Annotated in this window: 112 protein-coding genes, 6 tRNA genes, 3 pseudogenes and 1 riboswitch (1 of these 122 running past the window's edge); of the genes and pseudogenes, 49 read left to right on the top strand and 72 right to left on the bottom strand. The window is 38.0% G+C overall.

Annotated features, from left to right (window positions below; all coding sequences use genetic code 11):
- Together EV694_RS03880 and proC are read right to left on the bottom strand one after the other, a co-directional pair.
- On the bottom strand, positions 1-34 hold the beginning of the coding sequence (locus EV694_RS03880; protein WP_132689550.1) for a 3-phenylpropionate MFS transporter. It extends 1,127 nt beyond the left edge of the window; 34 of the gene's 1,161 nt are visible here — the first part of the coding sequence; the start codon lies at positions 32-34; the stop codon falls past the left edge of the window.
- Positions 34-852 (bottom strand): pyrroline-5-carboxylate reductase, encoded by an 819-nt coding sequence (gene proC / locus EV694_RS03875; protein WP_132689547.1) that lies wholly within the window; start codon positions 850-852, stop codon positions 34-36. Before proC ends, EV694_RS03880 begins: the two co-directional genes overlap by 1 nt.
- A 107-nt stretch (positions 853-959) precedes the next feature.
- On the opposite strand from proC, the gene rdgC reads away from it, so the two are divergent.
- Positions 960-1,868 (top strand): recombination-associated protein RdgC, encoded by a 909-nt coding sequence (rdgC, locus tag EV694_RS03870; RefSeq protein ID WP_132689544.1) that lies wholly within the window; start codon positions 960-962, stop codon positions 1,866-1,868.
- 69 nt (positions 1,869-1,937) lie between these two features.
- On the opposite strand, the gene EV694_RS03865 is transcribed toward rdgC, so the two are convergent.
- From EV694_RS03865 to rppH, 4 genes are read right to left on the bottom strand one after another with little or no spacing between them, the layout of a single operon-like run.
- Positions 1,938-2,789, bottom strand: coding sequence for a thymidylate synthase (locus EV694_RS03865; RefSeq protein WP_132689542.1), 852 nt, complete (start codon positions 2,787-2,789; stop codon positions 1,938-1,940).
- A 9-nt stretch (positions 2,790-2,798) separates the two neighbouring features.
- A complete protein-coding gene (gene lgt / locus EV694_RS03860) occupies positions 2,799-3,611 on the bottom strand; it encodes a prolipoprotein diacylglyceryl transferase (RefSeq protein ID WP_132689539.1) in 813 nt (270 codons plus the stop codon).
- Between the two features lie 21 nt (positions 3,612-3,632).
- Positions 3,633-4,424 (bottom strand): sulfite exporter TauE/SafE family protein, encoded by a 792-nt coding sequence (locus tag EV694_RS03855; RefSeq protein WP_132689537.1) that lies wholly within the window; start codon positions 4,422-4,424, stop codon positions 3,633-3,635.
- Between the two features lies 1 nt (position 4,425).
- Positions 4,426-5,001, bottom strand: a complete 576-nt coding sequence (gene rppH, locus EV694_RS03850; protein WP_132690822.1) for an RNA pyrophosphohydrolase — start codon at positions 4,999-5,001, stop codon at positions 4,426-4,428.
- 154 nt (positions 5,002-5,155) lie between these two features.
- Between rppH and EV694_RS03845 the strand changes: the two genes are divergently transcribed.
- Positions 5,156-5,959: a cytochrome C assembly family protein gene (locus tag EV694_RS03845; protein WP_132689534.1), complete on the top strand. Its 804-nt coding sequence runs from the start codon at positions 5,156-5,158 to the stop codon at positions 5,957-5,959.
- Between the two features lie 99 nt (positions 5,960-6,058).
- Complete coding sequence (locus tag EV694_RS03840; protein WP_132689532.1) at positions 6,059-7,369, top strand: HlyC/CorC family transporter; 1,311 nt, start codon at positions 6,059-6,061, stop codon at positions 7,367-7,369.
- A 199-nt stretch (positions 7,370-7,568) separates the two neighbouring features.
- Here the strand turns inward: EV694_RS03840 and EV694_RS03835 are convergent.
- Both EV694_RS03835 and gltX read right to left on the bottom strand, forming a co-directional pair.
- Positions 7,569-7,644: transfer RNA gene (locus EV694_RS03835), tRNA-Ala, on the bottom strand.
- Between the two features lie 93 nt (positions 7,645-7,737).
- Entirely contained in the window at positions 7,738-9,183 is a 1,446-nt protein-coding gene (gltX, locus tag EV694_RS03830) for a glutamate--tRNA ligase (RefSeq protein WP_132689530.1), read from the bottom strand.
- A 171-nt stretch (positions 9,184-9,354) separates the two neighbouring features.
- On the opposite strand from gltX, the gene EV694_RS03825 reads away from it, so the two are divergent.
- From EV694_RS03825 to brnQ, 4 genes are all read left to right on the top strand, one after another.
- Positions 9,355-9,430: transfer RNA gene (locus EV694_RS03825), tRNA-Val, on the top strand.
- Between the two features lie 36 nt (positions 9,431-9,466).
- Positions 9,467-9,542 (top strand) — tRNA-Val (locus EV694_RS03820).
- A 73-nt stretch (positions 9,543-9,615) separates the two neighbouring features.
- Positions 9,616-9,691 (top strand) — tRNA-Val (locus EV694_RS03815).
- Positions 9,692-9,802: 111 nt separating this feature from the next.
- The gene (gene brnQ, locus EV694_RS03810) at positions 9,803-11,089 is read left to right on the top strand and encodes a branched-chain amino acid transport system II carrier protein (RefSeq protein WP_132689528.1); all 1,287 of its coding nucleotides are present in this window, start codon (positions 9,803-9,805) and stop codon (positions 11,087-11,089) included.
- A 60-nt stretch (positions 11,090-11,149) separates the two neighbouring features.
- Here brnQ and EV694_RS03805 read toward each other — a convergent pair whose 3' ends face one another.
- The 3 genes from EV694_RS03805 to EV694_RS03795 are packed head-to-tail and all read right to left on the bottom strand — an operon-like array spanning position 11,150 to position 13,397.
- On the bottom strand, positions 11,150-11,917 hold the full coding sequence (locus tag EV694_RS03805; protein WP_132689525.1) for an amino acid ABC transporter ATP-binding protein: 768 nt from the start codon (positions 11,915-11,917) through the stop codon (positions 11,150-11,152).
- Between the two features lie 9 nt (positions 11,918-11,926).
- Positions 11,927-12,643, bottom strand: coding sequence for an amino acid ABC transporter permease (locus tag EV694_RS03800; RefSeq protein ID WP_132689522.1), 717 nt, complete (start codon positions 12,641-12,643; stop codon positions 11,927-11,929).
- Complete coding sequence (locus EV694_RS03795; protein WP_132689520.1) at positions 12,627-13,397, bottom strand: amino acid ABC transporter substrate-binding protein; 771 nt, start codon at positions 13,395-13,397, stop codon at positions 12,627-12,629. Before EV694_RS03795 ends, EV694_RS03800 begins: the two co-directional genes overlap by 17 nt.
- Before the next feature lie 202 nt (positions 13,398-13,599).
- On the opposite strand from EV694_RS03795, the gene hflK reads away from it, so the two are divergent.
- Entirely contained in the window at positions 13,600-14,841 is a 1,242-nt protein-coding gene (gene hflK / locus EV694_RS03790; RefSeq protein WP_132689517.1) for an FtsH protease activity modulator HflK, read from the top strand.
- Positions 14,841-15,731 (top strand): protease modulator HflC, encoded by an 891-nt coding sequence (gene hflC / locus EV694_RS03785; RefSeq protein ID WP_132689515.1) that lies wholly within the window; start codon positions 14,841-14,843, stop codon positions 15,729-15,731. The genes hflK and hflC overlap by 1 nt, the downstream gene beginning before the upstream one ends.
- Before the next feature lie 362 nt (positions 15,732-16,093).
- Here the strand turns inward: hflC and secF are convergent, their stop codons facing one another.
- From secF to EV694_RS03735, 9 genes are all read right to left on the bottom strand, one after another.
- On the bottom strand, positions 16,094-17,065 hold the full coding sequence (gene secF, locus EV694_RS03780) for a protein translocase subunit SecF (protein ID WP_132689513.1): 972 nt from the start codon (positions 17,063-17,065) through the stop codon (positions 16,094-16,096).
- 15 nt (positions 17,066-17,080) lie between these two features.
- Positions 17,081-18,928 (bottom strand): protein translocase subunit SecD, encoded by a 1,848-nt coding sequence (secD, locus tag EV694_RS03775; RefSeq protein ID WP_132689510.1) that lies wholly within the window; start codon positions 18,926-18,928, stop codon positions 17,081-17,083.
- Positions 18,929-18,955: 27 nt separating this feature from the next.
- Positions 18,956-19,255 (bottom strand): preprotein translocase subunit YajC, encoded by a 300-nt coding sequence (gene yajC / locus EV694_RS03770; RefSeq protein ID WP_132689508.1) that lies wholly within the window; start codon positions 19,253-19,255, stop codon positions 18,956-18,958.
- 133 nt (positions 19,256-19,388) lie between these two features.
- The gene (locus tag EV694_RS03765) at positions 19,389-19,601 is read right to left on the bottom strand and encodes a sulfurtransferase TusA family protein (protein ID WP_424580042.1); all 213 of its coding nucleotides are present in this window, start codon (positions 19,599-19,601) and stop codon (positions 19,389-19,391) included.
- A gap of 15 nt (positions 19,602-19,616) precedes the next feature.
- A complete protein-coding gene (locus EV694_RS03760) occupies positions 19,617-20,129 on the bottom strand; it encodes a hemerythrin domain-containing protein (protein WP_132689502.1) in 513 nt (170 codons plus the stop codon).
- A 627-nt stretch (positions 20,130-20,756) separates the two neighbouring features.
- Positions 20,757-21,470 carry a Sir2 family NAD+-dependent deacetylase gene (gene cobB, locus EV694_RS03750; protein WP_132689499.1) on the bottom strand — a complete coding sequence of 238 codons (714 nt, stop codon included), beginning with the start codon at positions 21,468-21,470 and terminating at the stop codon, positions 20,757-20,759.
- A gap of 95 nt (positions 21,471-21,565) precedes the next feature.
- The gene (locus EV694_RS03745; RefSeq protein ID WP_132689496.1) at positions 21,566-21,961 is read right to left on the bottom strand and encodes a SufE family protein; all 396 of its coding nucleotides are present in this window, start codon (positions 21,959-21,961) and stop codon (positions 21,566-21,568) included.
- Positions 21,958-23,163: an aminotransferase class V-fold PLP-dependent enzyme gene (locus tag EV694_RS03740; protein ID WP_132689494.1), complete on the bottom strand. Its 1,206-nt coding sequence runs from the start codon at positions 23,161-23,163 to the stop codon at positions 21,958-21,960. The genes EV694_RS03745 and EV694_RS03740 overlap by 4 nt, the downstream gene beginning before the upstream one ends.
- A gap of 3 nt (positions 23,164-23,166) precedes the next feature.
- Positions 23,167-23,712 (bottom strand): thermonuclease family protein, encoded by a 546-nt coding sequence (locus tag EV694_RS03735; RefSeq protein ID WP_132689491.1) that lies wholly within the window; start codon positions 23,710-23,712, stop codon positions 23,167-23,169.
- 69 nt (positions 23,713-23,781) lie between these two features.
- Between EV694_RS03735 and EV694_RS03730 the strand changes: the two genes are divergently transcribed.
- From EV694_RS03730 to xerD, 3 genes are read left to right on the top strand one after another with little or no spacing between them, the layout of a single operon-like run.
- Positions 23,782-24,198: a CidA/LrgA family protein gene (locus EV694_RS03730; RefSeq protein WP_132689488.1), complete on the top strand. Its 417-nt coding sequence runs from the start codon at positions 23,782-23,784 to the stop codon at positions 24,196-24,198.
- A 12-nt stretch (positions 24,199-24,210) separates the two neighbouring features.
- A complete protein-coding gene (locus tag EV694_RS03725; protein ID WP_132689485.1) occupies positions 24,211-24,906 on the top strand; it encodes a CidB/LrgB family autolysis modulator in 696 nt (231 codons plus the stop codon).
- A gap of 42 nt (positions 24,907-24,948) precedes the next feature.
- Positions 24,949-25,842, top strand: coding sequence for a site-specific tyrosine recombinase XerD (gene xerD / locus EV694_RS03720; RefSeq protein ID WP_132689482.1), 894 nt, complete (start codon positions 24,949-24,951; stop codon positions 25,840-25,842).
- A 128-nt stretch (positions 25,843-25,970) separates the two neighbouring features.
- On the opposite strand, the gene cpdA is transcribed toward xerD, so the two are convergent.
- The 9 genes from cpdA to coaBC all read right to left on the bottom strand — a co-directional run bounded on the left by cpdA (position 25,971) and on the right by coaBC (position 32,592).
- The gene (cpdA, locus tag EV694_RS03715) at positions 25,971-26,804 is read right to left on the bottom strand and encodes a 3',5'-cyclic-AMP phosphodiesterase (RefSeq protein ID WP_243645971.1); all 834 of its coding nucleotides are present in this window, start codon (positions 26,802-26,804) and stop codon (positions 25,971-25,973) included.
- A 208-nt stretch (positions 26,805-27,012) separates the two neighbouring features.
- Positions 27,013-27,636 (bottom strand): ADP-ribose diphosphatase, encoded by a 624-nt coding sequence (gene nudF, locus EV694_RS03710; protein WP_132689479.1) that lies wholly within the window; start codon positions 27,634-27,636, stop codon positions 27,013-27,015.
- A 36-nt stretch (positions 27,637-27,672) separates the two neighbouring features.
- Positions 27,673-28,383, bottom strand: coding sequence for a 4'-phosphopantetheinyl transferase family protein (locus EV694_RS03705; RefSeq protein WP_132689476.1), 711 nt, complete (start codon positions 28,381-28,383; stop codon positions 27,673-27,675).
- Positions 28,384-28,415: 32 nt separating this feature from the next.
- Complete coding sequence (locus EV694_RS03700; RefSeq protein WP_132689474.1) at positions 28,416-29,171, bottom strand: class I SAM-dependent methyltransferase; 756 nt, start codon at positions 29,169-29,171, stop codon at positions 28,416-28,418.
- 124 nt (positions 29,172-29,295) lie between these two features.
- Positions 29,296-30,030 carry a cAMP-activated global transcriptional regulator CRP gene (gene crp / locus EV694_RS03695; protein WP_132689471.1) on the bottom strand — a complete coding sequence of 245 codons (735 nt, stop codon included), beginning with the start codon at positions 30,028-30,030 and terminating at the stop codon, positions 29,296-29,298.
- Between the two features lie 32 nt (positions 30,031-30,062).
- Positions 30,063-30,281 (bottom strand): YheU family protein, encoded by a 219-nt coding sequence (locus EV694_RS03690; protein WP_132689468.1) that lies wholly within the window; start codon positions 30,279-30,281, stop codon positions 30,063-30,065.
- A 20-nt stretch (positions 30,282-30,301) separates the two neighbouring features.
- On the bottom strand, positions 30,302-30,910 hold the full coding sequence (gene slmA / locus EV694_RS03685) for a nucleoid occlusion factor SlmA (protein WP_132689465.1): 609 nt from the start codon (positions 30,908-30,910) through the stop codon (positions 30,302-30,304).
- The gene (gene dut / locus EV694_RS03680; RefSeq protein WP_132689462.1) at positions 30,910-31,365 is read right to left on the bottom strand and encodes a dUTP diphosphatase; all 456 of its coding nucleotides are present in this window, start codon (positions 31,363-31,365) and stop codon (positions 30,910-30,912) included. The genes slmA and dut overlap by 1 nt, the downstream gene beginning before the upstream one ends.
- A 12-nt stretch (positions 31,366-31,377) precedes the next feature.
- On the bottom strand, positions 31,378-32,592 hold the full coding sequence (gene coaBC, locus EV694_RS03675; protein ID WP_132689459.1) for a bifunctional phosphopantothenoylcysteine decarboxylase/phosphopantothenate--cysteine ligase CoaBC: 1,215 nt from the start codon (positions 32,590-32,592) through the stop codon (positions 31,378-31,380).
- 494 nt (positions 32,593-33,086) lie between these two features.
- On the opposite strand from coaBC, the gene aceE reads away from it, so the two are divergent.
- The 3 genes from aceE to lpdA all read left to right on the top strand — a co-directional run bounded on the left by aceE (position 33,087) and on the right by lpdA (position 39,254).
- Complete coding sequence (gene aceE, locus EV694_RS03670; RefSeq protein WP_132689457.1) at positions 33,087-35,750, top strand: pyruvate dehydrogenase (acetyl-transferring), homodimeric type; 2,664 nt, start codon at positions 33,087-33,089, stop codon at positions 35,748-35,750.
- Positions 35,751-35,846: 96 nt separating this feature from the next.
- Entirely contained in the window at positions 35,847-37,748 is a 1,902-nt protein-coding gene (gene aceF, locus EV694_RS03665; protein WP_132689454.1) for a pyruvate dehydrogenase complex dihydrolipoyllysine-residue acetyltransferase, read from the top strand.
- An 81-nt stretch (positions 37,749-37,829) separates the two neighbouring features.
- Positions 37,830-39,254, top strand: a complete 1,425-nt coding sequence (gene lpdA, locus EV694_RS03660; protein ID WP_132689451.1) for a dihydrolipoyl dehydrogenase — start codon at positions 37,830-37,832, stop codon at positions 39,252-39,254.
- Between the two features lie 523 nt (positions 39,255-39,777).
- Here the strand turns inward: lpdA and EV694_RS11045 are convergent.
- From EV694_RS11045 to folX, 6 genes are all read right to left on the bottom strand, one after another.
- Positions 39,778-39,909, bottom strand: a complete 132-nt coding sequence (locus EV694_RS11045; RefSeq protein ID WP_279386849.1) for a hypothetical protein — start codon at positions 39,907-39,909, stop codon at positions 39,778-39,780.
- 80 nt (positions 39,910-39,989) lie between these two features.
- Complete coding sequence (locus tag EV694_RS03655) at positions 39,990-40,346, bottom strand: SirB2 family protein (protein WP_132689448.1); 357 nt, start codon at positions 40,344-40,346, stop codon at positions 39,990-39,992.
- A 58-nt stretch (positions 40,347-40,404) separates the two neighbouring features.
- Positions 40,405-40,480: transfer RNA gene (locus EV694_RS03650), tRNA-Ile, on the bottom strand.
- Positions 40,481-40,666: 186 nt separating this feature from the next.
- Complete coding sequence (trhP, locus tag EV694_RS03645; RefSeq protein ID WP_132689444.1) at positions 40,667-42,055, bottom strand: prephenate-dependent tRNA uridine(34) hydroxylase TrhP; 1,389 nt, start codon at positions 42,053-42,055, stop codon at positions 40,667-40,669.
- 153 nt (positions 42,056-42,208) lie between these two features.
- A complete protein-coding gene (locus EV694_RS03640; protein ID WP_132689441.1) occupies positions 42,209-44,170 on the bottom strand; it encodes a YdgA family protein in 1,962 nt (653 codons plus the stop codon).
- Positions 44,171-44,174: 4 nt separating this feature from the next.
- The gene (gene folX, locus EV694_RS03635) at positions 44,175-44,564 is read right to left on the bottom strand and encodes a dihydroneopterin triphosphate 2'-epimerase (protein WP_132689438.1); all 390 of its coding nucleotides are present in this window, start codon (positions 44,562-44,564) and stop codon (positions 44,175-44,177) included.
- 254 nt (positions 44,565-44,818) lie between these two features.
- Between folX and metF the strand changes: the two genes are divergently transcribed.
- On the top strand, positions 44,819-45,706 hold the full coding sequence (gene metF / locus EV694_RS03630) for a methylenetetrahydrofolate reductase (RefSeq protein WP_132689435.1): 888 nt from the start codon (positions 44,819-44,821) through the stop codon (positions 45,704-45,706).
- Positions 45,707-46,292: 586 nt separating this feature from the next.
- Positions 46,293-46,448: a hypothetical protein gene (locus EV694_RS11020; protein WP_243645969.1), complete on the top strand. Its 156-nt coding sequence runs from the start codon at positions 46,293-46,295 to the stop codon at positions 46,446-46,448.
- A 292-nt stretch (positions 46,449-46,740) separates the two neighbouring features.
- Here the strand turns inward: EV694_RS11020 and EV694_RS03620 are convergent, their stop codons facing one another.
- From EV694_RS03620 to EV694_RS03585, 8 genes are all read right to left on the bottom strand, one after another.
- Positions 46,741-47,499, bottom strand: coding sequence for an energy transducer TonB (locus EV694_RS03620; RefSeq protein ID WP_132689432.1), 759 nt, complete (start codon positions 47,497-47,499; stop codon positions 46,741-46,743).
- Between the two features lie 2 nt (positions 47,500-47,501).
- Positions 47,502-47,888 carry a TonB system transport protein ExbD gene (gene exbD / locus EV694_RS03615; RefSeq protein ID WP_132689429.1) on the bottom strand — a complete coding sequence of 129 codons (387 nt, stop codon included), beginning with the start codon at positions 47,886-47,888 and terminating at the stop codon, positions 47,502-47,504.
- A 12-nt stretch (positions 47,889-47,900) separates the two neighbouring features.
- Entirely contained in the window at positions 47,901-48,344 is a 444-nt protein-coding gene (exbB, locus tag EV694_RS03610) for a TonB-system energizer ExbB (RefSeq protein ID WP_132689426.1), read from the bottom strand.
- Between the two features lie 185 nt (positions 48,345-48,529).
- Positions 48,530-49,879, bottom strand: coding sequence for an NADP-specific glutamate dehydrogenase (gene gdhA / locus EV694_RS03605; protein ID WP_132689423.1), 1,350 nt, complete (start codon positions 49,877-49,879; stop codon positions 48,530-48,532).
- Positions 49,880-50,146: 267 nt separating this feature from the next.
- Positions 50,147-51,292, bottom strand: a complete 1,146-nt coding sequence (gene argE / locus EV694_RS03600; RefSeq protein WP_132689420.1) for an acetylornithine deacetylase — start codon at positions 51,290-51,292, stop codon at positions 50,147-50,149.
- A gap of 72 nt (positions 51,293-51,364) precedes the next feature.
- Positions 51,365-53,230, bottom strand: coding sequence for an SLC13 family permease (locus EV694_RS03595; RefSeq protein ID WP_132689417.1), 1,866 nt, complete (start codon positions 53,228-53,230; stop codon positions 51,365-51,367).
- Between the two features lie 519 nt (positions 53,231-53,749).
- Positions 53,750-54,703, bottom strand: a complete 954-nt coding sequence (trxB, locus tag EV694_RS03590) for a thioredoxin-disulfide reductase (protein ID WP_132689414.1) — start codon at positions 54,701-54,703, stop codon at positions 53,750-53,752.
- Between the two features lie 63 nt (positions 54,704-54,766).
- A complete protein-coding gene (locus EV694_RS03585; RefSeq protein ID WP_132689411.1) occupies positions 54,767-55,624 on the bottom strand; it encodes a co-chaperone YbbN in 858 nt (285 codons plus the stop codon).
- Between the two features lie 192 nt (positions 55,625-55,816).
- Between EV694_RS03585 and EV694_RS03580 the strand changes: the two genes are divergently transcribed.
- Positions 55,817-56,242, top strand: a complete 426-nt coding sequence (locus tag EV694_RS03580; RefSeq protein ID WP_132689408.1) for an excinuclease ABC subunit A — start codon at positions 55,817-55,819, stop codon at positions 56,240-56,242.
- Between the two features lie 50 nt (positions 56,243-56,292).
- Here the strand turns inward: EV694_RS03580 and bioD are convergent, their stop codons facing one another.
- The 6 genes from bioD to EV694_RS03550 are packed head-to-tail and all read right to left on the bottom strand — an operon-like array spanning position 56,293 to position 61,659.
- Entirely contained in the window at positions 56,293-56,940 is a 648-nt protein-coding gene (gene bioD / locus EV694_RS03575) for a dethiobiotin synthase (RefSeq protein WP_132689406.1), read from the bottom strand.
- A 13-nt stretch (positions 56,941-56,953) separates the two neighbouring features.
- A complete protein-coding gene (bioC, locus tag EV694_RS03570; RefSeq protein WP_132689403.1) occupies positions 56,954-57,724 on the bottom strand; it encodes a malonyl-ACP O-methyltransferase BioC in 771 nt (256 codons plus the stop codon).
- A complete protein-coding gene (locus EV694_RS03565; RefSeq protein WP_132689400.1) occupies positions 57,715-58,371 on the bottom strand; it encodes a DUF452 family protein in 657 nt (218 codons plus the stop codon). Before EV694_RS03565 ends, bioC begins: the two co-directional genes overlap by 10 nt.
- An 8-nt stretch (positions 58,372-58,379) precedes the next feature.
- Positions 58,380-59,531 (bottom strand): 8-amino-7-oxononanoate synthase, encoded by a 1,152-nt coding sequence (locus tag EV694_RS03560; RefSeq protein ID WP_132689397.1) that lies wholly within the window; start codon positions 59,529-59,531, stop codon positions 58,380-58,382.
- Positions 59,524-60,825: an adenosylmethionine--8-amino-7-oxononanoate transaminase gene (bioA, locus tag EV694_RS03555; protein WP_132689394.1), complete on the bottom strand. Its 1,302-nt coding sequence runs from the start codon at positions 60,823-60,825 to the stop codon at positions 59,524-59,526. Before bioA ends, EV694_RS03560 begins: the two co-directional genes overlap by 8 nt.
- A 6-nt stretch (positions 60,826-60,831) precedes the next feature.
- Complete coding sequence (locus EV694_RS03550; RefSeq protein WP_243645967.1) at positions 60,832-61,659, bottom strand: alpha/beta hydrolase; 828 nt, start codon at positions 61,657-61,659, stop codon at positions 60,832-60,834.
- Between the two features lie 383 nt (positions 61,660-62,042).
- Between EV694_RS03550 and EV694_RS03545 the strand changes: the two genes are divergently transcribed.
- The 4 genes from EV694_RS03545 to EV694_RS03530 all read left to right on the top strand — a co-directional run bounded on the left by EV694_RS03545 (position 62,043) and on the right by EV694_RS03530 (position 65,354).
- Positions 62,043-63,218 carry a cytochrome-c peroxidase gene (locus EV694_RS03545; protein ID WP_132689388.1) on the top strand — a complete coding sequence of 392 codons (1,176 nt, stop codon included), beginning with the start codon at positions 62,043-62,045 and terminating at the stop codon, positions 63,216-63,218.
- An 84-nt stretch (positions 63,219-63,302) separates the two neighbouring features.
- On the top strand, positions 63,303-64,718 hold the full coding sequence (locus EV694_RS03540; RefSeq protein ID WP_132689385.1) for a sucrose-specific PTS transporter subunit IIBC: 1,416 nt from the start codon (positions 63,303-63,305) through the stop codon (positions 64,716-64,718).
- 178 nt (positions 64,719-64,896) lie between these two features.
- Positions 64,897-65,166 carry a 30S ribosomal protein S15 gene (gene rpsO, locus EV694_RS03535; protein WP_132689383.1) on the top strand — a complete coding sequence of 90 codons (270 nt, stop codon included), beginning with the start codon at positions 64,897-64,899 and terminating at the stop codon, positions 65,164-65,166.
- A gap of 98 nt (positions 65,167-65,264) precedes the next feature.
- A tRNA-Ser gene (locus tag EV694_RS03530) sits at positions 65,265-65,354 on the top strand.
- 37 nt (positions 65,355-65,391) lie between these two features.
- Here EV694_RS03530 and EV694_RS11015 read toward each other — a convergent pair.
- Positions 65,392-65,654, bottom strand: a pseudogene (locus tag EV694_RS11015) (tyrosine-type recombinase/integrase); the annotation flags it as partial.
- 50 nt (positions 65,655-65,704) lie between these two features.
- Between EV694_RS11015 and EV694_RS03520 the strand changes: the two are divergent.
- A pseudogene (locus tag EV694_RS03520) lies at positions 65,705-66,358 on the top strand (IS1595 family transposase).
- Between the two features lie 12 nt (positions 66,359-66,370).
- On the opposite strand, the gene EV694_RS03515 reads toward EV694_RS03520, so the two are convergent.
- Positions 66,371-66,655, bottom strand: a complete 285-nt coding sequence (locus EV694_RS03515; protein WP_132689380.1) for a hypothetical protein — start codon at positions 66,653-66,655, stop codon at positions 66,371-66,373.
- 313 nt (positions 66,656-66,968) lie between these two features.
- Positions 66,969-68,057, bottom strand: a complete 1,089-nt coding sequence (locus tag EV694_RS03510) for a 5-methyltetrahydropteroyltriglutamate--homocysteine S-methyltransferase (RefSeq protein WP_132689377.1) — start codon at positions 68,055-68,057, stop codon at positions 66,969-66,971.
- A 349-nt stretch (positions 68,058-68,406) separates the two neighbouring features.
- Here EV694_RS03510 and rplM point away from each other — a divergent pair, with 349 nt between their 5' ends.
- From rplM to EV694_RS10850, 3 genes are all read left to right on the top strand, one after another.
- Entirely contained in the window at positions 68,407-68,835 is a 429-nt protein-coding gene (rplM, locus tag EV694_RS03505; RefSeq protein ID WP_132689374.1) for a 50S ribosomal protein L13, read from the top strand.
- A 17-nt stretch (positions 68,836-68,852) separates the two neighbouring features.
- Positions 68,853-69,245 carry a 30S ribosomal protein S9 gene (gene rpsI / locus EV694_RS03500; RefSeq protein ID WP_132689371.1) on the top strand — a complete coding sequence of 131 codons (393 nt, stop codon included), beginning with the start codon at positions 68,853-68,855 and terminating at the stop codon, positions 69,243-69,245.
- 199 nt (positions 69,246-69,444) lie between these two features.
- Positions 69,445-69,606: a hypothetical protein gene (locus EV694_RS10850; protein ID WP_165865496.1), complete on the top strand. Its 162-nt coding sequence runs from the start codon at positions 69,445-69,447 to the stop codon at positions 69,604-69,606.
- Between the two features lie 56 nt (positions 69,607-69,662).
- Here EV694_RS10850 and mglC read toward each other — a convergent pair whose 3' ends face one another.
- From mglC to EV694_RS03480, 4 genes are all read right to left on the bottom strand, one after another.
- A complete protein-coding gene (mglC, locus tag EV694_RS03495) occupies positions 69,663-70,673 on the bottom strand; it encodes a galactose/methyl galactoside ABC transporter permease MglC (protein WP_132689369.1) in 1,011 nt (336 codons plus the stop codon).
- 11 nt (positions 70,674-70,684) lie between these two features.
- The gene (gene mglA, locus EV694_RS03490; protein ID WP_132689366.1) at positions 70,685-72,202 is read right to left on the bottom strand and encodes a galactose/methyl galactoside ABC transporter ATP-binding protein MglA; all 1,518 of its coding nucleotides are present in this window, start codon (positions 72,200-72,202) and stop codon (positions 70,685-70,687) included.
- A gap of 68 nt (positions 72,203-72,270) precedes the next feature.
- Positions 72,271-73,266 (bottom strand): galactose/glucose ABC transporter substrate-binding protein MglB, encoded by a 996-nt coding sequence (gene mglB / locus EV694_RS03485; RefSeq protein ID WP_132689364.1) that lies wholly within the window; start codon positions 73,264-73,266, stop codon positions 72,271-72,273.
- Positions 73,267-73,438: 172 nt separating this feature from the next.
- Positions 73,439-74,455 carry a substrate-binding domain-containing protein gene (locus tag EV694_RS03480; RefSeq protein WP_132689361.1) on the bottom strand — a complete coding sequence of 339 codons (1,017 nt, stop codon included), beginning with the start codon at positions 74,453-74,455 and terminating at the stop codon, positions 73,439-73,441.
- Positions 74,456-74,792: 337 nt separating this feature from the next.
- On the opposite strand from EV694_RS03480, the gene galT reads away from it, so the two are divergent.
- From galT to galM, 3 genes are read left to right on the top strand one after another with little or no spacing between them, the layout of a single operon-like run.
- Entirely contained in the window at positions 74,793-75,839 is a 1,047-nt protein-coding gene (gene galT / locus EV694_RS03475) for a galactose-1-phosphate uridylyltransferase (RefSeq protein ID WP_132689359.1), read from the top strand.
- Between the two features lie 23 nt (positions 75,840-75,862).
- Positions 75,863-77,017: a galactokinase gene (galK, locus tag EV694_RS03470; RefSeq protein ID WP_132689356.1), complete on the top strand. Its 1,155-nt coding sequence runs from the start codon at positions 75,863-75,865 to the stop codon at positions 77,015-77,017.
- Entirely contained in the window at positions 77,011-78,015 is a 1,005-nt protein-coding gene (gene galM, locus EV694_RS03465) for a galactose-1-epimerase (protein WP_132689353.1), read from the top strand. Before galK ends, galM begins: the two co-directional genes overlap by 7 nt.
- Positions 78,016-78,210: 195 nt before the next feature.
- Here galM and EV694_RS03460 read toward each other — a convergent pair whose 3' ends face one another.
- Positions 78,211-78,741 (bottom strand): DUF1440 domain-containing protein, encoded by a 531-nt coding sequence (locus EV694_RS03460; protein ID WP_243645966.1) that lies wholly within the window; start codon positions 78,739-78,741, stop codon positions 78,211-78,213.
- A gap of 322 nt (positions 78,742-79,063) precedes the next feature.
- On the opposite strand from EV694_RS03460, the gene rhlB reads away from it, so the two are divergent.
- The 17 genes from rhlB (at position 79,064) to EV694_RS03375 (ending at position 94,639) form a co-directional block, all read left to right on the top strand.
- Entirely contained in the window at positions 79,064-80,335 is a 1,272-nt protein-coding gene (gene rhlB, locus EV694_RS03455) for an ATP-dependent RNA helicase RhlB (RefSeq protein ID WP_132689347.1), read from the top strand.
- Positions 80,336-80,409: 74 nt separating this feature from the next.
- Entirely contained in the window at positions 80,410-80,718 is a 309-nt protein-coding gene (gene rsfS / locus EV694_RS03450) for a ribosome silencing factor (protein ID WP_207859784.1), read from the top strand.
- 21 nt (positions 80,719-80,739) lie between these two features.
- Positions 80,740-81,210 (top strand): 23S rRNA (pseudouridine(1915)-N(3))-methyltransferase RlmH, encoded by a 471-nt coding sequence (gene rlmH, locus EV694_RS03445; RefSeq protein ID WP_132689340.1) that lies wholly within the window; start codon positions 80,740-80,742, stop codon positions 81,208-81,210.
- A gap of 6 nt (positions 81,211-81,216) precedes the next feature.
- Positions 81,217-83,163 carry a penicillin-binding protein 2 gene (mrdA, locus tag EV694_RS03440; protein ID WP_132689337.1) on the top strand — a complete coding sequence of 649 codons (1,947 nt, stop codon included), beginning with the start codon at positions 81,217-81,219 and terminating at the stop codon, positions 83,161-83,163.
- Positions 83,156-84,268, top strand: a complete 1,113-nt coding sequence (gene rodA / locus EV694_RS03435) for a rod shape-determining protein RodA (protein ID WP_132689334.1) — start codon at positions 83,156-83,158, stop codon at positions 84,266-84,268. The genes mrdA and rodA overlap by 8 nt, the downstream gene beginning before the upstream one ends.
- Positions 84,269-84,281: 13 nt before the next feature.
- The gene (locus tag EV694_RS03430) at positions 84,282-85,193 is read left to right on the top strand and encodes a septal ring lytic transglycosylase RlpA family protein (RefSeq protein ID WP_132689331.1); all 912 of its coding nucleotides are present in this window, start codon (positions 84,282-84,284) and stop codon (positions 85,191-85,193) included.
- A 92-nt stretch (positions 85,194-85,285) separates the two neighbouring features.
- Positions 85,286-86,470 (top strand): serine hydrolase, encoded by a 1,185-nt coding sequence (locus EV694_RS03425; RefSeq protein WP_132689328.1) that lies wholly within the window; start codon positions 85,286-85,288, stop codon positions 86,468-86,470.
- A 154-nt stretch (positions 86,471-86,624) separates the two neighbouring features.
- On the top strand, positions 86,625-86,918 hold the full coding sequence (ybeD, locus tag EV694_RS03420) for a DUF493 family protein YbeD (RefSeq protein ID WP_132689325.1): 294 nt from the start codon (positions 86,625-86,627) through the stop codon (positions 86,916-86,918).
- A 13-nt stretch (positions 86,919-86,931) separates the two neighbouring features.
- The gene (gene lipB, locus EV694_RS03415) at positions 86,932-87,600 is read left to right on the top strand and encodes a lipoyl(octanoyl) transferase LipB (RefSeq protein ID WP_132689323.1); all 669 of its coding nucleotides are present in this window, start codon (positions 86,932-86,934) and stop codon (positions 87,598-87,600) included.
- A gap of 10 nt (positions 87,601-87,610) precedes the next feature.
- Positions 87,611-88,573 carry a lipoyl synthase gene (lipA, locus tag EV694_RS03410; RefSeq protein ID WP_132689320.1) on the top strand — a complete coding sequence of 321 codons (963 nt, stop codon included), beginning with the start codon at positions 87,611-87,613 and terminating at the stop codon, positions 88,571-88,573.
- Between the two features lie 194 nt (positions 88,574-88,767).
- Complete coding sequence (accD, locus tag EV694_RS03405) at positions 88,768-89,658, top strand: acetyl-CoA carboxylase, carboxyltransferase subunit beta (protein ID WP_132689317.1); 891 nt, start codon at positions 88,768-88,770, stop codon at positions 89,656-89,658.
- A gap of 217 nt (positions 89,659-89,875) precedes the next feature.
- On the top strand, positions 89,876-90,508 hold the full coding sequence (coaE, locus tag EV694_RS03400) for a dephospho-CoA kinase (protein WP_132689315.1): 633 nt from the start codon (positions 89,876-89,878) through the stop codon (positions 90,506-90,508).
- On the top strand, positions 90,498-90,710 hold the full coding sequence (gene yacG / locus EV694_RS03395; RefSeq protein ID WP_132689312.1) for a DNA gyrase inhibitor YacG: 213 nt from the start codon (positions 90,498-90,500) through the stop codon (positions 90,708-90,710). The genes coaE and yacG overlap by 11 nt, the downstream gene beginning before the upstream one ends.
- The gene (locus EV694_RS03390) at positions 90,710-90,973 is read left to right on the top strand and encodes a GNAT family N-acetyltransferase (protein ID WP_132689308.1); all 264 of its coding nucleotides are present in this window, start codon (positions 90,710-90,712) and stop codon (positions 90,971-90,973) included. The genes yacG and EV694_RS03390 overlap by 1 nt, the downstream gene beginning before the upstream one ends.
- A 177-nt stretch (positions 90,974-91,150) precedes the next feature.
- Positions 91,151-91,262, top strand: a riboswitch (glycine riboswitch).
- A 103-nt stretch (positions 91,263-91,365) separates the two neighbouring features.
- The gene (locus tag EV694_RS03385) at positions 91,366-92,748 is read left to right on the top strand and encodes an alanine/glycine:cation symporter family protein (protein WP_132689305.1); all 1,383 of its coding nucleotides are present in this window, start codon (positions 91,366-91,368) and stop codon (positions 92,746-92,748) included.
- Positions 92,749-92,992: 244 nt separating this feature from the next.
- Positions 92,993-93,316 carry a ribosome-associated translation inhibitor RaiA gene (raiA, locus tag EV694_RS03380; RefSeq protein WP_132689302.1) on the top strand — a complete coding sequence of 108 codons (324 nt, stop codon included), beginning with the start codon at positions 92,993-92,995 and terminating at the stop codon, positions 93,314-93,316.
- A 165-nt stretch (positions 93,317-93,481) separates the two neighbouring features.
- Complete coding sequence (locus tag EV694_RS03375) at positions 93,482-94,639, top strand: chorismate mutase (protein ID WP_132689299.1); 1,158 nt, start codon at positions 93,482-93,484, stop codon at positions 94,637-94,639.
- A 152-nt stretch (positions 94,640-94,791) separates the two neighbouring features.
- Here EV694_RS03375 and EV694_RS03370 read toward each other — a convergent pair whose 3' ends face one another.
- Complete coding sequence (locus EV694_RS03370; protein ID WP_132689296.1) at positions 94,792-96,576, bottom strand: AMP-dependent synthetase/ligase; 1,785 nt, start codon at positions 96,574-96,576, stop codon at positions 94,792-94,794.
- A 197-nt stretch (positions 96,577-96,773) separates the two neighbouring features.
- Here EV694_RS03370 and EV694_RS03365 point away from each other — a divergent pair, with 197 nt between their 5' ends.
- Complete coding sequence (locus tag EV694_RS03365; RefSeq protein ID WP_132689294.1) at positions 96,774-96,905, top strand: entericidin A/B family lipoprotein; 132 nt, start codon at positions 96,774-96,776, stop codon at positions 96,903-96,905.
- 89 nt (positions 96,906-96,994) lie between these two features.
- On the opposite strand, the gene EV694_RS03360 is transcribed toward EV694_RS03365, so the two are convergent.
- The 14 genes from EV694_RS03360 to menC form a co-directional block, all read right to left on the bottom strand.
- On the bottom strand, positions 96,995-99,862 hold the full coding sequence (locus EV694_RS03360) for a valine--tRNA ligase (RefSeq protein ID WP_132689291.1): 2,868 nt from the start codon (positions 99,860-99,862) through the stop codon (positions 96,995-96,997).
- A 157-nt stretch (positions 99,863-100,019) separates the two neighbouring features.
- A complete protein-coding gene (locus EV694_RS03355) occupies positions 100,020-101,474 on the bottom strand; it encodes a catalase (protein WP_132689288.1) in 1,455 nt (484 codons plus the stop codon).
- 228 nt (positions 101,475-101,702) lie between these two features.
- Entirely contained in the window at positions 101,703-102,155 is a 453-nt protein-coding gene (locus EV694_RS03350; protein ID WP_424580049.1) for an IS256 family transposase, variant Zn-binding type, read from the bottom strand.
- A 57-nt stretch (positions 102,156-102,212) separates the two neighbouring features.
- Positions 102,213-102,578, bottom strand: coding sequence for a hypothetical protein (locus EV694_RS11110; protein ID WP_424580047.1), 366 nt, complete (start codon positions 102,576-102,578; stop codon positions 102,213-102,215).
- A gap of 212 nt (positions 102,579-102,790) precedes the next feature.
- A complete protein-coding gene (locus tag EV694_RS03345) occupies positions 102,791-104,530 on the bottom strand; it encodes a thiamine pyrophosphate-dependent enzyme (protein WP_132689285.1) in 1,740 nt (579 codons plus the stop codon).
- A 285-nt stretch (positions 104,531-104,815) separates the two neighbouring features.
- Positions 104,816-105,115 carry a DNA-binding transcriptional regulator Fis gene (fis, locus tag EV694_RS03340; protein WP_132689282.1) on the bottom strand — a complete coding sequence of 100 codons (300 nt, stop codon included), beginning with the start codon at positions 105,113-105,115 and terminating at the stop codon, positions 104,816-104,818.
- Between the two features lie 63 nt (positions 105,116-105,178).
- Positions 105,179-106,141: a tRNA dihydrouridine synthase DusB gene (gene dusB / locus EV694_RS03335; RefSeq protein WP_132689279.1), complete on the bottom strand. Its 963-nt coding sequence runs from the start codon at positions 106,139-106,141 to the stop codon at positions 105,179-105,181.
- 265 nt (positions 106,142-106,406) lie between these two features.
- Complete coding sequence (prmA, locus tag EV694_RS03330; protein WP_132689276.1) at positions 106,407-107,288, bottom strand: 50S ribosomal protein L11 methyltransferase; 882 nt, start codon at positions 107,286-107,288, stop codon at positions 106,407-106,409.
- Positions 107,289-107,290: 2 nt separating this feature from the next.
- Positions 107,291-108,736, bottom strand: a complete 1,446-nt coding sequence (panF, locus tag EV694_RS03325) for a sodium/pantothenate symporter (RefSeq protein ID WP_132689273.1) — start codon at positions 108,734-108,736, stop codon at positions 107,291-107,293.
- The gene (locus EV694_RS03320) at positions 108,733-108,993 is read right to left on the bottom strand and encodes a YhdT family protein (RefSeq protein ID WP_132689270.1); all 261 of its coding nucleotides are present in this window, start codon (positions 108,991-108,993) and stop codon (positions 108,733-108,735) included. Before EV694_RS03320 ends, panF begins: the two co-directional genes overlap by 4 nt.
- Positions 108,994-109,061: 68 nt before the next feature.
- Entirely contained in the window at positions 109,062-110,408 is a 1,347-nt protein-coding gene (gene accC / locus EV694_RS03315; protein WP_132689267.1) for an acetyl-CoA carboxylase biotin carboxylase subunit, read from the bottom strand.
- A 69-nt stretch (positions 110,409-110,477) separates the two neighbouring features.
- On the bottom strand, positions 110,478-110,951 hold the full coding sequence (gene accB, locus EV694_RS03310; protein WP_132689263.1) for an acetyl-CoA carboxylase biotin carboxyl carrier protein: 474 nt from the start codon (positions 110,949-110,951) through the stop codon (positions 110,478-110,480).
- Between the two features lie 259 nt (positions 110,952-111,210).
- Positions 111,211-111,660 carry a type II 3-dehydroquinate dehydratase gene (gene aroQ, locus EV694_RS03305; RefSeq protein ID WP_132689260.1) on the bottom strand — a complete coding sequence of 150 codons (450 nt, stop codon included), beginning with the start codon at positions 111,658-111,660 and terminating at the stop codon, positions 111,211-111,213.
- A 66-nt stretch (positions 111,661-111,726) separates the two neighbouring features.
- Positions 111,727-112,737: an o-succinylbenzoate synthase gene (menC, locus tag EV694_RS03300; RefSeq protein WP_132689257.1), complete on the bottom strand. Its 1,011-nt coding sequence runs from the start codon at positions 112,735-112,737 to the stop codon at positions 111,727-111,729.
- Positions 112,738-113,199: 462 nt separating this feature from the next.
- Here menC and EV694_RS03295 point away from each other — a divergent pair, with 462 nt between their 5' ends.
- Positions 113,200-114,081 (top strand): OmpA family protein, encoded by an 882-nt coding sequence (locus EV694_RS03295; protein ID WP_165865495.1) that lies wholly within the window; start codon positions 113,200-113,202, stop codon positions 114,079-114,081.
- A gap of 30 nt (positions 114,082-114,111) precedes the next feature.
- Positions 114,112-115,343 (top strand): annotated as a pseudogene (locus EV694_RS03290) (hypothetical protein); the annotation flags it as partial.

The following is a 115,343-nucleotide window of genomic DNA, read 5'->3' as shown; positions in this document are numbered from 1 at the left end:
TCAAGGCTAACCAAGTAAAAGGACGAATGATCATTAGAATTGTTTTTCCATTTGTTGTGAACGTGTTATGCAAGCCTGCATCGCTTGTTGTACTAGTTGATCAAGTTGATGTTGTTGAAAAACCTGCAATGCGGCGGCGGTCGTTCCTCCCTTTGAGGTTACATTTTCACGTAGTTGGCTTAAGGATAATTTCGGATTTTCCACTACCATTTTGGCAGCCCCCAATGCCGATTGCTGAATTAACAAGCGAATTTGCTCGTTATCTAAGCCACTGTCCGCTAAGGCTTGTGCCATTGCCTCCATAAACAGGAAAAAATAAGCTGGGCTACTGCCTGCCGCCGCTGTAATAGCGTGCATTTTTTGTTCATCTTTTACCCAACACACTTGCCCCACTGAGGAAAAAAGTTGTTGAGTAAATTGTTTCAATGACAAACTCACCTGCTCGGTAGCAAATAAACCTGTCATTCCCTCCGCCACGAGGGCAGGTGTATTCGGCATAACCCGAATAATGGCTTGTGCGGACGGCAAATATTGGGCTAATCTAGCACAACTGATCCCAGCGGCAATAGAAATCACCAATTTATTGGTAAAATCCACCGCACTTGCAAATTCCGCACAAGTTTCCGCCATCGCTTGTGGCTTAACCGCTAATACCACGACGTCAGCCTGTTGCAAGGCTTTCTCTTTATCTTGTTCAATGGCAACCCCCTTATTTGCAAATAAGGCTAATTTGCTTGGATTGCGATCACACACATTGATCAACTGAGCAGGATAACCTTTACTCAATAAACCAAAAATAATGGCTTGTGCCATATTACCGCCACCAATAAAAACAATGGATTTTTGTTGCATATTCTCTTCCTATTTAGGGTAAAATATCCCATTTAGCTCAATCATCTACCTTGCCATAAGCAAGCAAATTGGGCGACTATTTTAACAAAATAATAAAAGGATTGACTATGTTCTGGTTTAAAAATGTCATGATCTACCGTTTAACCAAGCCTTTAGATTGGTCAGACAAGGGGTTACAAGTTCAATTACAACAACAGCAATATTTTGCTTGTCAACAACATGATATGAGCAAATTTGGCTGGATAAGCCCGCTTAAAGGTAGCGAAATGCTGCATTTCTCCGCCAATCAGCAAATTTTACTGGTTGCCCATAAAGAAGAAAAAATCTTACCAGCCCAAGTCATCAAAAAAGCCCTTGATGAACGCATTGATGAACTTGAACAAAAGCAACAACGCAAATTAAACAAAACCGAGAAACAAAGCCTAAAAGATGATGTGATTGCCACCTTATTACCACGAGCCTTTAGCAAACACCAACAAACCGCCCTATGGATTGATAGTGCAAACCAACTAATTTATGTGGACGCCGCCTCAAGTAAACGAGCGGAAGATATTTTAGCCTTATTGCGCAAATCCTTAGGCTCATTGCCTGTTGTCCCCCTTGCTTTTGCTAATGAACCCAGCTTAGTGATGACCGATTGGATTAAACAACAACATCTACCACAATGGTTGCTCAGTTTAGATGAAGCGGAATTAAAAGGCGATGATGAACAAGCGGTTATTCGCTGTAAAAATCAACCCTTGGATAGCCAAGAAATCCTTACCGCATTAAGTGCCAACAAACGTATTACCAAATTAGCCTTAGATTGGGAAAATCATCTGAGTTTTCTCTTTAACGAAGATGGCAGTTTGAAACGCTTAAAATTTGCCGATGATATTTGTAGTAAAAATGACGATATTTTAAAAGAAGATTATGCTCAACGTTTTGATGCCGATTTTCTATTAATGACCAGCGAACTCGCCAATCTAACCCAACATTTACTTGATGAATTTGGTGGTGAAAAAACGAGAATATAATCTTTTCAATATGACAAGTGCGGTCAGTTTTGCAAAAAATTTTTAAAACTGACCGCACTTTTTTATATTTTACACCGAAAACGGATATTTAATTGCGGGGTGGTATTGGTAGCCTTCTACCTTGAAATCATCAAGGGTTACCCAAGTTTCAAGATCTTCTAGAGTTTTGATTTCTGGGTTGATGATTAATTTAGGTAATGGGTAAGGCTGGCGTGCTAATTGAACATCACGCATTAACGCCAGTTGATCTTCGTAAATATGGGCGTTGACGATTTTGTGATAAGCCATACCCGCTTTTTTACCTGTAATTTGTGCCATGAGGGCAAGGAGGGTAAAAACTTGTACTTGGTTAAAATTCAAACCTAAGGGGACATCCGCGGATCGTTGATAACTGGTTAAATAAAGGGTATCACCTAACAATGAAAAGGTATGCGTGTGCATACAAGGGCGTAGGCAGCCTAAATCAAATTCGCCGGGATTATAGAACGTGAGAATTTCGCCTCTATCATCAATGCCTTTGCGGAGGTTATCAACGATTTTACGCAGTTGATCCACAGTTTCGCCATTAGGTTTACGCCAACGCCGTCCCTGTACACCATATACTCGCCCCATATCATCTGTACCTTTGCGATGTGGGTTGTTGAGCCAAGCCTGATTTTCATTGGCATTAGCGTCCCAAGTTTTTGCCCCTAATTGACGAAAATCCGCAGCGTTATCATAGCCTCGTAGATAACCGAGTAATTCAGCAATGGCAGCTTTCCAATAGCTTTTACGGGTGGTAATGAGCGGAAAGTGGTTATTACCCACATCATAATTGAGATCAGCGTTAATTAAGGTTAAGCAACGTTTCCCAGTGCGTTGATTATCAATCCAAACGCCATGCTGGAGAATGTTGTTACATAAATCTAAATATTGTTGCATAAAATTCTCCTATTTTTGACCGCACTTGCTATGAGGTTGGCGGTATGCCCATAACATAATGATTGCACCGAGAATAATCATTGGGGTTGAGAGAATTTGTCCCATGGAGATATGTTGTCCAAAGTATAATCCCAGTTGTACATCTGGCTCTCGGAAAAATTCAACAATAAAGCGGAATACACCGTAGCCCAGTAGGAATAAACCTGAGACCGCGCCCATTGGGCGTGGTTTTTTGATGTAAATATTGAGGATAATAAATAGAACGAATCCTTCTAGGAAAGCCTCATAAAGTTGTGAGGGGTGGCGAGGTAAATAGCCACCAGAAGGGAATAATACTGCCCAAGGCACATCGGTTACTCTGCCCCATAATTCGTCATTAATAAAATTACCGATACGTCCCATTCCTAATCCAAAGGGGATTAATGGTGCGATAAAATCGGTGGTTTGCCAAAAATGACGATGTTGTAATTTTGAGCAAATAAGCATTGCAATAATTGCCCCTATTAGCCCGCCATGGAAAGACATACCGCCTTCCCAAATACGAAAGAGGTAAAGTGGATCGGCTAAAAAGAGTTTAAATTGATAAAAAAAGACATAACCTATTCTGCCGCCAAGAAAAAGCCCAAGAAAACCACTAAATAATAGATTATCAACTTGTTCTACTGTCCAGCCACTCTGAGGTTGCTTCGCACGGCGAACACCCAACCAGCGTGCAAAAATAAAGCCAAGCAAATACATTAAGCCATACCAGCGTAAACCAATAGGGCCAATTTCAAAAATAACAGGATCGATTTGTGGAAAGGTTAAAAATTGACTTGTCATAAATGTCCTTGTGAGATGCAATTATTTTATAAACATATTGATTGCAATGCAGATCAATAAAAGGGAAAAACCGCGTTTTAATGTGGCAACAGGGAGTTTAGCGACAGCTGTTGCGCCCAGTTTTGAGGTAAAAAATGAGGTTAATGTAATCCCTAATATGGCAGGTAGATACACATAACCGAGCGAATATTCTGGCATCGCTTCCACATTCCAACCACCGACAATAAAGCTCATTGTGCCTGCAATGCCCAAGAGCATACCACAAAAAGCTGATGAACCGATAGCTTGTTTCATTTCAATGCCTCGATGATGTAAAAAAGGCACAATAAAACCGCCCCCACCAATGCCTGCGGCACTTGAGGCTATGCCAATTAAAATTCCGCCGATGACGGTTGATAAGGGGGTTAAAGGCTTAAATTGTTGATGAGGTTTCATAGAAAATAGCATTTTAATGGCAAGATAAACTACTAAACAGGCAAATATTTTACTTGTCATTTCTTTAGGTAGGTTACCGATAAAAAGCCCTGTGATAAACGTTGATAACATAATCATTGGTGCAAGAATTTTAACCGCTGACCAGTTGATATTACCATGTTTATGATGACGTTGTGCCGAGGCAAAGCCTGTAATAACGATAGTTCCAAAGGAAGTGCCTAGTGCCGTTGACATAAGTAAGGCATCAGGCACACCGATTTGGGGTAACAGATAAACCAAAATCGGGACAATAATTAATCCACCACCGATACCAAATAAGCCTGCTAAAAAACCAACAACGGCCCCAATCATTAAACAAATAATCAAAAAGATCAGCATATTAACCTCGAGGTTTTGTATAAAATTTTTTACGTTTATGCGGATAGGAATGAGGAGGCTTTTTCCCTTTATTGTCTAAATGCTGATCCTGCGGAGAAGACGGAATATGATTTAATACCATCGCAAATTCTTTTAATGCTTTACGATAAACATCTCGTTTAAAAGCAACCACTTGCCGTACGGGATACCAAAAACTCACCCAACGCCACCCGTCAAATTCTGGGGATTTATTGCTTTTCAAATTAATATTTTGTTCATCTGAAATAAGCTGTAATAAAAACCAACGCTGTTTTTGACCAATGCACATAGGCTTAGAATCATGACGTAATAAACGTTTAGGGAGCTTATAACGTAGCCAATATTTTGAGATATAAAGGATACGCACATCTTTACGAGTTAACCCCACTTCCTCAAAGAGTTCACGATACATGGCTTGTTCAGGTGTTTCATTATCCTGAATCCCCCCTTGTGGAAATTGCCAAGAATTTTGTCCGTATCTTTTCGCCCAAAGCACCTGCCCTTTGCGATTACAAATGACAATGCCTACATTCGGACGATAGCCATCGCCATCGATCACTATCTTCACCTTAACTCATTATTTTCTAAACTTAATTGGTGCAAATTGTTTCATAATATGCAAAATTTAACAACTTTAATTTATGCTTCTATTTGCGATTTTCATCGCTCATCGTTAGAATACGCCTTATGACTAAAATTATCGGATCAAAACTATGTTGCTTGCTTTCGTATCCATTTTTGCTTACCTCATTAGCTTATTGCTGATTACACCAATGTTGTTAAAGGTACAAGCAGGGGAACACGCCACCAAACCTAATAAAACATTGTTTTTTCTGACCGCCCTTTTTGCCATTGTTTTTCATCTTATTAGCCTTAATACAGTATTGATTAACTTGATTGACGGGCGAAATTTTACCCTAATGGAAATCGGCTCCTTAGTGAGCGTGATTGTGGCAATCCTCGCTACCTTGGCGATGCTCTTCAAAGTAAATACCCTTTGGTTTTTATTACCCATCGTCTATTGCTTTGCCATTATCAATATTATTGTTGCCACTTTCTTGCCGGGGCATATTGTACAACATCTTGCACAAAACCTCGGCTTACTGATTCACATTGGTTTAGCCCTATTTGCCTATGCCGTTTGTTTTATGGCAATGCTATACGCCTTACAACTTACTTGGATAGACTATAACCTCAAACACAATAGAATGGCATTTTCCCCTATAATCCCACCATTGATGACGGTGGAACGGCATTTTTTCCGCCTAATGTTAAGCGGCGAAATTCTCTTAACTCTCACCTTAATTTCAGGGGCAATCTACTTAGCAGACTTTTTTGCAGAAAAAAATATTCAAAAAGCCATTTTTTCCCTTATTGCTTGGCTTGTTTTTGGAATTTTACTCATCGGACACAAAACCCTATATTGGCGAGGAAAGAGGGTGCTAATTTATACAATTTCAGGTATGATATTACTGACTATCGCCTATTTTGGCAGTCGAGCAATGTTTATGCTTTAAATCAAACAAAAGTGAAAACAGCTAAACAAGGTAAGTGCGGTAAAAAATTTATGTATTTTCTACCGCACTTTATGATTAATTAACCAAAGGAAGTTCAATTTGGACACTGTATCCCTTAGTACATTATTTATTATTTTAATTATTCTACTTATTTTATCCGCTTATTTCTCAAGTTCAGAAACCGCCCTACTTTCACTTAACCGCTACCGTATGCGTTTTATGGCAGAAAAAGGACATCGTGGCGCCAAAAAAGCGGAACAATTACTCAAAAACACCGACAAATTATTAAGTTTAGTCTTAATTTGTAACAACCTTGTCAACATTCTTGCTTCGGCACTCGCTACCATTATTGGTATGCGTATGTATGGCGATATGGGGGTTGCCATTGCAACAGGGGTACTTACCTTTGTCATGCTCGTTTTCTCCGAAATTTTTCCTAAAACTGTCGCCTCAATTTATCCCGAACGCGTGGCATTTACCAGCAGCCATTTATTGGCAATCTTTATGAAACTTTGCACCCCAATCGTGTTTTTTATGAACCTCTTTATTAATGGTTTAATGAAAATCACAGGGTTAAAATCAGAAGTTAAAGCACATTCACTCAGTCCCGAAGAACTACGCTCTATCGTGAATGAATCAGGTAAATTTATTCCCTCCTCGCACCAAGAAATGCTACTTTCCATTTTAGATCTTGAACGTACCACCGTGGACGATATTATGGTACCACGTAATGATATTGGTGCGATCAACATTGATGATGACTGGAAAGCCATTATGCGTCAATTAAACCACGCTCCTCATAGCCGAGTGGTACTTTATAAAGAAAGCCTAGATAAAAATATCCTCGGTATGCTCAGGGTAAGAGAGGCTTATCGCTTAATGTTTGATAAGAACGAATTTACCAAAGAAATGCTTATTCGTGCCGCAGACGAAGTTTATTTTATCCCCGAAAGCACAGGTTTAACCGCTCAGTTACTCAATTTCCGTAACAATAAAGAGCGAATCGGCTTAGTGGTTGATGAATATGGCGATATTAAAGGATTAGTTACACTAGAAGATATTTTAGAAGAAATTGTAGGCGAATTTACCACCTCAACAACCCCATCAATAGAACAAGAAGTTATGCCACAGTCTGATGGCTCAGTATTAATTGATGGCTCTGCCAATATTCGAGATATTAATAAATTATTCGATTGGAACCTTACTACCGATGGACCAAGAACCTTTAATGGTTTAATTTTGGAACACTTAGAAGAAATTCCTCTAGAAGGAACGGTTTGTGAAATCGATGATCTAATAATCACAATATTAGAAGTCAGCGATAATATGATCAAACTTGCCAAAGTCACCAAGAAAAAACAGTTATTACCGCATAACCATAATAATGAACATTATTTAGGGAATAGTTAGTGTTCTTTTTTCCCCCTTTCTGAATAAAAAGCTCTATTTTATAAAATAGAGCTTTCATATACTATAGCTTTTTCAATTTAAAGGTGCAATGGACAAAATCCCACATTTTTATCTATTGCTCCAAATTAGAGCTTAATTGAAATATTGGTAATTCGAATTAGATAAAATCAATAAAGAAATCTGATATTAATTAGAATTTTGGTGGAGATAATCGGGATCGAACCGACGACCTCTTGAATGCCATTCAAGCGCTCTCCCAACTGAGCTATATCCCCAAGAGATTTGATGTTTGGTAAGTGGCGACAATAATAAAGTTCGCCACTTAATCTGTCAATATGCGATAAGTTTAATTGCTTAAAATTAATCCATTATGCTTGTTTTTTGATAAATTCAATAGCCTTTTCAATACGAGTTAATACACGCTGTTTACCAATCGCCACTAATGTTACGTCCATAGATGGCGACTGTCCTGTGCCTGTTACGGCAACACGTAAAGGCATACCTACTTTACCCATTCCCACTCCTAACTCTTCAGCGGTTTGTTCGATGGCTTGATGAGTTGTCGTGATATTCCATTGGTCAAGGTCAAGTGCGGTCAATTTTTCCAATATTTTTTGTAATGGTTCAAGTGTAGCTGCCTTGAGATGTTTTTGTGCGGCTTTTTCCTCAAATTCTTCAAATTCCTCAAAGAAATAACGGCTAGTTAATGCCATTTCTCTGAGGGTTTTACAACGTTCGCCAAGCATAGAAACAATCTCTGTTAATGCTGGGCCATTATGGGTATCAATGCCGAGTTGTTGGTAATGCCAAGCTAAATGCTTTGCCACATATTCGGCAGGTAAGCTACGGATATAATGTTGGTTTAGCCATAATAATTTATCCGTATTAAAGGCACTGGCGGATTTGCTTACGGAATGTAAATCAAACAGATCGATCATCTCTTGGCGAGAAAAAATTTCTTGATCGCCATGCCCCCAGCCTAAACGCACTAAATAATTCACGAGAGCTTCGGGCAAATATCCTTCATCACGATACTGCATGACACTCACTGCTCCATGACGTTTAGATAATTTTTGTCCATCATCACCATTGATCATTGAAACATGTGCATAAACGGGAATTGGGGCGTTTAATGCTTTTAAAATATTAATTTGGCGAGGGGTGTTATTAATATGATCTTCGCCACGTACTACATGGGTAATGCCCATATCCCAGTCATCAACCACAACACAAAAATTGTAGGTTGGCGAACCATCGGTACGGCGAATAATTAAATCATCAAGCTCCTGATTGCTAATTTCAATTCGTCCACGCACCGCATCATCAAAAATCACTGATCCTTCCGTTGGATTTTTAAAACGAACGACATGAGGTTCATCGGGAGAATGCTGATGGTCATGTAAACAATGGCGGTCGTAACGGGGTTTTTGCTTATTTTGTTCTTGTTGATGACGTAATTCATCTAAGCGCTCTTTACTACAATAACAACGATAAGCAAGCCCTTGTTCCAACATTTGATCAATGACTTGATTATAACGATCAAAGCGTTTTGTTTGATAATAAGGTCCATGCTCCCAACCCAATTCTAACCATTCCATCGCTTCTAAAATAGCTTGTGTTGCTTCAGGGGTTGAGCGTTCTAAATCCGTATCTTCAATACGTAAAACAAATTCGCCTTGATGATGTTTTGCATATAACCAAGAATAAAGTGCAGTTCTCGCCCCACCGACATGTAAATAACCCGTTGGGCTAGGCGCAAAACGGGTACGCACTTTAACATTAGGATCTAATTTAAATAAGGGTTCTATATTCATTTCATTAACCTTATACTAAAAAATAAAAAAGTGAATACATTCTACTATGACTTCATTTAAAAGCCACGCCAAATTCATCGACAATGTTTATTTTTAATGCAATCAAACAAAAATCATAAAAATTTGATTGACTGAAATTCTATTGTCTTTATAATGCGTCCACATCAACGGGGGCGATTAGCTCAGTTGGGAGAGCACCTCCCTTACAAGGAGGGGGGCACTGGTTCGAGACCGGTATCGCCCACCACTTTTAGTGTTCTTGTTGATTATTTTAAACCAATGTGGGCGATTAGCTCAGTTGGGAGAGCACCTCCCTTACAAGGAGGGGGTCACTGGTTCGAGACCGGTATCGCCCACCACTTAAGTTTAAAATATTCCCATTATCTTAATAGATAATCTTAAAATTTAGTCAATGATTAAACTAAATTCTAAGGGCGATTAGCTCAGTTGGGAGAGCACCTCCCTTACAAGGAGGGGGTCACTGGTTCGAGACCGGTATCGCCCACCACTCACTTCTCTGCTTTATCTTTTAATGTTCACCCATTAGTGATAGAATCTGCCCGTTTTTTAGAGCTTATCTAGATTAAAATGAATTAATTAAAAGGTTAATACTCTTATTATGAATAAAAACACGCTTATTGTCGGCTTTATGCTATTTGCAATGTTTTTTGGTGCTGGCAATCTTATTTTTCCCCCACGCCTTGGTTTAGAAAGCCAACAATATTATTTATCAACCATTCTTGGTTTTATTGCGACAGGCGTCGGATTACCTTTATTGGGCATTATTGTGGGATCATTTTACCAAGGTGGGTATCAAAAAGCCCTAGATAAAATAAATCCTTATTTTTCTATTATTTTTCTTTCTGCTATTTATCTCAGTGTCGGCCCTTTTTTTGCTATTCCTCGCACTGGTGCCACCGCTTATGAGCTCGCTGTACAACCTTTTTTTAGCCAACATTCCATTGGAATACAGTTATTTTTCAGTGCATTATACTTTTTACTTTCCCTTTGGTTAGCGCTAAATCCCTCAAAAATGGTTGAACGTATCGGTGCCATATTGACACCTTTACTACTTATTGCCATTTTTATTTTAGTCGTCAGTGCATTATTTCAACCAAATAGTGAAATGACACCTATTCAAAGTTCGACACAAACCTCCTTTTTCAAAGGCTTTGTTGAAGGCTACCTAACCATGGACGCTCTCGCCTCAATCGCTTATTCAATGATTGTTATTTTAGCGATCCAAGCAAAAGGCGTAACCAAACAAGCACTTACGAAACAAACCATTGTTTCCGCATTAATCGCAGGTTTAGCTCTTGCTCTCATTTATTTATCATTAGCTTGGATTGGTAATAAAATTTACATTGATCCAACCGAATTACATCTACTAAAAGAAAAAAATCAAGATATTGGTACTTACATCCTCAATAGCGTTACCAATCGTGCCTTTGGCGATTTCGGACGTATTATGCTTGGGATTATTGTTTCTCTTGCTTGTTTAACTACTGCGATTGGATTAATTGTTTCTGTAAGTGAATATTTTCATAGTATTTACCGAAAAATATCTTATAAAACCTACGCAATGATTTTCACACTTATTAGTTTTATCATTGCAAATCAAGGCTTGAACTTTGTGATTAGCAAATCAGTCCCTGTTTTATCAATACTTTATCCTATTGCCATTACGATAATTTTTCTCTTATTGCTTAATTTATTTATCCCTGTTCCTATTCTGGCACAACGAATTGCGATTGGATTAGTATGTGTTATTGCTATTCTATCCATTCTAGATCTTCCGCTATTTCGTCATTTACCCTTAAAATCCTATTCAATGGAATGGCTTTTATTCGGTATTCTTGGCTTAGTTTTAGGCTGGGGAATAACATTGATGCAAAAGAAAAAATAAATAAAGTGCGGTAAAAAATAAGATAATTTTTACCGCACTTTTTTATGTATTATTATCTAGTTAAATACAATAATCCTCAAATTCTGCCATTTGAGTTTGCATTAAAAATTGTTTGGTGCGTTCTTGTTGAGGATTACAAAAGAAATCTTTGGCATTATTGGTTTCCACCACCACGCCTGCGTCCATAAATAGGATTTTATCTGCCACATCTTTGGCGAACTTCATTTCGTGGGTAACGATAATCATTGTCCAGCCTTCTGAAGCAAGCATTTTCAATACTTGCAATACTTCGCCTACCCATTCAGGATCGAGGGCAGAGGTGGGTTCATCTAATAAAATTAAATCGGGTTGTACAGCTAACGCTCGTGCAATACCGACACGTTGTTGTTGTCCGCCTGATAATTGGCTAGGGTAAAGGCTGGCTTTATCCTGTAAGCCTACTTTGGCTAATAGAGCGAGAGCTTGTTGCTTGGCTTGTTCTTTCGGTTTCTTTTGTACAACAACCATTCCTTCCATCACATTTTCCAATGCGGTACGGTGCGGAAAGAGGTTATATTGTTGAAAAACCATTGATGAACGTCGGCGTAATTGTAAGATTTTGTTTTTGCTAATTTTTTCTGCAAAGTTTAATGATAATGAGCCATCGGTAAAGGTGATTTCGCCTTGATCGGGCTGTTCTAAATAATTTAAGCAACGTAAAAAGGTGGTTTTGCCTGAGCCTGATGGACCGAGAATGGCAACAACTTCACCTTTATGAATATGAAGATTAATCCCTTTGAGCACAGGATTGCCATTAAACTGTTTGTGAATATTTTTTATTTCTAACATAGTTACTCATTAAAGATGACGAGAAAGTCGAATTTCTAGCCGTTCTTGTAAAATGGAGAGAGCGAAACAAACCAGCCAATAAATTAACGCCGCTTCACTATAAATTAGGATAAATTCATAACTGCTGGCGGTAATATTTTGTGCCACGCGAAAAAGCTCAGTAACCAAGACTAACGACGCAAGGGAGGTATCTTTGACTGTACTAATAAAGGTATTGGATAATGGTGGCACAGAAATTCGCATAGCTTGCGGCATAATGGTTCGCACAAAGGCTTGGCGATAATTCATTCCAATGGCATAAGAGGCTTCCCATTGCCCTTTGGGTATCGCTAAAATTGAGGCTCGCACAATTTCTGCCGCATAGGCACCAATGTTCAATGAAAAGGCAATAACGGCGGTTGGAAAAGGATCAAGCACAATATTTAAACTAGGTAAGCCATAAAAAATAATAAAAATTTGCACTAATAACGGCGTGCCTCGAATAATGGAGATATAGCAACGGCAAAGTGCGGTCAATATTTTATGTATTTTAGATTTTGCTGGCGTGGTGCGAATTAAGGCAACAAGGGTTGCAATGATTAAGCCCCCAACAAAAGAAAGTATGGCAAGGGGAATGGTATTTGCGATGGTGGCCTGTAACATTGGCAAAAACGAGCTGATCGCCAGATCGGCTCGTTCTGAATTCATAAAAGGTAATTGGGCAAGAAAATTATTCAGTAATGTCATCGCCGAACCACTTAATCGAGAGGGCTTTTAATGTGCCGTCTTCACGCATTTGTGCTAGCACTTGGCTAAATTGTTCAGCGACATCTTCATTGCCTTTTAGGAAAGTAAAGGCTGAACCAATGGTATCTTCATTTTTTACTGCGATTTTTAAGCCTGAATTTGGGTGTTTACTAAAATAATCTAACACCGCAATTTGTTCATTTACAGTGGCATCAACACGCCCTTGTTTTACTAATTCTAAGTTTTGTGCCAAGCTATCTACGGTCACTAAGTTTGCCCCATATTTTTTCGCCAATTCTGTATAATTGCTGGTGGCTGATTGGGCTGATCTTAGCCCTTTTAAATCCGCAAATGATTGAATTTTGTCATTGTTTGCTCGTGTTACAATGACCGCACGAGACACATTATAAGGTGCAGAGAACACATATTTTTTCTCACGCTCTGGATTTGGGCTCACTTGGTTCGCAATTACATCAAAACGTTTTGCATTTAAACCTGCAAACATACCGTCCCACTGGGTTTCTTTATATTCAACGGTTAAACCTAAACGTTTAGCCACTTCATTCATCACATCAATATCATAACCAGTGAGTTTACCCTCTTTATGAAAGGTAAAAGGTGCATAAGTGCCTTCTGTTCCCACACGAATTGTTTTGGTTTTTTCTAATTGTTCAGCGAGTGCAGAAGCATTCGCACTTTGTACCCCAAAAGCGAAAGCTAAACTGGCTAATAAAGTTTTGGCAAGTAATTTCATTTTTTCTCCTTTATAACGAAAATAATTTGAGAGTGAGGGGCATTATAAAAGAGAATATTCTTTTAAGACAAGAACAATACCTTATTTGTTATAAAAATTTGTTATATTATTATTAAATCTTCACCAACATATTATTTTTATTAGACTTTATCCGCTATTTTGTTTAGACTTTGTAACCAAATCTATCCCTTATCTGCAATAAATGGAGAATGTTATGTCAGATCAAGATCCTTGGGGAAAGCCGGGGCAAAAAAATGGGCAACAGCCTGAACAAAATAACAATAGCGACAACAATTGGCAAAACCAAAATCGTTCTCGCAATGAGCAAAACCCACCTGATTTAGAAGAAATTTTTGGCAATTTACTGAAAAAATTGGGGGGAAATAAAAAAAATTCCTCTCATAACAACGGTGGCAATATAAAATTTACTAAACTCTTGCCTGTTATGGTGGTTATTGGTGTTGTGGTGTGGGGATTAAGTGGACTTTATACCATTAAAGAAGCGGAACGTGGTGTTGTTACCCGTTTTGGTAAACTCCATAATATCGTTCAACCCGGTTTAAATTGGAAACCGACTTTTATTGATAAGGTACAAGCGGTCAATGTTGAACGTGTTAATGAATTAAGAACTCAAGGTTCTATGCTTACCCAAGATGAAAATATGGTCAAAGTAGAAATGACCGTACAATATCGTGTCCAAGATCCCGCTAAATATCTCTTTAGTGTCACAAAACCAGATGATAGCTTAAATCAAGCTACGGATAGTGCATTGCGTTATGTGATTGGACATATGCCGATGGACGATATTTTAACCACAGGGCGTTCAGTGGTAAGAGAAAATACTTGGCGTTCATTAGAAGATATTATTAAACCTTATGATATGGGATTAAGCATTATTGATGTGAACTTCCAATCAGCTCGTCCACCAGAAGAAGTCAAAGCGGCTTTTGATGATGCGATTAAAGCACAAGAAGATGAGCAGCGTTACATCCGAGAAGCTGAGGCTTATGCCAGAGAGCGTGAACCTATTGCTCGTGGTGAAGCACAACGTATGATTGAGCAAGCAACCGCTTATAAAGACCAAGTGGTGTTAGATGCACAAGGGGAAGTTGAACGTTTTACTCGCTTATTACCAGAATTTCGCTTAGCACCTGAGGTAATGCGTGAACGTTTATATATTCAAACCTTAGAAAAAGTGATGGCAAACACACCAAAAGTGATGTTAGACAGCAATAATGGCAATAATTTAACGGTATTACCATTAGAGCAAATTTTACAGGGTAAAAAAGGGAAAAATGATGAACCATCAAGCCCTGAAAATACTGAGCAAACAAAAAATCAGCCTCAGTCAAGAGCAACATTAAATCAATCTGAGGTATCCCAAACCTCTTCGTCATCAAACATCGAACAACGTAACACTACACGACAAGGGAGATTTAACTAATGCGTAAATTTCTAACGCCAATTATTCTCATTATTCTTGCCCTTTTATATTCCAGTATCGTGATTGTCCAAGAGGGATCACGAGGCATTATGTTACGTTTTGGTAAAGTGCATCGTGATGCGGATAATAAAGTCGTGGTTTATGAGCCGGGCTTACATTTTAAAACCCCTTTTATTGATAGCATAAAAATTCTTGATGCACGTATTCAAACTTTAGACGGACAACCTGATCGTTTTGTTACCGTAGAGAAAAAAGATCTTTGGGTAGATTCTTATGTAAAATGGCGAATTAGTGATTTTGGACGCTTTTATACCACCACAGGGGGTGGTGATTACTCACAAGCTGCGAATTTATTACGCCGTAAAGTTAACGATCGTTTACGTTCTGAGATAGGTTCAAGAACCATTAAAGATATTGTTTCTGGCACACGTGGTGAGTTAATGGCAGGCGCAAGACGGGCTTTGAATACTGGTGCGGATAGTACATCAGAATTAGGGATTGAAGTCATTGATGTGCGTGTTAAACAAATCAATCTACCTGACGAAGTGTCTTCTTCTATTTATCAACGGATGCGCGCAGAACGTGATGCAGTGGCAAGAGAACATCGTTCACAAGGTAAAGAAAAAGCCGCCTTTATTCAGGCTGACGTAGATCGTAAAGTCACATTAATTCTTGCTAATGCAAATAGAACGGCACAAGAATTACGAGGTACTGGCGATGCCGCTGCCGCTAAAATTTATGCAGATGCTTTTAGCCAAGAACCAGAGTTTTATCGCTTTATTCGTAGTTTACAAGCCTATGAGAAAAGTTTTAAAGCTGATGATAATAACATTATGATTTTAAAACCTGATAGCGATTTCTTCCGCTTTATGCAAGCGCCGAAGAAGTAATCTAAGATAGATAACCGCACTAAAAAGTGCGGTTATTTTTTGAAAAATATATAGTAAAAACCATTAAAAATCGCCACATAATCACTAAAATAAAAAATGTACTTTTCTCTATTTTATCTGTCATCTGTATAATTTAGTATTTTTAGGTTTATGCAATTATTGGGTGTAATGGACAAAAATGTGGGATTTTGTCCATTATACCCCTTTTTATAGTTAAATAAGACAAGGCGATACTCGAATACAGTACAAATCAACGCTGTATTACTTTAAACTAAAACGATTATATAAAAAAATCTGCAACCTTAGGTTACAGATTTAATAAAATTTATTAAAAATAGACCGCACTTTTGGTTATATTACCATTACGGCAATTCATCAACCTCATCGTTATTGACTTTCGGTGGTAACATATGTTCACGTTTTAAGCCAAAGTCATAAGCAAGGGCAATGGCAACGAAAATAGATGAATAAGTACCAAAACCAATCCCGATAAGTAGGGCAAAAGAGAAACTATGAATAGTTGGTCCACCAAAAATATAAAGGGCTAACACCACAAATAAGGTGGTAATAGATGTCATTAGGGTTCTTGATAAGGTTTGTGTCAAGGAGACATTAATAATATCAAAAACTTCTACACGTCTAATTTTTCTGAGATTTTCCCTTACTCGGTCAAAAACCACGATACTGTCATTTAAGGAATAGCCTACCACCGATAAAATGGCTGCTACGAAAGTTAGATCCACTTCTATTTGGAAGAAGGCAAAAAAACCTAAGGTCATAATTACGTCGTGGGCAAGGGACAGCACAGCACCTAATGCTAAACGCCATTCAAAGCGTGAGCCAATATAAATTAGCAACATAGCAAGGGTCGCTAGGGTTGCATAAATTGCCGAACGTGTGAGTTCCTCCCCAACATTAGGACCAACAAAATCTATGCTTTTCACTGTCACATTTCGATCAAGCTGTTGCATCATTTGTCTAATGGTTGTGCCGATATTAGGATCATTGACTGAAGCAGGTAAGCGAATCATAATATCACGCACACTGCCAGAGGTTTGCACTGTCGCACTATTAATTTGATTTTGTTGTAACGTGGCACGAATTTGCTCAATATTAGCAGGTTGAGAGAAAGACATTTCAATCACTGTCCCACCTGTAAAATCTAAGCCCCAATTAAAACCTTTGGTAAAAATGAAAAATAAGGAAGCCAGGATAACGATACTTGATACCACATATCCCCAAATCCGATATTTCATAAAGTTAATTAAGCCATAGCGAAGTTTGATACCCTGTATCTCTTTGATTGGCTCATTTTTATCTGTTAATAAACTCACAATCTTGTCCTTTCGCTAAATGGATAATTTATTAATGCGTTTACCACCATAAAGGAAGTTGACTAAAGCACGCGTTCCTGTAATTGCGGTAAACATTGAAATTCCTACACCTAGGGCAAGGGTAATGGCAAAACCTTTGACTGGGCCTGATCCCGCGGCATAAAGAATAATAGCCGTAAGAATGGTAGTTAAATTCGCATCAAAGATACTGGTAAATGCCCCATTATACCCTTCATTAATGGCTTGTTGTACCGAACGTCCATTACGAATTTCTTCTTTGATCCGTTCAAAGATCAAGACGTTAGCATCAATGGACATACCTACGGATAACACGATCCCCGCAATCCCCGGCATAGTCAAGGTTGCACCTGGCAATAAGGACATTAAGCCAATTAAAATCACCAAGTTACACACTAAAGCAAGGTTAGCAATCATACCAAATTTACGGTAGTAAAACGCCATAAAGACAATGGTAATCAACAAGCCCCAAAAGCCCGCTTGAATCCCTTGTTCTACATTTTGTGCTCCTAATGATGGGCCTACAGTCCGCTCTTCCACAATTTGAATAGGTGCAATTAATGCGCCTGAACGCAATAACACCGCAAGATTTTGGGCTTCCGCTGGGCTATTTATACCTGTTATACGGAATGAGTTACCTAGTCTTGCTTGAATTGTTGCCACATTAATCACTTCTTCGTGTTTTTCTAAGATGGTTTTCCCTTCAGCATCTTTTTTGCCACTGTCTTTATATTCACTATAAAGTGTTGCCATAGGCTTACCAATAGCAGAACGCGTGGCATTGGACATCAAGTTGCCCCCTTCGCTATCTAAGGAAATATTCACTTGTGGGCGACCATATTCATCACTACTTGATGTCGCATCAGTAATATGTTCACCACCGAGGATCGCACGCTTAAATAACACAACAGGTGCACCATCACGACTATATTTCACTTCAGAATCTGAAGATAATAAGCCACGCACTGCACCATCAATATTGGCAGATTGATTTACCATACGAAACTCAAGGGTTGCGGTTGCACCAAGAATCTCTTTCGCCCGTGCGGTATCCTGCACCCCTGGTAATTCCACCACAATTCGTTCCGCACCTTGTCGCTGAATAACGGGTTCTGATACCCCTAATTCCTCAACCCGTTTGCGTAAAATCGCAATATTTTGTTCTACCGCATTATCTCTTGCTGCAATCAAGGCATTTTGCGACATACTCAAAATAATACTATTCTCATTTAAACGACGTACGTCCCAGTTAGTATGTTGACGGCGTAAAAAACGCACCACATCATCAAGCTGGTTTGCATTAGCTAAGGTTACCAAGGTACTAAAATCATCTGTGCTACGAATAGCCGTATATTGGTATTTTTGCTGACGTAACTCGGTGCGTAAATGATCTTGTAATTGCTCTTGTAGCTTCGTCAATGCAGTATTCATATCCACTTCCATCAAGAAGCGAACACCACCTCGCAAATCTAATCCCCACTTCATTGGATTAGCCCCAATCATTTGTAACCAAGTTGGGGTTGCGGGAGCAAGATTTAACGCCACCGAATAATCTGAGCCTAGTTGTTCAGCAATTTTATCTTTCGCCAGTAATTGTTCATCGGTATTAGCAAAACGTGCCAAAATTGAACTGTTTTCCAACACAATAGATTTCGCCGTTAAGTGATTTTGTTGCAGTACCTTTTGTACTTCACTTAAGGTTACCTCATTAGCAGCTTGTCCTCTTGTGCCAGAAATTTGAACGGCAGGATCTTCGCCGTAAAGATTTGGAAGCGCATATAAAGCACCAATGATGATCACAAGGATCACCATTAGATTCTTCCATAAAGGATAACGATTTAACATAGACTTCCCTTGCGGAAAAGAAATTAATTAGAGAGATTTAATAGAGCCTTTTGGTAATACAGCAACAATAAAATCTTTTTTGATAGTCACTTCATTGTTTTCATTTAAGGCAATCACCACAGAGTCATTCTCAGCAGAAACTTTGGTAATCTTACCAATTAAACCGCCCGATGTTAGCACTTCTTCACCTTTCCCTAAAGATGCCATTAACTCACGATGTTGTTTATTGCGTTTCGCCTGTGGACGATAAATCATAAAATAGAAAATTAACGCAAAAATAACCAACATTAAAATCATTGACATTCCGCCGCCTTGTGCTTCATTCATGATGAAATTCCTCTTAATAATAAATTGTAATAAAAAATAGATGAATAAAAATATTAACGAAAAAATCGTCCGCTAAAAATAGCATAAAATCCATTGAATGTGAAAAAGATATTTAAAAAAGTGCGGTCAGTTTTCAATAAATTTTACGAATTTTCACTTCCCGCTCACTAATGATTTGTAACTCATCGCCACGTTCTTGGCATAACAACACAAAATCCTGCACGATACTGACTGAATTTAACCATAAAATTAACTCATCGCCCACATTAAGGCGATTTAAAGCCTGTTTAGTCATTAATAACGGCAAAGGACAATGATATTGGCGTAAATCAAGCTGATATTGCATAATTATTCATCTAGGTTATGCTCCACGCCGCTTTGCCATCACCGCTCCCATCGCCTTTAACTCTTGTTCAGACAAATATTGTTTACCTAATTCAAACAAAGGCTCTTCAATAGCAATATGAGTATCATAACCTGCAATAAAATTATCAATTAACACTTGATCCACCTGTTCTCTTTCGCCGCCGAGTAATTGCTCCAACTGCACAGACAATAATGCCCAATTCTGGTGTAATTGATGATGTTGCTCAGCTAATTCATTAATACGCTGTTGAGCTTGAGGCTGATGTTTCACTAAGGCAGGAAAAAAATCTCGCTCTTCATCATCATGATGCAAAGGGGCAGATTGATTAAAATAGGTCAAAATTTGCCGAACATCATTTTTTACCGCTTGATTTACCCCATTTTTGCTTAAATAATCTGGTAAAATCGCTAATTGGCGACAAAATTTTTTCACTTTACTATGACAAGCATAAAGCATTTCAATAGGATCTTGCCAACTGGCAAATTGTTGTGGCTCAAAGAATTGCATCATTCCTCCTCTCTATGACAAGCAAAATATTCACAGAAAAAACGAAATCAGCTTAATCGCAAACACTTTGTAATGCAAATGATCTTTAGGGGTATAGTCGTTCGCTATATGGTTCATATAAAATCCAATTAAATACGCTACAATATTTCGAGAATTGGTACAAGAGTTTCCAGTATCTACACCATCCAGAGATGGAAGAAAAACTCTTAACGAAAGAAATGTATTGTTAAACCTGATATGATTGATAGCGAGTGCCTTAAAGCCGATGTTGAAGATTATCCCGATGATTATCAATGGCAGTAGGCACAGCATTTAGGTGTAGTCAGAATGCCATTTGTACGGCTTTAAAATGTATGATAACAGAGCGTATGCACAAAGAGGTAAATCTTATATTATCCGTACAACTGGTAACTTAAAAAGCAGTCATTATTTTAGATAATGCGTATTTTTATAGAATGGCTATTTTGCAGCCATAGTGAATAAGCGTAGACATTATATTTTGCCTCTGGCATCTTATTCACCAGAACTCAATCCCATTGAGCGAACTTGGGCAAATATTAAGAAATATATACGGGCAGTATTGCCTTGTTCAGATAACTTGACGGATATATTGGTGGATCTTAATTCTCAATTTTCTAAATCTTGTAACAAATCTTCAACAAAAGTAGGAACAACTTCACTGGCTTTTCCGTATATAGCTTGTTTGAAGGCGCTATAACCTTGGCTTTTTTTTAAATTTAATTCAATGCTTATTGCACCTTGTAAATTGGCTTCTTTTACAAATCCTGCTGCAGGATAAACATTGCCAGAGGTACCAATGGAAATAAAATAATCACATTCTGCTAATGCTTGATAAATTTTCTCCATATACAATGGCATTTCGCCAAACCAAACAATATGCGGACGTAATTGACGAGGTGGTTGGCAGCAAGTACAACGATCTTGTTCAGTAATGTCTTTTTGCCAAGGATAAACTTTGCCTGATCCGATACAACGTGCTTTTAATAATTCGCCATGCATATGAAGAATATTTTTACTGCCTGCACGTTCATGTAGATTATCTATATTTTGCGTAATAATAAGGAGATTGTCGCCAAGGGTTTGTTCTAATTTTGCTAAGGCAAAATGGGCTGGGTTCGGTTGGATTTCTGGGCTTAATAATTGGCGCCGCCGTTGGTTGTAAAAATCTTGAACTAATTGGGGACGACGTTTAAAGGCTTTTGGCGTGGCGACATCTTCAATACGATGATTTTCCCACAAGCCATCATTGGCACGAAAAGTTTTTATACCAGATTCCGCAGAAATGCCTGCACCTGTTAAGATGACGACTTTGGCAATCATGATTTTCTCCTATTTTTTATCATTATTGAATTGTCTCACTTTAAAATAAGATAATCCATAACATAGTGCTATCTCAAAATGAAACAACAAATATCTTAAAGTAAATGGGTAGGTAACTGCTGAATAATTTTTTCAATCTGTTTTAACCCATTTAGCCTTGTATGGCTTAGTCGTTGAGCAATACCCAGTTGAGTAAAGTAAGCGTTGAGGTCAAAATGGCGTAACTGTTCAGCAGTTTGTGGTGTGATGGCTTGTAAAAGTATCCATAATAAACCGTTAATGACTCTTGCTTCACTATAGGCGGTAAACTGAAAAGTGCGGTCAGTTTTTGCAATAAATTTAAACCATACTTTAGCCTCGCAACCATAGATTTCTTGCATTTGTGCTAATTCTTCTTGGCTAGGGCGAGGTAAATACTTGCTCGCTTGAATAATTAAACGATAGCGTGTTTCCCAGTTTTCTGCTTGGCGAATTTGTTCAATGAGATTCATACTTCCTCTAATAGTTGTAAACTTTTTTCTAGGGCGACAAAGAAGCGTTCAATATCCTGTTGGTGGTTATAAGGGGCTAAGGATAGACGCAATGTGGCGGATTGTCCTAGCCGGGCTAAATAAGGTTGAGCACAATGTTCTCCGCTGCGTAACGCAATTTTTTGTTCTGCGAGTAAGGTGGCTAAATCGGCACAATGAATATGTTCAAAAATAAAACAAACCACCGTACTTGGCTGAGGCGAATTAAATAAACGACAAGCAGGATATTGGGCGAGTTTATTTTTGATTTGTTGAGCAAGGGCAATACTATGTTGTTCCGCTTGATGAAGATCAAATTGTGCTAACCAAGCGAGTACCGCATTAAATCCTATTACGGCGGCAATATTAGGGGTACCTGCCTCTAATTTATAAGGCAATGGTGCAAAACCAATATGTTGTTTAGACACTTTTTCAATCATTTTGCCGCCATAGCATAATGGTTGTAATACATCGAGGCTGCTTAATTTACCACTTAACACGCCAAGCCCAGTAGGACCATACAGTTTATGAGCAGAAAATGCTAGAAAATCGGCATCGAGTTCCGCTAAATTTATCGGTTTATGGCTGATGGCTTGTGCGGCATCAACAAGGATAAAGGCTTGTGAATGGGCACGAATAATCGGAATAAGTTGATTGAGCGGTTGTTCTGTGCCTGTCACATTTGAAATATAATTCAGGGCAACGATCTTGGTACGTGAGGTTAAGGCTTGTTTTAATTGTTGCGGATCGATGAGCCAATTTTCTTGTAAAGATAAAATAATTAATTTTGCACCGCACTTTTTCGCAATGGCTGACCAAGTAACAAAATTGGCATGATGATCCGCTTCGCTGATGATAATTTCATCGCCAGCTTGTAATTGTGGTAATAATCCATACGCCACCGTATTAATGGCTTGCGTTGTGCCTGAGGTCCAAATAATGGCTTGAGGGCTTTCTGCCCCAATAAAATCCGCACAGCGTTGACGAGCTTGCTCATAGAGGTAGGTTTGCTGTTCATCATATTGACTGCGATGTACAGATCCCGCAGATTGGTAAAAAGCCACTGTGGCATCAATTAATGCTTGTGGCTTTAAACTGGTCGCCGCTGAGTCTAAATAACTTGTGGTTTGATTTTGTTGTAAATAAGGGAAATGCTGACGAAACTGTTCAACATCAAATTGCATAGTTTATTTTCCTTTCGTTTTCTTTGCTTGTTGTTGACGCCAAAGGCTCGGTGGTTGAGGCGATTTATCTCGCCATAACCCCACTTTTTTATGTTGGGCTTGTTGTTGTGCTTTAAAATAAGCAGGATCGCGTACATATTGATGATAAGCCCATGCCATACCTTGTTGTACCATCATTAAATTAATATTTTGTCCTCGATGATTGTACACCGTCGCTAAAGTACGCTGATAACGATCATAACCTGTAATAGATAAGGTGACCTGTTTTTTATAAATGAATTGTGCGAGAGTTTGACGTGCTTTATTACCAAAGGCTTGCTTACGTTCAGGGGCATCAATTTCTGCCAGCCTTACTTTGATGGTTTTATTATTCGCCAATAAACAACTAAAGGTATCGCCATCGGATATTTTAACAACATAACATTGTATTTGCCGATTTGCGAAAGCGGTATGTGTTATCACACAGCATAAGCCGATCAATAAACAATGAGAATAAAAAGCAAAGGGGCGAAAAGATTTAATTAAGATCAAAAATTTCTGTAATAGCATTCACATCAATACCAAAATAAGAGTAAAATTATTTTATAAAATTTATCAAGATTTTTTAAAGGTGTTTCAATGAAAAGAAAAATCCTTGATTTATGTCGTTCCTTGGCGATTTTATATCTTATGTTCTTTTTAGGCAAGGCGATTGCTTACCTTGTTCCCATTGGTGTCCCTGCCAGTATTTGGGGATTATTACTTTTGTTTATGGCATTATGCTTGAAAATTATCCAATTAGACTGGCTTTATTTTGGTGCAGGATTATTTATTCGCTATATGGCACTCCTTTTTATCCCCGTCAGTGTCGGCGTGATAAAATATTCCGATTTATTATTTTCCCAAGCCAAAGCCTTACTCATTCCCAATATTGTTAGCACGATAATTACCCTAATTTTTATTGGCTTATTTTCAGATTATGTGTTTTCTCGCACATCATTTAAACATCTTAGAAAAAAAGTGTTAAAAAGACGCTTAAAATTAACTGCCAAATAGGGAAAAAGAAAAATGGAATATCTCATTTATGTTTATACTTTACTCACTATTACAGTTTTTGCACTTGCGGTCAAAATTAATCGCCATTGGAAATCACTCATTTTTAACTCTTTTGTCTTAAGTGTCCTCTTTCTTATTGCGATTCTACTATTAACAGGCATTTCCTATGATCATTATATGGCAGGCAATGCCCCCTTAAACCATCTCTTATCATTGGGTGTCGTGGCACTCGCTTTACCCTTATATGAACAGCTTCCTCAAATTCGTAAACAATGGCGTGCCATTTTATTGATTAGCTTACTCGCTACTATTGTCGCAATGTTAAGCGGTGCAATCGTTGCCTTACTATTAGGCGCAAGCCCAGATATTATCGCCACCATTTTACCAAAATCCGTAACAACCCCAATAGCAATGGAAGTGGCTGACAATATTGGCGGTGTCGTAGCCCTTACGGCGGTCAGTGTCGTTATTGCTGGTTTAATCGGCTCGGTTTTTGGTTATTTAATTTTGCGTAAAATGCGGATTAAATATCTTGAATCTATTGGACTCGCATTAGGCTCTACAGCCCACGCCCTAGGCACTGCCACCGCAATGCAAGAAGACGTTAAAGCTGGCAGCTATAGTTCATTAGCATTAGTATTATGTGGCATAATGAGCTCTTTACTTGCTCCGTTGATGTTTAGGGTGGTTTGTACTTTAGGATTTTAATAGGAAATGTTCAAAAAATGATTAATAATATTGGAAAAAACTATGCAAGAAAACCATTTAGTTGAGCAATTTTTAACAGATTTATACTTAGAGAAAGGGGTGTCACAGAATACGATCGTTTCTTATCGTTTAGATTTACAGGCATTATTGCTTTGGCTTAAAAGTCATAAACATAGTTTATTGGAATTGGATAGCGTTGATTTACAAACTTTTTTAGGGGAGCGTTTACAACAAGGGTATAAATCTACTTCAATGGCACGTATGCTAAGTAGCATTCGCAAATTTTTTCAGTATTTGTATCGTGAAAAATATCGTCAAGATGATCCAAGTGCGGTGTTAAATTCGCCTAAATTGCCGAGTCGTTTACCCAAATATTTATCGGAGCAGCAAGTTACAGATTTATTAAATACGCCTAATGTAGAAATTCCGTTGGAGTTGCGCGATAAGGCAATGCTTGAGTTATTGTATGCCACAGGATTGCGTGTAACGGAATTGGTCTCTTTGCAAATGGATAATATTAGTCTTAGTCAAGGGATTGTAAGAGTCATTGGTAAGGGGAATAAGGAACGCTTAGTACCGATGGGGCAGGAGGCGGTGCATTGGATCAATGCGTTTCTGAGTTATGGGCGAGGAAATTTATTAAATGGGCAGAGTTCTGATGTGTTATTTCCTAGTCGTTTAGGCGTTCAGATGACGAGGCAAACTTTTTGGCATCGGGTTAAACATTATGCGGTGTTAGCTCAGATTGATACGGAGCAATTATCTCCTCATGTGTTACGCCATGCGTTTGCCACCCATTTGGTTAATCATGGTGCTGATTTGCGTGTTGTACAGATGTTATTAGGGCATAGTGATTTATCCACAACGCAAATCTATACCCATGTCGCTAAAGAGCGTTTGAAGCGTTTACATGAACGTTTTCACCCAAGGGGATAAGAAATTATTAACAATTTAAGAAAATCATTATTAGCCACTATTTTGTCATTCTCCTCCAAAAAAATAATACAGCGTTAAAGGTCTCGCTGTATTATTTTAAATTGAACCACTATAACCCTTGTTCCTTTTTAATAGCCTTCTTCTTGCATATTAGGCAAAAATTGGGCTTGTTGGATACGATGGACTTGGCTTGTTATTGTTCCATCTGGGTGCAATGTTAATTCTCGCCAGCCCGGTTGCAAGGTATCTAGGGTAAATTGGTTGCAATCTGGTTTGAATTGAATACAGGTGGACGGGGTAGCCATCACAGGATAGCCTTGCCATTGACTATCAACTTGTTGATGAATATGTCCATGCAAAATGCCTTTAATTTGTTTAAAGGGGGCGAGAATATCCGCTAAATGTTGGCTATTACGTAAATTATGTTGATCAAGCCAAGCAGAATTGGTTGATAATAAATGGTGATGCAACACAATTAAGCTATATCGCTCTGGGTATGCGGTTAAGGTGTGTTGTAGCCAATCAAGTTGGTATTGGCTGAGTTCGCCATGGGGGACACCAAAAACTTGGCTATCCAATAATAAAATTTGCCATTGATCGCCGAGGAGAATATGTTTAGCTGGGTGAATATTGCCATGACTTTGATTAAGCAATTCTCGCATTTTAGGCTGTAAATCGTGGTTACCCGGGATCCAAAAGCAGATTTTGTCTAATTGCTTAATGCTTTGACAAAAATGTAAATAACCTTGTTCACTGTTGTCTTGCACCAAATCGCCTGTTGCTAAGATAAGATCGTAGGCAAAGTTGCGTTGCTTAATTTCGGCTAAGACTTGTTGAAAACTGGCAAAGGTATTTATGCCCAATAGTTCTGAATTTGTATCAGCAAATAAATGAGGATCAGTTATTTGTAATAGTCTAATTACCGATCCTGCTGCGGTATCCAATGAAAATAAATTTTCCAAGTTAGACTCCTAACACAAACAAAATAAATAAAAACATTATGAATATAGTTGTTCCACTTAAAAGGCGATCAATGCTGTATTATTTTATAGTTGACCGATTATAGTGAACAACCTTGATGGAAATTTAGTTACCTGCAAAAAATACAGCAAGCAAAATTAAAAAATGCTAACAAGATCATATTTTTTGAACAAAAAAGTAGGTGATATGTTATTTTTCTAGCCATTTATGCTGTAATTCTGAATAATGCAGTTGTAACCACTGCAATCCCATTACCGCAAGAGAGTTATCAATATGTCCTGAGGCGATACCTTGATAAGCGGTATTGCGATCCAATACTTGAACACGAATATCCTCATTTTCATTTTTTAAGCCATGAATACCTTTCGCTTTGGTGGCATCCACTTTGGCAACAAAAAAGTGAATACGTTCTGAAACGCCGCCAGGGCTATCCCAAACACTGAATAAATAATCTAAATGTTCTAATTCTATGCCTGCTTCTTCTTTTGCTTCGCGGATCGCCACTTGTTCGGGATTTTCGTCTTTTTCAATCATTCCTGCGATCATTTCTAATAACCAAGGGGAGCCTGTGCCATTAGGAATATAAGCCCCAATTCTCACTTGTTCCACCATAACTACTTTATCCCTATTGGGATCATAAGCGATAACCACAACTGCTTGTCCTTTATTTAATAATTCTCTGGTCACAATCTCGCTCATTCCTCCGTTAAATAGCTTATGGCGAAATTGAATTTTTTGCATGGTAAAAAAGCCTTGATAAACCGTATCTCGGCGGATAATTTCAATATCTTGTTGGCTAAATGTTGATGTCATTGTTACTCCAGTATTTGTTTAGATTTTATAGGGTTATTAAGGATTAACCTGATAATAAATGGGATTAAGCAGGGATTTTGGTTGTAATTGGTTATGTTGCCATTGTAGCAATATGGCTTGTTGTATATCTTCATTGCTAAATGCAGCTAAGTAAAAAGGAAATTGTTGGCTATATAATAGATTGCCTTGAGGACAATAAGCGGAGCGTAAAATCCTTTGTTGTGGAAAATGTTGTACTTCGGATAAATGGGCAATGCCTGCACCTTGTGATTTGAGTATGGCCTCACGCAAGCACCAACAACGATAGAAACTTTGTTCGGCATTGATTTGCTGTTTAAACCAAGCCAACTCATCATTGGGGGAAAAATAATGCATTAATGCCAAATAATCTCGAGGTTTTTGTACAAATTCAATGTCAATTCCTACCGCACTTTTGGCTTTTTTCTGCATAATGAGGGCAACCCAATCGCCAGAATGGCTAATATTAAAATCAATGCCGTTGTCGGCAAATTGCGGTCTGCCGTTATGGGCAATAGTTATTTGGCTTAATAATTGCGGATCCGATTGTAAGTATTGTAAGCCTTGCCATAATAAAAAATGTGCCATTCTACGTCCTTGATATTTACGCCATAAACGTAAATTATGCGTAGGGGCTGGCTGGCATAGGCGTTCTTGTAATAAGGAGGACGGTATGCGTTCAAAAGGAAAGCTATCTTGAATATTGGCGTAAAGAATAATCGTGGACATTATAATATTGCCCCGTTAAACGGGGCTTGAGGTTATTTTTGACTACAAACCGCAATAAAATTGAGTTTATTATCGGGATGATTAAAGGTTTTAAACATTTTCTTAAAGGTTTCACGATTTTCGGATTTTAAGGCATTTTTAATAATTTTAAAGGTGCCGAGTATCCCTTCATCATAAATCATTCCTGCGGGAGATAATAAAGTCATTTTGCCTGAATAGGTGTCAATATTACGGAAACCACAATCCGCAAATACAGATTTCCAGCCTTCTTTGGTTAAAGGTGTCACAGTAATATTAATGGCATCGCGTAATTGAGCAATAATATCTGCTGAATTTTCCGAGGTAAGCATCACATCATGGGTTAATAAAAAACCATTGGGTTTTAGCACACGATAATATTCGGTCACTGCTTTGATTTTAGCTTGCAAAGGCAACATAGTTAGCATAGCTTCATTAATCACAATATCAAAACTATTGTCATCAAAAGGTAATTTCATGGCATTAGCCCGTTGAACGTGAATTTTATCTTGTAAATGATGGCTGGCGATATTGGCTTGTGCTTTAGCAAGGGCATTTTCATCTAAATCCACGCCCTCAATATGGCAGCCAAATTGTTGTGCTAGCCCAATGGCGGTTGTGCCCATATTACAAGCCACTTCAAGCACTTTCTTGTCTGCATTAAAATCCCCATTAGCAATTAACCAATCTGTGGCTTTTCTACCACCAGGACGCAAACGAGTTTTCCCTAAACGTGCAAGAAAATTATGCCCAACTTCATCTTTTTTCATTTTTCTCTCCTCAATAATTGATTATTCTGTTGTGATTATTATAAATAAAAATCATTCCTATTAAATAAACAAAAGTGAGTAGGGGAAAAAGAAAAAGTGCGGTAAATTTGACCGCACTTTTTTCTTATCTTGTGCCATAAACCACAATTGTTTTACCATGAGCAGAAATAAGATCTTGTTCTTCAAGCATTTTTAAAATACGCCCTACGGTTTCTCGAGAGCAACCTACCATTTGCCCAATTTCTTGACGTGTGGTTTTAATTTGCATTCCTCTCGGGTGTGTCATCGCATCTGGCATACGAGCTAAATGCAATAAGGTTTGAGCAATACGCCCTGTGACATCAAGGAAAGCAAGGTTTGTTACCTGTTTGGACGTATTTTGCAAACGGCGTGCTAATTGTGCCGTTAAATACATAAGAATATCAGGGTTCATTTGAATTAACTGACGAAATTTTTTATAGGAAATCTCGGCAATTTCGCAAGGTGTTTTTGCCTTAACAGAAGCGGTGCGTTCTTCACTTTTATCAAATAACCCTAATTCCCCCAAGAAATTATTTTCACTTAAATAAGATAAAATCATTTCTTTGCCTTCTTCATCTTTAGCATACACAGCGACCGAGCCTTTAATCAAATAATATAGAGTATCCGCTTTTTCGCCCGCATGAATTAAGGTGCTTTTGGCAGGGTATTTATGGATATGACAATGGGAAAGAAACCACGTTAGTACAGGATCTGATGGCTGATAAGGTTCTGTAGCTTGAGTTTGTTCTTTGGATTGCTCTAACGTTTGAGGTTGCTGTTCTTGCCCCTCTTGCGTTGGTAAACCTTGTTGCTGCGTTTGTTGTGCAGGTCCTTGCATAAATACCTCGACGAAAAATGTCCTAATTTAAATTAACCTAGAAACGCTGACTTATCTTTAATATCAACACTTTGATGCAACTCTGACCAAACAATAATTGCATCACCTTGCTTGATTTTTGCCAATAATGTCGCTCTTTTTGTTGCTAGCGGTAATTCTTCCATTCCATAATCAGTTCCTTCACGCAAAATAAAACTTTCTATAATATTAATTAAAGTATGTTCATCTAACTCTTGCCAAGGAATAATCATCGTGCTTTCCTATTCTACAACTATGCAAATAATGATTCAATAAAACGCCATTGTTGATCAAAACTTTGGCTTGAATTATAACGAAAATTTGATCGAACATAACGCATAAATTGCCCTTCACAAACGGTGACTAAATGTGAAGCAATGATACGCTCATCAACTAAAAAGGCTTTACCCTCACGCAATTTACGCATTTGCAAAATATTGGTAAATTGGAACTCCAACCGATCAAAAAATTGCGCTACGCGTAATTGCAACGCTGTTTCTTCAAACATCAAAGCATGCCCCGTTAATATACGAGTTACACCGGGATTTTTACGGGCAAAGTCCAATACCATTTGCATAATATCTTTAACACGCTCCATAGTATTGGTTTGCATTTTCATTGATTGATTAATTCTACTGAGTAACGTAACTTCAATGGAATCAATTAATGCTTCAAACATTTTCGTTTTGCTTGGAAAATAGCGATATAACGCCGCTTCTGAAACGCCCACTTCTGAAGCTAAACGTGCGGTGGTTATCCGCTCCATACCACGTTCAGAATGCAACAAGTGAGTGAGCACCGTTAGCACTTGTTGTTGCCGTTCTTTTTTGGTTCTTTTTGTTGTTTGTGTTTGTTCAGCCATTATTGTTTTCCAGAATGTCCAAAGCCCCCTTCGCCACGCTCGGTTTGACGAAAGTCTTCAACAATATTGAACTCTGCTTGTACAACAGGCACAAAAACAAGCTGAGCAATACGATCACCAACTTCAATGGTAAAAGGTTCATTACTCCGATTCCATAATGACACCATCAAAGGTCCTTGATAGTCAGAATCAATCAATCCCACTAAATTACCCAACACAATACCATGCTTATGCCCTAAACCTGAGCGAGGTAAAATCACTGCGGCTAAATTTGGATCTGCAATATAAATAGATAAGCCCGTAGGAATTAAAACGGTTTCTCCAGCGGGAACGGTTAAACTCTGCTCAAGGCAAGCACGCAAATCTAATCCTGCTGAGCCTGACGTAGCATAGGTAGGTAAAGGAAATTCATTTCCTAAACGAGGATCTAAAATTTTTACATCAATTTTTTGCATAATTTACTCTTCTCATTGCGATCGTTGATATTGTTGTAAAATTTCATTTACTAATTGTTTGGCTAATAGATTTTTATGGCTCAACGCAAGTTGTTTATCGCCATCATGCCAAAATAAATGTAAGGCATTTTGCTCGGCGCTAAAGCCTTGCCCTTGAACAGAAACATCATTGGCACAAATCATATCCAGTTTTTTGCGTTGCAATTTATCACGTGCATATTCAGCGACGTGCTGTGTTTCTGCCGCAAAGCCCACCGTAAAAGGGCGATGCGGAGCAAGCTGTGCAACATCGGCAATAATATCGGGATTTTTGACTAATTTCAGCGTCATTTCATCATTTTCTGCAGATTTCTTAATTTTTTGCTTTGCCACTTGCTCAACGCGATAATCGGCTACAGCGGCACAACCAATGAAAATATGATTTTGAGTGGCTAAGGCTAGACTATGTTGCCACATTTGCTGTGCGGATTCCACATCAATACGATGTACATGGTTAGGGGTTGGTAACGCAGTTGGACCAGCAATAAGACTGACTTTAGCACCACGCTCAGCAAAGGCTTGTGCAATGGCAAATCCCATTTTACCCGAACTATGGTTACTAATATAACGAACAGGATCAATGGCTTCTCTTGTTGGGCCTGCAGTAATCACAACGCCTAATTCAGTTAAGTCTTGTTGTCGCTGTAATAATTGTTGTAAAGCCACAAAAATCTCATCAGGCTCAGACATACGCCCCGCACCAATATCGCCACAAGCCTGTTCCCCGATTGCAGGTCCAATGATCTCTATTCCTCGTGCCACTAATTGAGCTAAATTCGCTTGCGTAATGGCTTGGGCAAACATTTGTTGATTCATCGCTGGGGCAAGTAAAATCGGGGCAGAAGTAGCAAGACAAAGGGTAGATAACAAATCGTTAGCCATACCCACATTTAAGCGAGCAATAAAATCGGCACTGGCTGGGGCAATCACAACATAATCCGCCCATTTGGCTAACTCAATATGTCCCATCGCTAATTCCGCTTGAGGATCAAGCAAACTGGTGGACACCGCATTACCAGAAATGGCTTGTAAGGTGAGTGGCGTAACAAAAGCCTCTGCCGCTGGCGTTAAAACCACCCTTACTTCCGCTTCAGCTTTACGCAATAAACGGATAAGTTCAATACTCTTATAGGCGGCGATTCCACCCGTAATCCCCACAACAATTCGTTTTTTCAGTTTATCTGCCATGATGTTTTGATCCTCAAAAAAGTGCGGTCATTTTACTGGAAATTTTTGTTTTTCTCAAAATAAATAATGTTTCTCTATTCTGATAACATAATGGTTTAACAGGAAATTTCTATTAAAAATTTGTACTGTGTTTATTGATATATTAAAACGGATATTAATAGAATAAGAAAAGAGATAGGATATTATTTTTCTTGAAAAAATATGAATTAAGGAGCATAGAATGAGAAATCACGCTAAAAATAGACAAAAAGAGGAAAATTTGCTATTTTAACGGCAAAAATTTTCTATCTTTATTTCAAAAAATTTAATAAAATTTATATTAATTGTTAAATTGATTGTTACAAAACAGTTTGATTTAACACCGCACTTAGGTTGAACAGTAAGGTAATTAATCCGTTTGATTAATCTTATTGTGATGAACAGAATTAGTTATTTATTGGTTATTTAATCTTCGGGTTAAATAGTAACTTTTAACTTAAAAAAAGGAAATGCCCATGTCAGATATGGTTAAGCATGACGTGGATCCGATTGAAACCAACGATTGGTTGTTGGCAATCGATTCAGTAATTCGCGAAGAAGGTGTTGAAAGAGCACAATTTATTATTGAGCAAGTGATGCAGCATGCTCGTGCTAATAATGTTGCTTTACCAACAGGAACAACTACCGATTATATTAATACTATTCCCACTTCAGAAGAGCCTAATTATCCGGGAAATCTTGATTTAGAACGTCGTATTCGTGGTGCCATTCGTTGGAATGCGATTATGACTGTATTACGTGCTTCTAAGAAAGATCTTGAATTAGGTGGACATATGTCTTCCTACCAATCAGCCGCAACGATCTATGAAGTATGTTTTAACCATTTCTTTAAAGCGCGTACAGAGAAAAATGGTGGTGATTTAGTCTTTTTCCAAGGACATATCTCTCCGGGGATCTATGCTCGTGCCTTTTTAGAAGGGCGTTTAACGGAAGAACAACTTGATAACTTCCGTCAAGAAGTGCATGGTAAAGGTTTATCTTCTTATCCGCACCCGAAATTAATGCCAGAATTTTGGCAATTCCCAACGGTATCAATGGGGTTAGGGCCATTGAATGCCATTTATCAAGCACGTTTCTTAAAATATTTACATCATCGTGGTTTAAAAGATACTTCGGATCAAACCGTTTATGCGTTCCTTGGTGATGGTGAGATGGACGAAGTTGAATCTCGTGGCGGCATTTCTTTCGCAGCTCGTGAGAAATTAGATAACTTAGTTTTCGTTATTAACTGTAACTTACAGCGTTTAGATGGTCCTGTAACGGGGAATGGCAAAATTATTCAAGAATTAGAAGGCTTGTTTAATGGTGCTGGCTGGGAAGTAATCAAAGTGATTTGGGGGCGTCGTTGGGATCGTTTATTGCAACGTGATACTTCGGGTAAATTATTACAATTAATGATGGAAGTGGTTGACGGCGATTATCAAACCTTGAAATCAAAAGATGGTGCTTATGTGCGTGAGCATTTCTTCGGTCGTTATCCTGAAACCGCGGCTTTAGTGGCAGAAATGACTGATGATGAAATTTGGGCATTAAATCGTGGTGGTCATGATCCATTAAAAGTGTTTGCAGCATTTAATAAAGCAAAACAAGTGAAAGATAAACCTGTGGTGTTATTGGTGAAAACCATTAAAGGTTATGGTATGGGTGAAGCGGCAGAAGGACGTAATATTGCTCACCAAGTGAAAAAAATGGATATGAGCGGCGTGAGATATGTGCGTGATCGTTTCAATATCCCTGTTTCTGATGAAGAAATTGAGAAATTACCATACATTAAATTTGAAGAAGGTTCAGAAGAATATAAATATTTACATGAACGCCGTCAGGCATTAAATGGTTATTTACCAACACGTTTGCCGAAATTCACTCAGAAGTTGGAAGTGCCCGCTTTGGAAGATTTTGCACAATTATTTGAAGCACAAGCTCGCCCAATTTCTACCACAATGGCGTTTGTTCGCTCATTAAATATCTTCTTGAAAAATAAATCTGTGGGTAAACATATTGTGCCTATTTTGGCTGATGAGGCTCGTACGTTCGGTATGGAAGGCTTATTCCGTCAAATTGGTATCTATAATCCACATGGACAAAACTATACTCCACAAGATCGTGAGCAAGTGGCTTATTATCGTGAAGCGATTGATGGTCAAGTGTTACAAGAAGGAATTAATGAACAAGGTGCTACAGCATCTTGGCTTGCGGCAGCAACCTCTTACTCTACTAATGATGTGCCAATGATCCCATTCTTTATTTATTACTCGATGTTTGGTTTCCAACGTGTGGGTGATTTAATGTGGGCAGCAGGCGATCAGCGTGCAAGAGGGTTTATGATCGGTGGAACTTCAGGACGTACTACCTTAAATGGTGAAGGTTTACAACACGAAGATGGTCATAGCCATATTCAATCTTTAACCATCCCTAACTGTATTTCTTATGATCCAGCTTTTGCTTATGAAGTGGCGGTAATTATGCAAGATGGCGTAAACCGTATGTATGGTGAAGCACAAGAAGATGTGTATTATTACATCACCACTCTAAATGAAACCTATGATCAACCAGCTATGCCAAAAGGTGCTGAAGAAGGTATCCGTAAAGGGATTTATAAATTTGAAACAGTAAATGGTCAAGGTAAAGGTAAAGTTCAGTTATTAGGTTCAGGAGCGATTTTACGCCATGTACGTGAAGCGGCGAAATTACTCGCTGATGAATATGGCGTGACTTCAGATGTGTATTCAGTCACTTCATTTACTGAATTAGCGCGTGAAGGTGCGGATGCTGATCGTTATAATTTCTTGCATCCTGAAGCAGAAAATCGTGTACCTTATATTGCACAAGTTATGAATGATGCACCAGCAGTAGCAGCAACAGACTATATGAAACTCTTTGCTGAGCAAGTTCGTGCTTATGTACCTGCCCAAAGTTATCGTGTATTAGGAACCGATGGTTTCGGACGTTCTGATAGTCGTGAGAATTTACGCGAGCACTTTGAAGTAAATGCGCATTACGTTGTGATTGCAGCCTTAACGGAGCTTGCTAAACAAGGTACGCTTGATAAGAAAGTGGTTGCTGATGCCATTGCCAAATATGGTATTGATGCAGATAAAATTAACCCACTTTACGCATAATCTGAAATTTGTTTTTTAGTTTATTAGAGGGGAATAGGATTATTCCTCTCTTAATTAAATTAAGGAACTAGAAAACACACAAAAAGGTAAGATAACATGTCAAAACAAATTCAAATTCCTGATATCGGTGGCGATGAAGTTACAGTTACAGAAGTGATGGTAAAAGCTGGCGATAAAATTGAAGTTGAGCAAAGTGTCATTAATGTTGAAGGCGATAAGGCTTCAATGGAAGTACCAGCACCCGAAGCGGGGGTTGTTAAAGAAGTCTTGGTAAAAGTGGGCGATAAAGTGTCCACTGGAACACCAATGTTAGTGTTAGAAGAAGCCGGTGAATCTCAACAAACTTCTGCACCACAAGCAGAAAGCCAACCTCAATCAGCCCCACAAACAAGTTCAGTAGTTGAAGTTCATGTGCCTGATATTGGTGGTGATGAAGTTAATGTTACTGAAATTATGGTAGCTGTCGGCGATCAAGTTGAAGAAGAGCAATCATTAATTACCGTTGAAGGCGACAAAGCCTCAATGGAAGTGCCTGCTCCGTTTGCGGGTAAAGTGGTAGAAATTTTAGTGAAATCTGGTGATAAAGTATCAACAGGTTCATTAATTATGAAATTTGAAGTGGCTGGGGCAAGCTCAACGGCAACACAAGCTAGCTCATCAACAACAGAAACTTCCGCGGCACCAGCGACAACAGGTGTGGTTGATGTGAATGTGCCTGATATTGGTGGCGATGAAGTGAATGTTACCGAAATTATGGTAGCAGTAGGCGATCAAGTTGAAGAAGAACAATCTTTAATTACCGTTGAGGGCGATAAAGCTTCAATGGAAGTGCCAGCTCCATTTGCGGGTAAAGTAGTAGAAATTTTAGTGAAATCTGGCGATAAAGTATCAACAGGTTCATTAATTATGAAATTTGAAGTAGCAGGTTCTGCACCAGCTAAAGAAGAAACCACAACAGCTTCTCAACCACAGGCTGAGGCTCCAACTACCTCAACAGCACCTGCAAGTTCCGCTTCAACACCAGCGGCGGATCAAAACGAAGTCACTTCTGCCTCAACCTTTGCCCACGCAACACCTGTGGTACGTCGTTTAGCTCGTGAGTTTGGGGTAAACTTAGATAAAGTAAAAGGCACAGGACGTAAAGGTCGTATCTTAAAAGAAGACGTTCAGGCTTATGTGAAAGCTGCGGTCAAAGCGGTAGAAAGTGGTAGCGTATCTGCTTCAGCTGGATCTGCGGGGGCAAATGGTGCAGGCTTAGGCTTATTACCATGGCCGAAAGTGGATTTCAGCAAATTTGGTGAAACCGAAGAAGTAGAATTAGGACGTATCCAAAAAATCTCTGGAGCAAATTTACACCGCAACTGGGTAATGATCCCGCATGTAACACAATGGGATAAAGCGGATATTACCGAACTAGAGAAATTCCGTAAAGAGCAAAATGTATTGGCTGAAAAACAAAAACTTGAGGTAAAAATTACACCGCTTGTCTTTATTATGAAAGCGGCTGCCAAAGCCTTAGAAGCCTATCCACGTTTTAACAGCTCAATTTCAGAAGACGGACAACGTCTAACCTTGAAAAAATACATTAATATCGGTGTCGCTGTTGATACACCAAATGGATTAGTGGTACCTGTGTTCAAAGATGTTAATAAAAAAGGCATCATTGAATTATCGCGTGAATTAGCCGAAGTATCGAAAAAAGCACGTGCAGGTAAATTAACCGCTAGCGATATGCAAGGTGGTTGCTTCACTATTTCAAGTTTAGGCGGTATTGGCGGTACACACTTTACTCCAATCGTCAATGCGCCTGAAGTAGCAATCTTAGGCGTATCTAAGTCTGAAATGACCCCTGTTTGGAATGGTAAAGAATTCACCCCTCGCTTAATGTTACCATTATCTTTATCTTACGATCACCGCGTGATTGATGGTGCGGATGGTGCAAGATTTATTACCTTTATTAATGGTGTATTAAGTGATTTACGCCGTTTAGTGATGTAATGTAATAATGGGCATTTATGCCCATTATGAATTTCAGTAAAAGTGCGGTGCAAAATCGCAAAATTTTTACGAGGAAAGAAAATGAATAAAGAAATAAAAACTCAAGTTGTGGTATTAGGCGCTGGCCCAGCAGGTTATTCCGCTGCTTTCCGCTGTGCTGACTTAGGTTTAGATACCGTGATTGTTGAACGCTTTTCTACTCTAGGTGGCGTGTGTTTAAATGTGGGCTGTATCCCATCAAAAGCCTTATTACATGTTGCGAAAGTCATTGAAGAAGCAAAATCTCTTGCCGAACATGGTATCGTCTTTGGCGAACCAACCACTGATATTAATAAAATCCGTAGCTGGAAAGAGAAAGTCATTAGCCAATTAACTGGCGGTCTTGCTGGAATGGCAAAACAACGTAAAGTGCAAGTGGTAAATGGTTACGGTAAATTCTCTGGACCAAATTCTATTATTGTGGCTGGCGAAGAAGGCGAAGTAACCGTACATTTTGATAATGCCATTATTGCTGCGGGCTCTCGTCCAATTCAATTACCATTTATTCCCCATGAAGATCCCCGCATTTGGGATTCAACCGACGCCTTAAAATTAACAGAAGTACCAAAAAATCTTCTCATTATGGGCGGTGGTATTATCGGTTTAGAAATGGGAACAGTTTATCATGCGTTAGGGGCAAATATTGACGTAGTAGAAATGTTTGACCAAGTGATTCCAGCAGCTGATAAAGATGTTGTTGGTATTTATACTAAACGTATTGAGAAGAAATTTAACTTATTGCTCGAAACCAAAGTTACTGCCGTAGAGGCTAAACAAGACGGTATTTATGTGTCTATGGAAGGCAAAGCCGCCAACGAAACTCGCCGTTATGATGCCGTATTGGTAGCTATTGGACGTACCCCAAATGGTAAACTTATTGATGCTCATGTGGCAGGTGTAGAAGTTGATGAGCGTGGTTTTATTCACACTGACAAACAAATGCGTACCAATGTACCACATATTTTCGCCATTGGTGATGTTGTCGGACAACCAATGTTAGCCCATAAAGGGGTACATGAAGGACACGTAGCGGCGGAAGTGATTGCAGGGCAAAAACATTATTTTGATCCAAAAGTTATCCCATCTATTGCTTATACTGAGCCAGAAGTAGCATGGGTAGGTAAAACCGAGAAAGAATGTAAAGCTGAGGGAATTAACTATGAAGTTGCTAAATTCCCTTGGGCAGCCTCAGGACGTGCGATTGCCTCCGATTGTGCTGATGGTATGACCAAATTAATCTTTGATAAAGATAGCCATCGTGTTATTGGTGGTGCTATCGTTGGGACAAACGGTGGAGAACTATTAGGTGAGATTGGCTTAGCCATTGAAATGGGTTGTGATGCCGAAGATCTTGCTTTAACTATCCACGCACACCCAACCCTACACGAATCCGTAGGCCTTGCCGCTGAAGTATTTGAGGGGTCAATTACCGACCTACCAAATCCAAAAGCAAAAAAGAAAAAATAGACTGATTTAAGTAAATTATAAAAGCACTCGGAGGATTATCAATGAGTGCTTTTTTGTTGGGTGTTGGTGTAATATAGTTGTTTTACCAATTTATAGTTTCGGTATTATGTAGCAGTTGCATAAAAGCCAATTAGCGAAATTCTCGTGAGATTTTTCAATCACGAGAATTTTTATTTATGGCAAGGGTGAATTCGGCAGAAAACTGAGAGCTTAATCAGAAGATCACATATTTTGAACAATGAATTCATCTGGAGAACTCAATATTGATACATTATAGAAGGCGTTAGCGATACTAGAGTTCGATCCGATTTCATTATTAATGAATAAATAAAACGGCAAAATTTCCCCATTATCTCAGCCAATTTATTGCGAAAGTGCTCAAAGATTTTCCAAATGAATAGCTACCAGCAAAAGGCATCATATATATCAAAGGATACACTTACTGAAGTAGATATTAAGTCGATTGTATGAGCATAGAATTGTAGAAAGAAAAACGATGTTAAACGAGAAAACAAAACGCCTGCTATTCAATAGTGTTTAAGACAAGCAATGAATTACGATGATTATTGTGATGTTGTTTCCATTGCATTGGATAAATTCTATGCTTTTTTACTACAATACGGCTCACAACACCTTTATTGACTAAGCCTGTCATGGTAGTGCCAATATTCGGTATAATAGACAAAATAATAGTTAATTCATATTTTGTCCATTATATAAGTTATTTTTCAAATATTAATGCAAATAAGCAACAATCATAGCACCAATAAAACAAGCGCAGGCTATTGAAAAGTGAATAGGATTAAGCCCTAAAGATTTTTTACTAAGTGTTTTAGCTGCAAAAATAATATACCCCACTAATAAAAGTAGTTTGATTATTAACCAAGTAGGTAAGCCGTACCCTAATAAAATAATAATGGCTAATCCGCTGGCTAGTAATAAAGTATCGGTTAAGTGCGGTAGGATTTTTAAAAGTTTTATGGATCGCCAGTTTTTACCATGAAATTGCATTGCACTACGCATTATAAAAAGTAATAAACTAGAATAGGCACTGATAATATGAATATAAAGCAAGGTTAAACTATTGAACATGAATCACTCCAAATAAATTAAAGCAAGAATAGAAAATATCGCCATGAGGAAAAAGGATTGGTGCCCCCTGCCGGACTTGAACCAGCGACCAAGCGATTATGAGTCGCCTGCTCTAACCACTGAGCTAAGGGGGCATAAATGAAAACTTGGCAATTATATTGCAATAATTGTTTGATGTCTATGCGTTCTCATTTAAATGCGTGAATTTCAAGCAAAAAAAAGCCTTTCAAAAACTGAAAGGCTAAAATATTTGGAGTCATACTTTTTTAGGGTATGGCGATAATTATAAACATATTTTTAACAAAATCAATACTATTTTTTTACTTTTTTGTTGTTTTTTCTTGGTGTGGGTTTCTTGTATTGGTATTGTTTAAATTACGCATTAATAAAGCATAATTTAGCTCAATATCCTCTGGTACATCAAGAAAGACAAAATGCCCATCACCTAATCCCGCTTCAACCTGCTGATTTTTGCGGTTTAGCATACGTTGGATAGTAAATGTGATGTTGCCTTTTGGCGTCATCATTTCTACTTCATCGCCCACTAAAAATTTATTTTTTACCGCTACTTCGGCTAATCCCTCTTGATTACGTACGCCAGTGAATTCCCCTACAAATTGCTGGCGTTCAGAAATGGAATAACCATAATCATAATTTTGGTATTCATCATGAGTATGGCGGCGTAAAAATCCTTCGGTGTATCCACGATGTGCCAAAGATTCTAAGGTTGTCATAAGGCTTTCATCAAAAGGTTTACCTGCGGCGGCATCGTCAATGGCTTTGCGATAAACTTGGGCAGTTCTGGCACAATAATAAAAAGATTTTGTTCTTCCTTCAATTTTCAATGAATGGACACCAAGTGCGGTCAGTTTTTCAACATGTTGTACTGCACGTAGATCTTTTGAATTCATAATGTAGGTGCCATGTTCGTCTTCAAAGGCGGACATTTGTTCATCGGGGCGTTGGTTTTCCGTTAATAAGAAAACTTTATTAGTGGTTGCACCTTCGCCTAGGGTTGGTGCGACATTGGTAATAGGAATTTGTTGATTTTCAGCAATAATATTGCCTACCTCATCTTCTTTCCCCTCGGTAACATTGTATTCCCAACGGCACGCATTAGTACAAGTGCCTTGATTAGGATCACGTTTATTGATGTAGCCCGAGAGTAGGCAACGTCCAGAATATGCCATACATAATGCCCCATGTACAAAAATTTCAAGTTCAATGTCAGGCACTTTTTGGCGAATTTCGGCAATTTCTTCTAGGGATAATTCACGAGAGAGAATGACGCGAGTTAAACCCATTTGATGCCAGAATTTTACTGTTGCCCAATTTACGGCATTTGCTTGGACGGAGAGATGAATATCCATTTGTGGAAAATGTTCTCTCACTAACATAATCAACCCGGGATCGGACATAATAAAGGCATCAGGTCGCATTGCCACAATAGGTTCAAGGTCTTTGATAAAACTTTTTAATTTTGAATTATGTGGCGCAATGTTAATCACTACATAAAACTTTTTTCCTAAAGCATGGGCTTCATCAATACCGATTTTTAAGTTAGCGTGGTTAAATTCATTATTGCGTACACGCAAACTATAGCGAGGCTGTCCTGCATATACTGCGTCAGCACCATAGGCAAAAGCATAACGCATATTTTTTAATGAGCCTGCAGGCGAAAGTAGCTCAGGTTTAAAGGTTGTTGTCATTGTTTTCTCTTAGTCTGATTTCAAGTCAGCCATTTTCGTTAGAAAATGGGGTACTATAGTGGTTTCAATTTAAAATTAAGATGAGCGGCACATTGTAGGCATATTTTATTATTTGTAAATAGCAATCCCCTAACAAATAGGGGATTGAATAGATTATTCCGCTTCTTGAATATAATCCTCAATAGGTTTGCCATTAATCAGCGTTTTTCCATTACTTTGACGATATTCAAGTACATAACGATTGTCGATCTGTTTAAAATAAGGATTGAGTTGATTATCAGGTTTAATAGTATGAGCGAGGTCTGCCCAAAGACCGCTAGACAAAGAGGTTTGGCTGATATTGTCAATGAAACTTGCAGGCATTGAAAGGATAATGTCTGTTGTAGAATTTTCTAATTTATCGCCGAACATCAGTAAATCAGCACGCATTTTATTTGGAATAGCAGGTATCTTGGCATTGAGTACGGCTGTAATTTGTTCGGTATTATGATTATCCGATAACTTATTTAAGATTAAATTAAGTTTAGCTTGCTCAATATTAAGATCAAATTCAGCAATGGCTTGGCTAATTAATGTATTATAGGGCTGCTTATCAAGGTTATTTATACAAGTTAAATAAAAAAGCGAGTTACTACAATAATAAATAGGGTATAACTCAAAAATAGGCGATAATGTTGCTGGAACAGATAAACTTATTTGGCTTATATCCAGATCTTCATTTTCTATTTGCAACTTATCAATATTTGCTTGAATATTAAAGGCTATTTTATCTTGATCGATGATATGATCATGATAATTTAACACAAAATTTTCCAAATTAATTTTATCTTTTTCTGATAATTGTCCAATTTTAATCGTGGAAGAATTTTCCGCTTGATAATGCTTTGCTAACCCTAATAGTTTTTGCATAAATTCTGGATCATGAGGTGGTGAATTGATATTTTTAAATAAATATTGTTTTAATATAGCAATATGTCCAGCAAGATCGAATTTATTGAGTTTATGATCAAATGACAGATCTTTAATACGCATTTTATCAGGAATATTTGCTTGGGAAATAGTTAAATAACTATGAATATCACTGAGTTGTGATTGATTATTAATACTAAGCTGATATTGCAAGTTATTTATTTCTGGGGTTTCATCTTCTCGTTGTTCCGTTATTTTTTTTACAGCGAACGACCAATCAGCTTGTTTATTATTAAATAAATAATCAAATATAACATGAGTAATATCTTCTAATTTTTTATATTGCTCAAGATTATCCATGGAAAAATCATATAAGTTAAGTGCTTTTATTTTTTCATAAAAATTCACTTCATTAGGAATACCAACTTGATTAGATTGTAGTGCAATATGTTGAAAAGAAGTTTGGTTATTATAATTTAAATCATCAATATTTAAAGATAATTTTAAGTTATAAGTTTGTTGTTCATTAAAGGATTTATCCAATAAATAAACAATATTTTTGAAATTAAATTGATTATTTTCACCATTAATAAAATTTAAATCAGAAAGATTAACCTTTGCTTGGATCAAATCATAACGATGATCGCCCATAGGCTGTAATAAATAATTTCCCGTTAATTTACCAAATTCTGTTACCGAATCATAATTAAACCCAGTAAGTGCGGTCTGAATTTCTACAAATTTTGTTTTTGAGGCAAAATTTAATTCTGTTTTTAAAAATTGATTAACATTAGTAAAATCGCGAAATTTAGTTTGCATGGTGGATTGCAAATAATCGCCTACCACAGAAAAACGACTATTAATACGATTTTCATCAATAGTAATATTTAGTTTCTCATTTAATTTACGAATAAGTGGCTCAGGTAATTCCGACTTAGCCAATATGGCAAAGGGTAATGCGGTCAGCTGAGTATGAATAACTTCTGTTTTTTGTTTTGCATTGGTTGGCTCAATGCTAAATGTGAGTTCACGAGAAAAAAAGTTTTGTTTGGTTTGTTCAACGTGAATGATTAATTTATCACTAAAATAATAAGGAAATTGTTGTAAAGTTTGGTTAATTTTATAATTGGTGTAAAACTGTGCCCCTGTAGCAAGTAAAGCCGTAATCACAGAAAGGTTTAGGATAATTTTTAATTTTTTGTTCATAATTTTACTTTCCTCCATCGGCAAGAGCACCTTGATATTGCATACTTAATGAGACTGAATCCGCATAACGTAATGCAAAAGGTTTCTCGATTTCTACTTCTGCCCATTGTACCCAAGGATGCTCACTGGCAATCAATAAGACTTCTTTGACTAAGCGTTCAAGTAAAGCAAAATTATGATTTTCTACATAATCAATGATTTTCTTGGTAATGGTACGGTAGTTAAGTGCATCATCAACATTATCGGACAGGCTAGCACGATGGCAATCATATTTGATTTTAACTTGAATAATCACATCTTGTTTATTATTGATTTCTTCTTCTTTTATACCAATAAAGGTGCGTAAACGTAGGTTTTTAATATGAATAGTTGCACTTGCTGGAGATGAATTCATGATGTCGCCCACATAAAAACTAACAATAGGGCTAGTATAGCGGATAAACCAATTAAATTCATTAACAGGCCACAGATTTTATCGGAAATTCACAAAACTTTTACGAAATAGACCGCGCTTTTTAAAGGATTTTCCATAATCGTTAGAATATGAATTTTATTCATTAAAATAATGAATTTTTTGAAATTGACACATATTCATATTCCCTTTAATTTAGACGTCTAAATGGCTAAGAGAAAAAAGAGGGAATGATCATGAGTTATGCTAAAGAAATTGATGCGTTAAACCAATGTATTGCAGATTTAAGTGGGAATATTAATGTTTCGTTTGAATTTTTTCCGCCTAAAAATGAAAAAATGGAACAAATTTTTTGGCATTCGGTGGATCGTTTAAAAGTCCTTAATCCAAAATTTATTTCTGTAACTTATGGGGCAAATTCAGGAGAGCGTGATCGTACCCATAGCATAGTAAAATCCGTCAAAGAACAAACAGGATTGGAAGCTGCGCCACATTTAACGGGGATTGATGCCACACCAGAGGAACTGGTGGAAATCGCCAAAGATTATTGGAATAGCGGTATTCGCCGTATTGTAGCCTTGCGAGGAGATGAACCAAAAGGCTATACCAAAAAACCATTTTACGCCTCAGATTTAGTGGCATTATTGCGTTCGGTGGCGGATTTTGATATTTCTGTGGCGGCTTATCCTGAAGTGCATCCAGAGGCAAAATCAGCACAAGCAGACTTAATTAATTTAAAACGTAAAATTGATGCGGGGGCAAATCACGTGATTACCCAATTTTTCTTTGATATTGATAGTTATTTACGTTTTAGAGATCGTTGTGTTGCCACAGGCATTGAAGTAGAAATTGTGCCGGGAATTTTGCCAGTAACTAACTTTAAACAATTACAAAAAATGGCTGCTGTGACTAATGTGCGTATTCCTCATTGGTTAGCCAGAATGTACGAAGGTTTAGATAATGACCAAGCCACACGCAATCTTTTGGCTGCCAGTGTGGCGATGGATATGGTGCGTGTACTGTCCCGAGAGGGAGTAAAAGACTTCCATTTCTACACCCTAAACCGTTGTGAACTGACCTATGCCATTTGTCATACCTTGGGGGTTCGTCCAGAAATTGTTTGAACTAATAGAGTTTTCTGAATCTTATTTCTATAGTTGTTTCAATTTAAAATGCGACAACGAGGCTCCTAGAATACAGTACAAGTAGTAGGGCAATACCAACGCTGTATTATTTTACGGTGGGACTACTATACAATATCCTCTATCAAAATAGGGGATTATTTTTATAAATGTATGAACAAAGTAACTTAAAGTTTATGCGGTAATATATTATGTGCAATAATTGAGTGTAATGGACAAAAATGTAAGAAAAAAGTGAGTTAAGGCCTTACATTATAAGGCGTTAGCCTACTTTTTTGAAAATGAATAAAAAATTCCTCATATTGTCAAAATAATTCAATCCACAAACATGGAAAGAAAAATACTATTCAATGCTATAAAGGCAATCATTGTAATAAAACTTTTACCTTTCAAAACAAATTAAATCCCACAGAAATTTGGTTTCATTATTCTCAAGGAAAACAGACGTATAAAGAGCTTGCCATTAAATATCAATGTTCTGTTAAAACAATTCAAAGATATATTGATAATATTGATAAAACCACTAAAACAGCTTTAAAACTTCCTCTATCAATACATTTATATTATTATGGATACCACTTTCTTTAAGCGAGATTTTGGCGTATTAGCGTTAATGGATAGCCTGACAGAAAAAATGATTTATCATCAAATTGTAAAAACAGAAAAGGCTATTTATTATCAACTCGCTTTAAATAAATTAAGAGAAAAAGGCTATATTATTTGAATGAACGCTCAGAGAAATGCAATGAAAAAGGTTATTTTCCTTATAAACATAAAGGATTAAGAGGGGCATTAGCGAGTATTAAATATGATGAAAGGTATTTATTTACCTTTGAAAAGTACGCGGAATTAAATATTGAAAAAACAACAAATCGGTTAGAAGGTTTATTTAGTGAACTTAAGCGGAAATTAATCATAATGGATTAAGTAAAAAACATAAAGCTATGTTTATAAAGGATTTTTTAAATAAAAAAGCTATACAAAAATCATTGTATAGCCCTTTGTTTAAGAGGAAATTATTGAATTTTAAAACTAATAGGTACACTAATACTCGCAGACATTCCTTCAGGTCTTGGGCCAATAGAACGTGCATTTTTTACAGCAGTTAAGGCTGAATTATCTAAATCATCATTACCAGAGGACTTTGTAATTCTCGCATCACTAATATTGCCATTTGCTCCAATATTAAAGCTTACTGTAACAACGCCTTGACGACGCATCATTTTCGCTCTTTGCGGATAACGTTTATGCCGTTCAATTTCTCGACGTAAAGCGCTGCGATAAGCACTTGCTTCATCAGTATTACGACCATTTCCCATTAAATTAGGATTGTTGGTTGTTACTGGTCCCGTTGTTGTTGCTCGAGAATTAATAGCAGAATCAGAATTCACCTCTCGATCAGCTTTAGGACGATCAGGTTTAGGTTTTTCTCGTTTTGGTTTTTCTGGTTTTGGCTTTGGTTTTTCTTTTTTAGGTTCTTCTTTTGGTTTTTCTGGCTTTGGTGGCTCAGGGGCTACCGTTGGATCAGGAATTTCTTCTTTTACTTCGGGTTCAGGCTCTGGTTCAGGTTTTGAAACGGGTTCTGGTTCTTCCATAACTGTTGCCATCATCATTTCCATTGAAATATTTGTACTCAGAGAATCTGCGTGAAAGCCATTAGCAGTATCATCGGTTTTATTGGCTCTGGAAACAATGCTCCAAGCTAATAATGAAAATATAATAAGATGGATAATTAATGATCCCCAAAAACCTATTAAGGCATCTTTTCTTTGCATCCTTATTCGCCTTTTTCTTTTAGTGTTACTATAGCGACATTTTTAATGTTATTTTTCGCCATAATATCGGTAATAGAAACAAAGTTTTGGAACGGTGCATTCGCATCTACTTTTAAGGTAACTCTTTGCTCTTTATCCCACTGACTGACTTCTTGTTCCAGTGTATCTTTATCAATAGGCTTATCATTATAATAAAGCTCACCATTTTCGGTAACAGTTAATAATTTAGCCAGTTCATCAGATTTAAATGCCACTGCACTAGAGGCTTTAGGGACATTAACTTCAATTTTTCCTTGAGAAATAAAAGAGGCTGTAATTAAAACGATAGCAAGTAGCACTAACATAATATCTATAAAAGGAATGATATTAATTTCATCAAACTTCTTCATCATTCCCTCCATTTATGCTTGATTTTGCTGTATAGCTTTCCATTTTAAGCGATTTACTTCAACTTTACGTCCAAGTGCGCTGTAAAAGATCATTGCGGGAATAGCAACTAAAATACCTACGCCAGTGGCTTTTAAGGCTAGGGATAAATGAACCATAATGGAAGCGGCATCAATATCGCCACCAGAACTCCCTAATTCATAAAAGGTTAATAAAATACCGATCACCGTACCTAATAAACCGACATAAGGTGCATTTGCTCCGACAGTAGAAATTGTGGTTAAATTACGTGTGAGATCAATATCTAATTGGTATTCATTATTATATTGGCTTACATCAACACGATTTAAAAAAGCAAATCGTTCAATTACAGCCCAAAGCATAATAAAACTCATTAATGCTAATAATCCGAGAATAATATAATCAATATAGTTTTGTAGAAATTCAAATAAGCTCATTGTACACCTATGGGTTAAGTTAAAAATAGTTAAAAGGTTTTAGTAATCTAATTGAGAATAAATTTCAATTTCAATATTCTAGCAAAACCTGCTATAAGCGTAAATATTTTTTATATTAAAAAACCATACTTAATTTTATTAAGTATGGTTTGCTTAATAACTCATTCTAAGCTAGTTTATAAGTTTTAGTAAACACCCTGTGCTAACATCGCATCAGCTACTTTCACAAAGCCCGCTACATTAGCGCCTACTACATAATTAATGTTTTTCTCGCCTTCAACTGTGCCATATTTTTTACAATTAGCGTGAATATCTAGCATAATATTCTGTAATTTCTGATCTACTTCTTCTGATGACCAATATAAACGTTGTGAACTTTGTGCCATCTCAAGCCCTGATGTTGCCACACCACCTGCATTTGCCGCTTTACCCGGGCCAAATAATACATCAGCAGCTAAAAATGCCTCGGTGGCATCAATAGTCGTTGGCATATTTGCCCCTTCCGCTACTAGTTGTACACCATTAGCAATTAATTTTTGTGCATCAGGCAATTCTAATTCATTTTGTGTCGCACAAGGTAACGCAATATCTACTTTAACTCCCCAAGGGCGTTCGCCAGCAAAATATTGTAATCCAAATTGCTCAGCATAATCTTTAACTCGGCCACGTTTTACTTCTTTAATATCCATTAAGGCAGCTAATTTCTCTTTTGTAAAACCTTCTGGATCATAAACATAACCTGAAGAATCTGAACAAGTAACCACTTTCGCCCCTAATTGTAAGGCTTTTTCAATCGCATATTGTGCCACATTACCTGAACCTGATACGGCAACGGTTTTACCTTCAAAACTATCGCCTTTCTCCGCTAACATCGCTTGAGCAAAATAAACTAACCCATAGCCAGTGGCTTCAGGGCGAATTAATGAACCGCCAAAAGATAAACCACGCCCAGTAAAGACACAAGCCGCTTGGTTAGACAATTTTTTCATATAGCCAGCTAAATAACCCACTTCACGTCCACCAACACCAATATCACCAGCGGGAACATCAGTATCTGGACCAATATGACGATATAATTCAGCGATTAAGGCTTGGCAGAAACGCATTACTTCACCATCAGATTTTCCTTTTGGATCAAAATCTGAACCGCCTTTACCACCGCCCATTGGTAGAGTAGTCAAGGCATTTTTAAAGATTTGTTCAAAACCTAAGAATTTTAAAATAGAAAGATTGACGGAAGGGTGAAAACGCATACCGCCTTTATAAGGCCCAATCGCACTATTAAATTGAACACGGAACGCACGATTGACTTGCACTTGTCCTTTATCATCGGTCCAAGCCACACGAAATTGGAAAGCACGTTCAGGCTCGACAATACGTTCTAATAAGGCTTGGGATTGATATTTTGGATTAGCTTGAATAAATGGCCAGATAGAAGTAAATACTTCACGAACGGCTTGTAAAAATTCAGGTTGATGACCATCACGCTGTTCTAATGTGGCTAAAAACTCTTCAACTGAGGCGTAGTTACTCATATTTTCTTCCTTATTTATTTTGTTAATGTTGTTCTTTGCATTGTTTCCCTTTAAAGGGTTTTTTGAATATAAAATAAAATATATTCTTATTGCAAATACTTTTTTATCCTTTCTTTATTTTTAATGAAAATTATTTATATTTTTAAGTAAAAACAAAATATTTTCTAATATGATTGATTATGTTTCCTTAACTTAAAAAAGTGCGGTCAGTTTTAAAAAATTTTTGCAAAACTGACCGCACTTGTTTTATCTTTTAAAATCAAAAGATTATCGACAAATCCCCATAATTAATTGCCTTAATAAATCAATAGTCGGTTGAATAAATTTCATATCAAGAAATTCATCGGGTTGATGTGCTTGTTCAATTGAACCCGGTCCAAGCACCAACGTTGGGCAAAGTTGTTGGATAAAAGGGGCTTCAGTACAATAATTTACTACTTCACATTTTTCTCCTACTAATTTTTCCACCATTTTGACCACCTGGGCTGAATGATGGCATTCATAACCGGGCGTGGGCGTATGCAAATGATGCAATGAAATTCTATCTCCCCATTGTTCAAACATTGGTTTTAGTGTGTGTTGTAGTAATTCATCTAAGTCTTCTAATCTCATATTCGGTAATGGGCGAATATCAAAATGTAATTCACAGCAAGCACAAATACGATTTACCGCATCTCCCCCATAAATTGCTCCAAAATTCATGGTTGGGTAAGGAATCGCAAAATCAGCATGATGATATTTTTGTTTTAGTTGATCCCTTAATTGCATTAAATAGCCTGTTGCTTGGTGCATAAGCTCAATGGCATTAATACCTTTCTCTGGATCGCTAGAATGTCCTGATTTCCCCACTATCCGCAATGCTTGACCAATATGCCCTTTATGTGCTCGAATAGGTTTTAATGAAGTAGGTTCGCCAATAATGGCACAATCTGGACGAATATGGCTATGCTGAGCAAAGGTTCTTGCCCCTAACATAGTGGTTTCTTCGTCAGCAGTGGCAAGAATACGAATAGGTTTATTGAGCTGATTAAGTTCTAATTGTTTAAGGGCTTCAATAATAAAGGCAAAAAAGCCTTTCATATCTGCGGTGCCTAAGCCGTAAAGTTTATTATTTTTTTCTGTTAATTTAAACGGATCTGTTGTCCATCGCCCTTGATCAAAGGGAACCGTATCAGTATGCCCCGCTAATAATAAACCTCCCTCGCCTTCGCCTCTAGTTGCCAATAAATTAAATTTATGCCGACTTCCTTCAACAGCGATGATTTCAGTCTGAAAACCTAATGCTGTTAGCCAATCTGCTAATGTTTCTACAAAATGTTGATTAGATAAATCTTGTTGAGTTTCAATACTGCTAATCGTGGGCATTTCAATAAGTTTCGCATACATAGCGAGAAAAGAGGGTAAGTTTTGCATTGTTTGATCTCTAATATATTCTAATTTCTGGTATTTTTATAAAATGCTGTTATATCCCATAAGATGGATTTTTTACAACGGAAACAAAACCGGCACTAAGAAAACGCTTACTAACATCACTAAAATAGTAAACGGAACACCGACTTTAACAAAATCCATAAATTTATATCCTCCAGGTCCTAACACCATGGTATTGACTGGCGAAGAAATAGGGGTCATAAAGGCTGCTGAGGCAGCAATCGCCACAATCATGGCAAAAGGAACGGGAGAAACATTAAGTTGTTCTGCCATGGTTATCGCTATCGGTGCCATTAAAACGGCGGTGGCGGTATTGGAAATAAAAAGTCCCACTGTGGCACATAATACAAATAGGCTGATTAAAATGGCATGATAATCCCAGTCGCCAACTAATTCCAACATATTTTCCACAATCAGATCAACACCGCCCGTTTTTTGTAATGCAACGGAAAAAGGAATCATACCTATTATAAGAATTAAACTTGCCCAATGAATGGAGTTATAAGCACTTTTCGCATCAACACAACGAAATTTCGCTAACATTAAACAAGCAATCAACGCCGCGATCACATTTGGCACAATGCCCGTTACCATTAAGATCACCATAGTGGCAATAGCAAATAGAGCGTGCGGTGCTTGACTAGAAGCTGGCGAGGCTTGTTCTGCTTCGGTAGGATAGCTTAACACAAAAAAGTCTTTATTTTCTTTTTGCATTGTTTGGATCAAACGCCATTCTCCAATAATCAATAATAAATCCCCCATTTTAAAAGGCTCATTGGAAATATCTTCAGTAAGTAGTTCATTATTCCGTTTAATACCAATAAGATTTAAGCCGTAATTAGAACGTAACCGAATATCTTTGACGGTTTTACCAAGAATATTAGCTTCTGGCGAAGGCGTTAATTCTGCCATACCTATGGTTTTTGCTTGACGACCCAAATATTGCTCTGTGACTTGTGCAATTCCTAATTGATGTTGTTGGCAAAATTGGTCGAGATCTAAGTCTGGATTTCCAATATCAATCAATAAAATATCTTTTTCTTTTAATTCTGATGTCCCTAATGCACTAATTGAAATAGGACGAAAACGTCGCCAACGTTCAATAGAAACCACATCAAGGTTATATTGTGAACGTAAATGTAATTCATCTAAGCGTTTACCAATAAAAGGAGACCCCGAACGTACCACAAAATATTTTAAACGACCTGCTAATTGATATTTCTCTATTAAGTCCGTAATAGAATGTCGCTGTGTTTGTTCTATTTTTTGCTCTGTAGGATCGGATAACCACCCACGCATAAACAGCATATAGAGAATACCCATAAGTAAAATAATTAAACCTATCGGCGTAAATGAAAAGAAACTTAATCGATGCTCAGTGTAACGCATTAATTCTGCATTGACGATCAAATTAGGCGGCGTAGCAATCAGTGTCATCATGCCACTAATAAGCCCCGCAATACTTAATGGCATCATTAAACGGCGTGGCGAAAGATTCATTTGACGGCAAATGGTTAAAACCACAGGAATAAAAATGGCAACAACCCCTGTTGAACTCATAAATGCCCCTAATCCTGTTACTGCCAACATAAGTAAAATAAGCACTTTCGTCTCACTATTATTTGCCACTCGCATTAGCCATTCACTGACTTGGTAAGCAATTCCTGTACGCACTAATCCTTCCCCCACAATAAAGAGTAAGGCAATTAAGATAACGTTAGGATCACTAAAACCGGCAAAAACTTCTTCAACAGTTAAAATCCCACTTAAACAAAAGGCAAGCATAACCAATAAGGCAACCACATCCATACGGATTTTATTGCGAACAAATAAGACAATGGCGATAAGTAAAAAAAGTAAGGTAACAAAAAGCGGCGTTTGGACAAAACCGTTATGCCAAGTGAGAATTTGTTGCAACATGATGGTGAGTTCCTATTATTCAATCTTTGGGGTGTTTATAAAACTACCACGAAATAATAAAGAGAGGAAGTGCTGATTTTAAAGAAATTTTTCCAAAACTCACCGCACTTTTCAGATGAGTAAAGAGTACGGCGAAGCGTACTTGTAGTAGAATAAATCAAGAAAACTAATGTAAGGTTAATAAATAATCAATAAAAATAGTGAGGACAGATAACTAAGTTAATGAAAAAAGGATTAATGAGTAAACATCTCTGTAAGCGACCTATCTCATCATGGTGCTGTTCTAAGATATATCTTAACCTTTTAGGGCGACAATTTAGTCAATTTCGCCCTTATTAGTTGGGTATTAAGCCCGAATCATGATAGCATTTTGATGATTGAGGCGTTTACACACTGTTCAAACAACAGGGATTCTACCAATTTTTTCATATCGGGGATTATGGATGGGGTTGAACGAGAATACTGATATTAGAATAAAGAAAAAGTGCGGTGAATTTGACCGCACTTTATATAAGAGAACTAGTCCTGAGCATCTAAAAAACGTTCTGCATCTAATGCCGCCATACAGCCAGTTCCTGCTGAGGTAATGGCTTGGCGATAATTATGGTCCATCACATCGCCTGCGGCAAATACGCCTTCTACTGATGTGGCAGTAGCATTGCCTTCAAGACCAGATTGCACCAAAATATAACCATTTTGTAAGGCTAATTGATCGGCAAAGATGTCCGTATTCGGAGCATGACCAATGGCAATAAAGACGCCATCTACTTGAATTTCTTCTCTGAGTTCAGATTGCGTATCCTTAATACGTACCCCTGTAACGCCCATATTATCGCCTAATACCTCTTCTAAAGTGCGGTCAGTATGGAGAATAATTTTTCCTTCAGCGACTTTTTTCTCTAAGCGTCCAAGTAAGATTTTTTCGGCACGAAAACTATCACGACGATGAATAAGATGTACTTCACTGGCGATATTCGCAAGATAGAGCGCTTCTTCAACAGCTGTATTTCCACCGCCTACAACGGCAACAGGTTTGTTGCGATAAAAGAAACCATCGCAGGTCGCACAAGCTGAAACCCCTTTCCCTTTAAAGGCTGCTTCAGAAGGTAATCCTAAATATTTGGCAGAAGCACCAGTAGCAATGATTAAAGCATCGCAGCTAAAAGTATTGATATCGCCATATAATTTGAAAGGACGCTGAGATAAATCCACTTTATTGATATGATCAAAAACAATCTCAGTGTCAAATTTTTCAGCATGTTGCAACATACGTTGCATTAATCCTTGTCCAGTGGTGTGTTCAAAATCACCTGGCCAATTTTCAATTTCATCGGTTGTGGTAAGTTGCCCACCTTGTTGCATACCTGTTACTAAAACAGGATTTAAATTTGCCCGAGCGGCATAAATGGCAGCGGTATAACCCGCAGGGCCAGAGCCGAGAATTAATAGTTTACAATGTTTCATTTCACTCATAATCAATCCTTAAAATGACAAATAATCTGAATTATAAAAAATAGGCAATATCTATACTACTAATTAATATAATAGGGAATACATCATTCGACGATATTTATTGGTAATAGGATCATTATTGCCTATAGCAGCAAGAATGGCTAAAAATTGTTGTTTTACTTCACCATTTTCAGCGGAGAGATCTTGTTTAAGAATATTAAGCAACAAAGTCAAGGCTTCTTCATTACGGTGTGCTTGATGTAATTGTAATGCCAATTTTAAGGCAATATTAGACGAAGGATTACGCTGATAATCCGCTTGTAATTGCTGAATTTCTGGTGTATCAGCTGCTTTTATTAATAGCTCAATTTGTGCCTGTAAACCTTGCCAACGGCTATCTCGATCTTGAATGGGAATTTGATTTAAAATCTCTTGGGCAGGCTCAACTTTTTTCATCGCAATATAAGTTTCAGCATAAAGTAAGGCGATCTCACTATTTTTTTTATCCGATAACGTCCAAGCATCTTTAAGTAATGGGAGTGCTTCGTCATAGTTTTGGGCGGCTAATAAATCAAGTGCTTGATGGAATTTAACCTCTTCTTCTTTAGGGAGAATAAGAGATAAACGTTGGTTAAGATCTTGTTCTGATAATGTACCAGGAAATGCGTCTAAGGCTTCGCCATTTTTAAATAAATATGTGGTTGGCAGCGCTTGAATTTGAAAACGGGCGGCGATCATTTGTTCAGTTTCGCAATTCACTTTCGCTAAGATAAATTGTCCCGCAGATTGTTCAGCGATTTTTTCTAATAAAGATAAAAAATCGGCAGATTCTTGATGGCTAGGCGCATAAAAATTGAAAACAAGGGGTGTTTGTTGGGAAAGTTGTAGGATTTCGCCAAGATTTTGTTCGTTAATATCAATAATATATTGGTGCTGTGTCATTATGTTAATCTCAATGAATAATCATATTGATATTGTATAGGAAATTAGGTTTATTCAGCAAATTTCTCTTATCTGTTTTCTTTATCTTAGTATACATTGCAATACTGATACTTTATATTTAGTAAATAAGTGTTTATAATTAAATAGATTTATTATGAGATAATTTGTTATCTAACATAGACAGGAGCCATTATGAAACATTTTATTAAATTAACAGTGATTAGTACCAGTATTATTCTTGCGGCTTGTGCCCCGCGTGATACAACTCATTATTTATCTATTAATGAAACATTAAATTCCCCACAAGCTAAACAGGTACTTAATCCAAATATTAAACTTTATTTTGCAAAATCGGCACAAGGTAAAGTGGTTGCAGCAGATTTGGTAAGTAATAAAAAAACTAATGCGGCGAATAAAACCGATCAAGAGGCTTGTCAATGGGCATTTTTATCAGCTGTAAAACAATTCCAAGATCGTGCTGTATCATTAGGGGCAACAAAGGTTACTAACTTGGTCAGTTATTATAAGAAAAATACTTATAAAAGTACGACATCATACGAATGTCACGCAGGACACATTATCGCAGGTGTTGCTTTAAAAGGTGATATTGTTAAGTAGTTTTTCTCTTCGGTTATATATCCAGCTGAATGAAAGGCTGGATACTTCTATTAATCTACTTCAACCCTCTCCAACAACATAAACTCACAAGCTGGGTGATGTTTGGCGAGGTAGTTTTGGATAAATTGTTGGCTGTTTTGGTTAATGAGGGGATCGGTGTTGGGGTAGCGGTTGTAAATGACGGTATGGACGTTGATTTGATATTGTTGGCAAGCCATTAAGCTGAGTAATGTATGGTTAATGCTGCCTAATTTTCCTGAGGTGACTAAGATTAAGGGATAGCCGTACTGTTGTAAATAATCAAGGCTAGTATGCTGTTCATCATAGGGTACCGCAAGCCCACCTGCCCCTTCAATGAGGACGTAATCATATTTTTCTGCTAAAAGTGCGGTCTGTTTGGCGATTTTTTTGCTGTCAATGTTGATACCTTGCATTTTGGCGGCAAGATGTGGCGAGCAAGGATAATCTAATAGATAGCCGCAGGTTTGTCCTGCTTTATCTTCTTCAGTAAGCGCTATGCCTTGAATTTGACGATGACAAAGAATATCTTGGGCAATGCCTTGGCAGCCTGTTTGGATCATTTTTTGGGTAATGACGGAATAGCCTTGTTGCATAAGTTGTTTGGCGTAAACCCCTGTGGCAATGGTTTTACCGATGTCGGTATCTATGCCTGAAATAAAAAAGATGTTTGCTGTCATTGTTTGTCCTTGTTTATTGATTAGATTTTTTGCGGGCTAAAAAGAGTAAGGGGGTATAAGTGAGACGAACTTGCCCTTGTAAGTGACTAAATTGTTGTTGGTATTGTTGGATAAAATTTTGGTATTTTTGTTTGCTCCAGCCTTTTCCTGTTGAGGTAGCGTTTACCCCAGTTTGTTTGAGGTGTTTTAATACGGCAATGGGGTGGTCAAAATAAAGGGGGATTTGGAGCTGTTGTTCGGCAATGAGGTCAAATTGTTTGCTTAGCCATTGGTGCCATTGGTTAAGGCTGGGATAATTCAAGCCTATTCCGGTTAATTGGCGAATTTCGGTTAAGTTTTGTGGGGTGAAGACGTTAAATAATAAATAGCCTTGAGGATCGAGTAAGGCGGCACAACGTTGTAAAAATTGTGGAATATCATTAAACCATTGTAGGCTTGAAGCGGCGGTAATGAGTTGGTAGTGATGAGGAAAAGCAATGTTTTCTGCATCGCCAAAACAGAAAAAAGTGCGGTCTGTTTTTTCAATTTTTTGTTGTAATAAGGGTAAATTTTGTGGGCAGAGATCGTTGAATGTCCATTGGTCAGCGGTAAGCTGTTGACGTAAATAAGCACTAAATCCACCTGAACCGCAGCCGATTTCTAAAATATGTGAAAAATGCTGTTGATAAGGGCGTAGCAGGTCGAGCAAGGGTTGATAAAGCTGTTGTTGTACTTTGGCTTGTTTATCATAAGATTGGCTTGCTTGGGTAAATTGTTGGGCTATGCGTTGTTTGGTTATGGACATAATAGCTGTTCCCAATGAGAAAAATGTGCAAAAGGGTAATGGGGGATTGCATAAGTGGAAATGGGGCAGCGAGGTTGCCAATATTGCTGTAAATTTGTGACGGGAAAAATTTTATCTTGTTCGCCGATAATAGCACGATCCCAATGGATTAAATCGTGGCGTTGGTCGGCGTTGAGTTGTTGGTGTAGCCATTGCAATTCTTGCTGAATGTTGTTTAGGCTGCGTGGGTCAGCCAGTTGTTGATATTGTTGGTAAAGGGCTTTGCTTTGGCACATTCTGAGTTCAAACTTATTACGGCTATTTTCGCTGAGTTGTTGCAATGTGGCATTAAACACTGAAACAGGTATTCCGTATTGATCGTGCATAGGTAATGGGGTTCCGTTAATGGCGATGGCTTGTTGGACAGGAATGTTTTGCATTACTCTTTCTGCGACCCAAACCCCCATTGACCAAGCAACAAGGTGAATCTGTTGATATTGGCTAAGATCGAGGGGAAACTGGAAATCTTGATAATCATAGCAAATAGCCAGATCAGTATTCTGAGGTAAGGCTAAATGCTTGACCGCTTGTGGCGTGGTTCCCCAGCCTGCAAAATAGAGAATAAGCTGTGTGGCGTGATGAGTAGGTTGAATTAGGGTAACTTTCATTTTTTTACTTATAAATATTGGGTTAATTGTTGTAATTCTTGCAAGCTAATATCGGCACTTAGTGAGAAACGAATACGTGCGGTATTGATTGGTACCGTTGGTGGACGAATCGGTAGGCAATAAAAACCTGCTTGTTGTAGTTGTTTGGCTTTATGTTGTGCTAACTCATTTTTACCCAGAATATAAGGGATAATTGCTGTTTGGCTTGGCATTATACCTGTTTTTTGTTGAATAATATCGCGTAAATAGGCACTGATTTCCGCTAAATGTTGGCGTTTGTCTTGCCATAGGGGTAAACGTTGGAAAATAAAATAGCTCCAAGCCATATTGATAGGCGGTAGTGCGGTGGCAAAAATCAGCGATCGCATATGATTAATAAGGTATTCTCGCAAAATCTCATCACAGACCACATAAGCCCCCATAGAGGCGAGGGCTTTGCCAAAGGTGCCAATCAGCAAATCAATATCTTGGATACAGTCAAACACTTCTGCCATACCTAAGCCTTGTTCACCATAAGCACCGATAGCGTGAGCCTCGTCCACATAGAGCATAACATTATCAAATTGTTTTTTGTATTTGACTAAGGTGGATAAGGGGGTAATATCGCCGTCCATACTAAAAATACTTTCGGTAACAATAATAATGCGTTGATATTGCTGATGATGCTTGTTTAATAATTGCAATAAATGTGCCATATCATTATGCCGATAGCGGATAAAATCCCCTTGGCTGAGGCGGATACCGTCAATCATACTGGCGTGTACCAATTTGTCCGCTAAAATTAAGGTGTGTTTATTGGCGAGGGCAGGTAAAATGCCGATATTGGCATGATAGCCACTGTTAAACAATAAACAACTTTCTCGTTGAAAACGTTGGGCGATAAGCTGTTCTAATTGATGATAAATGGCGTAATTTCCCGTTAATAATCTTGATGATGAACTGGTAAAGGGAAAATCTTGTTGTTTTACTTGCTGCCAAAATTGTGCCACCAGTTGTTCATCATTGGCGAGACCTAAGTAGTCATTGGCGGTCAAATTGAGCATGGTTTGCTGATCTTTGCGTATATATTTGCCCTTATGTTCAATATCAGGCAGTTGGCGCAGTTGCTGTTGTTGTTTTAACTGGGTTAAGTTATCCGCGAAATATTGTAAACTAACCATAATAAACCTCTTGATATTCTTGGCTTAGGGCGGTTAATAGGCCTTGGGTCAGTTGCTGCAGTTGGGTTTCTGTGATAATAAAAGGGGGCATAACATAGACTAAACGCCCAAAAGGTCTTACCCAAATACCTTGTTGAATAAAGCGTTGCTGTAAGCTCACCATATCCACAGGTTTTTGCATTTCAATCACACCTATTGCCCCAAGCACTCTGACTTCTTTTACCGATTTAAATTGTCGAGCAGGAGCAAGTAAGGTTTTTAGTTGGTTTTCAATGTTGCGGACATTTTGTTGCCAAGGGCTTTCTAATAATAAACACAAGGATTCATAAGCTACCGCACAGGCTAAAGGGTTTGCCATAAATGTTGGACCGTGCATAAAACATTTTGCTTCACCGTTGCAAATGGCTTGAGCAATATGGCGTTGGGTAATGGTGGCGGATAAGGTTAAGTAGCCACCTGTTAAGGCTTTGCCTAAACAGATAATATCAGGGATTACCTCCGCAAATTCTAAGGCGAATAATTTTCCTGTACGTCCAAAGCCTGTGGCAATTTCATCAAAAATGAGCAAAATATCATATTGTTGGCAAAGTTTTTGTGCCTCTTGCAAATATTGTGGCGAATAAAAATACATACCGCCAGCGCCTTGCACAATAGGTTCAAGAATTAAGGCGGCAATTTCTTGATGATGTTTTGCCAGCAAGTCTTGTAGTGGACGGATAGCCTCCGCTTGCCAAGGTTGATCAAATTTCACATTAGGTTGCGGTAAAAAATATTGTACAGGCAAGTTGGTTTGGAATAAGTGGTGCATTCCTGTTTGCGGATCGCAAACGGACATAGCGTGCCAAGTATCGCCATGATAGCCTGACTTGATGGTGGCGAAATGTTGGCGTTGTGGTTTGCCTTGGCTATGTTGATATTGGATTGCCATTTTCATTGCCACTTCTACTGCCACTGAGCCGCTATCAGCATAAAACACTTGATTAAGCGGAGCAGGTAAAACGGACAATAATTTCTCGCCAAGTTTTACCGCTGGCTCATGAGTTAAGCCACCAAACATAATATGGCTCATTTTTTGTAATTGTTGTGTGATGGCGTGATTAAGGCGAGGGTGGTTATAGCCATGTAAACTTGCCCACCAAGAAGACATACCATCAATAAGGCGTTCCCCTGTTTTGAGATAAATATAAACTCCCTCAGCACGCTCTACGGGATAAACAGGGCTAGGCTGACTTATGGAAGCATAAGGGTGCCAAAGGTGGTGTTGGTCAAAGGTTAATAATTGTTGTGTGTCCATACGGCTTTATTTTAAAGGCTCCTGTTGAATTGAGGCGACGGCAAGTTTAATCGCAAAAGGAATCACGCCACCATGATTTTGTTTAGCAACAAGTTGAAAATCCATTGCTGTTTTGGGGTAACGCTGTTGTAACAACGCCACAAAATTTTCTGTGGTTAGGGATTGTCGGCGTTGCTGTATGCGAGCTAAACGTTCTGCATTGATATTGGGATCTTGCTCAGGATAGGCTTCATATTCCCCTAAGTAAAATTGGATATGTTGAATATGGTTCGCCAAGCGAGCGGGCATTTGTTGGCGGATTTTCCCATTACCCCACCATAATGAGGGGCTAGCAATCACATAATGATCAAATAATTCGCCTTGATGAAATAGGGTATATAACGCAAATAAACCGCCAAAAGAATGCCCAAACAGCATTTGTTGCTGGGGAATTTGAGGTTGTAAATATTGTTGTACAACAGGTATCGCTTGCTGTTGAATAAATTGTAGGAAAGCCGCTGCCCCTCCGCCTTGTGCAAATTGTTCACCTTGGGCAGCAAAGGTGTAATCACGAGTACGCTCGGCAATGGGATAAGCCTGAGGACTTGGATAGCCTAGCCCTACAATCCATGGCAAGGTTTTATGGGGATCAACGGCATTTAAGGCTAAGGGAAATTGTGCATTACCATCTAACACATAAAGCACCCTTTGATGGGGTTGCGGTTGTTTCGGTTGAGCAATAAAAAGCCGATAGGTTTGCTGATTAAAGTCTAAATCATGTATATTAATTTGATAATTATTTTCTACTTGCGGTGCGATCATGGGAATATGTTGGTTAATTTGTGCTTGGCTCAAAAAACTTAGGCTTAAATAAATAAAAAATAGAGAAAAAAATCTTAACATATCATAGGTTATTGGCTCAGGTGGTGGCTATTATTTTTAGCAAAAATTTTACAAAAATCAACCGCCCTTTTTTATTCAAATTGTCATGGAAATGTTATTGTTTAAAACCATAAGCAAAATTGTTAAATGATTTTGAGTGATAAGCAAAAATTTTAGTTTTTGTCTGTTGTTTTATTCTTTTTCTTATATTTTATTTATTTTGTTACCTTGAATGACTTCGTTATGAATTAATGATTTTCTGACTTAAATCAAGGGAAATACCTTAAATGGGGGACGATGTGCACCTTAATTCAAGTTAAGCTAAAAAGAAATAAATCAAAAAAGTGCGGTATAAAATGAAAAAATTTTTTCTCCTCATCGGGTTGCTTATCTTAACAGATACGAGTGTGGCAAGGGAAAAGCCTGCAAGGGTAATGCCTGAGCAGGGGATTGATAAAGCCCTATTAGGACAAATTTTATTCTTTGATACAACGCTTTCTTGGCATGGTAATCAAAATTGTGCCACCTGCCATAATGCGGATACCGCTTTTGTGGATTTACGCGATAACTCGGCACAACGAATGGTATCCTTAGGCGATGATTTACAGTCTTTTGGGACACGCAATACGCCAACCATGCTATATGCCAAATATAGCCCTGAGTTTCATTATGATGAACAAAATCAACAATATATTGGTGGACAATTTTGGGACGGACGGGCGAAAAATCTTGCTCAGCAATCGGGGCAACCGCCCTTAAATCCCGTAGAAATGGGAATACCAAGCCAACGAGCCTTAGCAGAACGTTTATGGTTTAATCCGATGTATCGCCATTTATTTTCTCAACATTATGGCGAACAGGTCTGGCAATCAGTGGAGGGGATTTATCAAGCTATGGAAGATGCCCTGGCGACATTTCAACAATCGATGCCGCTGCTTGCGCCTTTTAGTGCTAAATATGATAAATCTTTGCGTGGCGAATATCAGTTAAGCCCCCAAGAACAGCAAGGTAAAGCCTTATTTTTTGATAAACAAGGTGCAAATTGTGCCAGTTGCCACCAGTTACAAGCAACATCAGATCATCCAGAAGAAACCTTTAGCAATTATCATTATTACAATCTCGGTGTTCCCAAAAATCGCTATTTATTACAGCATAATCAGCTAGGCGAGGATTTTGTGGATTTAGGGTTATTTGATAATCCACAAGTCAAGGGCGATGAACGCCAAAAGGGCAAGTTTAAAGTCCCGAGCTTGCGTAATGTGGCGGTAACCGCTCCTTATATGCACAATGGTGTTTTTCGTGAGCTAAAAACCGTATTGCTATTTTTAGATCGTTACAATAATTCCGCACGCCAAATTAATCCTGAAACCCAATTACCTTGGCAAGATGCGGAATATTCCCCCACCGTTGATCATCCGTTATTACAACAAGCTCGAGCATTAAGTGATGACGAGATCGACGCCTTGCTCGCCTTTCTTAAATTATTGACCGATGAACGTTATGAATATTTACTGCAAGATAGCAATAAATAACTAAGATTTAACCAAGATTTACTAGCCACGCTTAATCCTTTTAGTTAAAATTTGCCTAATTATTTTTACTAATAGGAGAAAACCGTGAACTTTCCACAAATCGCTCAACAAGTGATTGACAATTTAGGGGGAAAAGAGAATATCGCAACCCTCGCACATTGTGCAACACGCTTGCGTATCGTATTAAAAGACGAAAGCAAAGTGAATAAAGATGCCATTGAAAACATTGATGGTGTGAAAGGACAATTTTCTGTGTCAGGGCAATACCAAATTATTTTTGGTTCTGGAACGGTAAATAAAGTCCACGCCGAAATGAGCAAGCTACTGGAATTAGGCGATGTGACTAAAAACGAAGTGGCAGATGCGGCAACGGAAAAACAAAATATTTTACAACGCATTGTCAAAGGATTAGCCGACATCTTTATCCCTATCATTCCTGCTATTGTCGCAGGCGGTTTATTAATGGGGATTTATAGCCTCTTAACCTCGCCTTATGAAAGCCTAGGACAAAAATCTGTCATTGAGCTTTATCCTCAATACAAAGATTTATCCGAATTAGTCAATATGTTGGCGAATGCACCTTTTGTATTCCTACCTGTCTTACTCGGCTTTTCCGCTACCAGAAAATTTGGCGGTAATCCTTTCTTAGGGGCAACCTTGGGAATGATTTTGGTACACCCAGCATTAACTGCGGACGGCTGGAATTACGCCAATATTCTTGCCGCAGGCGATATGACTTACTGGAGTGTATTAGGCATTGATATTGAACGAGCAGGCTATCAAGGTACAGTTATCCCTGTGATTGTTGCCGCTTGGGTGTTAGCGAGCCTAGAAAAATTCTTCCGCAAAATTATCCCTTCCGCCTTAGATAATTTATTAACCCCATTACTGTCCATTTTTATTACAGGCTTTTTAGCACTCACCATTATTGGACCATTGGGACGTGAAGCAGGGGCTGTGTTAAGTGATGGTTTAACTTGGTTATATAGCTCACTCGGTTTTATTGGTGGAGCAGTATTTGGTACATTCTACGCACCAATCGTTATCACAGGTATGCACCAAACCTTCCTAGCGGTAGAAACCCAATTATTAGCGAGCATAGGCTTAACCTTTATCTTTCCTATTGCCGCCATGTCCAATGTGGCTCAAGGTGCAGCCTGTCTTGCCGTGGCATTAATTAATAAAGAACCTAAAGTGCGAGGTCTAGCTGTGCCATCAGGTATTAGTGCCGTTTTAGGTATTACTGAACCAGCGATGTTTGGCGTAAACTTACGCTATCGCTATCCATTTATCGCCGCCATGATCGGATCAGGCTTAGCCAGTGCCTGGTTAGCATTATGGGGCGTACGTGCCATAGGCTTAGGTGCAGCAGGTATCCCAGCTATCCCATCTATCCAACCTAAAGATATGGGAATGTTTGTTATTGGCTTATTGATTTCTTTCAGTGTCGCTTTTGTCATTACCTTAATTTTAGGTAAACGAGCGAAAGCAAAAGCCTAAAAATACACCTAAGGTTTTTAAATTGAACAAGGATAAACAATAAAAAGTGCGGTGGTTTTTCTAAAAGTTTCTTGCATTTTATTGATGAAATTGTAGAATAGCCACTCCCTTGTCTTCGCTGAACTAGAGATCGGCGAAAGATGTATGATTAACACTCTCAATATTTTAGGAGTAAATAATGTCTCTAAGCGTAGAAAAAAAAGCAGAAATCGTTGCTGAATTTGGTCGTGATAGCAAAGATACGGGTTCTGCACAAGTACAAATTGCCCTATTAACAGCACAAATCAACCACCTACAAGGGCATTTTGCAGAACACAAAAAAGATCACCACGGTCGCCGTGGTTTATTACGTATGGTTTCTCGCCGTCGTAAATTATTAGATTACTTAAAACGTACTAATTTAGAGCTATATGCTGACACTATCGCTCGTTTAGGTTTACGTCGTTAATTTTTAATACTGATAAAAGCTCCGCAAGGAGCTTTTTTATTATATATTTTCTTGACTTTAGGATATAAAATCCGTATTATCACACCGCTTATCAATACGGAGGAATGGTCGAGTGGTTGAAGGCACCGGTCTTGAAAACCGGCGAGGGTTTACGCCCTCCGTGAGTTCGAATCTCACTTCCTCCGCCATCAAGTTATATTAAGTCGTAAGTAAAGGTCTTGAAAATCAACAACTTACGGCTTTTTTATTTTCTGGTAGATCAAATAAATTTTCGTTTTCTGCTTCAGTACCAAATGCGTTAATTGGTGAGTGTTCCCAAAACATACTCACATTTGCATATTCAAGTAAGTGGTTTGCGTTTAAGTGAGCATAACGTTTTACTATTTCACAATACTCTCCGAGCCACCAAGTTCTTTTAAAACCATTAGTGGCGTGCCATGTTGAACATGCCAACTTGCCCAGGTATGCCTTAAATTATGAAAACGAAATAATTTTTCTTGGGGCTGAAGTAGATTAGCAGTTATGATAGACTGCAAAAATGAAGATAACTCATTGTAAATTAAAAAGAAAAATACAGCTGAAACTCCTTGAGTTTTTTGTTCTTGAAGTGACGGCAAGAGCAGCAGCTGATCTATTAGGAATAAATTCTAATTCTTCGGCACTTTTTTACCGTAAAATTCGCCAAGTGATTGGCTATCATCTTGCCCTGCAAGCTCATGAAGTTTTTGAGGACGAAGTTGAATGAAATGAAAGTTATTTTGGTGGGGTTAGGAAAGGAAAACGAGGACGCGGAGCGGCAGGGAAAATTGCTGTTTTCGGTATGCTAAAACGTCAAGGTAAGGTTTATACCATTGTGGTTGAAAATACACAGACGAAAACCTTACTCCCTGTTATTAAAAGAAAAATTAAGCCAGATAGCATTGTATATACGGACTATTACCGCAGTTATGATGTTCTTGATGTGAGTGAGTTTAAACATTATCGGATTAATCATCAAAGCCATTTTGCGGTAAAGAAAAATCACATCAATGGCATTGAAAATTTCTGGAATTAAGCCAAACGCGTATTAAGAAAATATAATGGTATTGACCGAAAATCTTTTCCTTTATTCTTGAAAGAATGCGAGTTTAGGTTTAACTTTGGCACACCTTCTCAGCAACTTAAAATCTTGAGAAAATGGTGTGGAATTTAGGGCTAATCTACTTCAGCCCCAAGATAAATTACTTGGGGCAATTTCGCCTTGAGTTTGGCTATTATTACTGCCTAAAGCGGAACGAACACTCGGGCGATTTTGTATAATTTCGGTAAGATTATTATCGCCAATTGGCGTATGTTCAATTTGTTGTTGATTAATAATGACTTTACCACTCGCTTGTTGATTGGCAATAACGTGAATCGTATCCAATTTTTCGTTATGTGTAAGCTGTTCTGCATAGGCGATAGTGCAAAATGAGAAGGGAAATAATGTCCATAATAATTTGTGTTGCATAATGATCCTTACTGTAGAAGTTAGCATAGAATAATAAACTTATTTTTTATCGAAAAATAAGTTTATTGTTTTTTACAGTATTAATCAAGCTATGTAAGTAAAATGTATATTTATCGTCGTTTCACTTTAAAATAAGACAAGGTAGGACACTGAAATTGTTAAAGTGCGGTTGGTTTTTTAAATTATTTTTCATTTTTATTTTTCCGCCTTTGCTAACGGTTTTTTCCCTTTTTTCAAAAGGGAGGCATTATTCTTAATATAGTCGTTTCAATTTAAAATGAGACGACTATATTAAGGTACAATAAGATAAACCCTAATCCTCTCCCCAAACCTCTTTCGCTATTTGCTCAACAAGTTTTACTTTTTGCCATTGTTCTGCTTCTGTCATAATATTGCCTTCTTCAGTGGATGCAAAACCGCATTGTGGGCTAAGGCAAAGCTGTTCTAATGGAATATATTGTGCCGCTTCTTGAATACGGGCTTTGATCTGTTGTGGATCTTCAAGTTGTGGAAATTTAGAGCTAATTAATCCTAATACAACTCGTCCTTTATTACCTGCAAAATGTTTTAAAGGCTCAAATCCGCCAGAACGTTCATCATCATACTCAAGAAAATAGCCATCATAGTGAGTTTGTCCGAATAAAGCGTCAGCAATAGGATCATAAGCGCCACTAAGTAAATAAGTGGAACGGAAATTGCCACGGCAGACGTGGGTCGTGATGATCATATCTTTAGGTTTTGCCGCAAGAATAACTTGAATATTTTCCAAGGCTTGAGCTTTATCGGCTTCAAATTCTGGCTTTTGATAATTGTTGCACAATGATCCCCAATAAACATCATCAAATTGTAAGTAACGGCAACCTGCTTGATAAAAAGCCTGAATCGCATCAATATAGGTTTGTTGTACATCTTTTGCAAACTCAGCTCTTGTTTTATAAACACCTGTATCCCATTGTATTGGATACATTAATTGATTAGGGCTTGGAATTGTGTATTTTACAATGCCTCTTCCCGCCACAATCTGATCTAATTTTTTAAAATGTTCAATAAAAGGATGTTCGGGATTCCAAGCTACTTTGCCACAACAACGTGTATTATAAGCACGAGTTTCTACGCCATTAAATTTATAACCATGTTCAGGTTGGTAGCCTTCTATGCCAATTAAATGTTCTAAAAAATCAATATGCCAAAAAGAGCGGCGATATTCACCATCAGTAATGACTTGTAAACCTGCATCAAGTTGTGCTTGGACTAATTTGGTAATTTCTTGATCTTCAATTTGCGTTAATGCTTGCTGTGAAATTTCGCCTTGTAAAAATTCGGCACGCGCTTGTTTTAATCTTTCTGTTCGTAAATAACTTCCTACTGTATCAGCATGTAAAGGTAATATTTTATTCGTCATTACTATTTCTCCTGTTTGTGGTAATAAAAAATATATCACGCCCACTTTAAAATAATATGGCGTTGGTACGCTTTGCTTTTCTTTAAATTGAAACGACTATAAATAGGAAAATTATCCTAAGTGAAAACTTGATAGGATTCAAGTTACCTCTTTTATACTCTAATATATTTTCTCTAAAAAATTCGCTTTTCACATAAAATTTGTGTATAATTCTGCGACCCTGTGATACATAGGTTTTCCCACCTTGTATATGTTATCCAAATCACACTCGAAGGGGTGCAGATTTAGATTATAGGCGTGTTTAATATTAAACACTGGGTAATCAATTTTTTATTTTGGTATTAAATTAATGAAAACTTTTGTAGCAAAACCAGAAACTGTACAACGTGACTGGTATGTAGTTGATGCGACAGGTAAGACTTTAGGTCGCTTAGCGACTGAATTAGCTCGTCGTCTTCGTGGTAAACATAAAGCTGAATATACTCCACATGTTGATACAGGTGATTACATCATTGTTATCAATGCGGATAAAGTTGCTGTAACAGGTAATAAACAAAGCGATAAAATTTACTACTGGCACACTGGCTATGTAGGTGGTATTAAACAAGCGACTTTTAAAGAAATGATCGCTCGTCGTCCTGAAGCTGTGATTGAAATTGCGGTTAAAGGTATGTTGCCAAAAGGCCCATTAGGTCGTGCAATGTTCCGTAAATTAAAAGTGTATGCAGGTTCTGAACATAACCACGCAGCACAACAACCACAAGTTTTAGATATTTAATCACGAGGTTTTAGAAAATGGCAGAGAATCAAAACTACGGCACAGGTCGCCGCAAAAGCTCTTCAGCTCGTGTCTTTATCAAACCGGGCAGTGGTAAAATTGTAATCAATCAACGTGAGTTAGATGTTTATTTCGGTCGTGAAACTTCACGCATGGTTGTTCGTCAACCATTAGAGTTGGTTGAATTAACTGATAAATTAGACCTTTACATCACAGTTAAAGGTGGTGGTATTTCTGGTCAAGCTGGTGCTATCCGTCATGGTATCACTCGTGCATTGATCGAATATGATGAAACTTTACGTCCTGCTTTACGTGCGGCTGGCTTCGTTACTCGTGATGCTCGTCGTGTTGAACGTAAAAAAGTGGGTTTACGCAAAGCACGTCGTCGTCCACAATTCTCAAAACGTTAATATCGTTTTTTCAATTATTCAACCCCTTGTTATTGCAAGGGGTTTTTTGTTTTTCCTCTTTTAAAGAGGAATATCGATATTCTCTATAAATTGGTAGATATTGGCTTTCTTAGCCTTGCTTTATTTTAATGATGGGCGTAATAGCTTTAATTTTGTTCAGTTATACTAGCATTTTTAATCATCTAAGAAGGAAAATGTGATGAAAAAATGGTTATCAATGACTACAGTATTAACGCTAACATTATTTTTAAATGCCTGCTGTTTATTTCCTTGGTGGCATCCACCACATCAAGGTGGCGGTATGGGAGGCGGAGCGCCAATGCAACAACAAGGGCATGGAAAAATGCAACCAAGACGCTAATTAATAAAAAACTCTGTGCTTTTATTTCAGCACAGAGTTTTTTTACTTTTTTTACCCTATTTTTTCTTAGCATATTTTAGGGAATCTATTGCTACGGCGAGAATGATGATGCTACCTTTGATGATATATTGCCAGTAGGGGCTGACGCCGATATAGGATAAGCCATAGTTAATGACAGTAAAAATAATCACACCAGTGATAACGCCGATAACCGTACCTACGCCTCCTGCAAAGGAGACACCACCTACTACACAAGCAGCAATAGCATCTAATTCGTACATAAAGCCAAGATTATTGGTTGCACTACCAATTCTCCCAGCTTCTAGCATACCGCCAAAGGCATAGAACATACCTGCAATCATATAAATGGCGACTAAATTGCGAGCAACATTGACACCTGATACACGTGCGGCTTCGGGATTGCCTCCGATAGCAAAGATATTTTTACCAAAGCGAGTTTTGTTCCATAAAATCCAGACGAGAATTGCTGCGATAGTGGCATAAATGGTGATATAGGATAGGCGGAATGTTCCTAAGGTAAAGTAGCCTTGTGCAAAAGCGGAAAAGTCTTCAGTAAAGCCAGAAATAGGGGAACCGCCGACAGAATCATAATAGAGTGAGTTGATGCCATAGACGATAATCATTGTTCCCATGGTGGCGATAAAAGGGGTTACATTAAGGTAGGCGATAACTAAGCCATTCAGCATACCAATAATGGCACCGATGGCACACACAATAAGAATGACCACAGGAATAGGAATTTCACCTAAGTTAGGAAAGACTTTATTAAAGCTATCCATACCTTGTAGCAAGGTGGCAGAGATAACGGCAGCAAGTCCGACTTGTCGCCCTGCGGAAAGGTCGGTACCTTGTGTTACTAATAACCCTGCTACCCCTAAAGCAATAATGAGACGGACAGAGGATTGAGTAAGGATATTACTAAAATTCCTTAAACTTAGAAACGAGGGATCTTGTGCGATAATAAAGAGAAGTAAAATCAGTAGTACAAAATAAATAGCATTTTGTTTAAAAAAGTCTAATGACTTATTGGTTGTGAACCCTGACATAATTATTTTCCTTATAAATATTTAGCGGCAAGCTGTAAAATTTCTTCTTGGGAAGTGTTGGCGGTTTCTACGATACCAGCGACTTTTCCGTTACTCATTACCAATATTCTATCGGTAACCCCTAATAATTCGGGCATTTCGGAAGAAATCATAATGATGGCTTTATCTTTTTTAGCTAAATCAATAATTAATTGATAAATTTCAAACTTAGCACCAATATCAATGCCTCTCGTTGGCTCATCAAGCATTAATATTTCGGGTTGTGTGAGTAACCAGCGACCAATGACTACTTTTTGTTGATTACCGCCAGATAGCGAGCCGATACTGGTACGGTGTGAAGGCGTTTTGACGTTCATTGCATCAATGACCCATTGGGTATCGCTTTTCATTTTTTTATTACTTAATAACCCAAATTTGGTTAAATAAGATTTCATATTGGAAATTAGCGAATTAAATTCAATGTTTAAGTTTGCATAAATTCCCGTTGAACGTCTTTCTTCTGTGACTAAGGCAAAACCATTGTTAATGGCTTCAAGTGCGGTGCGATTTTTCATTATTTTTCCATGCAACTTAATTTGCCCACTTGCTTGTTCTCGTACGCCAAAAATGGTTTCAACAATATCGGTACGTTTTGCCCCTACCAGTCCTGCAATTCCTAGAATTTCCCCTTTGCGTAACTGAAAAGAGACATCTTGGATCGAAGGCTGATTTTTGGCGGTGAGATGTTCTATTTCAAGCACAACTTCTTTTGGCTGATTGGTTTTTTCTGGGAAACGTTGGGTAAGCTCACGTCCAACCATCATCGCCACAATGCTATCCATAGTAGAACTGGCGACTGGAACGGTATTAATCCATTTACCATCGCGTAAAATGGTAATTTCATCACAAATCTTGAAAATCTCGTCCATTTTATGGGAAATATAGATGATACCGCAGCCACGTTGTTTTAATTTATCAATAATTTTAAATAAATGGCCCACTTCTTTTTCTGATAGTGATGAGGTGGGTTCGTCCATGATGACGATTTTGGCATTATAAGAAAAGGCTTTAGCGATCTCGATCATTTGCATTTGTGATACGGAGAGCTTACCAACTTTTTCTTTCGGATCAATATGAATATCTAATTCATCAAAAATGGCTTTGGTGTCTTGGTACATTTTACTATGATCCACAAACAACCCTTTGGTTGGATAACGTCCAAGCCAAAGATTATCCATTACCGTAGTTTGGCGGACGAGATTGAGTTCTTGGTGTACCATAGAGATACCGTTTTCTAAGGCTTCTTTTGAAGTTTTAAAGTCAACGGGTTTACCGAGAAATAAAATATCTCCCTCATCTTTGGCATAAATCCCAAATAGGCATTTTAATAAGGTGGATTTTCCTGCACCATTTTCTCCCATTAAGGCGTGGACTGAATGGGAGCGCACTGTTAAGTTAGCTTTATCAAGGGCTTTAACCCCGGGAAAGGATTTACTCACATTGGTCATTGTGAGTAAAACTTCTCCTTGTGGAACAGATTGAGTTATCATAGGTCAATCTCAATGAATGATTAAAGGTTCAATAAACGAGGGGAGAAATCCCCCTCAGCTTGTTTCTATTATTTTAAGAACTCTGCTAAATTATCTTTATCGACACCAATATAGGGAATACGCACAACACGTTCCTCTAATTGCCATTTGAATCCTTCAGTTGGATTTTTATTGGTGGCGAGGTTTTGTGAAAGTTGTACAACGGCTTTACCTTGGTTGACACCGTCATTTAACACCGTACCTGCGAGCTCGCCCGCTTTAATGAGTTCTAAGGCACGAGGTAAGGCATCAACACCAAAGATAGGTAATTTTTTCCCTTGTGCTTTAGTTGCTTCTAAAGCGCCTAATGCCATACCATCATTGTTAGAAATAATGACTTCAATTTGGTCTTTTTTCGGGCCAGATAACCAAGAGTCAACAATATCTTTGGCTTTGGCGGTATCCCATTCTGCCCCAGCTAAGAATAATTCTTCCGTTTGAATCCCTTGCCGATTTAATTCTTCAATCACATAACGTGTGCGAGCTTCGGCATCAGGGTGCCCTAATTCTCCTTTGAGTAACACATATTGCAATTTACCGTCTTTATTGAGATCTAACTCAGGATTGGCTTTCCATTGTTTGGCAATTAAATCGCCTTGGATAATACCCGATTCTTTCGGATCTGCACCTACATAATAGGCTTTATCATAACTGCCAATAGCACGAGGGCCAGGATCTTTATTAAAGAATACCACAGGTAAATCTTCTAATTTGGCTTTGGCAATAATGGTAGGGGCAGCATTTGGATCGACCAAGTTAATGGCAAGGGCTTTAACACCACGAGAAATAATGGTATCCACTTGGTCATTTTGTACACCTTGTTGATTTTGTGAATCATTCATTAATAGCTCAACATCTGAATAATTTCCTGCTTCTTTACGAATTTCATCACGCATTAAAGTCATAAATGGATCATCATATTTATAAATGGTGACACCAATACGCGTTTTGGCTTCTGCCACGCTACTCAAGGTTAATCCTAAACCAACAGATAATGCGATGGTGCTGAGTAATGCTTTTTTCATAATGGTTCTCCCTAATTGATACTCAAAGGTTATTGCTAAATGGCAACGGCTATAGCATACGCTGTTTGTTGTTAAAATAATGTGATCTCTTTCACATTATGAAAACGATTACATAAATAAATTTCAAATTTTGCAAGCTAGCTCACAAATTTTATGGGTATATCGCTACTGCTTATGCCTGTGTCTCTGAAAGTGGACTTGCCAGAGAAAAACGGCGGACTAAGGTAGGGTTAAATTGCACAGGAGGACTAATTTGTAATTCAGGATAGACTAAACTTAACGCTAATTTTGCAGCATAATTTGCCATTAAATCAATGGGATAGCGTATAGTGGTGAGTTTTGGGATAAGATAACGGGCGATGGGCATATCATCAAAACCAATGACAGAAAATTGTTGGGGAACCTTAATATTGTTTTCATTTAACACCGATAAAGCACCTGCTGCCATACTATCATTATAGGTAACGACCGCCGAAAGATCCTTGTTATAGCTTAATAAACGGATCATTGCCTGTTCACCCCCTTCAAAATCTGGCGTACCTTGTGCCACAGCATACTTGACGAAAGGCAAATGATAATAAGCTAAGGCATTCATATAACCTTGATAACGGTCTTGTGCATCGGTAATTTTATGAGTAGAGCCAATATAGCCAATTTGTTTATGCCCTAATTGAATAAGGGTTTCTGTGGCTAAAAACGTGCCTTTTTGATTATCTAAGCTCACACAACGTTGCTCATAACGGGGAATAACACGATTAATGATAACCATACCCGGTATTTGCTGTAAATATTGAGCAAGGCTAGCGTCATCTAAGGCCTTTGAATGAACAACCAAACAACTACAACGTTTACGAATTAAGGTATCTATTGCCTCTCTTTCTTTTTCCGCATTATGGTAGCCGATACCGATTAAAATGGTTTTATGATATTGGGCAGCCACCTCATCAACCGCTTTGACTAAAATGGCAAAAAACGCATCGGTAACATCCGTAACCACTACTCCAATGGTGCTATTGGTTTGTGATGCTAAGGCTTGTGCATTGGCATTGGGTTGATAGCCTAATTGTTGTATGGCATTCAGTACCGCTTCACGAGAGCGTGAGCTGGCGGAGCGATGATTATTTAACACCCTTGATACGGTGGCAACAGATACCCCAGCTTGTTTGGCAACCTCTTTAATGGTAATCACGACTTGCTCCTTGTTTTTTGGCTCAAAATCCTATGGATTATAGTCGTTTCAATTTAAAATGAGACAAGGCGGTACGCCGAAGACAGTACAAGTAGTACGGCGAGGTGTGCCAACGCCGTATCATTTTAAAGTGGAACGACTATATCATAGTGAATTTTGTTTAAAGATGAAAACCTTTACTGTGAAAAATCCAAGCTAGCTCACAAAAAATAAGGCTGGAAAGCAAGGATAAATATGATTTTGTGATCGAGATAACAGTTTATTGCAAAAAATATTGTTATCTTATGCTCATATTTTGTAATCGTTTTCATTTTGTTGCTTTAAATTAGGAAAGGCTATGCAAAAGACAATATTTGATCCCACTGAACACCCTCATCGCCGTTATAATCCCCTCACTGATCAATGGGTATTAGTTTCTCCTCATCGCGCTAAACGCCCTTGGCAAGGTCAACAGGAAAGCATTGAAGAACAAACAATCCCAAGTTACGATCCCCATTGTTATCTATGCCCAACCAATCAACGTATTACTGGGGAACGCAACCCAGATTATCAACAACCCTTTGTATTTAAAAATGATTTTTCGGCATTAATGACCGATACTCCAACGCCACCGCCAGCAAAAAATTTTTTATTTCAGACCGCACTTGCTCAAGGGGAAAGCCGAGTCATTTGCTTTTCGCCTGATCATAGCAAAACCTTGCCTCTTTTATCTTTAGCCGAAATTGAGGCAGTGATTAACACTTGGCGGCAGCAATTAAGCGAATTAGGGCAACGTTATCCTTGGGTACAGGTTTTTGAAAATAAAGGAGCGGCAATGGGTTGTTCTAATCCACACCCCCATGGACAAATTTGGGCAAGCAGTTTTTTACCCAATGAAATTGCTAAAGAAGATCGTACCCAACGTGCTTATTTTGAGCAACAAGGTTCTGTGATGTTGTTAGATTATGTTCAAATGGAACTGGAATTAAAACAACGTCTTGTGGTGGATACCGAGCATTGGGTTGCGGTTGTGCCTTATTGGGCGGTTTGGCCTTTTGAAACCCTATTATTACCTAAAAGCCCCATTCAGCAATTAACTCAATTAACGCCTGCTCAACAACAGGATCTTGCCTTAGCATTAAAAAAATTAACCAGTCGTTATGATAATTTATTTCAAACCTCTTTCCCTTATTCTATGGGCTTTCATGGTGCACCTTTTAATCAACAGGATAACCGCCATTGGCAATTACACGCCCATTTTTATCCGCCTTTATTACGCAGCGCAACGGTAAGAAAATTTATGGTGGGTTATGAAATGCTGGCAGAAAGTCAGCGAGATCTTACCGCCGAGCAAGCAGCGGAACGCTTAAGATCGCTAAGTGATAAACATTATAAAGAACAATAAATATTTAATAAAAGGAATAAGGTATGCAACAAATAGAACGTGCAAAACAAGTTTTTAGTCAACAATTTCATTGTGCACCAAGTTTGGCAGTGTATGCTCCGGGACGGGTAAATATTATTGGCGAACACACTGATTATAACGACGGCTTTGTGATGCCTTGTGCCATTAATTATGGTACGGCGGTGGTGGGGGAAAAACGTGATGATCAGCAATTTAAAGTCTATGCTGCCGATCTTGATCAATGGGATTGTTTTTCTCTTAATGAAGACATTTTGCCCGTTGCCGAAAAATGGACGGGCTATGTGCGAGGCGTGGTCAAATTTATTCAACAACATTGTCCACAGTTTAAACAAGGGGCGAATTTAGTCATTTGTGGCAATGTTCCCTTATCAGCAGGGTTAAGTTCTTCCGCTTCCCTTGAAGTGGCGGTAGCAAAATTTTGTCAGCAACTGGCAGCATTACCCTTAACGGATACCCAATTAGCCTTAATCGGGCAACAAGCGGAAAACCAATTTGTGGGGGCAAATTGTGGCAATATGGATCAATTAATTTCTGCGTTGGGTCAACAGGATCATCTCTTAATGATTGATTGTCGTTCGCTCGCCATTCAACCTGTTCCCGTTCCCCAAGGGCTTGCGGTAATGATTATTAATTCCAAGGTTAAACATGATTTAGTTAATGGCGAATATAATCAACGGCGACAACAATGTGAACAAGCCGCCCAATTTTTTGGCGTGAACGCCTTGCGTGATGTTTCGCTTGCTCAATTTCAGCAACGAGAACAAGAATTAAAGGCGTTGGATATGCAAATGGCAAAACGAGCCAAACATGTTATTAGCGAAAATCAGCGTGTTTTAGCGGCGGTACAGGCATTACAACAGGGGGATTTATTACAGCTAGGTAAACTTATGGCACAATCTCATGATTCTATGCGTGATGATTTTGAAATTACCGTACCACAAATTGATTACCTCGTTGAACTCGCCCAACTTGCTATTGGCAACGAAGGAGGCGCAAGAATGACAGGCGGAGGTTTTGGCGGTTGTGTGGTGGCATTAGCACCGCAGCATAAGGTTGAGGCAGTGCGTAAAATCATTGCGGAGAATTACCAACGGCAAACAGGTTTAAAAGAAGATTTTTACGTTTGTCAGGCTTGCCAAGGGGTAAGGCTATGCTGAATCCTAATATTATTACCCTGAATAATAAAAAAGGTATGCAAATTAGTCTAATGGATTGGGGGGCGACTTGGCTTTCTTGTCAACTGCTGGTACAAGGAAATTATCGAGAAGTGTTGCTAGGTTGCCCGCCAGAACAATATGATCAGCAATCCGCATATTTAGGAGCAAGTATCGGACGTTATGCGAACCGCATTGCCCATAGCCAATTTTATTGGCAAGGGCAACTTATTCAATTAGAGGCTAATCAAGGAGAACATCAATTACATGGAGGGCCAATAGGCTTTGATAAACGCTATTGGCAAATAGAAAAGTGCGGTCAGAATTTTGCAAAATTTTCCTTATTTTCCCCCAATGGGGATCAAGGGTTTCGTGGTAATGTGCAAGCAAGCGTTGTTTACCATTTAAGCCCACAAAATTATTTAGAAATTGAATATTCCGCTTATAGTGATCAAGATACGCCACTAAATTTAACCAACCACGCCTATTTTAATTTGCTAAATGGGCAACAAAACCAAGACATACGCCAACATTATTTACAAATTAATGCCGACTATTATTTACCTGTGGATCAACAGGGCATACCTTCCGCCCCTTTAACCTCAGTAAGTGATACCAGTTTTGATTTTCGCCAAATGAAAACCATTGCCCAAGATTTTTTACAAGGAGAACAACAACTTACCAAAGGCTATGATCAGGCATTCCTACTCAATCAACGCCATATTGAAAGCCAGCCCGCCGCCAGTTTAGTTGCCCCTGATAAAAGCCTACAATTAGATCTTTACACATCACAGCCAGCCTTGCAGGTTTATACAGGCAATTATTTAGCAGGCACCGCACAGCGACAGAGCGGTTATTACCAAGATTACGCAGGCATTGCCTTAGAAACCCAAGCCCTACCAGATACCCCAAATCATCAAGACTGGCAACCACTAGGTGGAATGTTAAAAGCAGGAGAAATCTATCGACACTGGACGAGGTTTGTTTTTGTTGTGGGTTAATCAGAAATATAACCGTTCCCCTTTAAAATAATAAGGCGTTGGTATGTCTTCTTTTATTTTAAAGTGGAACGACTATAAAGTGAAAGTGCGGTCTATTTTGGAATAATTTTTCTCACAAATGTTAATATTTCTAATTTTCTATAGTAACTATAATAGTAATTATAAAAGCCACATGTTTATGTGCAGATTGCTATATTAGCTATGATGTCGTTGTTCTACTTCTGCACAATCATACCCAGTCCAACGTTTGCGAAGGTAAGCTCGGGTAATTTCAATGGCCCAAATCCATAAAAATGATCCTCCTAATTCAGAAATAAAACCTAGCCATTGGAAAGGTGCGTATAAGCCAAGTATTGGAAAGACAATATAATGGGAACCGAATGCAGCGGCATAACCGAAAATTGCTCCTTGTAAGAGTTTTGTCTTAGGAAAAATTTCGGCTAATACGCAATAAATAATAGCAAAGACAATAGAAAATAAAATATGTACACCATTGCCACCCCAGTTGACACTAACATCTAACCAAGTATAGGTTAAATTGGCGGTATCAATGCCAAACATTTGTAATAACTCAATCGGAGGAGGAGTAATATTGGGACTGCGAGGAGGAACAATGTCTTCCCAACCTGATTTTACAAGTGCAGAGATAAAACCGGCGATAATGCCTATGATAATGAGTAAACCATAATGTCTTGATTGAGGTTGAGTACGTTCAAATAAATTCATAATTTTTTCCTAATGTAAAATGTCAGTTTAATATTATGTTATTTAAGTTAATGCTGAATAAGCAAAAACGATTAAATTCTATTCATTTTGTCTTGGAAAGCAAGTATTAATGATGTAATTTTATAGTTGCCCCACCTTAAAATAATACAGCATAGGTATGCCTTGCTGTACGCTTTATGTTTTCTTCAGGGAGCTATTTGTCTTATGTTAAATTGATATGCCCCCTATTATTTCAACATTTAATGACTATAACATTCGTCATTTCTAGTGGTTCGTGGTATGCTTATGCGATTTTATGTATTGGTAAAATGAATTTGTGATTATGCAGCAACATCAATATTTAACTCAGCAGCGTTTTGCGGATTTACCGCTCCATTCTAATGTGCTAAAAGCGTTACAAGCCAAAGGTTTTGAGTATTGTACGCCGATTCAAGCCGGTTCTTTGCCTTATAGTTTACAGGGGCGAGATATTGCGGGACAGGCTCAGACGGGGACAGGTAAAACCATGGCATTTTTGATTGCGACTTTTCATCATTTGTTGCAATTTCCACGCCATTCAGCAGGGCAACCTCGTGCGTTGATTTTAGCCCCTACGCGTGAATTGGCGGTGCAAATTGAACAAGATGCTAAATTGCTTGTCCAATACACAGGTTTAATCACTGCATTAGCCTATGGTGGTGATGGTTATGATAAACAGGTGCAGGCGATTGAGCGTGGTGTTGATATTTTAATTGGTACGACAGGGCGTTTGATTGATTATTATAAGCAGGGCATTATTCGGTTAGATTCTGTGCAAGTGGTGGTGCTTGATGAAGCGGATCGGATGTTTGATTTAGGCTTTATTCGTGATATTCGTTATTTAATCCGCCGTTGTCCTAAGCCAAGTGAGCGTTTGACGATGTTATTTTCTGCGACCTTGTCTTATAAGGTAAGAGAGTTAGCCTTTGAGGATATGAATGATCCGCAATATTTAGATATTGAGCCTACTCAGAAAACAGGACATCGAATTAAGGAGGAGCTATTTTATCCTTCTGATCAAGATAAAATGGCGTTATTGTTGACGTTGATTGAGGAAGAATGGCCTGATCGTTGTATGATTTTTGCTAATACCAAACAGCGTTGTGAGGAAATTTGGGGATATTTGGCGGCAGATCAGCATCGAGTGGGATTATTGACTGGCGATGTGGCACAGAAAAAGCGTTTATCCTTGTTAAAACAATTTAGTGAGGGGAAATTAGATATTTTGGTGGCAACGGATGTGGCGGCGAGGGGCTTGCATATTGCTGATGTTACCCATGTGTTTAATTATGATTTGCCTGATGATTGTGAGGATTATGTCCATCGCATTGGGCGGACAGGTCGTGCGGGGGAAAGTGGTGTATCCATTAGTTTTGCTTGTGAGCAATATGCGATGAATTTACCTGCCATTGAACAATATATTGGGCATTCTATTGCGGTAAGCCAATATGATCCTGAAGCCTTGAGACAAGATTTACCTCGCCCTTGGCGGCAAAAAAATTCGTTAAAAACGCACCGCACTTTTCAGCGTTCACTCAAGCCTAGCTATCAGGGCAGAGGAAAATTTAAATCTTGATATGCTCCCCTGTTGAAACGACGATGGTTTATGCTACTGGATATTGACAATATTTTTATAAGAAGGAAATGATTTTGACACAACTTGAATTTATTATTGATAAATTAGATGACTTAAAAGGCAGTGATATTTTGCACCTTGATGTGCGTGGTAAATCGCCAATTACGGAAGATTTGGTGATTTGTACAGGCAACTCCAGTCGTCATGTGCAATCTTTAGCACAGCGTTTAGTGGAAGAATGTAAAAAAGCGGGAATTGAAGCCTTTGGTGAGGAAGGAAAGGAAACCGCAGATTGGGTCGTGGTGGATTTTGGGCAAGTGATGGTGCATATTATGCAACAAGAAAGCCGTACTTTGTATCAATTAGAGAAATTATGGTGCTAATTTTGATTTAGTGGGAATGCAATGAAAATCCAATTAATTGCTGTGGGAACGAAAATGCCAGCTTGGGTCAAAACGGGCTTTGAAGAATACCAACGCCGTTTTCCTAAGGATATTCCTTTGGAATTGATCGAAATTCCTGCGGGCAAACGTGGGAAGAATGCTGATATTAAACGTATTTTAGAGCAAGAAGGCGATAAAATGTTGGCAATTTGTGGTAAAAATAGCCATATTGTTACCCTTGATATTCCCGGTAAACCTTGGACAACAGAGCAATTAGCCAAGCAATTTGAGGCTTGGCGTCATGATGGGCGAGATATTGCCTTGTTAATTGGTGGACCAGAGGGATTATCGCTTGCTTGTAAAGCTGCGGCGGAAAGTAGTTGGTCATTGTCGCCATTGACCTTGCCACATCCGTTAGTGCGGATTGTGGTGGCGGAAAGTTTATATCGTGCTTGGTCATTATTGACTAATCACCCTTATCATCGAGAATAATGGGCTATGGATCTGAAAAAATTCCTCGCTCAACCTCAATATGATCCCATTCGTGATGCTAAAGCAGAACGAAATTTATTTGCTCGTCGTGCGTTGTTGGCGTTTATTGGTGTGTTATTGCTCACGGCGATTTTGCTGACTAACCTTTATCATTTACAAATTACCAATTATCAAACCTATCAAACTCGCTCTAATGGAAATCGGATTAAATTATTGCCGTTACCACCCACAAGGGGGTTGATTTATGATCGTTATGGGACCTTGTTGGCAGAAAATTTAACCTATTTTGGTTTGTATGTAGTGCCTGAAAAAGTGGAGAATTTAGACCGCACTTTTGAGGAGTTAAGAACCTTAGTCGGGCTGACTGATGAGGATATTGAGGGCTTTAAGCGTGAACGTCGTCGTGCTTCTCGTTATACGCCTATTTTGTTGAAGCCCGATTTGACCGAGGAGCAAATTGCCCGTTTTGCCGTTAATCAATATAATTACCAAAGTATGGATATTCGTCCTTATTTTAAACGTCATTATTTATATGGTGAGCCTTTAACCCATATTTTGGGTTATGTGGGCAAGATTAATGATAAAGATGTGGAACGTTTAAAAGCCGAGGAGAAATTTGCCAATTATGCAGGTACCCATGATATTGGTAAGCTAGGTATTGAACGTTATTATGAAGATCAGTTGCATGGGGTAACGGGATTTGAGGAAGTGGAAACCAATAATCGTGGTAAAGTTATCCGTACTTTGCGTGAACAGCCTGCGGTGGCTGGAAAGAGTATTCAATTAACCATTGATTTAGAATTACAGCGTTATATTGCAGATTTAATCGCGGGATATAATGGGGCTGTGGTGGTGATGGATCCTGCGGATAATAGTATTTTAGCCATGGTAACCAACCCAAGTTATGATAATAATTTATTTGTTGGTGGGATTTCAGTGGCGGATTATCGCCGTTTATTAAATGATGATGATCGTCCGCTATATAGCCGAGCCACACAAGGGGCTTATCCACCCGCTTCTACGGTAAAACCCTTTATTGGCGTGTCAGCTTTACAGGAAAAGGTAATTACCACAAATTTAACCATTTGGGATCCTGGATATTGGGTATTACCTAATACCACAAGACGTTATCGTGATTGGAAAAGATCGGGGCATGGTAACACAGATTTAAATAAGGCGATTATTGAATCTTCGGATACCTACTTTTACCAGCTTGCTTATAATATGGGCATTGATCGTTTATCCGAAGCCATGAAAAAGTTTGGTTTTGGTATGACCACGGGGATTGATTTGCGTGAAGAGTCCGCAGGGATTATGCCTGATCGAGAATGGAAACAGCGTCGTTATAAAAAACCTTGGGTACAGGGAGATACTATTCCTGTTGGGATTGGACAAGGCTATTGGACGGCGACACCATTACAACTGGCTAAAGCGACCAGTATTTTGGTGAATAATGGCAAAATTCATACCCCCCATTTAATGAAACAAATTATGGGAGATGAGGTAGAGCTTTATCAAGATCCGTTACTTTATCCTGATATTAATGAGCCACCACAAGCATATTGGGACGCTGCTAAGCGAGGTATGTGGGGCGTGATTAATGCCGCTAATGGTACAGGGCGCAAGGCGTTTGTCGGCACAAATTATATTGCCGCAGGCAAATCGGGGACCGCACAAGTTTTTAGTTTAAAAGAAAATGAAACTTATGATGCTAAAAACTTGTCAAAGCATCTGCACGATCACGCTTGGTTTATTGGTTATGCACCTTATGATAAACCTAAACTTGTGATCTCAATTATTTTAGAAAATGCCGGGGGAGGTAGTTCAAGTGCGGCTCCCGTGGTACGGCAAATTATGGATTATTATTTGAATGTACGTTTACCTCAAGTGGAAAAAATGCAACAAACTCCATTAGCACCTGTGAAGAATGAGGATAATACCAAGCATGAATGAGAAAAGTCTGCTATTACGTTTATGGCAAAGATTACATCTTGATCTGTTATTATTGCTCGGCTTAATTGCTATTTCAGGTTATGGTTTATTGGTGTTATATAGCGCTTCTGGCGGCAATCAAGCCATGTTTCGTAACCGCGTGATCCAAGTGGCTTTAGGCTTTGTCGTGATGTTAGTCATGGCACAATTTTCCCCTCGCTTTTATCAGCGAATAGCCCCTTATTTATTTATTGTTGGTATCATTTTATTAATTTTAGTGGATTTTGCTGGTACAACCAGTAAAGGGGCACAACGTTGGCTTGATTTAGGCATTATTCGTTTTCAGCCTTCGGAAATTGTTAAATTATCTGTGCCCTTAATGGTGGCATTATATTTAGGCAAAAAAACATTACCACCAAAGCTCTCTCATACCTTGATTGCATTAGGGTTAATTGTTGTACCTACCTTGTTAGTGGCGATTCAGCCTGATTTAGGTACTTCAATTTTGGTTAGTGCTTCAGGGGTTTTTGTGGTATTTTTAGCGGGCATGAGTTGGAAACTGATTGCCACAGCAGTCGTGGGTTTAGCAGGCTTCTTACCTATTTTATGGTTGTATCTAATGCATGATTATCAACGTACAAGGGTAATGACCTTATTAGATCCAGAAAAAGATCCCTTAGGGGCAGGCTATCATATTATTCAATCTAAAATTGCCATTGGTTCAGGCGGTCTGTTTGGCAAAGGTTGGATGCAGGGAACACAATCTCAACTTGAGTTTTTACCAGAACCTCATACTGATTTTATTTTTTCAGTATTAAGTGAGGAATTTGGTATGGTGGGTGTGTTAGTATTATTGGCAATTTATTTATTTATTGTAGCAAGAGGATTAATTATCGGAGCGCAAGCCGAAACAGCGTTTGGGCGTATTTTGACCGGTGCATTGACCTTGATCTTTTTTGTCTATGTTTTTGTGAATATTGGTATGGTAAGTGGAATTTTACCTGTAGTTGGTGTGCCATTACCTTTATTCAGCTATGGCGGCACATCCTTTGTGACGATTATGGCAGGTTTTGGTTTGATTATGTCAATTCATACCCATAGACAAAAGTTATCAAATAGAGATTAACTAGGAAATTGATATGACTAAAAGTAACAAATTACTTTCTATTTTATTAGCTTTTTTGTTTGTGAGTTCGCCGATTTATGCTAAATCAGAAACAAAAAAACTTTATGGGATTACAGGGGCAACCTTAGATAAGCAAACATCATTAACAAGCCCCACGACTTATCAAGTGAAAGGAAAGTCTTATACCACAAAAGCCATTGATGAAGCGAAAGCCTATTCAAAAGTGGGAACAGCAAGCTATTATCATAGTAAATTTAATGGGCGTAAAACCTCAAATGGTGAAACCTATAATCAAACGGAGTTTACCGCGGCTCATAAAACCCTACCCATCAATTCTTATGCGTTGGTGACGAACTTAACCAATAACCGTAAAGTGATTGTGCGGATTAATGATCGAGGCCCTTTTGTTAATTCACGTTTAATTGATCTTTCCCGAGCGGCAGCTAAAGAAATCGGTATGCTAGGTTCTGGCTTAGCAAAAGTGAAAATTGAAGCCCTTCATGTTGATCGAGGCGGTAATATTTCAGGGGCTGGGGTGGATACCCTTGCCAAAACAGCGAAAGATACAAGCCGTTTAGTGCTAGATGAAAGCAATACTTTGGTTGCTAAAAATAAAGCGATTTCAGATCAAACAACAACATTGGCTCAGCAACGTACTCCAGCAAATCAAGAGGCTACATCAAGTAAACAAGTGGCAAATAATTATGCAGTACGGATGAAAAATCTTGAAAGCGAAAATCAAGCGCAAGATTTAGTAGAGAAATTAGCGATGAAAAATGTCAAAACAGAAATTACTCAAGTGGAAGGAGAATACGAAGTATTATTTACTGCTTTAAATAGTCAACGAGATATTAATCAAATCAAACAAAAATTAAATCAATTAGATAATGCACAATCGGTATCTTTATATACTTACAGTTATTAACCATCATTAAAATATATCGTACCACTTGGTCTTATTTTAAATGGAAACAACGAGAAAACATTTTATCTTCATAACAAGGAGCAAAGCGTTTTATGCTGACAACGGTTATTCGTAAAAGTAAACTCACTCTTTTGGCAGGGTTATGTGCCATTTCATCTTTTTCTTTTGCACAAGATGTGGATTATGGTATCGCCCCACCACAAATCAATGCACAAACCTATATTTTAATGGATTATCATTCTGGAGCAGTTTTGGCGGCTTATCAACCTGATCAACGACAAGCTCCCGCCTCGCTAACTAAAATGATGACCAGTTATGTGGTAGGCGATGCCATTAAGCGTGGTGAATTACATCCTACGGATATGGTTACTATTACAGAAAACAGCTGGGGAAGAAATTTTCCAGGTTCGTCAAAAATGTTTTTAAACTTAAATCAACAGGTTTCAGTAGATGATCTTAATCGTGGCATTATTATTGTATCAGGCAATGATGCCTGTGTTGCCATTGCAGAGCATTTATCGGGTTCAACCCAAAACTTTATTGATCAAATGAATAAATTCGTCCAACAGTTTGGGCTTAAGAATACCCATTTCGCCACAGTGCATGGCTTAGATCATGAAGATCAATATTCTTCAGCGCGTGATATGGCGATTATTGGCGCTCATTTAATTCGTGATTTACCCGAAGAATATAAAATTTATGCGGAGAAAGAGTTTACTTTTAACAATATCAAACAGCCTAACCGCAATGGTTTATTATGGGATAAATCGCTAAATGTTGATGGTATTAAAACAGGACATACCAATTTAGCGGGCTATAATTTAGTGGCATCGGCGACACAAAATAATATGCGTTTGATTTCTGTGGTAATGGGGGTCGAAACCATCAAAGGGCGAGAAGTTGAAAGTAAAAAATTATTACAATGGGGATTTAGCCGATTTGACACCTTTAAAACCTTAGAGGCGAACAAAACAATTTCGGAACAACCACTTTATTATGGCAAAGAGAATAAAGTGGTACTAGGCGTATTACAAGATGCCTTTATTACCATTCCTAAAGGACGTAATGCCGATCTTAAAGCGCGTTATGAATTAACGGATAAATATTTACAAGCCCCATTAGTAAAAGGACAAGTGATTGGTAAAGTGATTTATCAGCTTGATGGAAAAGATATTGCTGAAGCCAATTTACAGGTATTACAAGATGTGGAAGAAGCAGGCTTTTTGGGGAAAAGCTGGGATTGGATTGTGCTAACGGTAAAAGGATTATTTAGTTAGCTTGTAAAAGGAATAATTGTCCTTATATTTTATTTTGGTAAAATATCTTTTACAAAGAGCGGTGGGTTTTGTAACATTTTTGCAAAACCTCCGCTTTACTGTATTTCTACCTGATAATTTTATCAATAAGAATAGTGATGAGTGAGGAAATAAAATGAGTAAAGAAGTGAATTTAAGTGAACTTCCTCAAGCAAGTTTAAAAGAGTTATTGGAATTTCCTTGTGATTTTCCTTATAAAATTATGGGCGAAGCACACCCAGAGTTATTAGACAATGTGTTAGAAGTCATTCAACGCCATGCACCGGGCGATTATTCTCCCGTTGTAAAACCAAGTCGCACAGGTAAATATCATTCCATTACCGTCACCATTAATGCGAAAGATATTGAGCAAATTGAAAAGCTATATAAAGAGTTAGGCGAACTTGAGCGTGTGAGAATGGTGTTATAACCTAGGTGAGAAAATGGAAAGTAGCACATTAATTGTTCGCCAACTGGGTTTGCAACATTACGACGAAATTTGGCATAAAATGCAAGCCTTTACTGATAACCGAACAACTCATACTCATGACGAAGTTTGGCTGGTGGAGCATTATCCCGTATTTACGCAAGGACAAGCGGGTAAACCAGAACATTTATTAGCCAATACAGAAATTCCTGTGGTGCAATCGGATCGTGGTGGGCAAATTACTTATCATGGACCAGGTCAGCAAGTGATGTATGTGTTAGTGGATATTAAGCGAAAAAAAACGCAATTTGAACCGCACTTTTCTGTACGGAGCTTAGTTTCTGCTTTAGAGGATACCGTAGTCAAAACATTGGCAGAGTTTGCTATTGAAAGCTATCCCAAACCTGATGCACCGGGGGTTTATGTTAATGAACAAAAAATTTGCTCATTAGGACTAAGAATTCGTCAAGGTTGCTCTTTTCATGGTTTAGCGTTAAATATCAATATGGATCTTACCCCTTTTAAGCAAATTAATCCTTGTGGTTATGCGGGTTTAACCATGTGCCAATTAGCAGATTTAGTGGGCAATAAACAATTAGATTGTGCGATGATATCGCCTTATTTAATTAAACATTTTGCTCAAATTCTAGGTTATCAACAAATACAACAAATTAACAACGAATAAGGATAAAATGATGGGTCAACCATTTAAAATGGAACGAGGCGTCAAATATCGTGATGCAGCAAAAACCTCCATTATCCCTGTAAAAAACATCGATCCTAATCAGGCGTTACTCAAAAAACCTGAGTGGATGAAAATTAAATTACCAGCAAGCTCAGCGAAAATAGAAAGCATTAAAAATGGTATGCGACGTCATGGCTTACATTCTGTTTGCGAAGAGGCTTCCTGCCCAAATTTACACGAATGTTTTAACCATGGCACAGCCACATTTATGATTCTTGGTGCGATTTGTACCAGACGTTGTCCGTTTTGTGATGTGGCTCATGGTAAGCCCCTCCCTCCAGATCCCGAAGAGCCGAGAAAACTGGCAGAAACCATTCAAGATATGAAATTAAAATATGTGGTGATAACCTCTGTGGATCGTGATGACCTACCTGATCGTGGTGCGGGACATTTCGCCCAATGTGTAAAAGAAATTCGGACGTTAAATCCGGGTATTAAAATTGAAATTTTAGTCCCAGATTTTCGTGGCAGAATTGAACAAGCATTGGATAAATTAAAGGATAATCCACCAGATGTGTTTAACCATAATTTAGAAAATGTGCCAAGATTATACCGAGAAATTCGCCCGGGTGCAGATTATCAATGGTCATTAAAATTATTGCGCGAATTTAAAGCAATGTTTCCTCATATTCCAACTAAATCAGGCTTAATGGTAGGATTAGGAGAAACCAACGAAGAAATTTTGGAAGTTATGCAAGATTTACGTGATAACGGCGTTACTATGTTGACCTTAGGACAATACCTACAACCAAGTCGCCATCATCTCCCTGTTGCACGCTATGTCCCACCAACAGAGTTTGATATGATGCGTGAAAAAGCTAACGCAATGGGATTTGAACACGCCGCCTGTGGTCCTTTTGTACGTTCTTCTTACCATGCAGATTTACAAGCTAGTGGTGGGGTTGTGAAATAATTTAGTTATAAGGCTAGTTGGTTAAATGAACAGGTCTTATTTTATAGTCGTCTCACTTGAAAGTAATACAGAGTTGGTATGTTTTATTGTAAATTGAAACGACTATAGTATTTTATAGAATAAACAATTCTAGCCTATCAAGTTAATTTATGATGTAATAGCCGATATTTTTTACTAGAGGATACCCGATCAAAATGAGTTGGATTGAAAAAATTCTAAGCAAAACTTCAATTTCAAGTTCAAGAAAAGCCAATGTACCAGAAGGCGTTTGGACAAAATGTACGGCTTGCGAACAGGTTTTATATCGTGATGAATTAAAACGTAATCTCGAAGTTTGCCCAAAATGCGGACATCATATGCGTATTGACGCACGAGAGCGCTTATTGGCTTTATTGGATAAAGAAAGTGCGGTTGAAATTAGTGCGGATCTTGAGCCACAGGATATTTTGAAATTTAAAGATCTGAAAAAATATAAAGATCGGTTATCAGCGGCTCAAAAACAAACCGGAGAAAAAGATGCATTGGTCGCATTTCGTGGCACATTGTATGATATGCCTGTCATTGTTGCCGCCTCTAATTTTAGTTTTATGGGAGGGTCAATGGGCTCCGTGGTAGGGGCTAAATTCGTTAAAGCCGCCGAGCAGGCTATTGCAGAGAATTGCCCCTTTATTTGTTTTTCAGCGAGCGGTGGGGCACGTATGCAAGAGGCTTTGTTTTCCTTAATGCAAATGGCAAAAACCAGTGCGGTATTGGCAAAAATGCGAGAAAAAGGCGTGCCATTTATCTCCGTATTAACCGATCCTACTTTAGGGGGCGTTTCTGCCAGTTTTGCTATGTTAGGTGATTTAAATATTGCCGAACCTAAAGCATTGATTGGTTTTGCAGGCCCTCGAGTGATAGAACAAACAGTGCGTGAAAAATTACCAGAGGGATTTCAGCGTAGTGAGTTTTTATTGGAAAAAGGAGCGATTGATATGATCGTAGAACGTGCAAAAATGCGTGAAACCTTAGCCAGTATTTTAAGTAAATTAACACACCAGCCTTCGCCTTTTGTTGAAACTGAATTTTTAGCAGAAACCATATAGGAATATTATAGGAAAGCTTTACAAGCATCTATCTTTTTAATCTGTGTCTTAATAATCGTAATAGGTTATCTAATTAGGATGCAGATTTTATTTTTTATTCTAATATAATTGCGCTATTTTCAATTGAAACGACTATATATTTGACGTATTCTTTTCTCTTCATTTGATTATTATATGCTTTAATTTTAAAAAGTGCGGTGCGTTTTGTGAGAATTTTATGGGATATATTGTTGGTTTAACGGGAGGAATTGGTAGTGGTAAATCCACTATTGCAGCATTATTTGCTCAGTTAGGTGTTGCGGTGGTGGATGCTGATGTGGTTGCTCGTGAGGTGGTGGAAAAAGGTTCGCCTTTATTAGCCAATATTGTTGATTATTTTGGTAAAGATATTTTATTAGATAATGGTGGGTTAAACCGTTCTCTGTTGCGTGAGCGCATTTTTGCTAATGAACAAGATAAACATTGGTTAAATCAATTATTGCACCCTGCTATTCGGCAAGCGATGTTAATCCAATTACAACAGCAGTCATCGCCTTATGTGATTTGGATGGTTCCTTTATTAATTGAAAATAAGTTGCTTTCTTATTGTGATCGTGTGTTAGTGGTTGATGTTGAGCCTGAAACACAGTTGCGGCGTGCAAGTTTACGAGATAATAACGATGTGGCATTAATTCGGAATATTATGTCATCTCAAGTGAGCCGTGAAATACGTTTGGCGGCGGCTGACGATGTGATTCTTAATGAAGATAATTTTCGTAAGAATCGTGATAATATTTGGCAACAGGTGCAACGGTTACATCAATTATATTTAGCACTTGCGAAAGAAAAAGAGGAAAAGAATGAAAAATAATGATGTGTTTGAAGTGGCTTGTCCGACTTGTCATAAAGCGGTAGCTTGGACTGAACAAAGTCTTTATCGCCCATTTTGTAGTAAACGTTGTCAAATTATTGATTTAGGGGGCTGGGCAGCGGAGGAAAATGCCATTCCCAGCGATACTGCGGACTTTGCGATGAATTTAACAGAGGATAATCAAGATTGGACGAAAAACTGATGAAAATTCAACACCAAGATAATCTTCAACAAGGCGAATTTTTTATTTGTGATGAAACAGGGAAAAAAATCGCTTATCTTACTTATCAATATGTACAAGCTGATTGTATTAATGCTGAACACACTTTTGTGGATGAATGTTTACGAGGGCAAGGCGTTGCACATCAGTTATTTTTAGCGTTAATGAATTTTGTGCAGCAAAATCAATTCACATTGCAAACCAGTTGTACTTATATTGAGCAAAAAGTGCGGTCAAAAATATAAAAATTTTTTCGTTTTATTGCAATATTTTTTGATATTGTTAGAATTGCCCATTCCATTTTTATGATGGAATTGTTCGGTTGAAGGTAGCTGGAGAGCAGGGAGTTTACTCTGCACCGAAGAAGTAAAATCTTTCAGGTGCTTATTTTGTGCAAGACAAATAAAGCGAGGACTGTTACTGGACGAACCCTTGGAGAGAGCCAATGTGTTAATTAACACAAAATGGACGCCGAAGGCGCAAAAAATTCGTTAGAATTTTCAAACGCTCAGGCAAAAGGACAGGGGAGGAAAGTTTGGCTGTTTATTTCTATCAGGCTTAATGGCTTGAATATCTCATTTTCTTTTCACAGTATGCTTTTCATCTCCTTGTATAAGTGATATTTACGAGGAAGAATATGTCATTACAGACAATATTAACATCAATTAACAATGTTGTATGGGGAGCGCCTTTACTGATTTTATTATCAGGAACAGGTTTGTATCTCACTTTTCGTTTAGGATTTATTCAAATCTTTCAGTTACCACGCGCTTTGAGCTATTTGTTCAAAAAGGAACAAGGGAAAGGTGTGAAAGGCGACGTTTCTTCTTTTGCCGCACTTTGTACTGCACTTTCCGCCACGATTGGGACAGGGAATATTGTTGGTGTTGCGACGGCAATTCAAACAGGCGGCCCCGGTGCGATGTTTTGGATGTGGCTTGTGGCATTATTAGGTATGGCAACCAAATATGCAGAATGTTTATTGGCTGTAAAATATCGTGTACGCGACAAGCAAGGCTTTATGGCGGGCGGCCCAATGTATTATATTGAACGAGGACTAGGGCTAAAATGGCTCGCTAAATTATTCGCTATTTTTGGGGTATTAGTTGCCTTTTTTGGTATTGGTACCTTTCCACAAATTAATGCAATAACCTCGGCTATGCAGGATACTTTCAGCGTACCAATTCCCCTTACCGCCGCTGTTATCACTTGTTTAGTGGCATTGATTATTTTAGGGGGAGTGAAACGAATTTCTTCTGTGTCTTCCTATATTGTGCCATTTATGGCGATTTTCTATGTGGCAACATCAATCATTATTTTATTAATGAACTTAGATAAAGTGCCAGCAGCAATTTCTTTGATTATTCGTAGTGCGTTTGATCCTAGCGCAGCCTTAGGGGGAGCATTGGGGTATACCGTTATGCAAGCCATTCAATCTGGGGTAGCACGAGGTATCTTTTCCAATGAATCGGGCTTAGGGAGTGCGCCTATTGCTGCCGCCGCAGCACAAACTAAAGAGCCTGCTCGTCAAGGGTTAATTTCGATGACTGGCACCTTTTTAGACACGATCATTGTCTGTTCAATGACAGGTTTAGTTTTAGTGATCACTGGCGTATGGCAATCGCCTGATTTAGCGGGGGCTGTCGTCACAAATTATGCCTTTTCACAGGGATTAGGAAGCAATATCGGTGCGACTATTGTGACACTGGGATTACTCTTTTTCGCCTTTACCACGATTTTAGGTTGGTGTTATTACGGAGAACGTTGTTTTGTTTATCTTGTGGGCATAAAAGGCATTAAAATCTATCGTACAGTATTTATTATTTTGGTGGGTTGTGGTGCATTTATTCATTTAGATTTAATCTGGATTTTAGCCGATATCGTTAATGGGCTTATGGCATTCCCTAACCTTATTGCTTTAGTCGGTTTGCGTAAAGTGATTATTGAAGAAACCAAAGATTATTTTTATCGCTTAAAACATAATCAAGTTGATCAAGACGAACAAGGTATGACAAATTAATTGTTAATCCGCAATAAAATAAGGGCAATGGAAATTGCCCTTTTTGATTTTATCATCCCATTAACTATAACATCTTTGTATAGAAAGAAAAGCAGATTAATGCAAATCTTCGAACCAGATCATATTTTACATATTTTATGGTGTTTTTTACTAAATAACACTTGAAAACTCTTGTGGCAAGGATTATGTTGTATCTAACAATTAATAGAATTGTTGTTCAACTTACTATAAAGAGGTAAATATTATGACTGTTAATATCACAAGTAAACAAATGGATATTACCCCTGCAATTCGTGCTCACATTGAAGAGCGTCTTACTAAATTAGAAAAATGGCAAACTCAATTAATTAATCCTCATTTTATTTTAAATAAAATACCTAAAGGTTTTTCTGTTGAAGCCTCTATTGGCACCCCGATAGGTGATCTCTTTGCCAGTGCGGAAGGCGATGATATGTATAAAGCCATCAATGATGTAGAGGAAAAATTAGAACGACAATTAAATAAATTACAACATAAAGGCGAAGCACGTCGTGCTAACGAACGTTTAAAAGACTCATTTATTGAATAATCATTAAACAAACATTTTGCCCGCTTAAGCGGGCATTTTTTTATCGGCGGATAGAAGGAATTTAAGTTGAGATTTAAAGGGCGGTCAGATTCGGATTAAAATGTATTGATTTGCTAAGTTGATCTTTCTACAATGTGGCTATGTTTTTAGTTAATGGAAATAAATATGTCATTGGATCTTACCGAAATTCGCCAACAAATTACGCAAATTGATCGCCGTTTATTAGAATTATTATCAGAACGTCATCGTTTAGCTTTTGATGTAGTTCGTAGTAAAGAAATTACCCAAAAGCCGTTGCGAGATGAAGAGCGAGAACAGCAATTATTACAAGAGCTGGTGCAATTTGCACAAAGCCAAAATTATCAATTAGAACCCCAATATATTACGCAAATTTTTCAAAAAATTATTGAAGATTCGGTATTAACTCAACAGGTCTATTTACAAAAAAAACTCAATCAACAACGAGAGCAACATATCCATATTGCTTTTTTAGGTAAGCGAGGTTCTTATTCTCATTTAGCGGCACGTAATTATGCAACGAGGTATCAAGAAGATTTAATTGAGTTGAGTTGCGAGTCTTTTCAGCAAGTATTTGAGCGAGTTCAGCAAGGAGAAGCGGATTATGGTATTTTGCCTTTGGAAAATACCACGTCAGGCTCAATTAACGAAGTTTATGATTTATTACAACATACAGATTTGTTTATTGTCGGTGAGCTTGCTTATCCAATTAAACATTGTGTTTTAGCCACAACGCAAGCCGAGTTAAATGAAATCGATACTTTATATAGCCATCCTCAAGTTATTCAACAATGTAGTCAATTTATTCAGACCTTAGATCGTGTGCATATTGAATATTGCGAGAGTAGTTCTCACGCTATGCAATTAGTGGCAAGTTTAAATAAACCGAATATTGCGGCATTAGGCAATGAAGATGGGGGAAATTTATATGGTTTGCAAGTATTAAAAAGCCAAATTGCTAATCAGCAAAATAATATAACAAGGTTTATTATCGTGGCGAAAAAGGCGTTAGCCGTTTCTCCGCAGATCCCAACAAAAACTTTATTATTGATGACAACTTCTCAGCAAGCAGGGGCATTAGTCGATGCCTTAATGGTGTTTAAACAACATAATGTCAAAATGACGAAATTAGAATCTCGTCCGATTTATGGTAAACCTTGGGAAGAGATGTTTTATTTAGAAATTGAAGCTAATACTCATCACCCTGATACGCAGAAAATGTTATCGGAGTTGCAACAATATAGTGCGTTCTTAAAAGTGTTGGGATGTTATCCAAGTGAGATTGTAAGAGCGGTGGATATTTAATTTATTTTCAAGGCTAAGGAAAATTTTTGGTGTAAGGGACAAAATTGTTGCTAATAATTTGAGGAAATTATTACTAGAAACTATTTTGTCCCTTACACCATATATTTTGTATTCAAGGCTAGTATCATTGTAGTTCTAAAATCTAGCCATTTTTAATTAGAATACATCTCATCAATTTGCTGTTGATAGCGTTGCATGATAATTTTACGGCGTAATTTTAATGTTGGAGTAATTTCCTCCATTGAGACACTAAAGGCTTGTGGCAACAGAGTAAATTTCTTAATTTGTTCAAAACTTGGCAATTCTTTTTGTAGTTCGTTGATACGTTTTTCAAAAAATTTAATAATTTCCGCATTTTTGAGCAATTCTAATCGATCTTGATATTTTAGATTAATTTGTTTAGCGTATTCTTCCAAACTAGCGAAACAGGGAACAATCAATGCGGAAACATATTTTTTCGCATCAGCAATGACTGCAATTTGTTCAATAAATTTATCTTTACCAATTTTTCCTTCAATATATTGCGGTGCAATATATTTACCGTTAGAGGTTTTCATTAGTTCTTTAATACGATCCGTAATATGTAAATGCCCTTGTGCATCAATTTCTCCCGCATCGCCAGTTTTTAGAAAACCATCATCAGTAAAGGCTTGAGCGGTTTCTTCAGGTTTTTTGTAATAACCCCGCATTACCATATCACCACGCACAAGAATTTCATTATTTTCACCAATTCTTACTTCAACATTGGGCATAATGCGACCGATGGAATGGGGCTCAAAGTCTTTTTCTTGCCAACAAGAAACGGTGGCAGTTGTTTCTGTCATTCCGTAGCCTAATTTAATATTAATCCCAATAATATGAAAGAATAAGCCGATAGAAGGCTCTAATTTAGCTCCACCGCAAGGCATTATGCGAATACGTCCTCCAAGTAAGTTGCGTAATTTAGCTAAGACAAATTTATCAGCTAAAGCATATTGTCTGCGTAATAACCAATTTGGTTTTTGGCTATAAAAGGATTTTTCACCGATACGCATTGCCCATTTAAAGAGGTTACGGCGAAACCAAGAAGCTTGATTTACTTTATCCCATATCGCATTATAAATTTTTTCATAAAAACGAGGCACTGCACACATTAAGGTTGGACGGGTAGCAGTTAATGCCTCTCTCACTTGATTAGTGTCTTCAATATAGACATTGGTTGCTCCACGATGTAATACATAAGCGACCCAAGCGCGTTCAAAAATATGTGAAAAAGGTAAAAAGGATAAGGAAGTATCATTATGATCGATAGGTTGCAATACTTGATCATGCGTTTTTAATTGATGTGCTAGGTTAGCATAATCAAGCATAACCCCTTTGGGTTCACCTGTGGTACCAGAGGTATAAATTAATGTAAACAGGTCATTAAGCTGTTTGCTTTGTAACCGTTGTTCTAATTTATTTTGATCGGTAGTGATACCTTGAGCGATAAAATCTTGCCAATGGCAAGCGAACACTTGTTCTCTTAAATCAATATTGGCCTTCATTGCAACGACTTTTTCAAGTTGTGGGCATTGGTCTATGATGCTGATAATTTGATCATATTGCTCTTGATCGCCTACGAATAGAATTTTCATATCTGAGTCGTTAATAATGAAAGCCGCTTGTTTGGCAGTATTGGTGGCATAAATAGGCACTGTAATGGCACGAATTTGTAATATACCAATATCCGCGATTGTCCACTGTGGCATATTTTGTGCAAAAATACCGATTTTATCTTGAATATCAATATGATGTGCAAGTAAAGCAAGGGAAACTTGATCGATTTGTTGTTGAAATGTCTGCCAGGACATCGCTTGCCATTTATGATGCTCTAAATAACGAAGTGCGGTATTATTTTTTAATTTTTTTGCTTGTTGGCGAATTCGGTTTACAAAATGAAAATCAAGTGCATTCATACCTTTTCCATATATTTGAAAATATAACTTAGCTTACAAGTGTTAGCTAATATAATATTTTTAGGGGAAAATAGCTAGTGGTTTTTTACTTTATGAAATCGCCCTCTGCTTGTGAAACAATGAAAAATCAGATAGAGTATTAACTGATTACAATTTTGTAATCGCTAATTTGTTGTTAATTTTATAAGGAAAATATTATGAAAAAAATAATTGGAGCTTTATTATCAGTAATGTTTATGTTCTCTTTAACCGCTTGCGAAACAACGAAAGGCGTTGGGAAAGATATCCAAAATGCTGGTGAGAAAATGGAAGAAATTATTAGTGATTAATGGGATTAGAAATTATTTTTTGAGAGAAATGTCATAAAATAAACCTGCGATATGTTATCGCAGGTTTATTATTTTAGTCTTTTTTTACCCTATAAGCGCTCAATAGCCTGATATTGCAATTTGAGTTTATCTAAGGCTTCTTGATAGCCTTGCATTTTTTCTCTTTCTTTTGCAATAACTGCTTCTGGTGCTTTGGCAACAAAGGTTTCATTGGCTAATTTATTTTCAATACGCACAATTTCGCCTTTGAGTTTCTGTAATTCTTTATTCAAGCGAACAAGCTCCGCTTCTTTATTGATAAAATCTGCCATTGGCACAAATAGTTCCGCATCCCCAACCAACTTGGCGACAGAGAGAGGGGCATTTTGCTGTGACTCAAGCACAATAATATTGCCTAATTTTGCCATGGCTTGTAATAAAGTGCGGTTGTTTTCCAAACAATTTTTTTCTGGTTCAGCTAAATTGCGTAAATAAAGATCTAATACTTTACTTGGGGCAATGTTGCTTTCTGCTCGAATATTACGTACAGCAATGATGATCTCTTTAAGCCAATTCATTTGGCTTACCGCTTGTGGATCTTGGTATTCGGCTACCACTTGTGGAAACGGTTGTAGCATAATACTATCGCCAGTTACGCCTGCAAAGCCTTTCACTTTTTGCCAAATTTCTTCGGTAATAAATGGCATAATTGGGTGTGCTAAACGTAATAGTTTTTCTAACACCTCAATTAAAGTATGGCGAGCGGCACGTTTTTGTGCATCCGTACCCTGAGCAAAAATAGGTTTCGTCAGTTCTACATACCAATCGCAGAATTGATTCCAAGTAAATTCATAAATGGCATTGGCTGCCAAGTCAAAACGATATTGGCTTAAGGCTGAACGGAAAGATTGTACCGCTTGATTAAATTCTGCTTGAATCCAGCGATCCGCAAGGCTAAAGTGCATTTCGCCTTCCGCTAATTGTAAATTGTTAATGTTCATTAATACATAACGGCTCGCATTCCATAATTTATTACAGAAATTGCGGTAGCCCTCTAAACGTTTCATATCCCAGTTAATATCACGTCCGTTACTTGCTAAAGCGGCGAGGGTAAAACGTAGGGCGTCTGTGCCATGGGCTGCAATACCGTTAGCAAATTCTTTTTTGGTGGCTTTGGCAATTTTTTCGGCAAGTTGCGGTTGCATCATATTGCCTGTGCGTTTCGCCAATAAATCCTCTAAGCTAATGCCATCAATCATATCAATAGGATCAAGCACATTACCTTTAGATTTTGACATTTTTTGCCCATTTTCATCGCGAATTAAGCCTGTAACATAAACGGTTTTGAATGGGACTTGCGGTTTACCATTTTCATCTTTAATAAAGTGCATAGTAAACATAATCATACGGGCAACCCAGAAGAAAATGATGTCAAATCCTGTGATGAGTACATCGGTCGGATGGAACATCTTTAATTCTTTGGTTTGCTCTGGCCAACCTAAGGTTGAGAATGTCCATAAGCCCGATGAAAACCAAGTATCTAATACATCTTCATCTTGGCGTAAAACGACATCAGAATTTAATTGATATTTTGACCGCACTTCTTGTTCATTGCGAGCTACATAAACATTACCTTGTTCATCATACCAAGCAGGAATACGATGCCCCCACCATAATTGGCGAGAAATACACCAATCCTGAATATCTCGCATCCAAGAAAAGTAAAGGTTTTCGTATTGTTTAGGCACAAATTGGATTTCTCCGTCCTCTACGGCTTTGGTTGCCACTTCGGCTAAAGGCTTAACACTTACATACCATTGATCGGTCAGCATAGGTTCAATAGGTACGCCACCACGATCGCCATAAGGCACTTTAAGATCGTGTGGTTTAATCTCTTCTAATAATCCTAATTGCTCAAAATCCGCTACAATTTGTTTACGCGCGGCGAAACGCTCTAAGCCTTGATATTGACTTGGAATAATGGCTTGATAATCGGTTAATACCTTGCCATCTGCCCCAATAATTTCAGCTTCATCACGAATATCCGCATTGAGGGTCATCACATTGACCATTGGCAACTGATGACGTTTACCCACTTCATAGTCGTTAAAATCGTGGGCAGGGGTAATTTTTACCACACCCGTACCAAACTCACGATCCACATAATCATCAGCAATAATTGGGATTTTACGGTTTGCCAAAGGTAACATAACATATTGACCAATTAATGATTGGTAGCGTTCGTCCTCTGGGTGTACAGCAACAGCGGTATCGCCTAACATTGTTTCGGGACGTGTGGTGGCGACCACTAAATAATCTTTGCCCTCCGCAGTTTTTGCCCCATCGGCTAAGGGATAACGGAAATGCCACAAACTGCCTTTACTTTCCTTATTTTCCACTTCTAAATCAGAAATGGCGGTATGCAATTTCGGATCCCAGTTGACTAAACGTTTGCCACGATAAATTAAGCCTTGTTCATGCAAACGGACAAACACTTCTTTGACCGCATTAGATAGCCCCTCGTCCATAGTAAAACGTTCACGTTGCCAATCCACTGAATCGCCTAGACGACGCATTTGCTGGCTAATTGTGCCGCCAGAATGGGCTTTCCATTGCCAAATTTTATCAATAAAGGCTTCTCGCCCATAATCGTGGCGAGTTTTTCCCTCTTCTGCCGCGATTTTACGTTCTACTACCATTTGGGTGGCAATGCCTGCGTGATCTGTACCTGCCTGCCATAATGTATTGTCGCCTTCCATACGATGAAAACGGATTAAGGTGTCCATTAAGGTTTGTTGGAAAGCATGCCCCATATGCAAGCTACCTGTTACATTAGGTGGTGGGATTGCAATACAATAACTTGGTGCATTTTCATTTTCTGAAGGTTTAAAATAGCCTTGTTCTTCCCAATGTTTATATAAGGCTTGTTCCACCGCAGATGGTTCAAAACGATCTGCCATTTCAAATTGTGTCGTCATAAAAATTCTCGTTATTTATTGAGGTTAATTGATGCGTGTTGTGATGATATAAAAATGGCTAATTTTACCGAAAAGTGGGGGGAATTGCAAAGTCCGCAAAGGTAATAAAAAAACACCTCTCGCTAAGGAGAGGTGCTTGGTCAATTATTGATGAAGATTAACCTTTTAACTCAGCACGAATCGCTTGAGCAAGTTGTTCACTGACTTGAGTGAAGTGTGCCATTTGACGTTCAATAATGGCAGGATCGGTTACGCCATTTAAACTGGCGGCGAAGTTGCTTGCTAATCGGGCTTTTTGTTGTTCATCAAAAATCGCATACAATGCCGCAGGTTGTGAATAATAATCTTGATCATATTCACGGAAATCAAAATGGGCAGCTTCACGTTCAATTTGTAATGGTAATTGATCGTGAGTTGGCGTATAAGTATCCGCATAGTTTGGGGCATAATTCGGATGTTGCCCACCGTTATTATCTACACGCATTGCACCATCACGATGTGTATTGTGATATGGGCATTTTGGCGCATTAACAGGAATTTGATGGTGGTTTACCCCTAGACGATAACGTTGAGCATCTTGGTAAGAGAATAAACGCCCTTGCAACATACGGTCAGGTGAGAAACCTATACCCGGAACAATATTACTTGGTGCAAAAGCAGCTTGCTCTACTTCAGCAAAATAGTTTGCTGGGTTACGGTTTAACTCTAATACGCCCACTTCAATAAGCGGATAATCTTTGTGTGGCCATACTTTAGTCAAATCAAAGGCATAATTATGCTTGTGTGCATCTGCTTCTGGCATAATTTGTACCTGTACAGTCCAACGAGGGAAATCGCCATTTTGAATAGATTCGTATAAATCTTGTTGGCTTGATTCACGATTTTCGCCTACGACTTTAGCGGCTTCTTCATTGGTAAAGAAACGATGACCTTGCTGTGTTTTGAAATGGAATTTTACCCAAAAACGTTCATTATTGGCATTGACTAAACTATAAGTATGGCTACCATAACCATTCATATGGCGTAATGTCGCTGGAATACCACGATCACTAAAGAGAATCATAATTTGGTGCATTGATTCTGGGTGTTTTGACCAAAAATCCCAAGCTGCATTGGCATCACGCAAATTGGTTTGCGGATTACGTTTTTGCGTATGAATAAAGTCTGGGAATTTTAATGGATCACGAATAAAGAATACAGGCGTATTATTTCCCACTAAGTCCCAGTTGCCTTGCTCAGTATAGAATTTTAATGAAAAACCACGGACATCACGCTCTGCATCAGCGGCACCACGTTCGCCAGCTACCGTAGAAAAACGCAATAATACGTCGGTTTGTTTACCAATTTCGCTAAATAAAGCTGCTTTAGTATATTTTGTAATATCTTGCGTAACCGTAAAGGTTCCATAGGCCGCTGAACCTTTAGCGTGAACAACACGCTCAGGGATACGTTCACGAGCAAAATGGGCTAATTTTTCTTGAAACCAAACATCTTGTAATAATAAAGGGCCTTTAGGACCTGCTGACATAGTGTTGTCATTATCCACAACAGGTGCACCTGCTGCGGTGGTAAGGGTTTTGCTATGATGATCAAAAGGGCATTTCTGTGTCATAAATAATCACTCCAACATTGATAGTTAAAATTTTCTGCAGCATTATCCATTTATTAGTTTTAGTTATCAATCTATTAAATCAATTAGTTTTAACAATGTATTTTATGAATAAAAAAGAAACCGACTATCAAAGTGCGGTCTCTTTTGATGAAAATTATTTATGGTCGTTCCACTCTAAAATAGGGTGTAATGGACAAAATGGTTGCTAATAATAATTTTCTCAAATTGTTAGCAACTCTTTTTATTCAAAAAATCCTTTATAAACATAATCTTACGTTTTCTACTTAATCCATTATGATTAATTAATTTACGCTTAAGTTCACTAAATAAGCCTTCTAACCGATTTGTTGTTTTTTCAATATTTAATTCCGCATGTTTTTCAAAGGTAAATAAATACTTTTCATAATATTTGATGCTTGCTAATGCCCCTCTTAATCTTTTATGTTTATAAGGAAAATAACCTTTTTCATTGCATTTCTCTGAGCGTTCATTCAAATAATCTTGGTGTGTTAAATACCAATAATGCAAACGACGAAAGAAATCATTTTTTTGGCTTTCTTTTAAGGTTTTCACAATGATTTTTAATTCCTTTCCTGCCTGAGATTGATGTTTTTTTCTTAATTTTCTCATCACCCTTACCACTAGATGAAAATGGCACATTTGAACAGGCGTATTAAATATCTCTTTTAATAATCCACGACGACCATCGCAGGTAATTGATTGAATAATATAGCCTTTTTATCTTAATTTGTTTAAAGCTAGTTGATAATAAATAGCCTTTTCTGTTTTTACAATTTGATGATAAATCACTTTTTCTGTCAGGCTATCCATTAACACTAACACACCAAAATCTCGCTTAAAGAAAGTGGTATCCATAATAATATTTAAATGTATTGATAGAGGAAGTTTTAAAGCTGTTTTAGGCGCTTTATCAATATATCTTTGAATTGTTTTAACAGAACATTGATATTTAATGGCAAGCTCTTTATACGTCTGTTTTCCTTGAGAATAATGAAACCAAATTTCTGTGGGATTTAATTTGTTTTGAAAGGTAAACGTTTTATTACAATGATTGCATTTATAGCGTTGAATATTATTTCTAATACCATGTTTTTTTATCTGTTTATTTAAACAGAATGGGCAATTTTTTGTTCATTTTTCAAAAAAGTGAGTTAAAGCCTTATACTATAAGGCTTCAAGCCACTTTTTAGCAACCATTTTGTCCATTACACCTAAAATAGGACAATATCAACGCAGTATATTTTAGATAGAACGACCATATTCACATTGAAACAGCAATATGTGATTGATAAGGATTAAAATAAATCTTTCATATGCTTCATACCTGCTTTTGCCGCAGCAATCACTTCCTCTGTTTCGCCAGCATAGGCTTTTTTCATCATTGAGGTCATAAAGCCACGAACTTGAGCAAGGCTAGTGTGTGGCGGAGAGCTTAGGGCATCAGAAGAGGTATAAATATTCACTAAAGCCGGGCCTTGATGAGCAAACGCCTGTTTTAATACCTCTTCCACTTCGCTACCTTTATGAGCTTCAAAGCCTTTAATTCCCATTAAATCGGCAATTTTATCAAAAGGCGGATTTACCATATTGGTTTGCCAATCAACAAAACCGTTAGCTTGCATTTCTAATTTCACCATACCAAGGCTACGGTTATTGAACACAATAATTTTAATCGGCCATTGATATTGCATAATGGTGGCTAAATCGCCAAGTAACATAGATAAACCGCCATCACCACAGAGCGCGACAATTTGGCGAGATGTTTTTGTGGCCGCTGCACCAATTGCCATTGGCATCGCATTTGCCATTGAACCGTGGTTAAACGAACCGGTGAGATAGCGATCTTTTTTACGCCCAATAAAACGTGCCGCCCAAACCACAGTCATTCCTGTATCAACCGTCATAATCGCATCGTCCGCCGCTAATTCATTGACTAAATGAGCGACATATTCAGGCTGGATCTCATCTTCTTTGCTTTTTTCTGTGATATAGCTGTTAAAATTCGCTTCTGATTTAGCAAACTCTTGTTGCATCGCTTGCAAGAAAGTGCGGTCAGTTTTGGCATTAATTAATGGCAATAATGCCTGTAACGTGTCAGCAATATCTCCAGCCAAACCTTGCGTTAATTGAGCTCGACGTCCTAAACGAGCAGGGTTGATATCAATTTGCACGATTTTATTATTGGTCGGTAAAAATTCAGTATAGGGGAAATCACAACCTAACATCACTAAAACCTCTGCTTTATGACAAGCATCATAACCAGAACGGTAGCCCAATAAGCCATTAAGCCCCACTTTATGTTGATTATCATCACTATCAAAGAAAATTTTACCACGGAAAGTATAGGCAATAGGGGCATTTAATTTTTCCGCTAACTGACGTACTTCGGATACCGCATTTTGGCAACCGTGTCCACAATAAAGGGTAATGTTATTATGCTGATTGAGTAAGTTTGCCAACTGTTGCAACTCTTGATCATTCGGACGGAAAATAGGTTTTGCAGGATAATGCTGTGTTGCTGTACTAATGGCAACGGCTTTTGCAGAAGCCACATCGCCAGGTAAACCTAATACTGCCACGCCACGTTGTGCGACCGCATTTTGTAATGCGGCTTGTAACATATGCGGTGTTTGCTCAGCCGTATTAGCAACCGCGACAAATTTACTACAATCTTGGAACAAATAATAAGGGTTAGTTTCTTGGAAATAGTCTTGGGCAAATTTATTGGTTGGACAGGTACTCGCAATGGCAATAACAGGGTTACCAGAACGGTTGGCATCATATAAACCATTTACCAAATGCACATGCCCCGGACCAGAGCTTCCCATACAACAACCGATACCGTTTAATTCCGCATCCATTGAAGCCGCATAAGCAGCCACTTCCTCATGACGGACGTGAATCCATTCAATCTCACCATTACGGCGAATGGCATCGTTCACTGGATTTAAGCTATCACCAGTAATTGCATAGACACGTTTCACACCAGCCTCAATTAACATTTCAACCAGCTGATCAGCTACGGTTTTACTCATATTGATACTCCTTATTTATCATAGTTGCATAAAAATTACCTTTATTATAATGAAAATGTAGATACCTGCTAATGTCTCTTACGTTGTTTTACGTTATTTTGAGGGGCGGGAGGGGAAGTGCGGTTGGTTTTTGGGATTATTTTTATATTGCTAGAGTTTAAGTATAGAGGGATTAATTTAAATTGAAATGACTATAATGTTTAAAAACCGACCGCCCTTTCAGATAAAATCTTTATGTAAAGAAAAGACACCTTGTAGGTGTCTTTTCGTCAAAATATAAGGTGGTTAACCCATGCCATATTTTTTTAATTTTTTGCGTAAAGTGCCGCGGTTAATTCCCAACATATTGGCAGCGCGAGTTTGGTTGCCACGGGTGTATTGCATGACCATATCTAACATTGGGTGTTCAACTTCTGCTAAGACTAATTCATAAAGATCGTTGACGTCTTGACCATTTAATTGTGATAAATAGTTTCTTAACGCTTGTTTCACAGAATCACGAAGTGGTTTATTTGTCACTTGAGATTGTGCATTTAATGTTGATACAGTAAGTGCTTCAGCAGGGTTACGTTGTTGTTCTAGCATTGTTTTTTATCCATAAATTACTTTACGAGTACAACATATCAAACGAGATGATATGATAGCTACTCAAACTAAACTAAAAAATTCTTCTAACGCCTTTATTTGTGCTTGAGCCGATGTAAGGGCATTAAAAGTTTGTCTAAACGTGCAATTCGGTTGAATATTTGATAAATACCAAGCAACGTGTTTGCGTGCAATGCGATACCCTTTTTCTTCGCCATAAAAATGATGAAGATCTTGGATATGTTGTAACACTATACGTTGTTTCTCAGTAAAATCAGTGTTAATTTCTACCGAATCTGATTCTAGTGCTTGCGAGATTTCACGAAAAATCCAAGGATTTCCAAGGGCTGCTCTGCCAATCATAATGGCATCAGCTTGGGTGTAATCTAGCACAAACTTCGCTTTCTGTGCGGAGTCAATATCACCGTTGGCGATAACAGGAATATTGATTTGCTGCTTTACCGCTTTAATGGAATCATATTCTGCATTACCTTCAAATTTACAGGCTTTTGTTCGTCCATGAATTGTTAAGGCTTGAATTCCGGACGCTTCTGCAATTTGGGCAATGTGTAAACAATTCCGATGTTGTGTGTCCCAACCTGTTCTTATTTTTAAGGTAACAGGCACATCAACGGCGTTTACCACAGCTTGAAGAATATCTTTTACTAAAGTGGGATATTGTAAAAGGGCAGAACCTGCCATTTTACGATTCACTTTTTTGGCGGGGCAACCCATATTAATGTCGATAATCTGTGCACCATATTTCACATTAATTTGTGCCGCTTTTGCCATTTCTTCTGGATCACTTCCTGCAATCTGCACAGCATTAATGCCAGCAGCTTGATCATGAGCCAAACGTAGCTTTGATTTCTCCGTATGCCAAACATTTGGATTAGTAGACATCATTTCCGAAACAGTTAATCCTGCACCATAATAGGCACAAAGTTTACGGAAAGGTTGATCTGTAATCCCAGCCATTGGGGCTAAAATAATGCGATTTTTGAGTTTATATTGACCAATCTGCATTAAATTATTTTCCTCAATGTGCTTTGTTTTCCTTTTATTTCTATTTGACGATCCTGTTATCGTTGTTTCGCTTTAAAATAATTAATCTGAGTACATTTTGCGGTACCATCTTGTTTTATTTTAGTTTGAAACCACGATATCAACCGACAAGGTGCGATATGATACGCACTTTTTTATTATTTGCAAAGGGTAATTTTTATACAAATCAATAAATTTTAATGATTTATTGATTTTGTATAATATTTTGGCATTTTCTGCTGATTTTTTATTTGGCTTTACCTGTAATTCGGCACCATTCTTCACGACAGGTAACGGGATCAAGGTCAAAACCATCTTGATAGCGTTGGCATACTGATTCGGCTTGTGTGGCTAAAATTCCGGATAATCCTAATTCGCCTTGTGGTTTAACCAAGGTTTTTATGTTTGGGTAAAGTTCTTTTAATGGACCAGCAAGAATATTGGCAATCACAAGATCTGCACGAAGTTCTGTAGGGACATCTTTGCTAAGGTATAATTGTAGTTGGTTTTCTACCCCATTGGCTATGGCGTTATTACGGCTAGCTAAGATCGCTTGTGGATCAATATCAATACCTATCGCTTGTTTTGCGCCTAATTTTAGGGCAGCGATGGCTAAAATGCCTGAACCACAACCAAAATCAATAATGGTTTTACCTTGTAAGTCTAGGCTATCAAGCCATTCAAGGCAGAGCGCAGTAGTGGGGTGTGTGCCTGTACCAAAAGCTAAACCGGGATCGAGCATCACATTGACCGCTTGTGGATCAGGCACTTTTCGCCAACTTGGGCAAATCCATAAGCGTTTGCCAAATTGCATCGGGTGGAAATTATCCATCCATTCTCGTTCCCAATCTTTATCTTCAATTTGTTCAATTTTATAGGCGTTTTCGTTGGTAATATAATGTTTCGCCTTTAATGCGTTCACAATCGGTGGCATATCGGTTTCAGCGTCAAACAAGGCAATCACATCGGTATTGCCCCATAAACGTGTTTCCCCCGGTAAAGGCTCAAAAATGGGGGTATCTTGGCTATCCATAAAGGTAACGGATACTGAGCCTAATTGTTCAAGATAATCGCCGATAATTTCCGCTTGTTGGTTTGTACTGTTTAGGCGGATTTGAATCCAAGCCATAATTATTTTTCCTTTTTGCTTAAAGATTGTTGATATTCGCCCCATTTATTCCCGAGTAAGAAAGCGATTAAGCCGAAAACGAGGGAAGGGACAATTTGATGAAAGTTAAAAATTTTAAATCCTGTGGTGGTTAAAAGAATATAGCAAGCTAAGCCAGCGATCATTGAGCTTAATGCACCATAAGCATTGGCTTTATCCCAATATAAGCCAAGGATAATTACCCATAAGAAAGTGGCTTCAAGTCCGCCAAAGGCAAATAAATTGAGCCAAATTATCATATCAGGCGGATTGAGGGCAGCAAAAATCAGTAATAGCGTTAATCCCAATGTGGTTAATGAGGATAACCAACGAATTTTTTGCTGATTTTTTGCCATTTCTGGTTTTGCCGAGAGGTACATATCCTTGACAAAAATGGAGGAAGATTGGATTAATTGTGCGTCAATGGTGGACATAATGGCTGACATTGGCGCGGCTAAAAAAATACCTGCCACTACAGGGGGTAGCACTTGCAACATTAAGGTAGGAATCACTTGATCAGGAATGGCAAGATCAGGGATTAATGTACGTCCCAACGCGCCTGATAAGGTCATACCTAACATAATGATACTTAACACAATGGTCCCAATTAGCATACCTTGATGTAAGGCTTTGCTGTCTTTAAATGCCATACAACGTACGGCAGTATGAGGTAATCCCACTACTCCGAAGCATACTAAAATCCAAAAAGAGGTCATAAATTGGAAATCGAGCATATTGTTTGGCCCATAAGGGGTGGTAAGCATAGGATCAATTTCATTTAATTTTGTGACCGCACTTTCTATGCCACCAGCGGCATAAATCACCGCCGCTAATAAAATTATTGTGCCGATAATCATAATCGTGCCTTGAATAGCGTCAGTCAGCACTACCGCACGAAAACCGCCAATAAAGGTATAAAGCCCAACAGTAATGGCGAAAATCAGTAAAGATTGGGTGTAGCTGATACCAATGGTGGTTTCTAATAACCTCGCACCACCAATAAATTGTACCGTCATCGCCGCAAAAAATGCGATCAATAGTGCGATACCCGCCACCAAGACCAAATATTTATTTTTATAACGATATAACAATAAATCATTAAGGGTAAGGGCATTGGTTTGACGAGATAATAAGGCAAATTTTTTACCTAATGCCCCTAATGCAAGCCAAACCACAGGGACTTGAATCATCGCTAACAATACCCAGCCTAAACCAAATTTATAAGCCGCACCAGGGCCGCCAATAAAAGAACTGGCACTGGCATAGGTGGAGGCGGTTGTCATTGCTAATAAAAACCCTGTCATTGAGCGGTTACCAACATAATACTCGGTTAAAAAATCGCCTTTTGAGCGTTTGCGATAGGCATAAAGAGCGGCAGCGAAGATAAAAATAAGATAAGCCATTAAGGGAAGAATAATCGCGAAATTCATGATTTATTCTCCGATTTATCCTGATGATCAAGGGAAATATCTTGGTAAATCACCTTAATTATCCAGTAAGCGACAGCGATAAAGACAATGGGAAGATAAAGACAAGATAATTCAAACCAAAGGGGAAAGCCCAATAATCCTGTCGTATGAGGAGGAAAATAGGCACACAGACACCAGCCGATTAAATATAAAATAGTGGCAAATAACGCCCATTTTGCCTCTTTGGTCGCTTGTTGATAACGAAATTTTATTTCCATAGATATTCCTTGTAATGAAATTAACAAAAGGAAGATCGCTCTTCCTTTTATCCTATTATTAACATCAATTAATCTTTCATACCTAGCTTATGTTCCAGATAATGAATATTCGTTCCCCCTTTTTGGAAATTTTCATCACTAAGGATAATCTCATGTAATGGGATATTGGTTTTTATCCCATCAATAATGGTTTCCGCTAGGGCATTTTGCATACGGCGAATGGCTAATTCACGATTATCACCATAGGTAATTAACTTCGCAATCATTGAATCATAATGAGGAGGAACAGTATAGCCCCCATAAATATGGGAGTCCCAACGCACACCTAAACCGCCCGGCGAATGTAAATGCGTGACCTTGCCTGGTGATGGTAAGAAGTTTTTCGGATCTTCCGCATTGATACGACATTCCAAAGCGTGCCCTTTTACCTTAATATCCTCTTGTTTAAAGGAAAGTGGTAAGCCAGAGGCAATCAGTAATTGCTCTTTAACCAAATCAACGCCGGTGATCATTTCGGTAACTGGGTGTTCAACCTGAATACGGGTATTCATTTCAATAAAATAGAATTGCCCATTTTCATATAAAAACTCAAAGGTACCAGCACCACGATAACCAATTTCACGACAAGCATTGGCACAACGTTCCCCAATATCACGGCGAACTTCTTCACTAATGCCCGGTGCGGGCGCTTCTTCTACCACTTTTTGATGACGGCGTTGCATAGAACAATCACGTTCCGCTAAATAAACCGCATTGCCATGGGTATCCGCTAAAACTTGAATTTCAATATGACGTGGGTTTTCTAAATATTTTTCCATATAAACCATATCATTATTGAATGCGGCTTTCGCTTCTGCTTTTGTCATAGCAATAGATTCTTCTAATGCGTCTTCATTGCGTACCACACGCATACCACGACCGCCACCGCCGCCAGAGGCTTTAATAATAATAGGATAGCCAATTTGTTTCGCAATGGCTTTATTTTTCTTAATATCATTGTTTAATGGCCCATCTGAACCGGGTACACAAGGCACACCCGCTTTTTTCATTGCTTCAATGGCCGATACTTTATCACCCATAAGACGAATAACATCAGCGGTTGGACCAATGAAAATAAAGCCAGAACGTTCTACTTGTTCAGCAAAATCAGCATTTTCAGAAAGAAATCCATAGCCCGGATGAATGGCATCTGCCCCTGTGACTTCTGCGGCAGCAATAAGGGCGGGAACATTTAAATAACTTTTGGTTGAAGGTGCAGGCCCGATACAAATTGTTTCATCAGCTAATAAAACGTGTTTTAACTCACGATCGGCGGTGGAATGCACAGCAACCGTTTTAATGCCAAGCTCTTTACAAGCACGTAAAATACGCAAAGCGATTTCGCCACGATTGGCAATAACGACTTTTTCTAACATAATAATTCCACTGTATTGAATATAATCAATGAAATAGCAGGCGAATTGCCTGCTATTGGATAATAAAGATTATTCGATGATAATCAATGGCTCATCAAACTCTACAGGTGTACCATCGTTAATCAAAATGGCTTTTACAACCCCAGCTTTATCAGCCTCAATACGATTCATCATTTTCATTGCTTCAACGATACATAAGGCATCGCCTACTTTAACGCTTTGACCCACTTCAACAAAAGGGGCCGCCTCTGGGCTTGGGCTACGATAGAATGTCCCCACCATTGGTGAACGGATAATATGCCCAGATAATTCATCGCTTGCAACAGGCGTATTATCGGCAACGACAGTGGCTGGCGTTGCAGCAACGGCTGGTGCAACAGGTGCTGGTGCAGCGGCAGGTAATTGGTATTGAATATTATTTGCTACAGGAGCGGGTGAACCACGGCTAATACGAACAGACTCTTCCCCTTCGGAAATCTCTATTTCCATAATGCCCGATTCTTCTACTAATTCGATAAGTTTCTTTATTTTACGAATATCCATACATAGTCCGTTTAAAATGTTGTTTCACTAAAATAGCAACATTATTCAATAATAATGCTTGCACATTTTATATAGGGTTGGCTGAGATTAAACAACGTATTTCACTATCTATCGTTCTCTTACTTTAAATGGAAACGACGATATGGCTTTGTTTAAATCATCATAGCCTAATAAAAAATCCAGTCTGAGAGATTACCTGAAATTCCTTATTTTGGCGATAAAATTCTTTAATTTTTTGTATTTTTTTCGTTATTTTAGGCTATTTAGCTTGGTTTTCGAGGAAATTAACCGCGAATTGCAAGGCAAATTCATAGCCTTTTGCCCCTAATCCACAAATGACCCCTTGTGCCACATCACTAAAATAAGAATGATGGCGAAAAGGTTCACGTTGATGAATATTAGATAAATGCACTTCAACAAAAGGAGTTGCCACCGCAAGTAAGGCATCACGCAATGCTACAGAAGTATGGGTAAAGCCCGCAGGATTAATAATAATAAAATCCACTAAATCAAAACTTTGATGAATTTTATCAATTAATTTTTCTTCACTATTACTTTGAAAAAAATCTAAATTCACCCCTTGTGAGGTAGCAAATTGTTGCAAATTTTGCTCAATATCTGCCAAAGATAAACGCCCATAATGTTTAGGTTCTCTTTTGCCTAACATATTTAAATTTGGGCCATTTAATACTAAAATTTTATGTTGCATAGGTGATCCTTTATTCTTATCAACCATCGACCAAGCATTATAACGAGTTCTTTATTCAGGCTGGTCTTATCTGTTTATTTCATCAATGAGTGAAATTTTTTGAATAAACTCAGAATTTAATTCTAAAAGCGGTAATGAACAACCAGGCCAAGGACGAATTAACTGATAATCCATCAAATCTAAGGTATCTAAACCAGGCATTGTGAGTGGCGTATATTGATGAGCAATTCTTGCTAATTGCGTTAATCCAAAACTTGATTCAATAGATGAACTAATAACCGCTTGAATCCCCAGTTTATGGGCTTGCTTAATAAGATCAATACATTTGTCCAAGGAACCAACCAATGTCGGCTTGATAATAATGGCGGTTAAGTGCGGTTCGTTTTTCAATAAAAAATCCGTCTCTCTGACCGATTCGTCCCAAGCAATAGCAATTCCCGTTTGTTGAGCAAATTGACGGCTTAGGTCAGGGGTTTTACAAGGTTCTTCAATAAATTGAATACGCTGACGATGTTCAGGTTTCACATATTTGGCAAACATTTCCGCTTTTGCTATTGTCCATTGGCGATTGGCATCAAGTCGTAATTGTAAATCAGGGATCGCCTCTAAAAGCATATCAGCGATTAAACCATCACGATTAGCCTCATACATTCCCACTTTTACTTTAGCAATTTTTTCCCCAACCATTTGATCCAACTGCTCATATAATTCATCAGGATCCCCATAACAAAGAGGTGCGGTTTGATAATAGCCCTCTTTGCCCAACTGTTGGGTTAATTCCGCCAAGGCACAACTTAAGCCAAATTGCACAGAAGGCGATAAGCCTGTTAAGGGTATTTTATGCTCACAATCTTGATCTTGATACCAAGCATTTAACCAACTTATGGTTTCTTGCTTTGCTTGCTCAAGGGTTTCTTGACTAAATTCAGGTAAAGGCGCAATTTCCCCCCAGCCTTCATTTTCCCCACAACATAAATGGACTAATAGCCCTTCTCGTTTTTTTAAAAAACGATTACGCAAAACTAATTGTGCGTCCACAGGAATACTATATTGATAAAGGTTGATTTGTTTTGTCATTGTAAATTTTCTCGTAAATCAAAGTGTTAAATAAAGTGCGGTCTGTTTTTAAAAGGTTTTTTGATTATAACAAAAGCCAATCTTATCGACCAGTCTATAAGGTTGGTAGTTATAGCGAAGAATAATCACATATAAGTGTAAATTAAATTATTTCATTTATTTACAAAAATAGACTTGAAAGGCTTAAACGGTAAAATTTATAGTGTTTGTTTGTTTGTTTGTTTGTTTGTTTGTTTGTTTGTTTGTTTGTTTGTTTGTTTGTTTGTTTGTTTGTTTGTTTGTTTGTTTGTTTGTTTGTTTAATGTTTTATTTATCTAATTTTGATAAATAATTATATGTAATAAGTTTATTTCGTATAAATTAGTTTGTTTTTAAAAAAAGGTTAATTTAAATAGCGAATAATTTGAGATTCCTTAGAATTGTACATTTATAGTACTAACTTAAAGAAACTAAGGAATGTTTATGATAAAAAAGTGTCTTTTTTTATTTGTTATATTAAATTTAATATCCTGTACGAGCCAACAAAAGCCATTAGAACAATGGCATAATTTTTCTGATCAATGGAGTATAAATACTCAAGATCTTGACCCATCTAAATCGCTTTTTGTGGTATATAGATTGCCAGAACCACAACAAAAAGCCATTGATATTTATATTAATTCGGATTATCAAGCCTCTTTATTAAATAATGGATTAACCATATTAGAGCTTTGTGCCGATAAGAATTTTATTTCAACCTCTTACGTTACTAATACAGGTTTTGGTAATCGAACCGAAGGTGTTTCTTTTTATTTACCTAGCCAAGCAGTGACTTATGTTAAGGTATTTGGTAATGATCCTCACACTCCTCATTTTATGTTTGTTGATGAACAAACCGCTAAGCAAGAAATTGCTCAACTTCAATTACAAACGGATACCTTATCCAGAGTTGTTAATAAAAATTGTACAAATCAAAGTTATGTATTAGCAACGGAGAATATTAGTTTTGCTTTTGATTCTTATCAAGCAAATAAATTATCTCATCAAGATAAAAATAAGTTAATAAGCCTTATTAATATCGTTAATCAAGATCCAAATAAAATCACTAAAGTGGTTTTAGATGGTTATTCAGATCCTGTTGGTAAAGCCAATTATAACCAAAAACTTTCAGATAAACGGGCTAAAAGTGTTGCGACATTTTTAACCAATAATGGTTTATCTTTACCTTTAGAAGTTAAAGGTTTTGGAGCAAGCAATTTATTGCGTAAGGATTGTGAGAAAGTTTATTCAAAGGATCCTGCTCAAATTAAACAATGTAATTTAATTAATCGTCGTGTAACAGTATCTGTATTTGGTACTAAATAATAGCGTTTTATTTTATTAAGGGAACAAACAATGACAACAACAATTAAAGTATTAAGTGCAAAGAAAACTTTAGCAAATTATAAAGTGGCTAAGGGTGAAAAAATTGTTATTGAAGCAAGCAATAAAGCGAATTACCAATTAATTGATGATAATACTGGGTTTGCACCACAAAATATTATTGCTAAGCGTGTTGGGAATGATTTACAAATTCTTTTAGAAGATGGCGATTTAGAACCTGATGTGATTATTCAAAATTATTATAGCGATAATACTGAAGGAACGACTAATTTAATTGTAGGGGAACACGAAAACGGTAAGATTTATGCTTATGTTCCAACCACAGGCGAAAAAGCCGACGCGGTAAGTATGTTGGACGATCAAGATTCAGCACCACAAGCCTTAGGTGGTGAGGAACGTGATAGTGCTTTCTGGATCTTTAGTCCTTGGTGGTTATTAGCCCTGATTCCTTTTGCGGGTGGAATTGCTTTAGTGGCTGGTGGATCGGGCGGATCAAATAATGATGATAATGCCTCAAATAATAATTCAAGTCGGGATGCAACAGAAACAAACTCAAGTATTGATAGCCAAGTAAATGTTAATGGGGAAAGTATTAATATTACAGGAACATCTACTAATGTTAATGAAGGCGCTGTTGTTACCTTTACTATTGAAGATTCACAAGGCAATACAGTAACAGCAACGACAACAGTAGCGGCTGATGGTACTTATAGCCTAGCTGATATTGATGTAAGTAGTTTAACAGATGGAAGGCTAAACGTAGAAACTTCTGCTACTGATAGTAATGGTGTAACTATTACGGACGATGATCTTGTTGATTTAGATGCTAGAGCCAGCAGTATTGAGGTTAATGTGACGGTCAATAATGAAGATGCCACCGTAGATGTAAACGGTAGCACCACCGATGTGGCAGCGGGCGAAACGGTGACAGTGACCATTACGGATAAAGATGGCGATACTGTAACAGCGACTACAACAGTCAATGAAGATGGTACTTATAGCCTAGATGATATTGATGTCAGCAGCTTAACGGATGGCGAGTTAACCATTAAAGTGGAAACCACCGATAATAACGGCAATACCATCAGCGAAACTGATGATAGCCAAGTGTTAGATGCGGTAGAAAGTCGCATTAGCGTAGATGGTACAGTAAATAATGAAAACGGTACTGTAAGTGTGGCAGGCGAAACAGATGATGTTTCAGCAGACACCGTAGTGACAGTGACGATTACAGACAGTGATAA

It is taken from the genome of Volucribacter psittacicida, assembly GCF_004339025.1.
GTDB lineage: Bacteria > Pseudomonadota > Gammaproteobacteria > Enterobacterales > Pasteurellaceae > Volucribacter > Volucribacter psittacicida.
Note: the sequence above shows the minus strand (reverse complement) of the source record. Positions and strands in the feature narration are given on the sequence as shown.

Excerpts from the sequence above, each read along its gene's own strand:
- proC (WP_132689547.1), bottom strand. The coding sequence starts at position 852 with ATGCAACAAAAATCCATTGTTTTTATTGGTGGCGGTAATATGGCACAA.
- rdgC (WP_132689544.1), top strand. The coding sequence starts at position 960 with ATGTTCTGGTTTAAAAATGTCATGATCTACCGTTTAACCAAGCCTTTA.
- EV694_RS03865 (WP_132689542.1), bottom strand. The coding sequence starts at position 2,789 with ATGCAACAATATTTAGATTTATGTAACAACATTCTCCAGCATGGCGTT.
- lgt (WP_132689539.1), bottom strand. The coding sequence starts at position 3,611 with ATGACAAGTCAATTTTTAACCTTTCCACAAATCGATCCTGTTATTTTT.
- EV694_RS03855 (WP_132689537.1), bottom strand. The coding sequence starts at position 4,424 with ATGCTGATCTTTTTGATTATTTGTTTAATGATTGGGGCCGTTGTTGGT.
- EV694_RS03845 (WP_132689534.1), top strand. The coding sequence starts at position 5,156 with ATGTTGCTTGCTTTCGTATCCATTTTTGCTTACCTCATTAGCTTATTG.
- gltX (WP_132689530.1), bottom strand. The coding sequence starts at position 9,183 with ATGAATATAGAACCCTTATTTAAATTAGATCCTAATGTTAAAGTGCGT.
- brnQ (WP_132689528.1), top strand. The coding sequence starts at position 9,803 with ATGAATAAAAACACGCTTATTGTCGGCTTTATGCTATTTGCAATGTTT.
- EV694_RS03805 (WP_132689525.1), bottom strand. The coding sequence starts at position 11,917 with ATGTTAGAAATAAAAAATATTCACAAACAGTTTAATGGCAATCCTGTG.
- EV694_RS03800 (WP_132689522.1), bottom strand. The coding sequence starts at position 12,643 with ATGACATTACTGAATAATTTTCTTGCCCAATTACCTTTTATGAATTCA.
- EV694_RS03795 (WP_132689520.1), bottom strand. The coding sequence starts at position 13,397 with ATGAAATTACTTGCCAAAACTTTATTAGCCAGTTTAGCTTTCGCTTTT.
- hflK (WP_132689517.1), top strand. The coding sequence starts at position 13,600 with ATGGAGAATGTTATGTCAGATCAAGATCCTTGGGGAAAGCCGGGGCAA.
- hflC (WP_132689515.1), top strand. The coding sequence starts at position 14,841 with ATGCGTAAATTTCTAACGCCAATTATTCTCATTATTCTTGCCCTTTTA.
- secD (WP_132689510.1), bottom strand. The coding sequence starts at position 18,928 with ATGTTAAATCGTTATCCTTTATGGAAGAATCTAATGGTGATCCTTGTG.
- yajC (WP_132689508.1), bottom strand. The coding sequence starts at position 19,255 with ATGAATGAAGCACAAGGCGGCGGAATGTCAATGATTTTAATGTTGGTT.
- EV694_RS03765 (WP_424580042.1), bottom strand. The coding sequence starts at position 19,601 with ATGCAATATCAGCTTGATTTACGCCAATATCATTGTCCTTTGCCGTTA.
- EV694_RS03760 (WP_132689502.1), bottom strand. The coding sequence starts at position 20,129 with ATGCAATTCTTTGAGCCACAACAATTTGCCAGTTGGCAAGATCCTATT.
- cobB (WP_132689499.1), bottom strand. The coding sequence starts at position 21,470 with ATGATTGCCAAAGTCGTCATCTTAACAGGTGCAGGCATTTCTGCGGAA.
- EV694_RS03745 (WP_132689496.1), bottom strand. The coding sequence starts at position 21,961 with ATGAATCTCATTGAACAAATTCGCCAAGCAGAAAACTGGGAAACACGC.
- EV694_RS03740 (WP_132689494.1), bottom strand. The coding sequence starts at position 23,163 with ATGCAATTTGATGTTGAACAGTTTCGTCAGCATTTCCCTTATTTACAA.
- EV694_RS03735 (WP_132689491.1), bottom strand. The coding sequence starts at position 23,712 with ATGCTATTACAGAAATTTTTGATCTTAATTAAATCTTTTCGCCCCTTT.
- EV694_RS03730 (WP_132689488.1), top strand. The coding sequence starts at position 23,782 with ATGAAAAGAAAAATCCTTGATTTATGTCGTTCCTTGGCGATTTTATAT.
- EV694_RS03725 (WP_132689485.1), top strand. The coding sequence starts at position 24,211 with ATGGAATATCTCATTTATGTTTATACTTTACTCACTATTACAGTTTTT.
- xerD (WP_132689482.1), top strand. The coding sequence starts at position 24,949 with ATGCAAGAAAACCATTTAGTTGAGCAATTTTTAACAGATTTATACTTA.
- nudF (WP_132689479.1), bottom strand. The coding sequence starts at position 27,636 with ATGACATCAACATTTAGCCAACAAGATATTGAAATTATCCGCCGAGAT.
- EV694_RS03705 (WP_132689476.1), bottom strand. The coding sequence starts at position 28,383 with ATGTCCACGATTATTCTTTACGCCAATATTCAAGATAGCTTTCCTTTT.
- EV694_RS03700 (WP_132689474.1), bottom strand. The coding sequence starts at position 29,171 with ATGAAAAAAGATGAAGTTGGGCATAATTTTCTTGCACGTTTAGGGAAA.
- crp (WP_132689471.1), bottom strand. The coding sequence starts at position 30,030 with ATGCAAGGACCTGCACAACAAACGCAGCAACAAGGTTTACCAACGCAA.
- EV694_RS03690 (WP_132689468.1), bottom strand. The coding sequence starts at position 30,281 with ATGATTATTCCTTGGCAAGAGTTAGATGAACATACTTTAATTAATATT.
- slmA (WP_132689465.1), bottom strand. The coding sequence starts at position 30,910 with ATGGCTGAACAAACACAAACAACAAAAAGAACCAAAAAAGAACGGCAA.
- dut (WP_132689462.1), bottom strand. The coding sequence starts at position 31,365 with ATGCAAAAAATTGATGTAAAAATTTTAGATCCTCGTTTAGGAAATGAA.
- coaBC (WP_132689459.1), bottom strand. The coding sequence starts at position 32,592 with ATGGCAGATAAACTGAAAAAACGAATTGTTGTGGGGATTACGGGTGGA.
- aceE (WP_132689457.1), top strand. The coding sequence starts at position 33,087 with ATGTCAGATATGGTTAAGCATGACGTGGATCCGATTGAAACCAACGAT.
- aceF (WP_132689454.1), top strand. The coding sequence starts at position 35,847 with ATGTCAAAACAAATTCAAATTCCTGATATCGGTGGCGATGAAGTTACA.
- lpdA (WP_132689451.1), top strand. The coding sequence starts at position 37,830 with ATGAATAAAGAAATAAAAACTCAAGTTGTGGTATTAGGCGCTGGCCCA.
- EV694_RS11045 (WP_279386849.1), bottom strand. The coding sequence starts at position 39,909 with ATGACAGGCTTAGTCAATAAAGGTGTTGTGAGCCGTATTGTAGTAAAA.
- EV694_RS03655 (WP_132689448.1), bottom strand. The coding sequence starts at position 40,346 with ATGTTCAATAGTTTAACCTTGCTTTATATTCATATTATCAGTGCCTAT.
- trhP (WP_132689444.1), bottom strand. The coding sequence starts at position 42,055 with ATGACAACAACCTTTAAACCTGAGCTACTTTCGCCTGCAGGCTCATTA.
- EV694_RS03640 (WP_132689441.1), bottom strand. The coding sequence starts at position 44,170 with ATGAACAAAAAATTAAAAATTATCCTAAACCTTTCTGTGATTACGGCT.
- folX (WP_132689438.1), bottom strand. The coding sequence starts at position 44,564 with ATGAATTCATCTCCAGCAAGTGCAACTATTCATATTAAAAACCTACGT.
- metF (WP_132689435.1), top strand. The coding sequence starts at position 44,819 with ATGAGTTATGCTAAAGAAATTGATGCGTTAAACCAATGTATTGCAGAT.
- EV694_RS11020 (WP_243645969.1), top strand. The coding sequence starts at position 46,293 with ATGGATACCACTTTCTTTAAGCGAGATTTTGGCGTATTAGCGTTAATG.
- EV694_RS03620 (WP_132689432.1), bottom strand. The coding sequence starts at position 47,499 with ATGCAAAGAAAAGATGCCTTAATAGGTTTTTGGGGATCATTAATTATC.
- exbD (WP_132689429.1), bottom strand. The coding sequence starts at position 47,888 with ATGAAGAAGTTTGATGAAATTAATATCATTCCTTTTATAGATATTATG.
- exbB (WP_132689426.1), bottom strand. The coding sequence starts at position 48,344 with ATGAGCTTATTTGAATTTCTACAAAACTATATTGATTATATTATTCTC.
- gdhA (WP_132689423.1), bottom strand. The coding sequence starts at position 49,879 with ATGAGTAACTACGCCTCAGTTGAAGAGTTTTTAGCCACATTAGAACAG.
- argE (WP_132689420.1), bottom strand. The coding sequence starts at position 51,292 with ATGCAAAACTTACCCTCTTTTCTCGCTATGTATGCGAAACTTATTGAA.
- EV694_RS03595 (WP_132689417.1), bottom strand. The coding sequence starts at position 53,230 with ATGTTGCAACAAATTCTCACTTGGCATAACGGTTTTGTCCAAACGCCG.
- trxB (WP_132689414.1), bottom strand. The coding sequence starts at position 54,703 with ATGAGTGAAATGAAACATTGTAAACTATTAATTCTCGGCTCTGGCCCT.
- EV694_RS03585 (WP_132689411.1), bottom strand. The coding sequence starts at position 55,624 with ATGACACAGCACCAATATATTATTGATATTAACGAACAAAATCTTGGC.
- EV694_RS03580 (WP_132689408.1), top strand. The coding sequence starts at position 55,817 with ATGAAACATTTTATTAAATTAACAGTGATTAGTACCAGTATTATTCTT.
- bioD (WP_132689406.1), bottom strand. The coding sequence starts at position 56,940 with ATGACAGCAAACATCTTTTTTATTTCAGGCATAGATACCGACATCGGT.
- bioC (WP_132689403.1), bottom strand. The coding sequence starts at position 57,724 with ATGTCCATAACCAAACAACGCATAGCCCAACAATTTACCCAAGCAAGC.
- EV694_RS03565 (WP_132689400.1), bottom strand. The coding sequence starts at position 58,371 with ATGAAAGTTACCCTAATTCAACCTACTCATCACGCCACACAGCTTATT.
- EV694_RS03560 (WP_132689397.1), bottom strand. The coding sequence starts at position 59,531 with ATGGTTAGTTTACAATATTTCGCGGATAACTTAACCCAGTTAAAACAA.
- bioA (WP_132689394.1), bottom strand. The coding sequence starts at position 60,825 with ATGGACACACAACAATTATTAACCTTTGACCAACACCACCTTTGGCAC.
- EV694_RS03545 (WP_132689388.1), top strand. The coding sequence starts at position 62,043 with ATGAAAAAATTTTTTCTCCTCATCGGGTTGCTTATCTTAACAGATACG.
- rpsO (WP_132689383.1), top strand. The coding sequence starts at position 64,897 with ATGTCTCTAAGCGTAGAAAAAAAAGCAGAAATCGTTGCTGAATTTGGT.
- EV694_RS03515 (WP_132689380.1), bottom strand. The coding sequence starts at position 66,655 with ATGCAACACAAATTATTATGGACATTATTTCCCTTCTCATTTTGCACT.
- EV694_RS03510 (WP_132689377.1), bottom strand. The coding sequence starts at position 68,057 with ATGACGAATAAAATATTACCTTTACATGCTGATACAGTAGGAAGTTAT.
- rplM (WP_132689374.1), top strand. The coding sequence starts at position 68,407 with ATGAAAACTTTTGTAGCAAAACCAGAAACTGTACAACGTGACTGGTAT.
- rpsI (WP_132689371.1), top strand. The coding sequence starts at position 68,853 with ATGGCAGAGAATCAAAACTACGGCACAGGTCGCCGCAAAAGCTCTTCA.
- EV694_RS10850 (WP_165865496.1), top strand. The coding sequence starts at position 69,445 with ATGAAAAAATGGTTATCAATGACTACAGTATTAACGCTAACATTATTT.
- mglC (WP_132689369.1), bottom strand. The coding sequence starts at position 70,673 with ATGTCAGGGTTCACAACCAATAAGTCATTAGACTTTTTTAAACAAAAT.
- mglA (WP_132689366.1), bottom strand. The coding sequence starts at position 72,202 with ATGATAACTCAATCTGTTCCACAAGGAGAAGTTTTACTCACAATGACC.
- mglB (WP_132689364.1), bottom strand. The coding sequence starts at position 73,266 with ATGAAAAAAGCATTACTCAGCACCATCGCATTATCTGTTGGTTTAGGA.
- galT (WP_132689359.1), top strand. The coding sequence starts at position 74,793 with ATGCAAAAGACAATATTTGATCCCACTGAACACCCTCATCGCCGTTAT.
- galK (WP_132689356.1), top strand. The coding sequence starts at position 75,863 with ATGCAACAAATAGAACGTGCAAAACAAGTTTTTAGTCAACAATTTCAT.
- galM (WP_132689353.1), top strand. The coding sequence starts at position 77,011 with ATGCTGAATCCTAATATTATTACCCTGAATAATAAAAAAGGTATGCAA.
- EV694_RS03460 (WP_243645966.1), bottom strand. The coding sequence starts at position 78,741 with ATGAATTTATTTGAACGTACTCAACCTCAATCAAGACATTATGGTTTA.
- rhlB (WP_132689347.1), top strand. The coding sequence starts at position 79,064 with ATGCAGCAACATCAATATTTAACTCAGCAGCGTTTTGCGGATTTACCG.
- rlmH (WP_132689340.1), top strand. The coding sequence starts at position 80,740 with ATGAAAATCCAATTAATTGCTGTGGGAACGAAAATGCCAGCTTGGGTC.
- mrdA (WP_132689337.1), top strand. The coding sequence starts at position 81,217 with ATGGATCTGAAAAAATTCCTCGCTCAACCTCAATATGATCCCATTCGT.
- rodA (WP_132689334.1), top strand. The coding sequence starts at position 83,156 with ATGAATGAGAAAAGTCTGCTATTACGTTTATGGCAAAGATTACATCTT.
- EV694_RS03430 (WP_132689331.1), top strand. The coding sequence starts at position 84,282 with ATGACTAAAAGTAACAAATTACTTTCTATTTTATTAGCTTTTTTGTTT.
- EV694_RS03425 (WP_132689328.1), top strand. The coding sequence starts at position 85,286 with ATGCTGACAACGGTTATTCGTAAAAGTAAACTCACTCTTTTGGCAGGG.
- ybeD (WP_132689325.1), top strand. The coding sequence starts at position 86,625 with ATGAGTAAAGAAGTGAATTTAAGTGAACTTCCTCAAGCAAGTTTAAAA.
- lipB (WP_132689323.1), top strand. The coding sequence starts at position 86,932 with ATGGAAAGTAGCACATTAATTGTTCGCCAACTGGGTTTGCAACATTAC.
- lipA (WP_132689320.1), top strand. The coding sequence starts at position 87,611 with ATGGGTCAACCATTTAAAATGGAACGAGGCGTCAAATATCGTGATGCA.
- accD (WP_132689317.1), top strand. The coding sequence starts at position 88,768 with ATGAGTTGGATTGAAAAAATTCTAAGCAAAACTTCAATTTCAAGTTCA.
- coaE (WP_132689315.1), top strand. The coding sequence starts at position 89,876 with ATGGGATATATTGTTGGTTTAACGGGAGGAATTGGTAGTGGTAAATCC.
- yacG (WP_132689312.1), top strand. The coding sequence starts at position 90,498 with ATGAAAAATAATGATGTGTTTGAAGTGGCTTGTCCGACTTGTCATAAA.
- EV694_RS03390 (WP_132689308.1), top strand. The coding sequence starts at position 90,710 with ATGAAAATTCAACACCAAGATAATCTTCAACAAGGCGAATTTTTTATT.
- EV694_RS03385 (WP_132689305.1), top strand. The coding sequence starts at position 91,366 with ATGTCATTACAGACAATATTAACATCAATTAACAATGTTGTATGGGGA.
- raiA (WP_132689302.1), top strand. The coding sequence starts at position 92,993 with ATGACTGTTAATATCACAAGTAAACAAATGGATATTACCCCTGCAATT.
- EV694_RS03375 (WP_132689299.1), top strand. The coding sequence starts at position 93,482 with ATGTCATTGGATCTTACCGAAATTCGCCAACAAATTACGCAAATTGAT.
- EV694_RS03370 (WP_132689296.1), bottom strand. The coding sequence starts at position 96,576 with ATGAATGCACTTGATTTTCATTTTGTAAACCGAATTCGCCAACAAGCA.
- EV694_RS03365 (WP_132689294.1), top strand. The coding sequence starts at position 96,774 with ATGAAAAAAATAATTGGAGCTTTATTATCAGTAATGTTTATGTTCTCT.
- EV694_RS03360 (WP_132689291.1), bottom strand. The coding sequence starts at position 99,862 with ATGACGACACAATTTGAAATGGCAGATCGTTTTGAACCATCTGCGGTG.
- EV694_RS03355 (WP_132689288.1), bottom strand. The coding sequence starts at position 101,474 with ATGACACAGAAATGCCCTTTTGATCATCATAGCAAAACCCTTACCACC.
- EV694_RS03345 (WP_132689285.1), bottom strand. The coding sequence starts at position 104,530 with ATGAGTAAAACCGTAGCTGATCAGCTGGTTGAAATGTTAATTGAGGCT.
- fis (WP_132689282.1), bottom strand. The coding sequence starts at position 105,115 with ATGCTAGAACAACAACGTAACCCTGCTGAAGCACTTACTGTATCAACA.
- dusB (WP_132689279.1), bottom strand. The coding sequence starts at position 106,141 with ATGCAGATTGGTCAATATAAACTCAAAAATCGCATTATTTTAGCCCCA.
- prmA (WP_132689276.1), bottom strand. The coding sequence starts at position 107,288 with ATGGCTTGGATTCAAATCCGCCTAAACAGTACAAACCAACAAGCGGAA.
- panF (WP_132689273.1), bottom strand. The coding sequence starts at position 108,736 with ATGAATTTCGCGATTATTCTTCCCTTAATGGCTTATCTTATTTTTATC.
- EV694_RS03320 (WP_132689270.1), bottom strand. The coding sequence starts at position 108,993 with ATGGAAATAAAATTTCGTTATCAACAAGCGACCAAAGAGGCAAAATGG.
- accC (WP_132689267.1), bottom strand. The coding sequence starts at position 110,408 with ATGTTAGAAAAAGTCGTTATTGCCAATCGTGGCGAAATCGCTTTGCGT.
- accB (WP_132689263.1), bottom strand. The coding sequence starts at position 110,951 with ATGGATATTCGTAAAATAAAGAAACTTATCGAATTAGTAGAAGAATCG.
- aroQ (WP_132689260.1), bottom strand. The coding sequence starts at position 111,660 with ATGCAACATAAAATTTTAGTATTAAATGGCCCAAATTTAAATATGTTA.
- menC (WP_132689257.1), bottom strand. The coding sequence starts at position 112,737 with ATGACAAAACAAATCAACCTTTATCAATATAGTATTCCTGTGGACGCA.
- EV694_RS03295 (WP_165865495.1), top strand. The coding sequence starts at position 113,200 with ATGATAAAAAAGTGTCTTTTTTTATTTGTTATATTAAATTTAATATCC.